We start from the raw sequence: 115,343 nt of genomic DNA on the forward strand, positions 1-115,343 counted from the left end.
AAATCCAGGATCCTGGGTTAAATTACAAAACTGAGGATAATTTAACCCAGTATTGTCAGATAAATTGTCCCCATCCTAAAGACATGAGGAAGGATTTTCTTGGAAGAGAACGCTCAACACCCCAATGAACAAGGTCATTGATAGGTGATATATTCCTCATGGATGGATTAATATCATGAAGGTGACTATTTATTCCTATGAATTCATAAAATAATTCCAATGTATATTTGGCTTTTTTAAAAAAGAACAGCAACTCCTAACGTGATTGTATCTTGAGTGGTAGGCTCTCCCTGACTTCGAAGAATCCTCTTAAGAGCACCATACTCTACATCATGCTCGTACTCTGAAAAAATATTAAGCCCTGGCTTAAGACGATAATAAGGTCTCAGGATATAACGCATTTGGTTTAAGCCATTGCCAATCTCGTTTTTGACGACGGTATGAGTGGCCAAAATGCTGCGAATTCCTGTGACGAAGAAGAAGTTATTAGTCAGTTGGTTAGCCCGTGCTAACTGAATGTCAAATTTCACACTGCCATCGCGGTAATAGGTTCTAATGTTGGTATCAATATACCAAGGCATTAACCCTTCAATACCAATACCAGGTTGCCAATAAGGGCCTCCCGGGCGATAAAAATAATTGACCCCTCCTTTAACCGCCCAAAATTGGCTAATCAAATGCCAATAGAACACATCGATGTCGGCGTTTTCAACCGTTCCTTTATAAATTTCAGCGTCCTCAGTATACAACTGGAGCTTATTGTAATCTGGGCCATAGAGGCCTCTAAACGTCATTTCCTGAGCATTATGAAAAGGGTCTTCGCCAAGTTCAATATAGCTTGAACGATAGAAGCCTTGATGATGCCCTGCAGGGTGTTTGATAAGAGAAGCATCCAGTGGCATGACTTCGTCTTCTCGTACAATGGGTCGATTGATGTAGGCTTGCTGATAGGCGTAATTGTCTGGCTTTCGAGTGCCGTTGGCAATCTCAATGATGGTGGTGTATTGAAATACGCGCGCCATGCCTGCGGTCATGTGCAGAAGATGATGGCAATGGAAGAACCATTGACCGCTGGCTTCAGTATCAAAATCGGCAACGGCAGTAGCCCCTGGAGGGACTTCAATGGTATGCAATAAGGGATCGTAAGACCCATGACCATTGCGTAAAATAAACCAATGGCCGTGAATATGCATGGGGTGACGCATCATCGAATTGTTGGTAAAAATAATCCGATAACGCTTTCCTGGCTCAATCAGAATTGGTTTGGCCTTGTATTCTGGTAGACCATTAATAAACCAAATGTAACGGTCCATGTAACCAAACAATTCCATTTTAATAATCCCATCGACCGGTTTATTCGGGTTGTTGGTTTTCACTGCTCCTTTTAACTCTTGGTATTTGGTTCCCAGGGTGCTGGCCTTTGCCGAATCAGGCGGCTCTATCTTATCGCCGATGATGGTCGGCTCAATAGGCATCTTCATATTCATGGAGCCCTTCATCGACATGCCCTGCTCCATAGGCTTATCTGACTTCATGTTCCTATTCATAGACATGTCATTAGCAGAGTTAGACGTCTTACTCTGGCTCATTGCGCTATGATTCATGTCCGGCATAGCCATGCTGTTGTTCATTGCGGTCGATGAGGGGTCAGATTTCATTTGAGCAGAGTTAGATGTCTTATTCTGGCCCATTGCGCTATGATTCATGTCCGGCATAGCCATGCTCTTGTTCATTGAGGTCGACGAGGAGTCAGATTTCATTTGAGCAGAGTTAGACGTCTTACTCTGACTCATTGCCCCATGATTCATACCTGGCATGTCCATACTCTTGTTCATCGAGGTCGATGAGGATTTGGACTTCATTGATGAGGTGTGAGCGGAATGATTGGATGCATTGTCCATTTTCTTTTGGGCAGTCATGGAGGACATGGAGTGATTAGCGCTTTGCGAGCTCATTGATTGAGAGTGCGAAGGCATGGTCATGGAGGGTTTCATTGCCGTTGATGATTTATTTTTGTTCATCAAACCATGCAGTTGGTTTCCATCCATTGCCCCGCTATTCATAGACTGCATCATGTTGGCCATCATTTCTCTTGTGACAGGAAGTGGTTCAGGGAAAGGAGTCACGTCCTGATAATTGACGACTTGATTAGGATGAGTCACTAAGGCCCCATACGCTTTGCCCAGCGTGTCAATCGACTCGGCATAAATAATATAAGGCCTGTTTTTTTGAATGGTCACCAGGATATCATAGGTTTCACCCGGTGCAATCCAAAAATCCTCAATGGGATAAGGGACCACATCATTTCCTTGAATGTGCACCATCTCCACTTTGGCATCAGGAATTTTAACACGATAGATGGTACTTGCACCTGCGCCAATGAAACGTAGCCGCACCCTATCCCCTACCTTCACAGGAGCAGTCCAAGGATGAGATTTAGGCTGACCATTTAATAAATAGGCATCGTAAGCCACGTCACTTAAGTCATAAATACTCATGCGCATTTGTTGCATCATTTTATAATCAGCGATTAATTTTTTACGCTCTTCGGGAGAGGCTTTACGATAATCATGAAGAAACTTCATGAGTGAGGGTTGTAGGGGAAATCGAGGACCGTAATAATCACCGTCTTTTTTTAAATTCGCAAGCACTTGTTCGGCAGGAGTGTTGCTCCAATCGGATAACACCACCACATAATCTTTGGTGTAGTGATAACTTGGAGGATTGGGTGGATCAATAATAAAAGTACCGTACAAACCTTCCTGTTCTTGAACCTTAGCATGGGCGTGGTACCAATAGGTTCCTCTTTGATAAAGCTTAAAGCGATAATGGAATACGCCTCCCGGAGGAATTGGTTTTTGACTCACCCCGTCCACTCCATCCATTTGCCAAGGGACTAAAAGACCATGCCAATGAATGGACGTTCCCTCATCCAAATGGTTATATACATTGATGGTGACATCATCCCCTTCTTTAAAATGCAAAGTCGGTGCTGGAATTTGCCCATTAACAGCAATGGCGCGTCTCGGTTTGCCTGCAAAATTCACCGTTTTATAAGCAACCACCAAATTAACCGTACGCTTTGCTCCACCTGTAATAGTTAGAGGCGTCACCGCTTTAGGAGATTGTTTTTTAGTGGTAGGTTGTTCCATTTTGTATTGTGCAGGTTTCGATTGAGACGATGTAGTTTTCGGTGAAGTTAACGGTTGTGTTGAGGCACCATGTTGCTCATGCTGGGCAAACAATGCAGAAGAACTAAGCAGTAAAAAGGAAAAAATAAAGCAATAATTCCTGATTGAACAACGCAAATCCTTTTGTAACATGTTTCCATCCTTCCATAAAAATCGTATTAATGCGGCGATACCGTCTTTTCTGCTGTGACAGGCAAAACACCATACCCATACCGATAGACTAATTCCGCACCATACCAAGCTGTTGTGAGCAACAACACCTGGACAAGGAATAAAGCCATTAAGAAGAGCAGCGTCGGTTTTTGGTGTTTAATATAACGCCAAACCATCCAGAAAGCCACAAGTAAAATGGCACTTGCAGTAGCTAGTGCCCAGTTGCGGTGAATCACTTTTACGGCATGCGCCATAGCCCCATGTTTCACTGTATAAAAAGCATAAAACCCAGCGGACACAGTGGCAATCGTGCTCAATGCGGCCAGCCATAAACACCAACGCACTACGATTTCCAATTCGACAATAAACGGGTTGATTTTCCATCGAGTATTAGAGGCGAAATAGATTAAGGCATAAAAAATCACCGAAACAGTAAATAAGGCCACGGTAAAATGAACAAAAATGGGGTGCCAATTGGGGATAATTTCTATCATGGTCGATGCGTTCCTTATTCCAGTTTGGGGAACCAACATCCCATTCCCTCGTTTCCTCTTATAAAAAAAATAGTAGCCAAATAGCTATTCAGTTGACCCCTTTTTATTTCTTATTTTTGTCAATTGAATTGTTATCCATTATGCTAAATGTCTGAGATTAAAATAGCAACAATAAACCTGGGTGTTTCTAGTCGTTGGCAAGGACAAGGAAAATCATTTTGAAGGAATTGTTATGAATACTAAGGATTGTTTTGCAGAGAATGACTACGAAGAAAAAGCTAGAGAAACTAAACCTCTTTTTGATGAGACAGAGGTTCATGAAGCCAGGGACTTAGAAAATGAAATGGAGCTTGACGAGGAGTTTGATGCCATACGCTCCATGAATTAACGTCCTCGCCTGTTAATCGGGATCCTTATAAAGGGCTTCAAACCAATTGGTCATCACATCATTACGCATTATTCGGGAGGATTCCAATGAATCCCTCATCATCTGCGCAACACCATGCTCTATTTTTTTAAAGCAATTGCTCTGTGTAGCCATGCGGCGATTGGCTTGAATGGGTGGGCTTAATAGTTCGATTGCTTTCATCAGCGGATTCACTTTTTCAGAAAACACATAGCGACTTAGGCGCATGGGATGCGTTTTCTCAAGCCACCAGGATAAAAAAGGGTTACTTAAGCTCTGCACAGAAGGTTGGATAACTTTTTGATAAATTGAGTCATTGGCTTCGGATGTTTGACGAACCTTGTCAAACGGTTGCGTGGAGCTCGTTGCGCAAAGTTCTGTAAGTTCGCGCGCTTCAAAACGCACATGATATTGTTCTTTACTGCAATCGGGATCGCCCGTTGGGTTAACGATTATCATTTCATAAAGCCCTGGCTGCAATTGCTCAATGGCATTACTATGCTCCAAAATAGCACGATGGTGCAAACGAACGACCTTAGCCGACACAAAGATTCCTAAATGCCCAACGGAAGGATGAAGGAGATACACCACTCGCTGTTTGGCCTTCTTCAATGCTTGAGTTGTAGGATAAATCGTTCTTATCCAATGTAAAGCCTGCCTCGGTGGGGTAATTAGATCGCCTTGGGAAGCAAAGAGAACAATAGGGCTTTGAATGCGTTTCAAATCGTAAACGCATCCTTTATGAATCCGCATTTCACCGCGCTCTAGTTGATTGCCAATAAAAAGATTATTCACTGTGGCCATTATCTCTTCTTGACTGAATTGATAAAACCCATTCCACCAGCGTTCAAACTCCAAGAATCGTTCTCGCTCTGCATCAACTTCATCAAATAAGCCATAATACTTATCCCAAATAGCCGTGGTGGGATTGAGTAACTCAAAATTAGAGACCAACCACGCCCCATCCAATATCCCTTCTTTTAAATCCGATAGAAAGCGAGCACTCCAGGAACCACCCAAGAGTCCACCCAATAACTGCATGGGATTGGCTTCTTCTTCGCTGTTGGACCAATAAGAAACCGGTGAGCCATTCATGACCGTCAAGCCAACCGATCCCATACAATCAGAAGCCAATAAGGCCAGCATCCAACCGGCTTGACAATTGCCATAAAGAATGGGGGCTTTGCCTTCATGCCAGGCTTGGACTTTTTCAACAAAATGGCGCAAAGTCATCAGGACATCGGCGAGCGTTTGATGAGGCACAGGATTAGGATAAAAAATAACAAAATACACAGGATGACCACTATGTAATGCGATGCCCACTTCAGAGTCCCGTTTGAAACCACCAATCCCTGGCCCATGGCCTGATCTGGGATCCACAATAATAACTGGATGAGCCTGAGGATCAAAACATTCCTCAAAGCACACATCACCGACTTCAAGAATTTTAACCAAGGCATAATTCGTTTTGGGTTCCAATGATTTCCCATCCAAAACTAATTCATATTTGAAATTAAGCAGTGGTGGCAACCCTTGTTGTTCGTGCTCCATCATATTATTGGCGCGTTCACGTAAAGTATCGCAAAACAAAATAGAACGCTGCCAACAATCCAGTTGATAAGAAAAAAAATCAAGCCCTATTTGATAAGGCAAGTCGATGTCTTGCTTGTCCATGCGTCACCACCATCTTGAATCAGCCATCTCTTTACCTATTGTGGACTAGGGATAAGATTTTTACAAAAATTTTCTCTCCATCGGATGACTGATATGGACAAGACCTAAAGTCAACGACTGCTCAAGAAAGTGATAGGGAGATTAAATAATAAATAATCCAGTCTTAACCGTTTGTTGTTGCGCAGTAGATAATCTATTATGGTAATACCTCTTTTGATTAGGATGAATCTCATGAAAAAAATCAATTTTATATTGTATTTATTAACCATGCTCGCCATATCCTTTGTGACCTTGGGTCATGGAACCACTGAAACCACTGACACTACAAACCAAACGAAACACATATATCGCGGCTCCTCGATTACTCTTGAAGAGTTAGCCAAAGTTGCGGATTTATCCTCGGCACGGGATCAAAAAGGGAACCCCGTGACCCTAGAAGAAGAACGCTATCAGATTGGCTCTTTTACAAAAGGCACGGTGACTATCATTCCCAAAAGTGGGAAAGTGGACGATGTCATTACCTTGGATTTAAAACCAAATTAATGCATAAAAATCGAACCTTGCTCAATAGGAGCTAAAATCCACTAGTCGTTTTGTAAGTCATGATGTCTGTGCCTCGAATAGGGCCATTTACGTCTGCAGCCTCCTTACTTAAGGCGACCGTAATCGACAACAAATCATGCACAATACCCTACATCATGACTCATTCCTTGATTAATTAGGGACACCTGAAGGATACAAAGCACGCAGCTGCGCCAATACTTTTTGTAATTTTTGCCAGTTGGTTTCAGTTCCTTTTTTATCATTGGCATCGCCTGTTTTATCAAGACGAGTGGCCAATTGACTGACATAGCTTAGATTTTGCTGTAGTGATTTTTTCTGTTCCTCTGACAAATCCTTGCTTAACGCAGGTAATGCGTTGACTAAATCACGAATGGCAAACGCATGCTGGTGTATGGTCGTTAAATCATCACTACTGAGCACTTGATTAATGGATGCCGCATGCTTATCTACAGCCTCCCAAATGGCTGGAATCGTTTTGGGAATGGATTGTGTAGGCTCTTCAGTGGAATCAGCCATTGCTTGAGAATACCCACAAACCAACAAAACACTAGTGATAAGCCCCAACCAAAAATGGCTTTTTTGTTTCAAAGTAACGTGCTTCATGTTCTTTCTCCTTGTTCCGTTTTATTGAATTGCATCCGCTGTTCTCGCCATACTTCAATAGCATTATACACCGTAGGTACTACAAACATATTTAAAAACGTGGAGGTAAATAGTCCTCCCAAAAGCACCTGAGCTAAAGGACGCTCAAGTTCCTTTCCTGCAGGCGAACCCCATAACAAAGGAATTAAGCCAAGTGCTGCTGTTGCGGCGGTCATTAGTACGGGCACTAAGCGATCGAGGGTTCCTTGAATGACCACTTGCTCACGTGGTTGTCCCTGGACACGCAATTGATTGTAGTGGCTCACTAAAATAATCCCATTACGTGCCGCGATTCCAAATAAGGTGATAAAACCAATCATAGCCGCCACACTCATATTTCCACTCGCAAGAAACAAAGAAATCACGCCACCAATCAAAGCGAGCGGCAAATTAAACATGACCAATAACGCTTCACGGAATGTACCAAACGCTTTATGAAGAAGAATCAACATAATGAAAATAGCCAATGCACCAAAAAGAATAATCACGCGAGAGGCTTGTTGCTGACTTTCAAACTGACCACCATACTGAATGAAATAACCACTGGGCAATGTAACCTTTTCCTTAACCCGTTGTTGCACTTCTTGAATCACACTGCCTAAATCGCGGTCTTGCACATTAAAAGCAATCACCAAGACACGCTGCACGTTTTCCCGATTAATCGCAAAAGGCTGGGGTTCTAGGCGAATTTCAGCTACCGCACGCAAAGGAATTTTAGTTTTCTGATTCTCCGTTCCATGAGCGTCAATCAGCATGTTTTGAATGGCTTTAACACTGTCTCGCCCTGTTTCACTCATTCGCAAATACAAATCAAACGTTCGCTGCCCTTCGAGGATACTGGATACCGTCACGCCATTCAAAAGAACTTGAACATCCTCAGAAATTTGCCCCACATTAATGCCATAACGCGTTGCTTTTTCGCGGTCAATGGTAATGACCAACTGGGGTACATTAATTTGTTGCTCTTTATTAACATCCACTATTCCTGGTACGGTTTTTAATATAGTTTCGACCGATTGACCCAGTTCGTTTAATGTCGCAAGATTATCACCAAAAAGCTTCACCGCCACTTGTGCTCTGACCCCCGACAGCACTTCATCCATACGATGAGCAATAAATTGACCCACATTAAACAGCGCTCCTGGGATATTCGCTAGATCCGCTCGAATACGACGCAATAACTCATCAGGCGACATGCTTTTGTCTTTGTCAAAATTAAGACGTACATCAAATTCACTGATATTAGGTGGCAGCGCATCCTCATCCAGTTCGCTGCGCCCTGCACGTTGAGCAATGGAGAGGACTTGTGGATACTTGAGCAAAGTTTTACTGACCTGTTTGCCTAATCGCATGGATTCATCCAATGAAGTCCCAGGAAGAGTACTCATTACGATAATAAAATTGCCCTCATGAAACTCAGGTAAAAAAGAGGTGCCAAAAAAAGGAAGCAAAGCCAAAGAAAAAATAAATGCGGCACCTGACATAGCAACGACTGTTTTACAATGTGCCAAAGACCAATTTAATCCCGTTAAAAAATGTTTTTTTAACCAAATCACAAAACGAGTTTCAGATTGCGCGTGTTTGACTACTTCTTCTTCCGTTAAATGATAACGTTCCTCTTGAGATAACGCATGTACCACCACCTTAACATCCTGTTTTTTCTCAGCTTTTCTGACTAATAGAATATAACAAAGGGCTGGCACCATCGTGATAGAAACAACGAGCGAACCTAATACCGAGGCAATATAGGCAATAGCCAACGGGCTAAAAATTCGCTCAGCAATACCTGATAAAAAGAAAATGGGCAAAAACACCAAACTAATGATAATGGTGGCATAAACCACAGAGCTTCGAATTTCCAAAACCGCATCAAAAACAATTTCAATGGCAGGCAAGGGCTTTTCTGTCAAACGATTCAACCTTAAGCGATGCACCACGTTTTCAACAGTGATAATGCCATCGTCCACCACCTCACCTATTGCAATCGCCATCCCCCCTAAAGTCATGGAGTTAATACCAAAACCAAAATAGTAAAGGACCAAGATACCGACAATAAAAGATATCGGCATGGAAAGAAATGTAATGAAGGAAGCTCGCCAATTCATTAAAAAAAGGAACAACACCGCAATGACAATGATGGCTCCTTCAATCAGCGCCTTAGTCAAGTTATGTATGGCTGATTCAATGAAATTGGCTTGGCGAAACACATCCGTCACTAATTCAACACCCGCAGGCAGTGTGTGTTTAATTTCCGCTAACGCTTGCTCCACTTTATCAGTCGTGGTTACGGTGTCCGCTCCATAGATTTTGGAAATCGTACCAATCACAGCATTTTCTGCATTATAAGTGCCATCACCTCGTTTAATTTCACCACCAAAGGTCACAGTGGCCACGTTGTTAATAGTAATAGGCGCTCCATTACGCACCACAATCAATGTTTTCTTAATATCATCCAGTGTTTTAATACGCCCAATGGTACTCACTACGAATTCAGTACCAGCCTGATGGACAAACGCGCCAGGCACGTTTTGATTCCCTGCCGCTAACGCTTGACGCACTTCTTCCACTGTGATGCCATAAGCCAGCATGCGTTGTGGATCCAATTGGACTTGATACTGTTTCACTTCCCCACCAGTAGAAACCACTGCAGCCACCCCACCAAGAGCCAGGATGCGTGGGCGAATGGTCCAATCGGAAATGGTGCGAAGCAGTTCAGGGCTTGCGGTTCGACTCACCAGGGCATATTTTATCAACCATCCAACCGCTGAAGTCACAGGAACCATAGTTGGGGAATTCACTCCTGGAGGAAGTCGATTGACTACTTGTTGAATGCGCTCATTAACTAGTTGACGATTGCGATAAATATCCGTCTTGTCATCAAACACAATAGTAATTGTAGATAATCCTACCGAGGTTTTGGAGCGAACACTGGCTACCCCCGGTGTCCCATTAATGGCACTTTCTAAGGGGTAAGTCACCAGTGTTTCCACATCTTGCGTGGCCATACCAGGTGCTTCTGTTTGTACCACCACTTGTGGCGGGGCAAATTCGGGAAAAACATCCGCGGGCATTTGTTTTAAAGCATAGCCACCCAACAAACAAAGAATCAGGGTTTGGGCCAGGATTAATGGCCTATTATGCAGTGACCAGGCAATGAGATGAGTAAACATTTAATGATGCTCCTCTTCGCCTGTTTTCGGTTTACTGCCACCACTAAGCCACAGTGTATAAAGTTCACGGTTGCCCTGCGTCACAACAAGGTCGCCTGGCACTAAACCATCCGTAATTTCTGAGTAGTCATCATCCACAGCACCTACTTGAGCAACGACGCGGTCATACGTGTCCCCATTTTGAACAAAAACAAATTGCTGATTATCCGCCTGTAAAAGAGCCGCGTTAGGTACGGCAAGTGCTGCCTCATTACGAGCTAAAATGACGTTGGCGCGTACAAACATCCCGGGCTTTAGGAGTTTCTCTTCATTATCCAAGGTGATGCGCACATTCACGGTACGAGTTAAGGAGTCAAGATTGGGTTCAATTAAAGTTACTTGTCCTGCAAAAACCTTCTTTGGGTAACTTAAGGCATGAATAGTCACTTCTTGCCCTACCTTAACCTTACCTAAATCTTCTTCATACACTTGGGCTACGACTAATAATTTATCGCGATTACTGATGTGAAAAAGAACCGTGTTCGGCTCAACCGCTTGACCTAAATTGATATTTCTCGCATCAATAATACCCGCAATGGGGGCTGTGACGGCGACACTTGGAGGAGGATTACCTACTAACCTTGACTGTACTGTGGCCAAACGTTGCCCTGCCTTGACGCTATCCCCTAAATTCACATCAATGGCGGTCACGCTCCCACTAATCCGAATACTGACATCGGCTTGGGCATCAGGTAACAATTGAATTTGGCCATTTAAACCAAGCATTTGCGCCATGGGGCGATTGGTTGCTTCCACCACCTTGATGTCAAGCATTTTAGTTTGTGCTGGTGTTAAATGAACGGGGCCTTTGGCTCCTCCCTCGCTCACTTCAATTTCTTCTCCATGGGCAAAACACCCTTGAATAGGAAAGAGTAGACTAAGAAACAGACTAATTAATGCCATCCTTCTCATTTGCTGCCACCATCTCATTTGCTATCCCCATTCCTTTGATACGCTAAATAAGAGCAAAACCCATTGGTTTTACCTGGACCAATAGCCGTACATAAAGCCACATACACTTGCAAATACTTTTCTAAAGTATTGAGATAAGTTGTTTGCAAATCATTTTGTTGTTTTTGCACTTGCAATACATTCAAAAAAGAAATTTGTCCGCTCTCATAAGAATCACGTGCCAGTTTGACATTCTCAACTGCTAATTTAAGAGAAACAGTTTGCGTTTCCCTAAGACTCATTTGAAGTGCTTTCAGTTGGGCATAGTTACTGGCTATTTCAGTTTCAATAACTAAATCCAAGGCACGTAATGCCATCATCGCTTGAGTTCCTGTGTGACTGGCTTCTAAAATTCGCCCCTGATTACGATTTAAAAGAGGAAGAGGCACAGAAAGCGTGACCCCCAAGGTGCGATCAGCGGGTTGGGGTGGTCCCTCTTCCACCACAATTTTATCTTGTTGAACACCAAGCCCTACCGTCCAATCCGCAAAACGCTCGGCTTTTGCCAAACGCCTGTCGGCATTGGCACGATGAATCGATAAAGCGATGGCCTGACGATCAGGACGATTTTTAAGGGCTAATGTTTTTAAGAAGGCTAACTCAGGAAGTTTTTTACCTGTGATGACATCCCTCTTAAGAGATAAAGGAGAATTGGCTTTCCGCCCCATCAATTGATTCAGTAGGGCATATTGACTGATACTAAAACTATGCAAAAGATGTTTTTCTTGTCCAATCCTCAGATACTCAATGCGTGCTGCATTGTCATCCAGCTTTGAAATTTCAGCCGCGTGATAACGGTTATGAATCACATCAACAAGCTCGTGGTTTATCCGTAATAAGTAATTCACCTGTTGCATGCGACGCTCGGTAATCACAGCAGCATAATACGCATTCGCTACTTTGCTACTTAATTGACGCTCTGCTTCCCTAATTTCTGCCATGGCTTTTAACACATCCAAGCGCGCCACTGTCTTTTGTTTTGCAATACGTCCTGAAATAGGAAATGCTTGGCTAAAACCAGCACTGCGTGAATATTCCCCTTCGTCATTAAATAAGCGATCGTCGTTATTGGAAAGATTAAGACTTGGATTAGGCCAAAGACCTGCTTGGATTAAACGCGCCTTGGCGATAGAAACAGTATAACGGGCTGCTTTTAAATCCTTGTTGTTCGCTAGAGCAATTTGAGTTATTTCTTGAAGGGTTAATACGTTGCCTGCTGTAGCCAGAGAGGAACACAGTAATAGAAGCATCACCCAACCAAAAAACCACTTCATAGAATTAATTTCCATAAATAATAAGATTCAAAATAACTTTTAATTCGTCTTACATCGGTATGCTCGACCTACCATCCAATGGTCCGCTACGAAATCATTTTTGGGATTGCCTTCATAAGTTTGCTGATGTTGAGTCACTAAAACCCTGTTAGCACCTAATAGAGCTGCTTCATTTCTTAAGATATTTAATTCATCCTTAATCAAATGATCATGGGATTGATAGGATTGGCTCATGCCATTACGATCGGAGGCTCTGACTTCCCCTAAAAAAGCACAGGCTTTGGAAGGCTTACCTGATTGGAGAAGGGTCACTTTTTCTCCCTCAGGAGTTAACTTGGCATTATAAGAACAGCCCACAAGGAGTACAGAAACCATCAATAGGATGGTGCGTTTCATCTGAAAATGAATCATGAATTAATCCCTTCTTTTTATTATTTTATTCTCTAGTATCTCCCACCCAATGCCATTAAACAAGAGTGGTATATTAATTGACGAGGTAGAACAAAAAAACAGAAAAGCACGCTAATAGCGTGCTTAATGCACTGCAGTAAGACGACTGTTTTGTGTGTTTTCATTTTTTATTCGGCAATTTGATGAATACCCAAATCAATCGTATCGTTCCTTGTTGCAAGCATCGGATTATAGACACAAACGGAACCATTGATTTTTCTTTGCTTTGCCGCATAACACGCCAAATCCGCTTCTTTAATCACGCTATTCACTGAAGCCGAGTGAGGATTCATCTGAGTGATGCCAATGGAGCAGCCTAGATTAAGCTTCGATAAAATACCTTTTTTGAAGGATTGCTTAGCTACTGTAATAAGATTTTCTGCAATCTTTTTCGCTTCATCCAAGGAGATGTGTTCCATCACAGCGATGAACTCATCACCACCATAACGAGCCACAATATCATCCTTTCGCAATCGCTGCCTTAGGAGTTGTCCAAATGCTGCCAACGTGTTGTCTCCCACATCATGACCATAACGATCGTTAACCGCCTTAAATTTATCCATATCAATAAAAAGGACAATAACCCATCCATCACTGCTCTTAATTTGCTGAAACCGTGTGTTCAACATTTCAAAAAGAGTCTCTCTGTTATGGCAACCAGTCAGCGAATCGTATTTGACATGATGCCTTAATAGTTCATAGCGATTTTTTAAATCATCCATTACTTCCATCTTTTGAATGGTCTTAGTCATAAGACGACAAGACAAATAAACATAGGTAGCGCCTAATAAAAACACACTGCCATAAAAATAATTAAGACAATGGGGATCAACCAAGAGACCATAAAAAATACTGGCCGAATAACTTAGAATAAATGCGCCAATAAAAACAAGATAAACGAGCCACTGCCAACGATAATGGCTCGTTTGTTGCAGTACGCTTTTAATTAAATAGGCACCACCGATTAGAAAGACAATACCAACCACAATCATAATAGCTGGGAACACCATGATTTTGCCTTATGAACAACCGACTGCTTCCTATTAGTATAGATCTCTTTTGTTTTTTTTCTATTAACAACCGTTTTTTTCATCTTTTGTTCATAGCCTTATCCGTCGTAGTCTCAGCGCATTAACAATGACCGAAACAGAAGACAGTGCCATCGCTGCTGCTGCAATAATCGGACTTAAGAGTAAGCCAGTTAGTGGGTATAAAACCCCCGCAGCTAAGGGCACACCCAGTACATTATAAATAAATGCAAAGAAAAGATTTTGACGAATGTTGCTCATGGTCATTTCTGACAAACGACGCGCTTTAACGATGCCACGCAAATCCCCATGTAACAAGGTAATACCAGCGCTTTCGATGGCCACATCAGTACCCGTTCCCATGGCAATACCAATGTCCGCCTTTGCCAAGGCCGGGGCATCATTGACCCCATCACCCGCCATAGCAACCACTAAACCTTTGTCTCTTAATTCACTCACGATGCGGCTTTTATCTTCAGGCATGATTTCAGCCACTACTTTTTTAATACCAAGGGTACCTGCCACCGCTTCTGCTGTTTTCTTACTATCTCCGGTGAGCATAACCATTTCGATGCCGCTTTGCTGCAACTCACGTATTGTTTCAGGAGTAGTCGATTTAATGGGGTCTTCCACCACCAAAAGAGCAACCGTTTTACCATCCACTGCCATGAACATGACTGATGCGCCTTTGCTGCGAAGTTCATCGGCTTTTTCAAAAAGGGCAAGCTTATCACTGCCATACTCTTGCATTAATCGTGCATTACCAACGGCAATACGATGGCCATTTACTTTACCTATCACTCCCTTTCCAGTAGGTGCTTCAAAATCTTCAACCGTCCCCAATGACAATTGTTTTTCTTTTGCTGCCATGACAATGGCAGTGGCGAGCGGATGCTCACTTTGATGTTCGATGCTCGCCGCAAACGTCAAAATGGCCTCTTCATCAAACTCATCATCAGTGACAATACGCGTCAGTTTAGGACGCCCCTCCGTTAGGGTACCTGTTTTATCAACCACTAACGTATTGACCTTTTCCATGCGCTCCAAGCTTTCAGCATTTTTAATCAAAACGCCACTCTGAGCGCCTTTTCCCACTCCGACCATGATGGACATCGGTGTTGCTAAGCCTAACGCGCAAGGACACGCAATGATGAGTACGGAAACGGCAGCGATTAATCCATAGCTAAAGGCTGGCTGCGGGCCGAACAGTGCCCACAGAATGAAAGACAACACCGCAACCAAAATCACCGCCGGCACAAACCAACCTGAGACGGTATCCGCCAATCGCTGAATCGGCGCACGGCTTCGTTGCGCCTCACTGACCATTTGGACAATGCGTGCCAGCATGGTATCACTGCCCACATGCATGGCTTTCATGATAAAACTGCCTGTCTGATTGATTGTTGCACCAATCACTTTGGCGCCCGCTTCTTTTGTAACAGGAATAGGCTCGCCGGTCACCATGGATTCATCGATAAAACTTCGTCCTTCCAGCACTTCCCCATCCACCGGTATTTTTTCACCAGGACGAACACGAAGCTTATCGCCAACGTGCACCTTATCAAGAGATACCTCTTCTTCGCTGCCATCCTCTTTAATGCGATGGGCACTTTCAGGAGCTAATTTCAGCAAGGCACGGATGGCGCTGCCAGTTTGTTCTCGTGCTTTTAATTCCAGCACCTGCCCTAATAAGACCAGAGTCGTAATCACCGCCGCCGCCTCAAAATAAACAGCCACTGTGCCGAATTGACTGCGAAAGGCAAGGGGAAATATCCCAGGAAACAGAACAGCCACTACACTATAAGCCCAAGCCACCCCAATGCCCATGGCAATTAGAGTAAACATGTTTAATTGGCGCGTTTTTAGAGAGTGCCAACCACGCACAAAAAAAGGCCAACCACCCCACAATACCACAGGTGTGGCTAATAGCAATTGAATCCAGTTTGAGATATTGGCCGAGATGAAATGCCCAAATCCATGGGCTCCCATTTCCAACAATACAATAGGAAAAGTAAGAACCAACCCTACCCAAAATCGCCATCTCATGTCGAGGTACTCAGGGCTCGCTCCCTCCTCAGTAGTTATCGATTCCGGTTCTAAAGTCATACCACAAATCGGGCAAATGCCAGGGTTTGATTGGCGAATTTCTGGATGCATGGGACACGTATAGATAACGGCACCATCGGTTTTAGAAGCCGTGTCTTGCCGCTTGTGGAGGCCATGCTCTTTGTGAAAGCAAGCAGGTTCTTTGTCAGTATGGGTATGCCCTTGGTGATGGTCGTGTTTCATGGTTTGCCCTACCTGTTATGTGTGAGTACGCTTTGACTTGATTTACCGAGACAGCGAACAGGCTTAATGGCCAGCGCCGCCATGACCACCATGCCCGCCCGCGCTGTGTCCTCCATAGCCGCCATCGACCTCTTGGGAGCCATGCTTCACTGCTCCATCGCAGGAACTCAAAAAGAATAGTCCTCCGATTAACCCAATAAGCACTGCAATCATTCTAAAGGCTTTAAACATGGATTACTCCTTGTTAATAATCAACTTATTTAGCTTACTTTTTAAAGCGGCCAGTTTGTTTTTGACTAGAACTTCCACAGCCAAATCACTCACATCAATCGCATTGGTGACATGATGAATGGTATTACACGTGATAACTTGCACCCCTTTCATCTCAGATAATAAAGAATAAGCATCTTCTGCAAACAGCGCATGCACACCAATACAAACGATGGACTTGCCCCCTGCTTGTTGTAACTGCTTCACCGTCTCTACCATGGTTCTAGCGGTGGAAATGATGTCATCGACAAGCACGAGTGTCGAGGATTCGAGTTCAGGAATAGTGGGTACTGAAATAGTCACTTCTTTGTCACCACGCCGAATCTTTTCCAAAATCACATAGGGAAAACGACCTTTTTCTGCAATATCGGCAACCCACTGTTCACTTTCCATATCAGGACCAATTAGAATTGGCTTAGGAACATGATGTTTAATCCATGTAGCAATCATCGATGTGGCATGCAAAACAAAAGTGGGGATCGAGTAGATTTCATCTAACGAGTGATAACGGTGTAAATGCGGATCAATGCTCATCAACCAATCGAATGAACTGGATAACATCTGTGCAAAATAACGTGAAGTAATCCCCTCACCCTGATGAAAGCGTTTATCTTGACGTAGATAGGAAAGATAAGGAGCAATCAAGCCAACTTTTCGAGCCCCTAACTCTTTAGCCGTTTTGGCAAAAAACAACAAAGGGAGTATTTTTTCATCCGGCTCGTTTAAGCTGTCCACCACCATAAGACTGCGATTATTAACCTCTGAATTGATTTTTAAGTACCACTCCGTGTCTGGAAAGCGATGAAAAGTCACATCCCCCACGTCCACTTGCAGAACTTCTTGTAATCGTCTGGCGATTTCTGATGAGTCAAATAATGAAAATAATAAGGGCTTCAAGGGCTTTCTCCTAAAAGAATTACGTCTTGTTTGTCACGTAAAACATCACAGGCGTAATGGAGCTCCCCTGAAGACTCCGAATGAATTGTAAACAAAGGCTCACCTTGTTCAACGGATTCGCCGACATGGACATGGAGGTCAATACCCGCCGATTTCGATTTTGGCGCACCAGCAAGCTTGGCAATTTTTGCAAGCTTTCGATTATCAATGAGGGAGACTTTTCCTGCCTTTGCAGCCACAACAGGATGAGTAAAACGTGCCTTTGTCAATTCCCTCATCCCACCCTGAGCCTCACAAATGGCCTGAAATTTCTTAAAGGCTTGTCCACTTTCCAATAATTGCTTCGCAATGGATTTCCCTAAACCCGGTTGTACTTTCGAAGAACACTCTAACGCAGCACCCGCAAGCGTCAACGCTCGTTCACGCAAATCATTGGGTGCATCAGGCAATCCTTGCAACACCGCCAATACATCGCGAGCTTCTAATGATGGGCCAATGCCATATCCTACCGGTTGTGAACCATCGGTCAATAAAGTATGGACAACAAGCCCTAACTCGTTACCTACCTCCTCAAGCAATTGTTTCAGAAGGAGCGCCATAGACTGATTCCTGACTTTGGCAGTAGGTCCTACGGGAATATCAATGACCGCATGTGTAGCACCTGTTGCAATTTTTTTAGAAAGAATGGAAGCTACTAATTGCCCTTCACTATCTAAATCAATAGCTCGTTCCACACGGATGAGCACGTCATCAGCAGGACTTAAACTCACAGCCCCACCCCATACGATACAGCCGTTTTCTTGTTCAACCACTTGGCGCATCTTTTGGGGACTTAAGTGGACTGGAGCTAAAGTCTCCATGGTATCCGCAGTCCCCGCAGGTGATGTAATGGCACGCGACGACGTTTTAGGTATCATCAACCCAAAGGCAGCCACGATGGGAACCACAATCAGAGTGGTGCGATTTCCAGGCAATCCTCCCACACAATGTTTATCAACGACCAGAGGTGAAGGCCAAGATAAGCGATCACCACTATCAATCATGGCTTTGGTGAGCTTCATCACTTCCGTACTGGTTAGACGTCCTGAGGCACTTGCCGCTAGAAAAGCGGAGATTTGTACATCAGAAAGACGACCGCTTAACACATCATCAATGATGACCTTCATTTGTTCATAAGACAGTTCTTTGCCATAAATCTTGGTATGCACATAGCTTAAGGATTCCAAGGGTTTTGGATGGGAGACCTGAATTTCATCGCCTTCTTTGGCATGTAAAGACTCCCAGGCGTAATCCGACAAACCAGCCTCACCAGGCTGAAGTAGCTCTGAGGTCACCACATTAAGAGTGGCTATAATAGAGCGCTGACCTAAAGTCACTTGGATACGGGTCTGTACTTCGAATCCTTCCGAATGACAAACATGACAATCCTCGCGCATGTAAATAATAGCTTCGTGATAGGTTTTAATCCCTAAATGTTTTAACCGAAGCCCATGAGAGGTTTGCTTACTCACCACAATTCCTCCGTTTGCAGATAAGAAGGAATGGTGCAAGAAAAACCTAATTGCTTCTCAATCTTCTGTTTTAGCGATTGGGCGCTGTGAGGCTCCCCATGGGTGATAAAAACCTTTTTAGGCGGATTAGTCAAATGAGTTAGCCATTCTAACAATTCCGGGTAGTCGGCATGAGCCGATGTACTGCTCATGACTACGACCTTAGCTTGTATCGGAATAAAACTCCCGTGAATTTTGACTTGCTTCTCCCCATTCACAATTCGAGCACCACGAGTGCCACCCGCCTGAAAGCCAGTAAAAAGTAGGGTATTTTTAGGATTAGGCGCAAAGGCTTTTAAATGATGCAGAATGCGGCCGCCTTGCGCCATGCCGCTGGCCGCTATGATGATTTGCGGCATGTGATGACGGTCAATCTCCTTGGACTCCTCAGGTGTGTTCACATAGGTGGCAACATGGCATAGTCCACGACATTGTTCTGCAGTTAAATGGTGGTCTTCTTTATAAGTGCAGAGTAAATGAGTGGCATCAATGGCCATGGGGCTGTCTAAAAAGACAGGAAGGTCTTTGGTAATTTGCCCTTGTCGTTTCAGTTCATAAATAAAATAAAGAAGACTTTGCGCACGCCCTACTGCAAACGCAGGAATAACGACTGAGCCCCCTCGTTTAACGGTTTGATTAATCACCTGAGCCATTTGAGGCAAAGGATCTGTGGCATCATGCAATCGGTCACCATAGGTGGACTCCATCACCAGATAATCCGTTTCTTGAATGAAGGCAGGGGCTTTCATAACGGGATCATAAGGACGGCCAATGTCTCCAGTAAATACAATGGAACCTTTTTGGGTTTTTATTTTGACCATGGCCGCACCCACAATGTGACCAGCACGATGATACACAAAACTGAAATCATGGAATAATTGATGCGGGGTATCAAAATCAATGGTTTCAAAATACTGCAATGCAGTATGAGCTTCTTTTTCAGTATAAAGAGGAAGAGCAGGTTGGTGTTTGGAGAATCCATACTTATTGGCCAAGCGGGCTTCTTCTTCCTGCAGATGACCACTGTCGGGTAACAAAATGGAACACAGTGCTTTGGTACCCGGTGTTGCATAAATTTTGCCTTGGAATCCATTTTTGACGAGCAAGGGAAGATAACCCGTATGGTCAATATGCGCATGAGTGATAATCACCGCATCGATATCATGGGGGTCAATAGGTAAAGGAGCCCAGTTGCGTAATCGTAATTCTTTATAGCCTTGAAAAAGACCGCAATCAATCAGGATTTTTTTAGAACCGACGGTCAAAAGATATTTAGAACCAGTAACCGTCTCAGTTGCTCCTAAAAAAGTTAATTTCATCTTGCCTCCGTTAAGTCTGCTGTTTTTTTCAAATCCATTTGGCCCCGCCACATCACATAAACCACAGGAATCACAATTAAGGTCAGCAGTAGCGCTGAAAAAACCCCACCGACCATAGGAGCGGCAAGACGCTTCATCACATCGGCTCCAATGCCTGTAGCCCACATCACCGGTAATAGGCCAATGATGTTAGCAAGACCCGCCATAGCCATGGGACGAATGCGGGAGACTGCACATTGTTGCACCATCTGAATCAAATCGGACAAGGTTCTGAGCCCCCCTTTTTCCTTTTGTTCATGGTAATCGGAATCAAGGTAAGCGAGCATCACAGCACTGGTTTCAGCAGCAACTCCTGCAAGCGCTATCATCCCTACCCAAACCGCAATACTCATGTTATACCCTAATACATAAAGCAGTAAAAAGCCGCCAAATAAAGCAAAGGGAACGCCTAGCATCACCATTAAAGTCTCAGTGATGGTGCGGAAGGTAAAGTAAAATAAAACAAAAATAATAGCTAAGGTCAGTGGCACAAAAATTTTAAGTCGCTCATAAACCCGTTGCATGAACTCATATTGTCCCGACCAGGCCAATGTATAACCTGGAGGCAATTTCACTTTGACTTTGACTGCTTGCTTTAGCTCCTCCACATAGCCGCCAATGTCTCGGCCGCTGATGTCAATGAAGACATAACCCGCCAACATGCCATTCTCATCGCGAACCATGGCAGGTCCTGAACGAAAAGTTAGCGTCACCAATTGCGCGATGGGTACCTCCGCACCACTGGGTGTTTTGACTAAAATACGATTGAGCTTGTCGGGGTCATCGCGCAATTCTCGCAAATAACGCACATTCACTGGGTAGCGCTCACGCCCCTCGATCGTGGTGGCAATGTTTTCACCACCCACGGCCGATTCAATGATGCGATTAACGTCCATAATGGTTAAACCATAGCGAGCCAACTGGTCCCGATTAATTTGAAAATCAAGGAAGTAGCCTCCAGCCACCCGCTCGGCATAAACCGTACTGGTGCCCTTTACTTCTTTGGCCACCATTTCAATTTCTTTGCCAATGGCTTCAATTTTTTTAATGTCGGGGCCAAAAATTTTTATTCCTACAGCAGTCCGAATTCCTGTGGTGAGCATGTCATTACGCGCTTTAATGGGCATGGTCCAAGCATTACTCACACCTGGGAATTGCAACGCTTCATCCATCTCTTTCACCAGGCTTTCATAAGTCACTCCTTTGCGCCAAAATTCTTTAGGCTTTAACTCCACAATCACCTCCATCATATTAAATGGAGAAGGGTCGGTAGACGTTTCGGCTCTTCCCGTCTTGCCAAAAACGTGTGCCACCTCTGGAAATGCTTTTAATTTCTTATCCATTTCTTGAAGCAAAGCCGTCGCTTGCGTCACCGAAATACCCGGTAAAGTAACCGGCATATACAAAATCGTCCCTTCATAAAGAGGGGGCATGAATTCAGAGCCAATGAGTTTATAAAGAGGAATGGTGGCCATAGCCAATACAATGGCAATTCCCATTACGAACTTGCGATACCTCAAAGCAAGCTTCAACACGGGCGCGTACATGGTTTGCATCAAGCGAGTAATCGGATGTTTTTGTTCAGGGATAATTCGACCACGCACCAAAAGAGGCAATAGGACAGGAATTAAGGTGATGGCAAGTAAAGCACTCATGAAAATGGCCAAATTCTTAGTATAAGCCAAGGGCGAAAACAGCCGCCCTTCTTGAGCTTCCAAGGTAAAAACGGGCATGAAGGAGATGGCAATGACCAAAAGGGATGAAAAAATGGCAGGCCCCACCTCTTTCGCCGAATCGATTAACACCTGGGTGCGATCACCTGGGCTTCCTTTTGCTTCCCAATCCGCTAAGCGTTTATGGGCATTATCGACCATGATGATGGCCGCATCGACCATATCGCCAATGGCGACAATAATGCCTCCGATGGACATGATATTCAGTCCGACATGTAAGAAATAAATGGGGATAAACGAAATCAAAATCGCCAGCGGCAAAGTAATAATAGGAATCAATGCCGAGCGAAAATGCCCTAAAAACACAATAATGAGTAACCCAACCACCACCAGTTCTTCAATCAAGTTCCAATTGGCCGTGGAAATCGCTTCCCGGATTAAATGACTTCGGTCATACACAGGAACCATTTTTATCCCTTCCGGGATTGCCGAAGCTAATTCTTTCAATTTATCCTTGATGCGACCAATCACTTGCAGCACGTCTTCACCAAAGCGCATGATGACAATGCCACCCACGGCTTCGCCTTGGCCATTTAAATCGACCACCCCGCGGCGCATGTCCGAGCCAAGCTGAACAGTCGCTACATCACGTAATAAAATCGGTGTGCCATTGGCATTGGTGCCCACGGCAATTTTTTCAATATCCTCAGTAGACTTAATGTATCCGCGACCACGAATCATGTACTCCACGCCCGAAAACTCAATGACTCGACCACCGGTGTCGTTATTACTCATACGAATTTTTTCAACAATCTCAGGAACCGATAGGTTGTAGGCAAGGACTTTGACTGGATCCAAATTGACTTGGTATTGCTTGACAAAACCTCCCACACTGGCTACTTCAGACACCCCAGGAACCGCTCTTAACCAATAGCGCAAATACCAATCCTGAAATGTGCGTAACTCAGCCAGGTTATGCTTGCCATTGTCATCCACCAAGGCGTATTGATAAATCCAACCCACCGGTGTCGCATCAGGGCCCAATTGAGGAGTCACTCCTTCGGGCAATTTTCCAGACAGCTGACTCATGTATTCCAAGACCCGACTTCGCGCCCAATAAATATCCGTACCATCCTCAAAAATGATGTAGACATAAGAAAAGCCAAAATCAGAAAATCCCCGCACAGCTACTACTTTTGGTGCTGACAACAATGCAGTTACAATAGGATACGTGACTTGATCTTCGATGAGATCGGGCGAACGTCCCATCCAGGTCGTATACACAATGACCTGAGTGTCTGAAATGTCAGGCAATGCGTCCATACGGGTATTCTTCAAGGCCATATAGCCCATGAAAGAAAACCCGAGCACAAAAAGCAACACAATAAAACGATTGCGTGCACAAAACTCAATAATCCGTTCAACCATAAAATCCCTTTATTCCAAGGCCAAATCACGCCTCTTTATTAGAGCTTCTTTCCTATTGTAGAGGCTCGGTAAGAAAGTCTATTGATGTTGCATACCTCCCATGGCCGCTTTCAACTGGCTCTCTGAGTCAATGAGGAAATTGGCAGACGTAATAATTTGATCGCCCTCTTTAACCCCTTTGATTATCTCAAGCAAATCCCCTGCCCTAACCCCTAAGGTCACGTCCCGCCATTCAATTTTGCCATTGCCATGGTAAATAAACACCACTGCGCGCTCACCTGTGAGTAGAACAGCATTTTTAGGGACCACAAGACGTTCACCCAAAGGTACTTTGAGTTCCAGATTCACATACATGCCCGGTTTTAATTGCTCCTTCTGGTTGTCCACTTCAAAGCGAACCTTGGCTGTACGTGTTTTCATGTCAATCGTAGGGTAGATAAAATCAAGCTTGGCCTTAAATAATTCATTGGGCAAGTAGGTAAGGGTCAAATCAGCCATTTGACCAAGACGAATATAAGGAAGCTCATATTCGTAAATGTCCCCTAAAACCCACAAGCGTGATAAATCAGCAATGGTATAGAGTTCATCTCCTGGCTCAATGCGCATGCCCACCAGCGCCATTTTTTTAAGAACCGTACCTTGGATGGGGGAATGAATCGTCATCGTCCGAGTGATTTTGCCCGTACGTCTTAATTGCTCAATGTCTTTTTCGGAAATCCCCCACAGCAACAACCTTTGGTGGGCTGCTTGAAAAGCAGACTGCGCACCACGAGCCGCACTCGATGTCGTATTTTTGCTTAATATTTTTTGGGCATTAAGGGCGAGCAAATATTCTTGCTGGGTGGCGACCAATTCAGGACTGTAAACGGTAAAAAGAGCTTGGTCTGCTTTGACTTTTTCTCCGGTAAAATTAATGAATAAGTTCTCAATCCACCCATCAAAGCGTACATGAATATGGGCAACACGCCGCTCATCGGCTTCAACACGCCCCACGGTACGGATTATTTTTTCAACCACTTGGCGACGCACCGGCTCTGACGTAATGCCAATGGCTTGTAAACGAGCCGGATCAATCACAATCTCATTTCCTTGAGTGGACTGTTTCATGTCCATCTTGCCATGATTATCCATGGCCTGTTGCGCCTGAGTTACCTGCAACAACGAAAGTAAACTCAAAATAACCGCACTCTTGATTATTAACTTAAAATTCATAAGAACGTCCCTGTGCTTTCTTCGATTTGCGCGATCGCTTTTTCATGTTCAGCAAGTTCACCGTGCCATTCCAATTCATTTTCTTGCAGCGTCAATAAATTATTCAGCATCGTTAAGAAATCCACTTTACCCACGCCGTAGGTGGCTTGCGATGAAGTAAATGTTAAAGTGGCTTGTGGAATGATGGTATGTTGAATCAGATGAATGAGTTTTGCCGAGCGCTCTGCCAACAAATAGGCATTTTTCACTTGAAAGGAAAGCATACGATAGGTGGTCTGCAAATCCTCAATATCCGCATTATACCGCGCAAGTGATTCGCGCACGGCATGATTTTGCTTTTGCATGAAATAAAGTGGAACCGTTGCTTTTAACAACACTTGATAGCCTTTGGTGTGCATTCCCGTATCATGAAGTCGTCCCCCTTCGATTTCCACATCCGGGAAATACTCCATTTTACTTAAGCGGATGGCTTGTCGTCCTTTTTGAACAGCACGTTGCTGCATGATTAATTGCGGTGCTCGGCTCTTAACGAGCGTGTAAAAATACTCTAAATTATGCCCCATTGGCGTTACAGGAAGCACTGCTGGTGTATGGATTGTAATTTCTAAGGAACGATTTAAAAGGCGATTGATATCCGCCTGCAGGGATCCCCGTTGTTGCTTTAAGATGACTAAACGCATCAGTAGACGAGAAATCTCAGTTTGGGCACGATAAATATCTTGTTGGGGTGTTTTCCCTACACTGTAATTGGCTTCGGAACTCTTTTCCATTTCATGAAGAAGTTCCTGGTTTCTTTGTACGATCTCGATGGATTTATTGACAAAATAAAGATCGTAATAGAGCCGTTTTAATTCAGCAATGACGGCGAAACTAGTGGCTTGGTATTCTGCTTCCGCTCTTTTGGCCTCGAGCGTTGCTATCCTTCCTCGCACAATGAGTTTGCCAGGAAAAGGAATTTCTTGTTGGCCACCCAACATTTGCTCGCGTCTTGGATCCACATCCATAGGGATATTCTCAGACATGTTGATGTACCCTGCATTAAGCTTCGGATCGGGTAACGCTTTTGCCTGTGGAATCACATGGATTGCTGCCAGTAGTCGGTCGCGTGCCGCACGAATTTGAGGGTTGTTTTGAGTGGCCTCATTGATTAGCTGCGATAAAGCAGGCGGTGTCTTGGCATAAGATACTGGCCCTGCAAAACAACAGAAACCTAAGAGAATAGTCCAAATCATTTTTTTAGCACTAAAATGCTTCATTGGGTGCCTTCCTTAGCCGTTTCTGAGCTTCTATCACTAACAAAGGCACCATGCCTAATAGAATCCAAACCAGGCATTGGGTGAATGAGACCGGTTGTATCCCAAATAATTCGCGCAATACCGGGATATGATGAATCAAGACCTGCAGGGAAAAACTGATGCTCACAATAAAAAAGAGTCTTAAATTGGAAAACAATCCTACTTGCCAAATATTTTTGGTGTCGCTTCGCGCTCCAAAGGCCCATAAAAGCTCGGCGGTTACTAAAACAGAAAAGGCCGCATCTTGGGCTTGAATTAAATCCTTATCGATTAAATATTCATAAGCAAACACACTAAGGATTACTAAAGCCTTTAAACAACCCACAAAGGTTACTCGTTTGAAAAACGCCATATCCATCATGGATTTTTGCGTGGCTCTGGGTGGACGATTCAAAATCCCTGGCTCTGACATATCGGTAGCTAAGCCAATGGCCGGCAAACCATCGGTTACTAAGTTAATCCATAATAATTGGATAGGAAGCAACGGCAATGGCCAGCCGATTAAAAGTGCTACAAACACAACCAGTAACTCCCCACTATTGCCTGCTAATAAATAGGCAAGCGTTTTGGCAATGTTATCGTAAATCGTGCGACCTTCTTCAATACCTGCCACAATCGAGGTGAAGTTATTGTCCATGACGATGATGTCAGAGGCTTCCTTAGTTACAGCAGTCCCTGTTTTCCCCATGGCAATGCCCACCGAAGCTTCTCTTAAAGCAGGCGCATCATTCACCCCATCGCCTGTCATCGCCACCACCATTTGTTGTTTTTTCCAGGCCCGTACGATTTTTAATTTATGCTCCGCAGTCACACGAGCATAGACAGCAATGTCTTTGACGCAATGGTTAAATTCTTCCTCCGACATGTTTTCAAGTTCATTGCCAGTGAGCAATCGGTCACCTGCCTCCAAAATGCCAAGCTCTTTGGCAATGGCTCTTGCCGTATCAGGATGGTCTCCTGTAATCATCACTGGTTTAATACCAGCCTTTTTACAGCGACTGATGGATTCCTTGCTACTCGCATGAGGTGGGTCCTGAAGACCAATAAGACCTAAAAACACCAGGTTATGTTCAATCTCTTCCTCTTCTTCTAAAGTTGTAGGCTCTAATTGGCGCTTCGCAAAAGCTAACAGTCGCAATGCTTCGCTGGCCATGAGTTCACAGGATTGTTTCATGCGCGCCTTATCATTCGGCGTTACTTTTTTAATGCCTGTTTTGGTTAAAATATGGGTGCAGCGCTCCAAGATAATTTCTGGTGCCCCCTTCACAAAAGCGATGTGTTCATGGTCTTGTCGACACACGACCGTCATGCGTTTGCGTTCGGAGCTAAAGGGTAACTCTTTGATGCGAGGATAAGAGGCTTGCAGTTCCCCTTGCCAAACGCCTCCTTTGGCTGCTGCAACCAAAAGGGCCACTTCAGTTGGGTCTCCCACAGTAGCTACCTGTCCATCTTGGCTCTCAAAACTCGCGTTATTGCAAGCCACCATCGCATGCAAAGTAGCTTGCAACAACGGGTCTTCTGACACATTAATTTCTTGACCTTGAAGAGTAAATCCTCCCGAGAGGTTATAGCCTTCTCCATGAATACTATAAACATCACTTGCTGTCACAAGCTGACGTGCGGTCATTTCACCCACGGTTAATGTTCCTGTTTTATCCGTGCAAATGACTTGTAAACAGCCGAGTGTTTCAACCGCCGATAATCGCCTTACCAGTACGGCACGCCGTACCATACGTTGCACGCCGAGTGCTAAAGCCACCGTTACTACGGCAGGCAAGCCTTCAGGAATTGCAGCCACTGCAAGACTGACTGAACTCATGAATAAGCTGAATAGAGAGATATTACGTAAAAGACCTAAGCCAAAAATGGCAATGATAATGAAAAAGCAAAGCCACAATAGACGAGAACCCACTTGATTGAGTTTTTTCTGCAAAGGCGTTTCATCACGAGACGCTTCACCCAGCATTTTGGCAATGTGCCCCATTTCCGTTTGCATACCAGTCGCCACGACAAGCGCGCGACCGGTGCCATCGGCTATAGAGGTGCCCATAAACACCATGTTTTTACGATCGGCTAGAGGCGTCTCGGCAGTGCAAACATCCAGATTTTTAGCAACGGGTATCGACTCACCCGTGAGTGGCGCCTCATTAACCTTAAGCGCTGATAATTCAAAAAGGCGAGCATCGGCAGCGATTAAATCACCGCTTTCAAAAAGAAGAATATCACCTGGTACGATATCAGAAGCGGCTATCACCTTCGCATGGCCATCGCGAAGCACTGTTGCTTTGGGAGCAGCCATTTGCTGAAGCGCAAGCATTGCCCTATCAGCGCGATATTCCAAAAAAAATCCGATGATGGCATTTAAAATGACAATGGCCAAAATGGCAATGGCATCGGCTTTTTCATCCAACAAAAAAGACACAACAACAGCACCTAAAAGTACCCAAATCACCACACTTGCAAATTGCTGCAAAAAAATGACGAAAGGGGATGTTTTTTTCTGTTGACTCAGCAGGTTAGGTCCTACTTCTTTTAGCCGCTGTTCTGCTACTTTTTCAGATAGTCCTAAAGATAAGTCGGTTTGAAACAACAACACCATATCTGCAGGTGCTTTTTCGTGCCATTGTTCTGCCATGACAGCCATCCTTTGCATTCGCCCGTCCACTATGATGTGGTGCGCATCATTTTATCTCAATTTTTAGTGCCCGAATAGATTAATAGTTCTTAGACTTTATAGGATGAGCGCTCATATGAATCTTTAGGATTGAGTAATAAAGATTTTAGTGTTAGCGACCACCACCGCCACCATGGCCAACATGACCTTGAGCGACATGCTCTTCGAGACTTTTAGTGTACTTACTACTCGTGCCACTGCTCATGCACGCAGTAAGGACTAAACAACACGCCAAAACCATCCAATGACTTTGTTTCATGATAATTTCTATCCTTGATTTTAAAGGAAATAATTACAATATAGACTCTTTGGTATGGATAAGTCAAAACAAAGTGTTCTATGCTTTGACGAACAATTAGCTAGGAATAACCTTTGAGAAGCTCAATTAAAATGTCTTGATGTGTCCTCAAAAAAACCTAAAAAAATTTACGTGCAAAAGAAAACTTTGTCCCTTTGTTTTGAATTAATTGAATGATAGTTGAATTGTTTTTAGCTCACTTTTTTCGTATCCTAAACCGATTCAAAATTTGAGTTAGTTTTTTGAAATATTAAACTAATTAATTGACACGTATCACATCCATTTCGTCATCCCAACAAAGAACCATCGCTGACGATCCTAACCAACATTTAGGGTACCTCTACTTATATTTAATGCCTGTCTTAAAAAGACAATCATGATATCATTCTATTTACTGATTAAAATAAATAGCATACAAAATATAACTATAAGAAACTATTTTAAAACCTATTGGTTTTCTTGGAGACGAAAATATTGTGAAGAAATTTGCCATCACCCTAATGAGCTTGATATTCATTAACTCATATTATCCTACTGCTTTCTCCGAAAAACCTAATCAACGCATGATGAACAATCAATCGACACATTCTTTGAAATCAAAAAATACCTTGCAATTATCTATTCAAGAGATAATGGATAAAAAGGACAAGAAACTGGTATTAATCAAATTAATTGACACCAAAAGCAATAAACCAATCACCTTAAACGATCTTATTGAAGCACATACACAAAAGATTCATTTGTTGATTATCGATGATACACTTCTTGACTACAGTCATGTCCATCCAGTCGAAACAACGATACCAGGCATCTATCAATTTGAATGGCAGCCTACGCTTAAGAGTGCCTCCTATCGAGCATGGGCTGATCTTATACCGACTAATACAAAAACCCAAGAATATGTAGTTGCTGATTTACCTTACCCAAAGACAAAAAAGAAATTGGAAAATCCTATTCATCGACAACCATTATTTGAAAGTAGTGTTGATGGCTACCATTTTAAATTGTCTTTTGATAAAACACCATTGCACGTCGGTCAAGCAGTCATGGGCAAAATTGACATCACCGATGCAAAGGAAAACCCAGTTCATACCCTAGAACCCATTATGGGTGCTTATGCCCACATCGTTGGTTTTAATGAGGACTTTAAAACAGTAACTCATGTTCATCCAATGGGCAAGGAACCTACAAATAATACGGAACGAGGAGGACCTGAATTGCTATTTCATATAAAACCTAACAAAGTAGGATTTATTAAAATGTTCGCCCAAGTGCAAATCGATGGGAAAACACTGTTTGTTCCGTTTGGAGTCACAGTAAATTCATAAAGATCTTTGATGGATTGTGAATTCACAGGGGTTAGGCCTAGCATAATGATTTATCCTGTTTGCCATTCGTCTGTATGAACGCTACGGTTTGATTGAGACACCACAACGAGCCCCGAATGGCTATCGCCAATATCTAGAAGACGTCGTTGATTGCCTTCAACTTTGCCAAACTCAGATTGCATTAAAAGCGATCTTAATATTCAAATATAACATGATCCATCCACTCTCCATGTGGGTCATTAGAAATACCAAGCAACCAAGAAGCAGCAACAACCAACTCTTTGGACAGAACTAAAGCCTCTTCAGGTCCTGGGCTTCTCGTACCCTGCTCCCAATTCCCAATCCTGGCAGCGCCAAATCCTGTTCTCTCTGCCAATATCTTAATCGTCAACCCATTTGCTTTTCTAGCCTGCGTAATCCTACTACCTATAATTTTTTTCATGTTCATTTAGGTTCATTTGATATCAAACGGAAATAGCCCATTGACACTAAAAAGTGCTTATTTACAATGGGTTATCAACAACACGTTTCGTGTTATTGATTGATACTAAATGAAATTATTTGATATTGCAAACACTGAATTTGGAACAGTGTTTTTAGATGGATGAATAAGAAAATGGGATTTTTGTTTGTTACTACTAACGAATTATCCGCACTGATGGGATTGCCTTATATCCAGCAATCGACCTACTTGCTGGGGATTCGACCTTATATGGATAGGGAAACCTTTCTGGTTGGGGTTAAACGAAAAATCAGTTATCAGCAACTCGCTGAGGCTTTATATATTGAGCCTCATCAAGGCTTTCAACAATCCGGTAGTCCTAGTCGTCAACAATTGCGAAGAATCATCTATGCGCTGGAGAGAGCTGGTTTAATCAAGATTGAGTCCATAGGCATGAACCTGATTGTAAAATGCCTTTTAGCTGATACGGATATTTCTGTCCAAAATAAACCCGACACAAACCCGACACAGCAACCCGACACAAACCCGAACATCAAAAAGAATTACAAATCATCAAGTTACGATGATTTTTCTAAAAAATCCAACACAGTTGAAAACACAAAACCCGACACACCTCATAACTCAGAAAATTTGTGTGTGTATGTGCGCGCCCAATTTCAAAAATTTTGGGAACTTTATCCACAGAAGCAAGATGAGACCAGGGCATTCCAGGAGTTTTATAAACTCAAGCCCGATGAAACGCTGTTTAGACAGATGATGGATGCTCTGCAAGAACAAATTGAAAACCGTTTAGACATGGAGCTCTGTGGCGAGTGGGTTCCTAAATGGAAGTTTCCAGCCAATTGGCTAGCCCAACAATGCTGGAATGATGAACTTTTACCCATAAGAAAACAGGAGCAAGGCCATGCAAACATTCAAACAAGTTATAGAAAAAAATCAGCCGCAGATATTCTCGCTGAATCCTGCAAAGAATCCAGCTTCAGCATCAACTTTGAAGATAAACCCCAAACAGGAAACAACGTCCTCCACTTCAATTCAACAAGAAGCGTATGACAAACGGGTTGATACTTTGTTCTTAAGATTTAATGCCATTTATGGTGCCTTATGGCTTTCTGCCTATAACAATGAAAAAGCCCTTGAAGCTGCCAAGCTGGAATGGGCTGACAGCATCAAAGAATTTGATAGCCAGGTCTTAACCTTTGCGGTGGAAAAAATAAAAAGAACGCAACAACGCCCTCCCGTTATTCCTGTCTTTGTAGAACTTTGCATCAGCATTCAAAAAAGTATTAAGGCAAGAGAAGAAGCTCTGCGGGCTAAACCCGAAAACCATAAAAGAACCGACCCACAAATCGTTAAATCCCACATCAAAGAGATGATGGAAAAGCTAACCAGTCCCTCAGTTAAGGAGAAAAAATCATGCTGATCCTAGACCGCAAAATTGGTGAAGAAATCTATATCAATAAAGGCAAAATCAAAATCACTGTTCTTTATGAAAAAAATGGCCTGATAGGAATTGGTGTCAGAGCACCCAGCGAAATCGATATCGATCGCAAAGAAGTCTTTATCCGCAAATACATTCAAAAATTAGACCAAGAAAACAAGTCAAATCAAGGATAGGGATAGTTATGTTGAGAACAACCATTATTGGCCTTTTAGCCCTAAGCAGCCTGCAAATACAAGCTGCTAATATCACCCAGGTTGGACGTTATGCTACCGTGAATAATCAACCCCTGGCAGCACAGATAAATCCGCTTAAAACAGTCCAGCAGATTCATTTCCCAAGCTCAGTTCAAACGATAGGTGAAGCGGTTGAGTATTGGCTTCGTTATTCAGGTTACCATCTTGCTCCCCAGGATAAGCAAAACGAAAGCCTTAAACAAATCTTCCAACAACCCCTACCCCAAGTCACCAGAAACCTTGGTCCTTTAACTATAGCCGACGGGCTCACGGTATTGGTTGGGAAAACCCTGTTTAGCCTCAAGCAGGATGACCTCTTAAGAGAAATCAATTTCAGTCTTAATGCAAGGAGAGCACAATGAAGAAATTTCTGGATGCCAAATGGCTTGGCCTGGTTGTTTTAAATGTTCTGGTGATTGTGTTTGTGTGTGTAAAACACCAATCTTCATCCATCAATAATAACAATCTGAATGGTCTGGAACAAAAACTTATAACTATTCAATCGCAATTAAATAAACCTAACCAACAACCCGATCTTTCCCCTATTACTGACAATATCAAACAGCTTGGGGATTTCATCCAACAAATGCAAAACAAAGACGACCATCAATTAGGTGATCTTTTTTCAACCGAACAAGCTGCTATTAAAAACCAGCTCGATGGCATTAAAGAATTGCTGAAGCATTTAGATAGCCAAAAGCAGCCTATTAAAATGCTGCCAGCAAGCGAACTTCCTTTTAGAGTTTTAAGCATAGACAGCGTACAGGAAATTTCAGTCGCATCGGTTGCTTACGATTATAAAACCCAAGCCCTAGAGAAAGGGGATTCCCTAGCCGGATGGAAAATCCTAGATATCAATTTTGCCAAGCAAACTATCGAATTTGAGAACGCAGATAAAGCCCATGTTCTGATGCATTTGACTCAACAAGAGGTGGGCAATGAATAAATTGTCTACCATCACTCTATGCCTGTTATTAGGCCAGCAAGCCATCGCAGGTTTGTATATCCCTGGCATTGCCACCTCACCCATGCAACAAGCCGACAATGCCCTAGCAAAAGCAGGTCTTACTGAGTTTCATGATGAAGTGATCGAAGAAAAGGATTTCCTACTGAATGATGTTCAAAAGCAAGAAGCTAAAATCTGGGGATTGAATGAAAAAGAAGAAAAACGCTATCTGCAATTAATGCAAAGCAGAAGCGGTGTGTATTATAAAGACTTGCGCATGACACCGATTGATATTCTTGGACTTAACGCCAGAGATGATGCGGAACGTGAACATTTTGCAAGCCTTGCTGCTCGCCAGGAAGCACAAAAAGTGGCGCAAAATATCGCTTGGAACAATGCTTTTTATAAGGCCTATAACGAACTATTTAAAGACGTACCCGTGGTTGGCGATTTTGATCCCTCCCCTTACTCACCCTATGCTCATCAACCTATTCAATTAAAAGAGGGTGAAACACTCTATTTATTTATAATAACCTGACGATGCGGTTACCACCATTGTACTGCAACTGATTGACGCGATTAACCGCACTCCCAATACAAAACTTAACCTGCTGTTTCTGGATATGAACAATAACGCCATACAACTGTGGGCGAATCGACATCAAATCCCCATTCAATTAGTGACCAATCAGCAAATCACGCTAACCCCTGGCAACCAACAATTTGAAGGCTTAGCACTTGCCAAGAAACAAACCCCATTACTGTTAATAGCCAATGGTAAAACCTCGCAAGTTGTCGATTTAGGAAGATTTTAATGATTAGGATTCTACTTTTACTGTCGGTCGCGTTGAATGTTCATAGCATGAACGTCATTCCTTTAACCCTGTCACAAAGTGATACGTCATTAAAATTAAATTTGTCCAGCCCAATAGGCGTACCAGCCAAAAGCAAAGCTACCGCAGGCAAAGTCAGCCGCAAAACATTGGATACCACTTTATTAAACATGCCTTTGTTTGTCATAGGTGCAGATAAAGCATCGATTCAATGGTTGGAACAGCATCAAGAAGAATTAAAATTCATGCAAGCCACAGGATTCATTACCAACGTCAATGACTTTGAAACCATTGTCGCTTTGCAAGAAAAATTCAAACTACCGTTACTGCCCGTTAATGTTGATCCCTTGCTTGCATACCTTCACGAACAACATTACCCCTTAATCATTGCTGAGGGGGCTTTATGGCAGTAAAACAATATTCAAGACAAATGACCATGCAGTTAACCATAGTACTATTTTTAGGTTGGTTGGCGATTATTATCTGGGCGTTAAGTCAATGGCTGTTGCATGGCTACTCCTTTGCTTTTGAAAAAGTGAATATCCTTGTAAACACACAAAGAGAGGCCATCACCCCTGTTTATCAAGGCTCATTGCTGGTAGTACTTCCTTTAAATGCCAAACCAGATTGGGTATTTACCATTCCTTATTTCAACAAATTGGCCATCAATGATCTTGCCAAGGATTTAATCGAAAAATCACAGCAATTCGTGCAGATCCTTTTATTAAGCAGCCAGTGCCTTTTAATAAAACTCATTATCCTATTCGCTGCCATGCCCTTATTTGCTTTGACCATGATTGCAGGTCTGGTTGACGGTCTAAATCAAAGAGCGATACGCACTGCTTGTTTAGGTCGTGAATCCTCTTACGTGTTCCACAGGCTTAATCACTATTTGAAAAAAGGACTGGTGATTTTACTCATACTGTGGCTTGCCCTGCCCGTTAGCATCACCCCTGCTTATGTCTTTGTGCCTGTCAGTTTGTTGATGGGATTAATGGTAGCCATGACGGCCAGCCGCTTTAAGAAATACTTATAGGGAGAAACCATGAAACGAATACTATGCCTCACCTTAATGATAATAAGCCTGCAATGCTCTGCGAATAACCCTGATTTGAATGAAACGCTGGTACGTATCATTAATCAGATTAACGCCATCATGCCTTTGCTTGATGAAGCGCAAACACAGATAACACCAAATGCCCGTATCCAATTGCAAATCGAAGGATTTGAAGATCTCCAAGGCCAGCATCACTCCGGATTGAGAGAAGACTTGCTAAACATTCGAAACGGCCTGATTGACTACATCAACCAGCCCATCATTGCCCCTCGAAAAATTAAACCATTAGAAATGGATTTTGTGAGGAAACCCTAATGAGTAAAGACGAAATAGCGAGAATGTTTGCTTCAACATTCAAACAAGCCAGCAACAACATCTCAGCCCAAGTCTTTTCCAGCAGTATCCGTTTTATTGCCATAAGCCTGGTGATTTTAGCGGTGATGTGGTGCGTCAACCACATGATGGGAACCGAGGAAAAACAGCAACAAGGATACTTGCTGAATTTCGGCTCTCGAATGGTCAGGCTTGTCATTGGCCTGATGATTTTCATTTTAGTGTTATTCGTTAAGGAGACAACATGAAAACAACGCTTCGCACGCTCTACCTGGGAGCTGTCAATCTTTTTTACGCCCCTGTGTTATTGGCAGATAACTGGTTCCCTAAAATTTCTGATGCGGACAACATTGGTGACGGTTCCAAAAGCATGATGTCGGTAACAGGCAATTACGTCAAACAGGGTCTTGGCTTATTGCTGTTCATTACCGCAGTCGTGACCTTTATCAAGTTCATTACCACGGTGCAACACGGTATTGAAGAATCCAAAAAGAACGAAGGTTCCATGGTGGCCTTCGGTACTTTTGCCGTAATGGGAATCACCTATTTAGCCATTAGCATCGCTTCTGGTTATGTGGGTTATACCATGATTACCAAGTTCAAAATATAGGAGGTGAAATTATGAGTCAGCCTTCTTCGCGCCATCTATCACATGACTTCCCAGCCTGGAAAGGCTTAAGTCTGCGTGAATTATTTTGGATTGTCATCACTACAACACCAGTAACCACCTTGTTTTTTATCCTTTTAGGAACAATGGCAGGGTATCCACTGGCCGCTGGCTGCATCGGTTTTGTGATTGGATTCATCCTCTCCATTACCGTGTGGCCAAAAGGAGTCGCCCGTATCAAAGCAGGCAAACCTTATGGTTATGTGATGAAGAAAACCATTCTATGGATGGTGCGATTAAGGCTCAAACACTCGCCCTGGATTCATTATCAAGGACAGTGGCAAAAGAATAAATCTGTTGGAGAGCCTCATGTTTGAATATTGGAAAAAAATCGACAACCTACAACACCATAACCGTTTATTACTGGCTTTTATCGGCCTGTTATCAGTCATCGTTTTGGCCTTAATCATTAACCTCATGACCATGCCCAAACGCTATGAGTTTTGGCTAAGCCCTAATATGGCAGCCAATGGCGGCTTAATGAAAGCAAACGATATCCCTAATGAATATGTACAAGGATTTGTGTCCTCATTAATGCCAACGCTATATACCTGGTCTAATAAAGGCAAAGAAGAATTTAACCAAAACATCAAAGCCTTTCACTATTATTTTACCACTCGTCATGAACAATTACTTAGAGACACGCTGGGTGCTTATAAAAACGCGCAGCTCTTTGACCGTAGCCAAGTAGCCAGTCTTTATCGTTTCATGGAACCCCAAGATATTAGAAAAATTGCTCCTGATACTTGGGAGGTGAAATTAATCCTGCGCATTACTCAAAGACTGAAAGACAACAGCGGCATGGTGATTGCTGACAAAGTAGTAGCCTATCACCTGCGTGTAGTCAAACTCAATTTGTCTCGTTTACACAACCCTTTCCAACTCGCTCTCGATGGCTATACCCGTCCTGAAGAACGTTTACAAGATTTATTGGTCGACACGGAGGAATCCCATGAAACGCATTAAACACATTTTATTAATGCTTGGCTTTATGCTCACGCAAGTGAGCTACGCCCTGCAAAGCGAACATCTGGTTTGGGAAAAAGTCCCTTTAACGATTGAATTACCTATCAATAAAGAAAGGCTGGTTCAATTTCCCCAGGCCATTAAAATCATTGATCAACAGCTCAGTACCAACCTCGATATTCTAAAAGTTAAAGGCAGTTTGTATTTAAAGGCCAAAGACACTTTCAACGATGCACGTTTGATTGTCCAGCTCTTACCCGAAGGTGAAGTGATCATACTGAACCTTAAAGCCAATGAGAAAGCCGTCAATACCACGCCTATTGAAATCCTGATTGATGATCCCAAAACCACTCATCAGTCAGGTGCAAGCCAATACGAATATAACGCCATCCAGCTTACCCGATTTGCTATTCAAGCCTTGTATTCGCCTGAACGCGTCAGAAATATTCCAGAGGGTATTTATCGCTCGCCCATGCAAACCAACAAAACCATTCCCTTATTTTATGGTGCAAGCATTGAAGCGCACCCTCTGGCTTCATGGCGTGGCGGTAGTCTCTATGTCACTGCGGTCGATTTGAAAAACCTGTTGAATCAACCCGTGAAACTGCAATTTTCAAAACTCATGGGACATTGGCAAACCGCAAGTTTCTATCCCAAAGGGGAATTGCCTCCACGAAATCAACATGAAAGCACCACCGTCTTTTTGGTTTCAGATCAACCCTTTGCCACAGCACTTACTCAACATGCGAGGTACAGCCGATGAACAAAAATAAAGGCATTAAAATCTTAGCTGGATCGGTGGTGTTCGCAGTCGTCATGATTCTTATCAATAGCCGTCATACTACGTCTGCTCATGATGATACGCCTAATCCCAACAATTTTCATGAAGCCATTACCAGCCAATTCAACGACAACATCCGTGATGTGTCCGCAAGACTTCTGGAAACAGAAAAGAAACTGGAACAAATGCATAAGGAGAATAAATCGCTGCAAAAGCAATTAAAGCAACCGCTACAAGAAGCGAGCCATACGCTACAAGATGAATTGCAAACGCTGAAAGAAAAGCTCTCAGCCCTTACTGATCATCAAACTCAATCATACCCCATGGAGGGCAATCAAGCTCCTGTATCTTGCCAAATCAAAGATCTGGATGGATTACTGGATAAAGCTCCTATTGAGGGTAAAGTCTTTGCAGAACAAGACACCTCAACCAAAGAAGAAGCCCCAACCAAAACGCCCTTCTATACCATTCCAGCAGGCAGTGATTTCAGTAAAGTCACGCTGTTATCTGCCTTGATGGGTGAAGTACCTGTTGAAGGCAAACTGATGCAGCCCTTGTTTCCCTTTACCGCAATGGTCAGCCGTGGAGACTTAATGACAGCCAATGGGATGCAATTGCCGGAAGAAATTATCGGTATGAAAATCAGTGGTTACTCCATTGGCGTAGGTTCTTTTCTCGATAACATCAGCTGCGTTCGCGCGTATGTCACTGCCGCTTTATTTGTCTTTGAGGATGGGCATTTTGTCAGTATCGGCCAAGAGCAAATGAAAAGCTCTGCGGAGATGGTGAACAATGACAGCATTGGTTATCTGACTACTCAATTCGGCAATCCTTGCATCAAAGGACAGTACATCACTAATGCCCCCAGAGTTTTAGCCGCTTTCATGGCTGCTGGCGGTATTCAGGGGGCTGGCAATGCTTTATCCAAATGGCAAATGAGTTATCAAGCCGAAGGTGGTTCTGCGATTGCCACGCCTACGGGTGATTTAGCACATTTTGCAGCTGGCGGTGCTATTAACGAGGGCAGCCAAAAAATTACTGATTGGCTTGAGAAAAGAATACAAGGCAGCTTCGATATGGTTTTTGTTCCTGCCAGCATCCGCAGTCACTCAGGTTTTATACCAAACCAATTCAGTCTTCATTTCAGTCAAACAATAGCAATTGATAAAGAACACCAAGGGAGGGTATTAGATTATGGTTACCATCAACAAAAGAACTTTGACAATGCTTTGCGCTAGTCTGGCTTTGAGCGCTTGTTCAACCGCCAATATATCGCAAAGCGCCATTCCTGAGCAGGGATTAACAGTCAGTCAGCTTTATCAACAAAGCATGCAACAGCCTATACAAAAGGCTGTTGTTCAACAGGTACGGTTTGAGGATTCAGGCGAAGAATTTAAGCAGCTGCCGAATTCCGAAGTGCCTATCCATATTTTTGCTCATGTGGCTCAGCTTGGCGATGAACAAATCATCAAACCAGCCTATACCACACGCTTTTTTCTTTATAAGCAAAATCAATATGCCCTGGCATCAGAGTTGTATTAAGGAGGTGTGATGAAACGATTATCTAACTGGTTGCTTGGGGAAATGAATCCCCAGGCTATCAAAGAACAAATGATTAAAAAGCAATATGCCAATCCGTTGCCCTCTTTTGCTGACAGACTGGCTATTGTTGATTTCAACGAACAAGAACAGGTGTTTTTATTTGCCGATGGAAAAAGTTTGGGATCAGGGTTTGAGCTAGGAGATATCCAAGCCGAAGCTGCCTCCCCCGAATACTTGCAAGCCGTCTTTAATAAAATCCGCGATACCTTTGCAACGGTGGTTCCCCTCCATGCAATAGACCCTTGGGTTATGCAAATGTTTGTTCAAGACGAATATTGCCTTGATCCAGTTATCGACCATATTAAAGCCCAAATTCCACAACAGTTTATTGACAGCCCATTAACGCAAGATTACTTACAACGCCTGCACGATCTCTACAATAAAATGACCAGGCCAGAAGGTTTATTTCTCGATCCTAAAACAGATGCGCCCTATCGAGGACGAAGACGACGAATCAGAGTGTTATTTTATAGGCAACTACATCAAACCACTTTAACCAGAGAACAAATTCTTCTCGAACATCAAGAAGTCATCAGCCAGATTGAAACCAAACTACGCTCACCAGGTTTAGAAATCAAACGCCTTAAAGGTCAGGATTATTATCAGTGGTGGATACGCTGGTTTAATCCGAAATCAGCCGATGAGATCTTGGAACAATATCCCTACCCTAATCCCATGCCCGCAGGTTTTAATCTGACGCAAAATATATTCTTTTCCCCGCCTGAGAGCGATGAGCAAGGATTTATTTTTGAAGGCCGAAAACAAAGAATCCTGTATGTTGATGGCTTAAAAGAAGCACCCATTATTGGTTTAGTCTCCCGAGAAAGACAACAAGCCAATCCGAAACACCGCTATGCGCTTTTGGATACCTTGCCAGAAGGAAGTATCTACACCATTCAAGTCGTCTTTAGCCATGATGAAAATCTGGATTATCATCTCACACGATTAGAAAAGGGAATTGTGGGAACCAGCTTAAAACCACAGGAAGTAAGAGATGATATAAAAACTGCCCGAAATGAATTAAGCACTGGCAATCGTCTGTTCTGGGTTAATCAGGCTGTTTTTTATCAAGCAGAGGATGAACAACAAGCACAAGTCATAGAAAAAAACCTGCATACCATTTTCAACGACGCCAAGATGCCATTAATTCATTCCAGCTATGATATTCACCCTTTAAATTCCTGGCTCAATGCGTTGCCGTTTAATTTCGATCCTCACTATGCCCGTAAGTACTTATGTTTTGATCGTCTGATGTTTGCTACAGAACTTGCTGCCTTGCTTCCAGTCTATGGCCGAAACCAAGGTGCAAGGCATTTACCCTGCTTTCCCTTTTTCAACCGCTTAGGCGAACCCGTTTTCTTTGACTTACTACACCATGATTTTATTAGTCAAAATTCGCATTGCGCGATTTTCGCCAACTCTGGTGGTGGTAAGTCAGTTTTAACAGGTTGGATGATTCAATCACTACTCGCCATGAAAAACGCCCGTGTAGTACTTTTTGAAATGGGAAACTCGTTTGATCGGATGCTCGTTCATGCCAAAGCTCATGGTAAAAAAACCAAGCAGTTATTATTAAGCAATAAAAAAGAGGAAGCTGTTCCATTAAATCCATTTTGTGAAGCGTATAAAGCAATTCCAGAAATAACAGATAATTTAAGCGCAGAACAAGCTGCTTTAATAGCTCAAAAAATCATGGATCTTAAAGATCCTGCTCACTCAGAAGATTTAGCTTGTGGTGATGGTTCTCGTGCATATCTTGCAGAGCTTGCCTTGGCTTTGCGTACCATGATTACGGAAGCCAATGCCATGGAAGAAGAACAATTTACCCTGGCTGATGAAACGCTGCTAATCGAAGTATTAATTGATGCCATTCTAACTTCATTTAACGATGGCATACCACAAATGCTGACTGAGCATATTGTGAGTGCATTTCAACGGCGATTGGATAAAGAAACGGTATCTCGCAAGAAAGACCGAATTCTGGATATGCACGACCGATTAAACAGTTATGTCATTAACAGCGCAAAATCACGCTTCTTTAATGTGCCAACAGAACCTTTAGGTGATTTTGATATCTTTCATATTGATATTTCTGCCATTAAAGATGACACCGGAAAACTGGCTTTGGTTATGGTTTCTTTGTTGCCAAGAATACTGGCCATGGCAGAGGCTACTCAAAACGACAATAGGCCAACCTTTCTTTTTATTGATGAATCCCATCTGCAATTTCAAATTCCTTCTGTGGTAACGGTGTGCCTATTAGTGGCCAAAGTAGCCAGAAAGCTCGGGCTTTGGCTGGTTGCAATTACCCAAAACGTCACCGACATGAATTCTGAAAAGGCTGCAAAGATTTTATCGCTAATTGAAACCTGGATTTTGTTGGGGCTGGATGAAAAAGAAATCACTGATGTGAAACGCTTTAAATCCTTAACACCGCAACAGGAAACCTTAATCAGAGATATTGATTCGCAAAAAGGTTTGTATGCAGAAGCAGTTTTATTAGGCTCACGCTATCAGGGATTGTTTCGCGTCATTCCACCTCGCTACCTGCTTGCCTTATTAATGACTGAGAAATCAGAAAAAGCACAACGCCACCTCCTGGAGAAAGAACATGATGTCCTGGTCGCCGCTGAAATCATGGCTAAGAAACTCGAACAACCAAAGGCAACTACTCATAACAGGGCTTATTTTTATGACTAACACTGCCCTTGCTTTAGAAAGCACAAGCCCACCTCATCCTGTGAATACCTTCACAATCGCTACACGGGTTTTGCAAAAACTGTTTCAAAACAGTCATTACAAAGTCATTGGTTCTTGCACTTGGACGGTGGGACGTTTACCGCCAAGACTTGAAGTCACTCCTGCGGTTGAACAGTTTTTACCTGATTTAGTGATTACCGTCAGCAATAAACCAGAAGAAAATCCCTGGCTTGAAGCTCGAACGCTTTATGAAAATAAAGCAGCAAGAACGATGTACCAACAAGCCTATAAAGCTGCGACTGGTTCAGCGTTAGGATTTGGCAATGACAGCGGTCAAACCACAGATCTTCACATCAATGATGAGCGGACGCGCATTGTTGATGTGATCGGCAGCCCTGCTGCATTTTACCGTATCCCTTATCTATCACACAGGCCGGAAACTGGTTTTGGCGTTCCTTATTATCTGGCCGAAGCTGATGCAGTCATGGATAGAACAGAAGCAGCTGAATTGTTATATATGGGAACGCATCCTCATCTGTTAATTAATCATGAAATTGGCACATTAACACAACATTGGGGTTCTGAAATTCCCAGGTTGATGCGCGTAACACAACCTTATAACTACAGAGCTTCAGTTGTTGCAGCCATGCACGCCGTAGATATTGTCACCAATAAAAATCCTTTGCATGTCACCAAGTCAACCAATAATTCCTGCGGTAAAAATTGTGTGGTGGCTAATGCCATTTACGACCCACAAAACAATAAAGTCATCTGGCAGGAAATCTATCCTTTAAATCGCAATATCCACCCAGGCGATGCACAGGATTTCGGCATTGAAGACGAAAAAGCCGGAAATGGCAATTACGTGTTTGTCCTTTGGCGCAAATATCGCGGCTGTATTCAGAACAAAGGCAAACTCGTGAACTTTCTCACTTTCCCAAAAGTTGGACAACCTCAAAAACGATAGGACATCAACATGAATAAATATCTATTATTAACCTTACTTATTCCGCACCTAACCCATGCCGGAAACTTTATGCCCAGCCAATCAGATTACTATTATGAATTAGGAGGAACCTCCAATTTATTTATACCACCTGTTAATAAAGATCAAACGCTGGTTATTGGTGCAGATATTGATGGCCGTATGGGATTCTCTTGTAGCGGTTTTAATCCTGTCGTATCCATTACCAATACCTTTCAGGATTTAAAAAAATCAGCGTTAAATATCCCTGGTGGTGTCATTGATAACTTAAAAGGTTCAGTCGCAGGATTCCCTCTTTATAAGCTGCAACAGTCCATGCCTGCTTTATACAATGTTCTACAAAACGCTGCATCCAGTGCACAAAACGAATTTACCCTCAAGGTTAAAGATTGTCAGGAAGTCAAACAAGCACTGGAACAAAACCAATCTCCAATGGAAGGCATATTATCAGTATCCGATAGTCAAGGATGGCTTGATGCTGCCAAACGAGCTAAAAAGGAAAACGTCGATGTGACCGAAACATCAAAAAGCATCGCTCAAAAGCGAGATGAATATGGTCTACCCTGGATAGGCAGCAATAAAGGCAATGCGGGCGGTAAGTTTCAACGCCCCATTAAGGTAATTAATGATGTAGTCATTGCGGGCTACAACATTCTTTTAGAGAGAAAACCTTTAGATTCTTTGGAAAAACCAAGCACCAAAATTCCTATGGTACAAAGCTGGCCAACACCTACCGATGCTGCTAATTGGGCAGTTAAGGTTCTTGGCGATATCCAGGTCAGCAGCAGTGAAAACAAACAAAGCCATGATGCTAAAGCAGGGATTGGTTTATCAGCTTTATTGCAAAGCTGCGCGAACGCCAATACCTGTAGCCAGAACATTGCCAAGGCCTTATGGAATTTAGTCAATGGTACTTGGACGCTTACTGAAGAAAATCTGAGTAAAGTCAGTGCCTCCAATTTACTGATTACTGATGAAGTCATTACTACTATTCAGCACCTGCCCCGTGAAGAACAAATGCTTACTATCTCAAAACTGGCAGAAGAAATCGCTGTTCAAAATATGCTGGATAAAGCCTTAATGATGCGCCGCATCTTACAAGCAGGATTACAAGTGCAAGAAGTACAGAATTTAAAACCTGCTATGAATATGGTCTTGTTTGCCCTGAAAAAACTAGACGATGACATTCATTCTTTGTCCTTTGAAAACGATGTCCGCAAAAAAATGATGACTGAGACTTTGGGAACCATCATGGACATTCGCCATCAAGCCCAAAGCCAAAATATGCCAGGCCAGGATCACGAACAGCCTGCTGTTAAAAACGGCGCAATCTACGTTAAAGAAAATAAAGGAGCTTAATCATGATTGTCTTTAATCCTTTATCTCTCTATACCACCTATCTAGGCTGGCAACAGTATGAGGTTCTATTCAACGCCCTGTGGCAAACAGGGCTGTTGTATCTTGGCTTTTTGGCCATTGGTTATCGCTTTCTTAAAAATGTGCTCAATCCAGCTGGCGCGTTCTATGCGGTTGAACATGCTTTAAATAATTTTCTTTATGAATTGGCAATAACTTTCCTGATATGCAGCTTATTTGTCTATCCTTGTGTACCGTTGGAAACCAAAGCCCTACAATTTAAACCCTTATGCGGACTGAAAAACCCAACGACTGCGGTCATTGGCGACAGCGGCACAACTTATGATGAAGCCTTTGCAGATCTACTGACTAACCAGGTCAAAATTCCTATAGGCTTTGCCATCATCCAGAATTTTATATCGAGCTTTACCTATAGCCTTATGAAGGTGACGGGTTGCACAGATAGTTTGCAATCCATTCAAGGAGATTTGGTATCAACCTATCTCCCCCAGAGCGTTCGCAAGCAGGCATTGGATTTTCATAGACAATGTTTTATTGAAGCCAGAACTCAATTCAATAGTGAAAAGCATGAAGCCAGTGAATTAGACCCTATGCTCAAACGCTATGGCGGTGAAGATGACTTAAACTGGATGGGTTCTAAAATCCTGCAAAAAATGTATTACAGCAAACTTCATGCTCGCCAACCCGTGCCAGGATTTACCTTTCATCAAGCCCCTAATCGTAATCTTGAAAAGGCAGCTAATCGTGGCGATATCCCACCCGAACGATTGCCAGAAGATGGTTATCCCAGCTGTCAGCAATGGTGGAACAAAATCAAAACTGACCTGGTTGAAGTCTCTAATCAGGCCAGTGTTTTTAATAAACACTTAAATTACTACGCCATGCTTGATAGGGTTCGCCAATATAAAGTGAAACACCCAAAAGCCTGGAAAGCAGACATCAGCGCAGAAGATTTTATTGCGAAAATGCTCTTGCAAGAAAGCAAAGACATGCAGACTAGTTCTGTGCAAAACCTCATGGATAATAACAATGGAAAGGTCGCATCTGCCATTACCCATAGCCTGGTCAATGTCGGACAATGGACAAAATCATGGACATCCACCCCATTAAAAAGAGAAGCAATCATGCAAACATTGCCCGTCATGCAGGCGTTTTTCATATTCTTTTTAATCATTCTCACTCCAATGGTTTTGTCTTTAAGCTGCTACAGCACCAGAGCATTAGGCAGTTTATGCGCCTTATTTATCATGGCTATTTTTCTTCAGTACCTCTGGCATTTAGTAGGATTTCTAGAACGCTCTGTGCTTGATCCATTAGGTGAAAACGATGCGATTTCTGCCATGAAGAATATGGCTGTGATGTTTTACTTTGTTGCACCTGTTTTATTGTTGAGATTATCAAGTCATTTTGGCGGTGACGCTGGGGCGGGTCTTATGGATTTGGTCAATGGTGCAGATAGGCAAAGCGAAAGCATGGCGCAATCCGGTATGCAGGTAGCCAAGACAGGAGTAAAAATTATTTCAAAAGGAATTCAATGAATATGTTAAAGCACATCTTTACGTTCAAAGGCTTCATTGTATTCACGAATAGTGATCAAGCCATTATCAAGCTTATCTTGAGCCTCATAAACAGACATGTAGCATTTGGCAGGTTTATCCTCTGCCACTCCGACAATGGCATCAAGAACAACTGCCAACAACCGAAATACCTTTCTCATTTGGAGCTATCCCTATGATTAAACATTATATCCGTTCATCCATTATAGTATTAATTCAAACCGTTTTACCAATCATTGCCTTATTAGCAATTGCGCCCTGGTTCATTAATAGCAATCTACTGACTCGCTGGCAAAGCACCTTCACTACCATTCAACCATTATTTCTTGGTCTGCATGGAGTACTCTATTTATCCCTTGTCTTATTATGGCCAAGGCTAATTTTACGCCTACAGAATCAACACCAAATAACCACAGAGCAGCTGAACACCGCTTTAAAAACTCGGTGGTATCTGCTGGGTATTTTTGTATTTATTGATATTTTGATGATTGGAGGCAAACTATGAGCAATTACCCCATTAATAACCTATTAAGAGAACCAACAGAAGCCTGGTCAGCCATTACCTGTTTGTCTCTAGCCTTGCTGGCATATACTCAACCGCATTTGTTTTTACTAACACAAACTATGGGATTATACGCTGCGCTCGCATTGTTAATCCCTGGAATTTATAGAGCCTGGCAAGCAATTAAAGTAAAACGCTATCACCGAAGATTATTAGCCATGCCCACTTATGCCCTATCCACCACAGAAATACCTTTATCCAAAAACTGGTTGTTCTTGGGCAAAGGCTTTCGCTGGCGACCAAGCCACACTCAAAAGCTGCATCAAATTAAACAGGTCAAAAATGAAAAGTTCATGCAACGAAGCTCTTGCTACCAACTTGCCAGAAGATTCTGCCAAAATCATGAACATACAAAGCTAGCCAAATGGTTAAATACAAATTCTAAACTAAACCCTTTTCGACCTGATCCACCTGTTGGCGGTAGTCCATTCTTGCATGGTGTAGGCGAAGAAGATAAACCTGTATACATCCCTCAAGATGTACGTGTCGGTCATACCTTCGTAGTCGGTACAACCAGAGTAGGAAAAACACGGTTGGCCAGTATTCTAATTAACCAAGACATCCGAAATGGGGATGCGGTTATCGTTGTAGATCCAAAAGGCGATCAAGACCTGGTTAGAGACATGATGGCAGCCTGTAAAGTATCAGGCCGAACAGAAGACTTCAAAATCGTACACTTAGGCTTTCCAGAACAATCTGCACAATACAACCCCTTAAAAAATTTCGACCAAATCAGTGAGGTTGCAACACGTATCACCGATGCAATCTCCGCAGAGGGAGAAGGAAAACAGTTCGCAGCCTTCGCCTGGAAATACGTCAATATCGTTGCTATATGCTTAGAGGAAATGAATCAACCCATTACCTACCAAACAATAGCCTTCTATATCAGCCGATTAGAACAACTATTAATGTCCTATGCTGATAACATTCTGCCTAACCACTATTCTAATTATCATCAAGAAATAGATGACATCATCGAAGAGCATGATAGTAAAATAGGCAAAAATAATAAGACTAAATCCCCAATGGAACGCCACCAGGCAGTCGTGCAATATGTCAAAGACCACATCAACAAAACCATCAAAAACAACAATGCAGAAGCCCTACACGACCAAATCTTAATAGACCTATACGATGCAGCCATTATGGACAAACACTATTACGACAAAATCACAGCTAGTGTTGGACCTGTACTTTCTGAAATCAATAAAAGTAATGCCTCAAAAATTCTGTCGTCAAAAGCTCAACCAGGTGATATTGAGCTGATGGATATAATTAAAAATAAGAAAGTACTTTATATCGGCTTAGATAGCCTAACCAATCCCAATATTGCCCAAGCAGTAGGAAAAGCCTTTTTGTCTGATCTGGTGTCTACAGCTGGTAAAATCTATAAAGAACCCAACGCACGATACACTTTAAATCTGCATTGCGATGAATTGTCAGAGATTATCCAGGATTCTTTTGTGAAGATTCTTAATAAAGCAGGAGGTGCTGGATTTCAGGTCACTGCTTATGCTCAAACCATTCAAGATATGGAAGTTGCCCTTGGTTCTAAAGCTAAAGCTGAAGTATCCGAGGGAAATTTTAATACCTTGATTATGCTGCGTGTTAAAAATGAAGAAACAGCCAATTTACTGGTTAAGGTTCTGCCCCAAGTTGGTGTTGTTGGGCATACGCAAGTTTCTATGGTCAATGATACACCGCATGGAGATGATGGAGTTTATTTTAATACGACAAACGAGGATCGGGTTCAAACTTCTTCTGTGCCGATGATTGGAGTAGAAGATATAATCGGCCTGCCTAAGGGGCAGGCATTTATTTTGGTAAATGGGGGAGAAATTTATAAAATCCGAATCCCCCTGCCTCAACGCTAATTAGCTTAGCTTTTCACCCAACTCAGCACCTCTAAAATAGTTTTTGGTATTGGATAATCATTTTCCATTGCTATCAATCTTGCCCTTGTTGGCTTAGCAGTATTGGGAAATTTTTGACACAAAATTTGATAGTTGTCTTCTCCAATTTCAGACCGATAGTAATTTTCAAAATTTTTCTCAAATTTCCAAACTTTGACAGTGCCATCAGATGTCTCTAATCCATCTAAAATGTTATTAAAACTTTCCTCTTCTTGTTTATTGGAAAAATCAGAGGCATCAGTATCATATAAAATTCCTACTGGTATATTAAAAGAAATGCTAATTTTAGCGAACTCTAAAAGATTCTTTTTTCCGCCAACCTCTACAATAGTTGCACCAACTCTATCCAAATCTAAATCAACCCTGGATGCGTAAACAGGAAGCATCAATTTTTCCGTATCTCCCTCAACTAAAAGCAATTTTTTTGAGAAAAATAATTCGCCTCTTTCAGGATCTAATTCCTTTATTAATTTTTGTCTTCTTTTATCATCATTTTCCAGAGTTGACAAAAATCCTTTAGTTCCTAAAGAGCCCTTTTTAATCATCACGATATCAGAATATTCAGGCACAGATAAGAAATGTGGAGAATGTGTTGTATAAATTACTTGATTGCTCGCCCCAACTCTTCGAATTGTTTTATATAAAGATCGTTGCATCTGAGGATGCAAAAACATCTCTGGTTCTTCAATAAGTAGGATCGCCCCTTTTTTTCTTGTTTCTTCAAATGCTTGTAGAATAGCAAGTACTATTGCATTCTGAACTCCTTCACCCATTTGAGTTGCGCTGATTAAAAAATCACCTTCTTTCACTAACAAATCTAATGATTTATAAAAATTCATAGTATCAAGAGGAGTAAAATATAAATCCAATTTATCTGTGTCGATATCAGGATCTAGTCCTAATTGTAAGAGGGCATTTCTTTTTATAGAGGCTTCCAGATCAACAAATTCATCTGTTTTCAATAAACTCATAGCCTCTTCCATTAATTGATTAAACCGCTTAAACCTTGATATCTCAGATGTAGTTTCGTTTGAATTAATCGTCACAGTATTTGATTCATCCTTAAAATTCACATTAATCTCTGTAAATATCTGGCGAAGTAATGAATAACGAGCTGAAGGCAGCTGCTCTTGAAGAGATCTATTTGTACCTATGTATATTAGAGGAACTTGTTCTTTAATTTCAGATGGAATACCAATTAATGGCTCAAATTTAGGTTGCACACCTTTTCGGGGAGCATTAGATAATACAGTAATAACTTTACCATTTTTATCAAGACAACTTTGTTCAAACCGAGGCGACCCAGCTTTTTCGCCTCGTTTATATTTCGTATATTTGAAACTCAATATAGAAATCTCAACATCTTTTGCTTCTTTAAATTTTTTATATTTAATAGGCGGATCAATTGTGCATGATATTTCAATCTCTCGCTCTTGATCTCTATAGCTAATATCATTTTCATCAAAACTGTTTGCATTTACCCATGCAGAGCCTAATACGCGCCTTATGGCCTCTAATATATTACTTTTACCAGCATTATTAGAACCAACTAAAGCAGAAATCTGAGGCAAACTTATGTCCAAATCTTCAATAGACTTGAAATTCTTAATTTTTATATTAGAAATTCTCATCAAGATCCATCCACATTGTTAATGAAAATGCACCATTAGGAACAATCGTTAATTCAAAAAGTTCAGCCAGTTAAGCAGTATTTTAATTTTAGACTAGGATCATGTTTTCTGCGTCACTGCAAATTTTCCAGCAGTGACGCAGAAAAATCACCTTGATTTTACCGCGTAAAATCAACACATTTCAGCATTTTGTCCGATCCCGCCAATCGGGATTGGACAAAATTCTTTCTAAAATCCCTTGCGAAGCAAGCACCGCTTTGCTAACTTGGAGCCAAGCATGACTGAGGAGCTGGTGAAATTCCAGCGAAACGTCAATCGACGTCTTATGCTAAGCCACTTCATTCCCTAACCCCGTGGCTAGACGTTCAGTCGGGAAAACCATCTAGGAATCTCTGTCATCCGACAGAGCAACTCCCTCGGGAGTTTAAGTCAATTTATTTCAATTTGACCATGGACTTGTATGACAAGAACCATTGTCTTGTCGTTTTTATTAATCATCAAAACAAGGAGGAAATAAGCACTAGAAAACTGTTGTAAATCGGCGAGATCGTTTGCCTTATAACGATTGATTTGCCCCCTACTTCGAGCTTAATGGCTTTGGCCAGGTTTCATCTTTGAGTGAGCCGCTCGTTCAACACTAAACCAAAGACAGGGCAAATAAATTTTTATCGGATGGGATGATGAGAAAATACAGCTTAAGACAAACTGCCAATCAATATTTAAAACTCGGCAATCAAGGCAGTTACAAAATCAAAAAACAACGGGCATACGTCATTCGTAAAATGATTGATGATCTCTATACCATTGGTGATGTGCCATCTTCCTGGAAAGCTATCCAATCACACCATATCCACCAATTAGTAGACTATTGGAAAAATAGTAAAATACGTGCAAGCACGATTATGAATCACATGACGATTGTCAGACATTATCTAACCAGCATAGATTGCGCCATTCCCAATATTGACAATAAATCCCTGCAACTCAGCAAAGTTACCAAAAAGCGTAAAAGAAAACTCAAAATCCAGCATGACCACTGGCAATCATGGGACAATCCAATACCGCGCCTCATTATGGCATTACAAACAGAATTTGGCCTGACCTTTCAAGAAGCCATTTATATTAAACCTGAAATTAATATCCAAGCAGACAGCATTTGGATAACTAGAAACATCGCATTTAATTCCTTAGACAGAACAATTCCTATCAGATTTGAAATGCAAAAAGCCATCCTTGATGAAATCAAAAATCTGACTGACGGTAAATCCATTGCTGAATTTAACGACTATGAAGACACCAAAGTAGCCTGGCGAAAGGCTTTAAAAAAACATGCCCTACCAATTAACAAAGCCTACCGCTATCTCTATGCAAAACAAATGGCTCAGTATCTTTTACCCCTATTAGGGAAATATGAAACCTATTGGGTTATTCGCAGCGAAATGGGCATCAAATCTCGTGATTCTTTATGGAGGTATCTCAATGAGTAAGTCCAAACTTAAAAATGCCCAGTACTCAATCAATGAATGTATTAAGAAAATCCAAAACTACTCGCACGCCAGCCGAGCAGATATGAAACACATGCTAAATCGCTGCGTCAAAGATTTGCACGAACTAGGCTACATGGTCACACACATTAAAGGATTAAAGCCAAAACACATACACATTCTGGTTGAACACTGGAAAGCCCAGAATAAAAATCCTGCAACAATAAAAAATTACATGGCTAAACTGCGAAAAGTAGCTTCCGTGCTGAACAGGCCAGAACTAGTTAAGCAAGGCAACGATAGCTATCAAATCAATAAACGTAATTATGTCCCTCAATATAATAAAGCAATCCACAACGTCGATTTTTCCAAATGCTCAGACCCTATGATCCGTTTATCCCTGGAAGCCCAATCCCTTTTTGGCCTCCGCCGTGAAGAATCGATGAAGATTGTACTAAGCGATGCCTGGCAAGGAAATAAATTGGTTATAAAGCCCAGCTGGGCAAAAGGTGGGATTGGTCGTGATATTAAACTCACGAATGAACAACAACGACTATGGCTACTCAATGCTATAAAGCAAGTTTCTGCTGGACAATCTCTCATTCCTGAAGAAAAGACCTATAAAAATCATCTAGCTCAGTATCATGAAGTGATAGCAAAAATGGGGTTAAGCAAATGCCATGGACTTCGCCATGCTTATGCTCAGAGACGATATCAGGAAATAACCAAATCCTATGACAAAGCTGGTCAAGGGCTTATATGTCCAATACAGGGGGGTAGAACCTACAAAGAACTTAATCCTCTTGAAAAATATTGGGATAGGACTGCTAGAGAGCTGATTAGCCAAGAACTCGGGCATTCGAGATTGAGCATTACTAGGGTCTATTGTGGGTAAACTATCTTCTTATTCATATTATTCGAGAATTTTTCATGAAGAAATTGATCAATTATTAATCTTATTGTTATAATTAACCACTATTAAATGGCAGCCAAGGATATAAATTATATGTTTGATTTTGAAAATCAAGACTCAGTATTAAATTACGACAGTAAACAATTTAAACGGTCTCCTGACGATACAGTCATTATTACTGATAAAGACCCCACAATGTTTATGTTAACATACTGTACAGCAGCTATCATCTTTAACGCAACAACCCAACAATCAATATTGTTTCATTACACTCCCGCTTGGGGACCGCAAACTCACTCTGAAAACAAATTGAAAATAGACGAATTTTTAAAAATTCCTGGACAAAAAGAAGCTGTTATTATAACGCAGCACCCATCTCAATCCACCAGTCAATTGAGGGAAATGCTACAAAAGTATGGTATACCATCGAAAGAGCATATACCTCGATTTTGTGCTCAAACATTGATTATTAAATATGACCCGATGACACTAGAAGTTAAAACCGAACAAGGAAATAAAGTCACAGATTGTTCATTTAAATCTAACACCATGGTCCAAAGTAAAAGGAAACGAGAAAATCCAGTCTTATCTGAGGATTTTTTAAAAGATAAAGCAATTTTTGACAAAATCAAAGCTGGAAAATTATCTGATTTGATAAAATCATTCGATGATGTGTGGCAATTAGCTAGTAAATTCCCTGATTATTTTGAGTCATTTCTTAATTATGCATTCAACAGTTTAACTGACTCAAAAATTGATCTACTTCTTTGCTTGAAAACAATTAAGCATTTTCCAAATCTTTCTGAAATAGTACTTTCAAGAATTGAACAGGGAAAAATTATTTCCTATGAAAAAAATTTAAAAACTCTTGAGAAAATCATTGAATTTATCAAGAGTTACCCAACCTCTGCTAATATTTTTAAATCAATAATTTTTGATATAGTTCAATCTAACGAGGGACTTAAGGGTGAAACAGTCCAATCCTGTATAAATATATTTCCTGACTTGAACAAAGATCCCAATATCCAAACGTCTGGCAATTTGTATAGATTTCACTCACCAAATGATTCACAAAAGAATCAGCATTCTTCTGATTCAGAGCACCAGCCTCAACCATAGAAATAATTTATAAGTTCATTGAATATCAAGCGTCAAAAACGCTTGATATTCAGTAAGGTAATGCTAATCTGGAAACAACACAACTGAAGAGTCAGTGCAATTCTGACGAAACCGTCAGGTCTTGTGATATGCCATCTTGTTCCCTAATTCCATGGCAAAGCGTTTAGCAGGGAAAACCTATCAGGAGATGTCTTTACGGTTTTACGCCCGAGGAGTGCTTTAAGCACATCATCATTAATAACCAGGTAAATCAACCAATGTTTCGGTGATCTTTTTTGCATAACCCAATTGGGATGAACAGTCCTTTTTGGGGCTAATCCTCCCTACCCCAAGGAGCTACCATGCAACAACAGGAACCAGTACAACTTGAGATTGAACATTTGCTCTTTGAGCTGAATTGTTGTGTGAATGATTTAAGCCGACGCCGGCTTCAAATTAACACCCATGACATCCAACAAGCAGAGCTAAGTTTAAACAAATTGGAATCTCTAATTTCCTTTGTAAAACAGTTCGATACTCAGCGAATCGCTTGTTAATTGAAGTAATTAAAGCCTTATCCGCATAACAGAAAACTATCTGCCTATGCGGGTGTTTTTCTGTTATGCCACCCACACCAACAATAACAGGAGAATAAAATGACTGCATCTTTAAATCGCGTTCAATTAATAGGTAATCTCGGTGCTGATCCTAAAAGCATCGCCGGAAAAGACGGACAATCTTTTGTCACTGCCACTTTGGCTACCAATGAGTCATTCAAGCAGAATGATGAATGGCAAACCAGAGTGGAATGGCATCAGCTGGTGCTTTTTGGCAAGCTGACTAAAGTCGCTGAATATTTAAAGAAAGGTTCACAAGTCTACCTCGAAGGTAAATTGCGTTCCAATCAATGGACTGACAATGAAGGCAAAGCACGTCAAGCTTTAAGTATTATTGTTAGCCACATTCAGCTTCTCAGCCCACCAAAATCAGCTGACGAATCCAGCAACAAAACCGCAGAAGAGCACATGGCTCAGATGCGTGAAATGTTGCAACCGGATTCAGAAGAAATTCCGTTTTAATCAAACCCAACCACGGGAGCAAGCTCCCATGTGGGATTGCCCCCTTAATACAAGGAGATAATCCCATGGACACCCCTTCAATCTACGTCGCCTGTTTAGCATCATACAATAACGCCATCCTGCATGGTATTTGGATAAATGCTACACAAAGCGAAGATGACATCATGAAAGAAATCTGGGAAATGCTGGATAACAGCCCAGAACCCAATGCTGAAGAGTACGCCATACACGATTATGAAGGATTCGGCAGCATGAGAATTCATGAATATGAAGGAATAAACAACATTGCGGAGTATGCCTCATTTATTCAAGAACACGGAGAGCTAGGCTTAGCCCTTCTCTGTGATTATTCAGTCGATGATGCCCAAACCATGTTGGAGGATCGTTACCACGGTTGTTATGATTCAGAGGTTGATTTTGCCAGGCAGTTATTTGATGACTGTTATGCCCATCAAATGCCGGATTGTTTGATCTGCTATTTTGATTTTGAGACTTTTGCCCAGGATCTTTTTATCAATGATTACTCTTCGGTTGAACATTATGGTCAAACTCATGTTTTTTCTAATTATTAAGCCCCAGCTTGGGGCTTAGCTTCACTTTGTGCTAAAATTTTATCATTATTAACCTACAAACTTAAAAATGGCCCTAAATCTCTCAAATACTGTAACCACATTCCTTGCTGATCACCCTGAAGAAAAATTTACCGCACGTGAAATTGCTTTGTGGATTTTTGAGAATTTTCCCAATGAATGTCGTGAAAAGCAAAATCGCTCTACTGCTACAGTAAATCCTCTGGATAATGATAATGCACTTATTCAACAAATTATTGCTGAAATTGGGGCTCAGAGACCACGAATCCAAAGAAACCCAAATATCAAAACTACAGAAAGTAGACCGCGAAAATATTATTTCTCTGAAAAAACAGACAGAGATGAAATTGAAAACGCAGAAAATGAAGTCGTTGCTCTAATAAATCAAGACAAAAGCCCCCAAAAGGAACACGATTTATATCCAGTTTTATCTGAATTTCTATGGACAGAGTTAAATCTATACAGCAAGCGAATCGACGAAAAACGTTCAAAAAATAAAAGGGGGCCAAATGGAAACAGATGGCTTTATCCAGATTTAGTGGGACTTGAAAACCTAAGCTCTGACTGGAATCGAGAAGTTAAAGACTGCGTACAACATTACTCGGACAAAAAAACTAAGCTGTGGTCTTTCGAAGTAAAACTTCTTATAAATCAATCAAATGTTAGAGAAGCATTTTTTCAAGCTGTAAGCAATTCATCATGGGCTAATTTTGGTTATTTGGTTTCTGGTGAAATTGAAGGATCTGTAACTTTAAAAGAACTCCGAATGCTTGCGAGTCTTCATGGAATTGGCTTTATGCGATTAGATGCAGAAAATCCCTCTGAAAGCCAAATTATAATCCCTGCAAAAGAACGTACCCTGGTTGATTGGGATACAGTTAATAGGCTTGTTGAACAAAACTCTGATTTTCAAGATTATATTAAAAATATAAGACAGTTTTATCAAACAGGTGAGATCAGACCAACTGATTGGGACTATACAATCTAGACGTATGCTTTTCTATTTAGCACGCTTCTTTTAGGTCCTATGTTATAATTCAGAGAACAAAATTTTACTTCGTATTGGTTTAAATATGATTATCCAAACTCAGCAATCAATTTTTAGTAAGATGAGCTTCGAACCAGAAGAAACAAAACTGATGAAACTAATGGACCACAAGCTTTTTAGCCTTACTTAAATTCGAAGGAATGAAAAGATAAGGTAACCAAACTATATGATTTTATAAATATAAGAAATCATTATTCAATAAATTGCTTAATGATAGATGGAGAATTTTTGGTTTGAAGTATATTTATAAATTTTTTATCGTAAATAAGCGCAAAAATACTTCGAAATCCACTATTTTGTACTTGCTGCTTTACTTGATCAGTCGACCCATAAAAAATTCGAGGCTGAGTAACAAATAAAAATAAATCCATATTCTTTCTAATTGAAATATCTGAGTAAGTTGTTATAGCTGACTCAACTTCTTTTTTTATTGCCAATCCAAGATCGAAAAAAACTCCATCAACTACCTCTCCTATTGACCTCTCTCCCTTTAATATTCTTTTATATATATCACTTCTTCTGTAGATTCCAATATTTAATTTATCCCACTCACCTTGATCTCCATTATAATTCTCTAACAGGCAATCTTGTTGTAAATTCATAATCTCTTTAATCTGAAAATTACAATCTTTATAGATAACATCTAACCTTCGAGGATCATCCTGAGGAACAGGTTTTATATCCCTTGAATCAAATTCTAAATTTTGACTTTCTAACAATATATATACAGCGAGAGTTTCTAGGACTTCCTTATTATTTGATGCAAGGGCTTCCGTTATTTGTTCATCACTATACATAATTTATCACTTACTATTAATATATTTATATAGTGTAGTCTTTCCTACTCCAACCATTTTACAAATTGATTGAATTGAGTGTTTTTTATTGGAGTAAAGCATTTTTACTAACTCTTTCTGCTCACCACTTAGCTTTCAGGCCTTCCTCCTTGCCGTCCTCTAGCTCTTGCTGCTTCAAGTCCAGCAAGGGTTCGTTCTTTAATTAAGTTTCGCTCAAACTCAGAGAGAGCTCCAAACACATGAAGCATAAACTTACCTGATGGTGTTTCTGTATTGATTGCTTCTGTAACGCTATGATAACCTATTCCCTTATCTTCTAGCTTACTTACATATAAAATAAGATGTTTTAGTGGTCGGCCCAACCTGTCTAACGCCATACAACCAAAACATCTCCCTCTCTAAGGAAATTTTCAATTTTTTCTAATCCAGGTCGCTCGGAAACGGAGCAGCTTATTTTATCTGTAAAAATTTGCTCACATCCTGCCCTTTAAGTTCATCAAGTTGCAAGTCCAAATTTTGTTCATGTGTAGAAACTCTGGCATACCCTATTCTCATTATTATTCCTTGTGGTTCAGAAAGACTAAAAGAATAGATTAAAATGAACTTTGATTAATGCAAAAGGTTTTCGAATTGGTTTTCGCTGTGAATTACAAATTTTTAAACATCGATTTTGAGTGTTCACAAACCCATCATTTTATGGAAATAAGTTTCTAATGTTCTAACTTGTTTTTCCATATACCACCATGAGTACAGAGCATATGATGAGGCAGCGATATACCTTCAAAGCTTGAGATGTTGGCATGTCTGGACGTTACCCAAATGCCTGTGCTGCCTAATTCCAAGTTGTAATAACCCTCCCCCCCTCCTTAACTAGATCCCTTCCCTATTCAAAATAAACGAACCTGCGGAACCTCAGACCATCGTGTGGTATAGGCAGGCGATTTCAGTTCAGCACGCATCGCCCAAGGTTTTGAATAACCCTCTGCTGCGAGGCGGATTGTACTTCGTCCGTATTTTTGATTGATTTGGTCAAAAACACCCATCAATTGTTCCGTGTGGTTTAGATGCTCGTCACTTGGTTGATGAAACATATCAAGCTGTCGTGGGTTTTTAGGAATTAAATCTTCAAGACATACCCCTGCCTTTTTATAGTAATACCCTGGTTTAAAAATGCGTTGCAGACATCGTTTGGCTATTTTGGTAATTAAGCGCAAATCATCTGTAGGATTAATCAGCTTAAATTCGATGGACTGAAAGTGCTGAGCCAAATCTTCCCGAAATCGGTTCGTATGCACAAATATAACCATGCGCTTCGCCACCAATTGCTGGCGACGCATTTTCTCCACCGCACGGGCACAATGGCTACTGATTGATTCCTCAATCGAAGCAAGTTGGGTTTGCATCTGACCAAAACTTTTAGATGACATAATACTTTGCTTAGGCTCTATTGCCTCTAAACCGCCACAAGCAATTCCTTGAAGCTCCATGGCGGTACGCATCAACACAACGTTAAAACATTTCTTCAGAAGGTGAGGATTGGTCATTGCCAAATCATAAGCCGTCTGAATACCTCGCGAAATTAATTTATTGGCCCATTGCCGCCCTACTCCCCAAATGTCCCCAACGGAAATCTGTTGTAATAACCGCTCACGACTCGAAGTGATATTAAACACAGGGATTTTATAAACTTTTTTGCATAAATGATTGGCGGCTTTGGCTAGTGTTTTGGTCGGCCCAATGCCGATGGAAGTGGGTATTCCCGTGTACTTCAAGATTTTCTTTTGTAACTGCTCGCAAAACAAATCATGCGAGTTAACCGGTAAACTCCTTAAATCAAGAAACGCTTCATCAATCGAGTAAATTTCGATATGAGGCCAGGCTTCTTCAATAGTGCACATCACGCGATGACTCATGTTACCATACAACGTATAATTTGAGGAAAAAGCTTTCACGCCATGCTGTTTGCACAAATGTTTAATTTTGAAGTATGGCTCGCCCATGGCAATGCCCAATGCTTTGGCTTCATTCGAGCGTGCGATACAACAGCCGTCGTTATTGGATAGCACCACGATAGGGACATCCTTTAAATCAGGACGAAACAAACGCTCACAACTGGCGTAAAAATTGTTGCAGTCGATAAGGGCAAACATCTCAGGCAAGCTCATGTAGAACCAAAGTCACCACTCCCCAAATCACCATCTCACTGTCCTCTGTAATGTCAATGGGTTGAAATTTGGGATTAGCAGGAAGTAATTGCACCCTTCCCCCTTTTTTCGAAAGGCGTTTAACTGTAAGCTCACCGTTCACAGCTGCAATGACAATGCGTCCATCCGAAGGTTCTATGCTTCTATCGACTAACAGCCAGTCGCCAGAAAAAATTCCAGCATCCACCATAGACTCCCCTGTGGCTTGCAAAACAAAGGTAGACGATGGGTGTTTAATAAATTTGGTGTTTAAATCAAGATACCCCTCGATGTAATCATCGGCCGGTGATGGAAATCCTGCTTGAATTTTGCTAGCAAATACCGGCAATTGATACGATACATGACTCTTTAGACGCTCTAATTCAGCAAGTTGAGATAATGATATACGAACTGCTTTGGTAGGCTCACCCCTTGGGCGACCCGCCCCTACTCTTTTTCCGCCTCGTGGTGACATGATGATTCTTTTTTTGATTTACGTACAAATATCATAGACAAGGAAAAATAAGCTGTAAATCCCGCCTCAGAACAACATGAGTTGAAATCAACACTAAGTCTTCGAAAATATTAAGAAAATTATTTTTAAATTTTTTATTCAGATAATGGCTCCATCGCCAATGGATGGTCAAAATTGGCTTTGTTCACTAAAGTAGTCACTCGATACCCTTCCAAATCCTCATAAGGATAAGGTTTCATTAACGCCATTAATTGTGCTTTATCACATTGCGTGTTGTTAAGCCAAATGGCTTGAGCCTCTTCACCTAAAATCACCGGCATACGATTGTGCACTGGTTGCATCCATGCATTAGCATCCGTAGTAATCAGGCAACAGGAATGAATCACCTCTTCGTTCTGCTGCCAGGTATCTCGAATAGCAGCAACAGCCAGCAAATCATGATTCTTTTTTTGAAAAAAATAAGGCTGTTTTACACCATCCTCTTGGTGCCATTCATAAAAGCCACTCATAGGGATTAAACAGCGTTTCGATTTTATTGCCTGACGAAAAGTCGGCTTTTCAAAAACTGTTTCGGCGCGTGCATTGATGAGATTTCCTAATTTTTTTCTGTCCGTTGTCCACGAGGGAATTAGTCCCCAACGCAATAATACGCATTGAATTTCATGACCAACGGCTTCAACAAGACATACTACATCAGCTCCTGGAGAAATATTAAAGCGCGGAGGAATTTCAATCGCATTGGCTAGATGAAATTGGTATTTTAGCTTGTCATAAGAAGCAATATAAGCAAATCGACCGCACATATCATTCTCAGCTGTTTTTTTAAGTGTAGCACTGCTTCATATTTCTTTGCCCATTAACGAAACACACTTTGGTAAAGGATGAATCATCCGATTAACTTGTAAATCCCACAAGAAGTTTGACAAACTACTAACAGACTTATCCACAGAAAATGTGGATAACTAAAATGAAATAACAGGCATTAAAAAATGATATAAATCAATGGGGTCAAGGGCTCTTATAGGTTACTGATTATTCAGTCATTATTTGGTATAATAAGATATCCACAGAAAAGGGATAAGAAAAAAGAATTTAGGCCTAATCATCTTATACAAATAAAAAATAAAAAAACAGTCTTGACTCGAACTATTTTTACTCGTTGGATAATTAAACTTTATATTTAAAATGTAGGTCCATTAACTTTAGCAATCTGCTATCAACCGATGAATAGAAAAAATTTAAGAAGCAAGAACGAAGTAGTAAAAATAATTCCTATTTTTCTTATCTAAAAATTGCTAAAAATTTCTTTAAAAAAATCAATAGTAGTATTAACACCAGCACTTATCTGTAGTAAATAAGCATATTCACTATCCCACCAAAGTGCATCATGTGGGCCATAATGATTGCTAAAGCTGGCAATGTAGATATTGCTCGTAAGCTCATGCCTCTTTGTCTTTAAGACAGTTAAGCCAAAATTACTATACCCGCTATATGAATTCATACTAGGTAATCTAGACAGTGTAGGCTTCTTTATTGGAAAAGTGTCTTTATTTAAAATGCGAAACCATGCAATTTGGTTTTTCTTACCATTCTTTGGAAACATGACAAATTGAATTTCCTCAATAGCATCCTCACTACCATATATAATTTGGCTATCTGGAATGAAGTCAAAATCAAGATCCTTTATATATTTGATATCGCAATCAGGCTTACTACCTCTTAGAATATTATGGATTGGCCATCTTAAATTCCATAAACTTGAAGGTGGTTTATATTTATTTCTATTGATACATGCACTCTCCAGGCAGTTGTTGTAACGTGACCAGTAGGACAATTCGAAAAAATTCTTTTTTAAGATTTCAATTGATGACGATATAGGAGAAAAAAAATTACCCAGTTCTAAAAACTCTTCATCACTCAAATCCCCTTCAAGAAGACGAAGTTCAATATTAGTTCCATGGGATAGAAAACATAATGCTCTCGATTTTGAATAATCATAACCAATCCAACAAATATTCTCCTGATTCAATACATAAGGCTTCATTTCCCAAACCCAATGATCGTATAGAGCAGCATGATCTAATGTTGATAAAGGCCCAAAATCGTACAAAAATTGCTTGCATCTTAAAAGTGCATTTTTGTACTTAATATAGTAGTAATATGATGCAAAATGGGCCGAACACCAAGCAGACCATTTTTTAAATTGATAATGACTTGGTTGTTCATTATACGGAACATCCTCTTCCCTGAGTATAAAATCAGATAAAACTGTCTCATCTGAATTAGGTATCAAAATAACAAAATTTACTTTTTCTTGAGCTACTGTAGGTGTTATTTGATGCACTAAATTCATTTCATAATTCCAAGCATATCCAGATTGATAGTTATCAATAATTTTGCAGGACAAACTAATTTAAATAATTGTTAGATTGGATGTTCTTTTTCTGCCTCTTTTGATTCATTTATTTTGTCATTACTCATAAAAAACCCTGTTATCGATGCTCTCACATGATTACCGGCTGCATTTTCTACTTTTTTTATACAATGCAGAATATTATTTTTGAAAATAACCAACCTATTAGGTTTCGGTACAATATAATACCCAATTCCATCATCAGCATACTTATTTAATGCAGCGCTATTAAGATGGTACCCTACCTTTTTCTTCTTATTACTGATTAACGGCACTTCTGGGTAATCAAAGTCAAGTTGCGGTGAAGGATTAATCAGTAATTCAGCTCCCCAATTTATGTCCCAATTTGGATGGCAGTAATATACATAGGCACCTGAAATTTTGTACTTACCATCTGTATGCCAAGAAAGTCCTGAGCCTCTAGGATATAGATAAGGTCTGGCATAGAAAAAATCCCAATCTCTATCCTTCAAACCAATTAAATGAGAATAATCAGAGGATCTTGCAATTAATTCATTTATAAATAAATCAATGGTTGTGTTTGTAGGGTAAATTTGCTCGGTTGTGCAAGCTTCAGGCCTAGGGTGAGAAATAGTAACGTTGCCCCATAAAGGAGATCCATCCTCGAGACTAAAAGCGTTTACCCATTTTGAAGAGTGAACAAATTTGAATTTTTCAGTTTGAATAAAATTCCAAATTTTTTCAAAAGACGTTTGCTCTAGAAAGTCATCAATAACCGCCAGAACTTCATTATTGAAAACTAATTTCATATCAATATAAAACTATCAAAGGAGATGCTAGCATCTCCTTTGTTTACCAAGGCATATACTCATCCTTATCTTCATCGGTATCAATTCTATTAGAATAATATACGTTCATAACATCTCCTTATTAATATCCTTGAATTACAGATTCGGATTATAGTTTTATTATTTTCCCAAAACAATCAAATTAAGGAGTGTATTTTTACACTATGATCTATATAAACCCACATAATGATCATTTATATCTTATTTTGTTCTTATTTAAATCGAATGCATTTATGGTCTAATGAATTACTGCAGAGGTCATAATAAGATTTAGAGAATACTTTGATATCAATTAATTACATTTCAAAAATGGTACCAAAAACGGTACCAAAATTATTTAATTTTTATAATTCAATATGTAACCAATTGATTTTACTATGCCGCTGAGAGGAGTCGAACCTCCGACCTCTTGATTACGAATCAATTGCTCTACCGACTGAGCTACAACGGCGCATCATTAATTATACTCAGGGATGGATGTGGTGCAAGGTACTTATGAATCCTGAGCTGACTTTTGTTTAAGGACTACACCTAAAGTCCAGTCGCTGTTTTGATTGGGGGCCATTAGGTTAAGTATTTGTTGAGGTTGTAAACCGTAGCCATCAACGATCAAAGCATAATAGTAGGCTGGGAATAAACAGTAGCCGTAGAGGTAATCGTTATTAGGGTATTGGTTAATCAAGGATGACCAATCTTGATGACATACCTGGGTATTGGCTTGTTCAAGTAAATCCTGGCTGCTGAACTGATTTTCAAGTTGGAATGGTTTGCTTCGCGTAAGTTCGGCCATGCCACCGATAACAAACCAGTTATTTACCGGATTGGTTGTCATGACAGGTTGCACTACACGATTGACTCGATGCACTGAATTCATTAAATAAGCCACATCACTTTCACAAGAATAGGCATCCCCTGCTGCTGGTTGGCCGGTAGGCAGCTCATAATTGTTGGCAAAACATACGGATTCATCTAGAAACTGATGCGTCACTTCGGTTTGTCCCAAACCTAAGAAACTGTGAACAAAGAGAGTCAGATGGCGACCGTAAAGATCAATGTGTTGTAAGTCCTGTGGATTAATGCCATCTGCTTTTTCCACGGGGAAAATAATTTGTACAGAAGCGCCTCCCATATCCATAACCCCTGCTAATTCTTGATTAGTAGAATCCAGGGAACCTCGTTGATAATTCACCGCTAACCAACCCAAAAGTCCTTCTTCTGTACCAGTAATGGTTTTGGCCTGTTGCAATTGCCAGTTCGCTTGCTCGTTAAACCATCCCTGTAGCAAGCTATACAATTGTTGTTGCTTGGGCTTTGGCAATAGGCGCATGCCTGCTGTGGCATAAAAGTAAACCGGTAGATTACTCTCTGGCGCACCAGAAAATAAAGTGGTCAAATAAGCATCAATGGTTGGGGGATTAGCCTCAATGGTAGCAAATCCTGGTTTAATTTTTTTCGACCATACTTCGGCAATGTTAATCGGGCTTTGCGTGCTGCTATCAAAGTCATAAGCGTAGATATGGACGCGAGAACCTGTACTGCCTGCGTCAACTACTGCAATGCACTGATGCTGTTGACAGTCACCGTCTGCTGCATAAACGTTAGAAGTGATTAATACCGCGACGAAGGAAACCCACAGAGCTATTACTCGCATGCCCAACCACACTAAAGGATGAAAATTGGCCTCCATGGTACATTATGTATATTTTATTGTCAATAAGCATCGATTAAGAACACTTTTTATGCACTTGTTATTGTTTTATAACAAAATGGGTTTATCCTGTCATGGTTTGCAGGCAATCGCACGGTGACCATGCCACAATCTGCAGTACTCAATATTTTCACATTTTGTCGTGCAAAAGTTTGCAATGTTTGCGCATGCGGAAAATGATATCGATTATCAAAGCCTGCGGATATTACTGCAAATTTTGGTGAAATTTGTTGAATGAAGCTAGGTGAGGAAGATGTTTTGCTGCCATGGTGAGGGACAACTAATACTTCGGATGCAAGTTGTTCTTTGTACATTTTTACCAAATAGTCTTCCGCTGACCGTTCTATATCCCCTGTTAATAAAATACGCCCTCTGGAATTCCCAATTTGCAAAATACACGAGTTATTATTCTTGTTTTTAAACCGTTTATGAATAGCTAAAAAACGAAAAGAAATGCCATCCCATTGCCACGAGGGATAGTAATGGCAATTTTCTCCTCGACGATAATAGGAAATATTATTGACCAAAAGCGCATTGACTGGATAATTAGTTTCCAGCGAAACAAGGCCACCTCGGTGATCTAAATCGGGATGGCTAATAATAATTTTATCAATCTTCTTTATCCCCACAGTTTTAAGAAAAGGAATAATCGCCAATTTTGCCATATCCCCACCCTGATAGAATTTCATTCCGGTATCATAAACAAGCGTGTGATTGGCTGTTCGTACAGTCACTGCTAAACCTTGCCCCACATCAAGAATATTAATTTCAGCCTCCCCTCCCCTCACTTTAGGATATCCTGGATAAAGAGCCGCCATACCCAACACAATCATTGCTGGGTAAAATGCCCTAACAGGGAGAAATAAGCCTGACAACATGACCAGCATCAATGCTAAAGGCGATAAAATACTGCTAAAGGAAAAGCTCAAATTAAATGATGCCAAGGAGTCAATCAATTTTAAAAAATAAAGCAAAACCTCAATCGCCCAGTGTACTGGTATTAAAAACCAGGCCTCATCCCAACATTGCACTGCCAACAAACTGATAAGCGCAGCAGGGACGATAACAAATCCTACAAACGGAATAGCAACCAGATTGGCTAGCAACCCACTAATTGCCCCATAAGAGAACCAAAACAATGTTAGAGGCATTAATCCGAAAAGACAAATAAGCTGCAACCCCAGGCTTTTTTTAAAACCTGTAGCTCTTAATCGTTGACTGCCTAACAGCAAACTGGCTACAGCAAGAAAGGATAAATAGAATCCTGGCAATAAAACATCATGCGGTTCAAAAAGTAATACTGCTAATAAGCCATAGCGCCAAGCTTGCCAGCCGGTAAAGCGATAACTTGAAAAATTTCTCGAGAGCAATAAAAAACAAGCAATAAGTGAACGTTGGGCGGGAGGAGCAAATCCAGCGAGTAGTGCATAAGCGATAGCCATTAGCAATCCTGCAATACTGGCTGCCTGAGGTGCTGGATAATGAAGACATAGCCATGCATTTCGAGTCCATAACCATCGCATTAACATAAATCCTAATCCTGCCACCAAACCAATGTGAGCACCGGAAATGACCATCAAATGAGTAGTTCCTGTTCGGCGAAACAACTCCCACTGTGACTTATCAATATGATTGGTAATACCCAGCGTTAATGCTTCAAAAATGCCCAGACTTTTTCCTTCAGGTAATAGTTTATCGAGAGTTGACGCAAGCTGCTCACGAAGTCTTAAAAGACTTGAAGATTGACCAGGTTTTAGGAGCGTGGCAGTGCGCGGTTTAATATACCCCACCCAATGAATATGACGAGCACTTAACCAATTTACATAATTAAAACTGCCTGGATTTCCCAGATTCGCTGGTTTTTTTATTTTTGCTTCAAAACGCCAAGATTCTCCCACTTTAAATAAAGGGCAGCGATTATAACAGGCCAATAGCAAGATAGAGCTAGCAGGTTTCCCATTAAACTTCGACAGTTTAAACTGGAACTGAGACTTAAAAGTCGTTGTTGCTGGGATGGATACAATTTCACCTTCTAAAACAGCATGTGGGATAATGCGAACGTGCATCGGCATGCCACAATCGGCCACCCACCACTGGTGAGCATATCCCCACAGCAGAGCTGCAAGAAAGCAACAGGGAAAACTCAACCGAGGGGAGAGAAAAAATGCAACAACCACCAGTAAAATGGCATAGACTGACTTTGTATAAAAAAAGACCGTCCCTGCAAAAAAACAGAGAATTTCCATATTTCCATTGGACTTGCGAAAAAAATTTTACTTTATCGGAATCAGGTTCAACCTACAAGGCTGCCCTGCTAGTTTTTCGTTAGTAGTCAGTAAATATAATAACTCTTATCATGCAAAATTTGGCCATTTCGCCACCCAAAAAAACCACCTGAAAATCTTTCCTCCATTGGTGGCATTTTTTGCCCACTTAACCAATTGTTTACTCAGGAAAAATTACGCAAAAAACTAGCAATATCAAGCAGATTCCAATACGATAGAACTAATCTGCGGTGAGAAGGATAGCTCCATGATGATTTCAGCGTTAAATGAAAGTAATAGTGACACTCGCGTCGCAATTACTCCAAATGCAGTCAAACACTACTTAAAAATGGGTCTTGATGTCACCATAGAATCTAATGCAGGACTTGCTTCGGGTTTTAGCGATGCTAATTATCAAGAAGCTGGCGCTACGATTGTTAATGATCGAAAAATCATGCTTCACACAGCTAATATTGTCGTGTGTGTTAATGAACCCAATCCTAAAGAATTGGCAGGTGTGAGGCCCGGTGTCCTGCTAATTGCTCACATCGATAATGAACCTTCAGGTAATTTATTGCCCTGGGCTTGCAAGGAAAAAATCAGCATTTTTTCAATGAACTTAATCCCCCGAATAAGTCGTGCGCAAAGCATGGATAGTTTATCGTCCCAAGCTAACCTTGCGGGTTATCGAGCAGTACTTGAGGCAGTGTCTCATTTTAAACGCGCGATTCCAATGATGATGACCGCAGCAGGAATGATTCATCCAGCGAAAGTATTGATTCTTGGGGCTGGTGTAGCAGGTCTACAAGCAATTGCCACAGCAAAGCGCTTAGGCGCGGTAGTCTATGCCTTTGATGTACGTCGCGCGGCCAAGGAACAAGTGGAAAGTCTGGGCGCTGAATTTATTGAGGTCAGTGCCGAGCAAGATGCGGAGACCAGTGGGGGTTATGCGGGGGAAACCAGTGAAGAGTATAAACGCTTGCAAGCTGAATTAATTGATCAATACGCCAGGCAAAGTGATATCACCATTTCTACTGCATTAATCCCAGGTAAACCAGCACCAGTGTTGCTTGCTAAAAGCACTATTGAACGAATGAAACCAGGCTCTGTCGTTGTGGATTTAGCCACAGCTCGTGGGGGTAACTGCGAAGTCAGTGAAAAAGATAAGATTATCACATACAATGAAATTACTGTTATTGGCTATAGCAATATGGCAGGACTAATCCCCGCCACAGCCAGCGAACTTTATGCGACTAATTTGATCAATTTAATCCGACATGTTGTACCTTCCTCTGCTGAACTTTCCTTTAATGCAGAAGACGAAATTATTAAACAAGCCATGCTTTGTCACGACGGACGCCATATGCCATTTAAGGAAACACAATATGCCTGATATTAATACACTAGGTAATCCCTATATAGCAATTCTAACCATTTTTGTTCTGGCCTGCTTTGTTGGATATTATGTAGTCTGGAAAGTCACGCCCGCATTACATACACCACTTATGTCAGTTACCAATGCCATTTCGAGTATTATTATCCTGGGTGCTTTAATTGCAACAGGTGCTCAATATACAGGAACAATTACCTGGCTTGGGGGATTGGGAATTTTTATCACGGCTATTAACATTTTTGGGGGCTTCGTTGTCACCCAACGCATGTTACGCATGTATAAAAAATAGTGTTTACTAGAGGATATTCAATAAACCAACGTTATTATTTAGGATATTGTCTATAAGGATGAGCTTATGACTTCTTTGTTCCCGTTTCTTTATTTAGTTGCTGCGATATGTTTTATTCTCGCCCTGAAAGGTCTGGCTAGTCCTTCTACCGCTCGTCGCGGAAACTTGCTTGGAATTTTAGGGATGGTGATCGCCATTGGTTCAACATTAATGATGCCTTCTGTACATCATCATTGGTTACTTATTTCTTTAATTATCGCAGGCGGCCTTATCGGAACAATTATTGCCCTTAAAATTCATATGACGGCTATTCCACAATTGGTCGCCGGCTTTCACTCGCTAGTTGGTCTTGCAGCCGTACTCGTTGCTTTTTGTGCTTATTTGGCACCGGCCTCCTTTCATATTGGAACGCCTGGAGATATTCATTTCACCAGTTTAATTGAAATGAGTCTTGGCCTTATCATTGGAGCCATCACATTTTCAGGTTCTGTAATTGCCTTTTTAAAATTACAAGGAATAATGTCTGGGCAACCAGTTCGTTATCCAGGGCAAAAAATTGGAAACCTGGTAATTGCCTTAGCGATTCTTGCACTTCTCGTGTATTTTGTTATGAGCCAATCGCTGCCAGTCTTTATTACCATGGCCCTGCTCTCTTTCCTAATTGGTTTTTTACTAATTATTCCCATTGGCGGCGCTGACATGCCAGTCGTTATCTCCATGTTGAACTCTTACTCTGGATGGGCAGCAGCTGGTATTGGCTTTACCTTAAGTAATCATCTATTGGTTATTACCGGAGCGCTGGTTGGTGCAAGCGGGGCTATCTTAAGCTACATCATGTGTGTAGGAATGAATCGTTCTATTATCAACGTCATTTTTGGGGGTATAAAAAGTACCGATTCAAGCGAAAGTGCTATACAGCGCGATAACCAGCAAATTCATCAGGCCAATGGTGAAGATGCAGCCTTTCTCTTAAGCAATGCCAAGGATGTGATTATTGTGCCTGGTTACGGTATGGCTGTTGCTCATGCTCAACATGCAGTAAAAGAATTGGTAGATGCCTTGGAAAAACGTGATATTCGCGTACGTTTTGCCATTCATCCTGTCGCCGGTCGTATGCCGGGTCATATGAATGTCCTGTTAGCAGAAGCCAACATTCCTTATGATCGGGTATTTGAACAAAGTGAAATCAATCGAGATTTTGCTGCAGCCGATGTTGCTTTTGTTATAGGTGCCAACGATATAACCAACCCTGCTGCCAAAACTGATCCAGGTTCACCCATTTATGGCATGCCTGTTTTGGAGGTAGAAAAAGCGAAAACTGTATTATTTGTCAAACGCAGCCTTTCTCCCGGTTATGCTGGTGTTGAGAATGATCTTTTCTTCCGTGATAACACTTATATGCTATTTGGTGATGCAAAAGCAATGACAGAATCAATTGCAAAAGCAATGGAAGCAGCCTAACTTCTTTCTTATTAAAACCGGATGACAAATACGCATTCGGTTTTTTCACACGAGTGAATTGTCAATGCTAATTTCCAAACCTAATTAAGCCTTCGTTGCCATGCTTATGAAATACGGGTATCTTAATTCCTTTTCACTAGGAGACTTTTTTATGTTACGAAAGCTTGGTTATAGCTTGTTTTGTGCAGGAGCATTATTTAGCGCAAGCGCTTTGGCTATTAATCACAACCTTACCGCAGGTATTAACGTGGAGTACGAACTAGCACCTAACACGCCTGAAGAATTTATAAATTCCTGGTTTTGGTCTATTACCTCAACTTGTACTATCCGTACCAAAGACTTAAGTGATGCTATTTTTGTTGAAGCATTAAAAAAGACTGGCAAAATTAATAACATCACACTGTCTCAAGGAGATACACTGCTTGTTGAAGTCCATAACGGCGATAAAGTGATAATTACTGCTGATTCAGGCAGTAAAGTGCGATTAACCAATCAAGGTCAAAATACTGTTTTTGCGGATTGCACCACCTAAAGTTATTTAAAGCAGGAAGGAGAATATTCTCCTTCCTTTTATCCATGATTAATGCTCACGCGTCGCTGCAAAATGAATATTGGGATAACGCTCTTGTGCCATAGTTAAATTAACTTTGGTGGGAGCAAGGTACATCAAAGAATCACTACCGTCTAAAGCCAGATAATCATACGCCTTTGTACGAAACTCAGACATTGCTTTATCATCATCGGAATAAACCCAACGCGCGCAACTAACGTTGACTGTTTCATAAATACAATCTACTTTATATTCGTGCTTTAAACGATGTGCTACTACATCAAACTGCAGTACACCAACCGCCCCTAAAATTAATTGATTACTGTTTAAGGGTCGAAAAACCTGGGTAGCACCCTCTTCTGATAATTCAATTAATCCTTTCAATAAGGCTTTACTTTTTAAAGGGTCTCTTAAGCGTACCAGACGGAAAAGCTCCGGTGCAAAATTCGGTATACCAGTGAACTTTAAACTCTCTCCTTGCGTAAAGGTGTCACCTATGCGAATAGTGCCATGATTGTGTAAGCCTATAATATCGCCAGCCATCGCCATTTCAGCATGGGCTCGATCTCCGGCCATAAAGGTGAGTGCATTTGCAATCTGTACTTCCTTGCCAATACGCAAATGCGTTAATTTCATTCCCTTTCTAAACGTCCCAGAACAAATACGTAAAAAAGCAATTCTGTCTCGATGCTTAGGATCCATGTTCGCCTGAATTTTAAAGACAAAACCACTGAATGACTCTTCCTCTGGGTGAACTTGTCGCTCAACCGCAGCACGCGGCATAGGTCCAGGTGCATACTCGGCAAAATCATCTAAAAGTTCTTTAATACCAAAATTATTGATAGCTGAACCGAAATAAACCGGGGTTAATTTGCCAGAAAGATAATCATTAATATTAAACTCATGGGAAGCGCCTTTAACCAGTTCGATTTCATCTCTTAACTCTTGAGCCATATCGCCAAGCAGCTCATCAAGCGCGGGATTGTCTAATCCTTTGATTGCCTGCGCCTCTTGTTTCTGGGTGTTTTTCCCAGTTTGATATAAATAGACCGTATCCTGATATAAATGATAAATGCCCTTGAAGCGCTTTCCCATTCCAACTGGCCAAGTAACAGGCGCACATTGAATACCTAGTACAGTTTCCACTTCATCAAGCAAACTGATAGGTTCTCTTCCTTCCCGGTCTAATTTATTAATAAAGGTCATGATGGGCGTATCTCTCAGCCGACAAACCTCCATTAATTTAACCGTTCGCTCTTCAACTCCTTTAGCCACATCGATTACCATTAGCGCTGAATCAACCGCTGTTAACGTACGATAAGTATCTTCAGAGAAGTCTTCATGACCCGGTGTATCCAGCAAGTTCATCACATGATTCTTGTGAATAAACTGCATGACTGAGGTTGTGATGGAAATACCCCTTTCTTTTTCCATTTCCATCCAATCTGAGGTGGCATGTCTATCTGCCTTTCGTCCTTTAACTGTACCGGCAAGCTGGATAGCCCCTCCAAATAACAGCAACTTCTCAGTGACGGTGGTTTTACCCGCATCAGGGTGAGAGATAATGGCGAAAGTACGCCGTTTGGAAAAATCCTGGTAAAAATCAGCCATAAAAACCTGCTAGTGCACAAGATAGGTGCATTTTAAGCGAAACAATAAAAACTGACAATTTTACTATGAAAAGAGTGATACTAAAATACATCCATGAAGGAAAAACAAATGCAGTGTTAAGGCAGTATAGTAGATTAAATGTAAAAAGCTTAACCCTTGAGCAGGCAAAGTGCCATCAAGGGTTACATCTAATCATTATACTCATGCTCATTATTTAGAAATTCGCACTCTTAAAGCCTAATCTGTAATCGCTAAAGCCATTACACTTTGCATGAAGCTGAAGAGGATTCATTACAAGCGTCTGCTACAGCTTTAACCACACTGGCAACAGGTCGGGTAAACAGACTCAAAAGACTAAAAATTGGGTTAAGCACTGCAGAGAACAAGGCGGCAACAGCATTTAGAAAATGCTCCTTCACATCACCAAGTTCTCCCTGTGTTTCTTCATCAAACAGCCTTGAGGTTCTTTGTTGATTATGAGACCAATAATGAAACGCTTTTATTAACGAAATTACCATATTGGTAACATCAATCGCTATATCAATTAAGAAAGCAGGGATTAAAACAATATCAATAACCGGATTTAAGAGATAAGCCAGAAAGTCTGAATGTTTACCACCGAGTTTTCTGACTGATTGAATAGGTTTAAATACCGTAAAAAAGCGATTCCGTATGGGTGTAAATCCTTCGTCTTCAAAAATAGATTGTATAATAGTTGCCATAATTTCCTCAAAATGTTCATTTAAAAGCCGAACATTTTTAACCATTTTTTTTATCGCTGCAAGTCATTTTTACAAAAAGAGTAAAGATAGTCCCCTTAATCAGGCTAATATCAACAATGATGCGAGCCTGTTCCCCACTCTTGGAGCCGTCTAGCCTGCTATAAAAATCAGCTGCTCACGACATTCAAAAAAATCTGCTACTAAAGCAGGCGTTACTTCATCCAAGCTTGAGGGTTGCCAATGCGGCGATTTATCTTTATCCACCAATAACGCTCTCACCCCCTCGTAAAAGTCATGCCCGTGCATGAATTGATTGACCACACAATAATCTATAGCAAGGCATTCCGCCAAAGACTTAGCTTTTGCCTTATGAATTTGAGCCAAAGTGACTTTGAGACTTAAAGGGGCTTTCTGCTTTAAATTATTTAAAATGGTTATAGCCCATTCATTACCCTCCTCTTCCAATGCTGAAAAAATATCCTCTATCGTTTGCTGCGAAAAGCAGCGATTGATTGTTACCAAGTGTTCCGTAATGGATGCCTTTTCATGTTCCATAGAGAATTCTTTCAAACAAGCATTCACTTGTTGATGCGCATTTTTTGATAGATCGATAGACGCTAAACGATTTATAAATTCCTGCATTTTGTTTGCAGGGATAATTTGCTTGATTAGCCCTAACTCATAGGCTTCTTGTGCCTTAAGCCGCTTGCCTGTTAATCCTAAATAAATACCTGTTGCATCTGGACAACGGGCAAGCAGATAACTGGCACCTATATCGGGGAAAAAACCAATTCCTGTTTCAGGCATAGCAAAAACAAAATTTTCTGTCGCAATGGGATGGGAGCCATGGAGGGAAATACCTACCCCACCGCCCATCGTGATTCCATTCATTAATGAAATATAGGGTTTTTTAAAATGATGGATGTAATGGTTTAGGCGGTACTCATGCCAGAAAAACTGCATCTGCTCAGGATCTTTGTTTAAACCCGCCTCATACAGCCAGCGCACATCCCCACCAGCACAAAATGCTTTCTCACCTTCACCTTGTACAATAACTGCATGAATGTCTGCCTCCTTTTCCCATGCTAATAATTGTTGCTGCATCGCTTTGATCATATCGAGTGTTAGAGCATTTAAAGCCTGGGAGCGGTTTAACGTTACCAAGCCTAAATGTTCTTCATGTGTGAAGACTATATCTACCATCCTTTATTCCCCTTGGAAGTCTGCTTTTCGTTTGGCTAAAAAGGCAGCTACTCCTTCTTGTTTGTCTGCAGTAGCACAAACTTTAGCAAAATGAACTGCTTCCAAATGCAGGGCATCTGTTAGTGATAAATCATAGCCATGATTAATGACTTCCATTACACTGGTGACCGCTAAAGGTGCCATTGATAAAATCGTTTTCAGAATGTGCTTACCCTGATCAATGAGCGCCTCGGGAGCCACCACATCACTCACTAATCCCCAACTTAAAGCTGTTTCTGCATTAATAAAGCGACCTGTCAAACACAAATCCATTGCTCGTCCTTTGCCGACTAAACGAGCTAATCGTTGTGTACCGCCGTAGCCTGGGATAACACCAAGTTTTACTTCAGGCTGCCCAAATTGAGCCGCCGTTGATGCAATTCTCATTGTTGCAGAGATAGCAAGCTCACACCCGCCTCCAAAGGCAAAGCCATTAATTGCAGCCAATGAAGGTTTTCCCAGTGTTTCAAGCTGTCTGAATACCTCCTGTCCTTCACAGGCAAACTGATAACCGGTTTGTGCATTGCATTCGGCTAAACGAGAAATATCAGCGCCGGCACAAAAGGCTTTTCCTGCGCCTGTCAACAAGACTGCTTTTACTTTTTGGTCATCTTTAATGGAGGAAAAAATTTCACTCAAGGCACGTAAAACGTCTGTACTTAGTGCATTTAATTTCTCTGGACGATTTAAAGTCAACGTTAATATGCCATCGTTATCTAATTCTTTTTCAATTAAATTCATGTGGAAAACTCCTGTTATTAATATTATTTTTTAATCCATTCGATTACTGTTATTCAATCAAATAGTCATCATCAAGCGAGGCCTTAGCAATAATTTCCCGCATGATTTCATTCGTACCCTCAAGAATCTGATGCACTCTCAAATCGCGAAAAATGCGCTCAATTTGATAATCATGAAGGTAACCGTATCCTCCATGAAGTTGCATGGCTTTGTCGCTAATGCGAAAAGCAACGTCAGTGGCTAATCGTTTAGCCATTGCGCAATACATAGGTGCATGAACATCATTTTTATCCAAGGCATCTGCTGCACGATACACCATTAAGCGCGCAGCCTCAAAATCAGTCAGCATATCAGCAAAATAGAAACGCAACGCCTGCATTTGGGTTAAAGATTTTCCAAATTGTTTCCGTTCATGCATATACTGTTGCGTCAACCGCAGGCAGGCTGTTGCACCTCCTAAAGAGCAAGCAGCAATGTTAACACGCCCCCCATTTAAAGCATTTAAGGCGATTTTGAAACCCATGCCTTCATCACCCACTCGATTGGCAATCGGTACACGACAATTTTCAAAGTAAACCATGCAAGTCGGTTGATTTCGCCAACCCAGTTTTCTTTCCAACTTACCAAAACTTAAACCAGGGTTATTTTTTTCGATTAGTAGCGAGGTAACCCCATGGTGTGTATCGTCCCCCGTTCTCACCATGCATAGGTAAACATCACTAATACTTCCTCCCGAGATAAATGCTTTTGAACCATTTAAAATGTAATAATTCCCTTCCTTAATTGCTCTGGTCTTTAATGAAGCAGCATCCGAACCAGACTCAGGCTCCGTTAAACAGTAACTTGCCAGAGCATCCATCGACGTTAAACGAGGACCCCAGGTACTTCGCAGAGGTTCTTGCGCATAGCGGTCAACCAATGAAGTCACCATATTATGAATAGAAAGATAAGCGCTTGTGCTCACACAACCAATGGCAAGCTGTTCAAAAATAATTGCTGCATCGAGTCGCTTTAAATTTGCGCCACCAATATCTTCAGCGGAAACCATACCTGCCATACCAAGAGTAGCAGCTTCACGCAGAACATCAACGGGAAAATGGTGGTTTTCATCCCATGAAGCCGCATGAGGAGCCAGTTTATTGCGCGCAAACTCAGCAGCCATATCGCGAAAAGCCAGATGCTCTTCACTGAACTTAAAATCCATAACTATCCTTATTGATTGATACCCTATCTGAGTAGTTTAAACCATAACACAAATTTCGCTGCTTAAACGACCCCCTGTTTATGCTACTATCCAGGTACGCAGGTAATCTGCTCTCTAAAATTTGCGTATAAATATTGTTTATGATGATGCAACAAAGAATGCTATTATTGCCAATTTTTTGCGTCAGTTAAATAATAAAAATAAAACCAGTATGGAAACCATAGGACAAGCCGATTATCATACCCAGGCGATTCATCTATTAAAAGAGTATTTTGGCTTTGATGCTTTTCGCCCTCCCCAAGAAGAAATTATTCATGATCTTATTCTTGGTAAAGATCTTTTGGTATTAATGCCCACAGGTGGCGGTAAATCACTTTGTTATCAAATTCCAGCGTTGGTGAGACCTGGTGTGGCAATTGTGGTTTCACCCTTGATTGCATTAATGGAGGATCAAGTGGCTGCATTAAAATTACAAGGGATTCGTGCCGCCTATTACAATTCATCGTTAACTGGTGATGAAGCAAGATTAGTCCTGGCACAACTTCATGCCAATGAGCTTGATCTTCTCTATATTGCTCCCGAACGCCTCATGAGTCTTTCTTTTTTAGAGCGTCTTAAAGAATGTTCGTTGTCATTATTTGCTATTGATGAAGCACACTGTATCTCACAGTGGGGGCACGATTTTCGTCCTGAATATGCGACATTGGGTTTATTGAAAACGCATTTTCCTGGGATTCCTGTCATCGCACTGACAGCCACAGCAGATCAGCAAACACGTCAGGACATCATCAAAAGGCTTAATTATAACCCCAGGCAATTTATTGCCTCATTTAATCGGCCAAATATTCACTACACTGTGGTCATTAAAAATAATCCGCTTAAACAATTACATCACTTTTTACAAACACAACATCAGCAATCAGGCATTGTGTATTGTGGAACACGACATGAAGTTGAAAGAGTCGCTCTGAATTTGCAGGAATTTGGTATTAAAGCCAGAGCTTATCATGCTGGACTGACTTATAACGAGCGACGAGAAGTACAAAATGCATTTCGCCATGATCGTATTGATATTGTGGTGGCTACCATTGCTTTTGGTATGGGAATTGATAAGCCCAATGTTCGTTTTGTGGTGCACTATGACTTGCCTAAAAACATCGAGAGCTACTATCAGGAAACGGGACGAGCCGGACGAGATGGATTAGCCGCATCCGCAGTTCTGCTTTTTAATCCTGCAGATAGCGGCCGTTTACGCGGTTGGATAGCGACTACACCAAGCGAAACACAGCAACGCATAGAAATTAACAAGCTCAACCATATGCTGGCTTTTGCTCAGGCAACACACTGTCGTCGTCAAATTCTGCTTCGTTATTTTGATGAGCCTACTGAAAAAGCCTGCGGTTATTGCGATGTCTGTGATAATCCACCACAAACTGTTGATGCCACAGAGGATGCACAAAAATTCCTTTCCTGCATTTATAGACTTCGTCAAAGCTATGGCATGACCTATGCCATTGAGGTCTTAAGAGGAAGCACTGCCGAAAAAATTCAACAGGCAGGTCATCATCAATTAAGTACCTTTGGTATTGGTAAAGATAAGTCTGCCAATTACTGGAAGCAACTGGCCTGGCAATTAATTCATCGGGATTATTGTTACCAGGATATCAATCACTTCAATGTATTGCGCTTAACGAAAAAAGCCGTTGCCGTATTGAAAAATGAAGAACGGGTGTCACTCGCTATTCCCCAAGTTGATTTAATCACTAACAATGCAAAAAATAAGCAGCGCGAGACTCTTTCTAGTGCAAGCAATCCTCTTTTTGAGACATTACGAGTGCTGCGACGCAAATTGGCTGAAGAAGAAAATAAACCACCATTCATGATTTTTAGCGACACAACCTTACATCAAATGGTAAGAGATAAACCGCAAAATCTAAATGATCTACTGAATATTTCCGGAGTTGGACAACATAAACTGAATCATTATGGCTGGCATTTTCTAAAAGCGCTCCGTGAGTATAAAGAACCAGCGGAAAGTTAACTGCACTTTAAGAAATAAGTGGCTGTCATTTTCCCAAAATGAGAATCTACCTATCCTAATAAAATCGCTTCACCTTAAGCACTGGATGGATTCTCGCCTCCCCGGGAAGAGTATTTCTGCGGGAATGACAAGAAATCCATGCAAATTCTTTACTCCAATGCAGTAGTACTATCCCATTAATGAGCGTGGCATCCAATTTTCAGATGAACTTGATAATATTTATTTTTGGAATTCTCGATAAACCCTCGAGTTTGCATCACTTCATACCAATCCAGTTTTCCATGTACTTTAGCAGCCTGAGCGACAGCATTATTAATTGCTTCTTCAATACTGTCTTCTGAAGTACCCACTAATTCAATAACTTGATAAACACGATTACTCATTTTCACTCCTTGAAATAGTAAACTCCCTTACTTGATTTTAATCACAGAGTTTAGTCTAGACGAATTTTAATTATTTAACACATAAATTTTAGAATAGATAGTGTTGCTGGTATATTCTCAGTAATTCCCGCCAACTTCCATAGATAGCAGTAGCAATGGCGTGTGGCCAGATACCTTTCATAACAGATAAAGCCATCCTCGCGCTCTCGAAGCACATTCATGTGCTTCGAAGGTTTACGAAAGCATCTGGCCACAAGCCATTGCCGGCACTGAATTTTCAAGGCGGAATTACTGGTCTAAACTTGCTTAGGGCATGATTGTTAATTGAATAACTTGTCCTAAATTTAATCCTACCGGTGTCCCTAGAGGTACGGGAAAATTAATAAATCCATGCCCAATTCCTGGTACTTGAATTACCGGCACCTCACACGCTTTGGCAAAACGCTCCAACACAGGTTGAACTAACGATGAACCGTCTGGCTCTGCACCACCAATAAAATCGCCAAATAAAATTGCGGCTGCATCATTAAATACATTCGCTTGCAATAAATGGGTTAACATCCTATCCACACGATAACCTCGTTCAGCAATCTCTTCGAGTAGCACGATTTTACCTTTTGCATCAATTTGCCAATTGGTACCAATGCTTGCCTGGACTAATGATAAATTTCCTCCTGTGATAGAGGTATTGAGGGTAATCCTTTTTTCAGCCAGCGCATTAAGGGGCTTTCCTTGCAATTTTGTTTCATTCAAACCGAATAATAGGGCTTTGACCGCTTCAATCGATTCTGGTGAAAACTTGTCGACGGCAAGCGCTCCATGAATGCTCGGCCATTGCCATTGGCGTTCAAAAAACAACAGCAAAGCAGTAATATCGCTCATGCCGAGAAAAAGTTTGGGTGATTCAGGCCGGATTAATTTAGTCAGTTCAGGAATTAAACGTAAGGAACCATAACCACCACGCGCGCAAATAATTGCTTTGGTTTGTGAACTTTCCAATGCTTTTTTTAATGAGATGAATCGATGCGCATCATCATTGGCACAAAGTAAATCATCCCCAAAAATTGCATCATCAATATGGCAATTTAACCCCCAGGAAATCAATAACTCCTTAAGCGTTATTAAATGCTTATCGGTGCAGCGAGAAGCAGGAGCAATAATTTCAACGTAGTCGCCTTCTTTTAGAACAGGTAATTTTTGCATGTCACTTTCCTAATTGTACACCGCTACTCTGGGACTATAAGCGCAATATCAGCGGGGGAATGTAACATACCACCCGTGTAATTTTTATTGCCTGCAGCGAAATATTTATCCATTTTCTCTGCTGTCACATTACCCAGACATCCCAGTAATCCAAGACCATCACCATTGCAATAGTAGCCGTTATAATCATAAAGTTTCTCAAATATCAGATTGGAATTTTCCTCCGAAAAATGAAATACCTCATAATTTGCCAGTTGCCAATGCTCATTCTGATTAGCCAAATGAAATGTTTTTATAGCAGGCTCATTACCGTGAGAGGTTGATAATCCAGGGGCAAAATAGACGCCGCTAATAATATTCTGAGCATCGTCCTTGATAATTCTTAATTCTTCAGCATGCGTATGCGAGGCCAGTAATCCTGTGATAATTTGATGATATTGGTTAATCAGCTTCAAAAAAGTCCTCTGTTCTTTTGAGACCCAAAAACTGGAATGATCAACGAGGTTATTTCCTGGTGGGATATGCATGGTTATTACTACACTTTCTTGCTCGCTGTTGGCGAGTTGTAATTGCGTTTCTAACCAATGAAGTTGATTAAACGCCTCTTGCTCGGATGTTTTGCGGTTTGGCGAAAACAATACCGTGTTTAAGGAGATAAGGCGCAGTTTCGGTTTCAGATAAGCAGCATAGTACCCATAGTCCGTGCTTTCAGTAATAAGACAAGGATATTGAGCTTGCCCTTCACAAAAGACACCCGTGGATAGAAATCCATTACCCCATCCACCAGCGTGCATGGCAATCTCATAAGGACTTTTTTCCCTACATGCCGGATCATTAAAGGCACCATAATTTACTGTTAGTGCATCATTATTTCCAAACGTATAGAAAATAGGAGTATTGGGAAAGGTATCTTTTAATGCAGTAAAAACAACTGCTTCATTTTCAGCCGTACTCTCGGAAGTATCACGCGCATGGCCAGCGATATCTCCTAAAATCACAATAAACTCAGGCCGCATAACCTTGCCACTTTTTATATTAGCGTCAATTTCAGTAAGTAGTTTTTCGAAGGTGGCATAATCCAAATCGTTATCTCTATTATATTTCAATGGACTAATCTCCATTGTATGGGCGGATGCCAGAGTAAGGTGTAGATCAGAAAGTACTAAAAGATTATTTTCTGCAGGAGTAGCTGCGCTTACTGTTAAAGGAAATGAGAAAACCAGGAGGGAAAGTAATAAAAAAGCAAATTGAATAAACTGCATAATCACCTTACATCATTTGTTGTTGTGCTTTGGCAATGGCTCGACGAATCATTTTTGCTTCTTCCGATTGCTCTGGCGCTAATCGCAATAAATGCTGCCAATAACTGATCGCTTGTTCATAATTGTGGGTACTGTAAGCATCCATGGCCAGCATAGCCAGTGCATCAGGTTGATCCGGATTTTTTTGCAATAATTCGTTGAATAAATTTCTGATAATGTCGTTAAATGTTTGCTGATTCAACTGCCAAAGCGCTTGGGCATAATTAACCGTGGCTGCATCATCGGTTGGACTAAGTCTATGAGCTTTCTCAAATGCTTCTTTCGCAGGCTTCCATTGCTCTTGGCTTGCGTATAACCGCCCGAGCAAATACCAACCACGTGCGCTGTCAGGTTGCGCTGCCAGCCGTGCTTTTAACTTCTCAATAATCTGGGAAGGGTCTTTTATGGTTTGCAAAACGGCCTGGACTTTGCGCTGCTTTTCCTGTCGTTGCAAAAAATCATCCCACGCAGGCAAAGCCCCCCAATAAAAATAACCTGCCATCAACATTACTATCATTACTGGCACTACCATAAGAAAGGTTTTTTTTGACTGGCGTAAGGGATAATAAATAACAGGCAATGCCAAAAAAACTAACAAAGAGAAAGAAAACAATAACCACCATTTATTCATTTGAACTTCGCTTTAAACAGGTGCGCCAAAAAATAATGAAACCTGCCAATAGAAATATAACAGGTCCAAACCACAAGAATGCTGTTAAAGGTTTAACTGGCGGTTTAAACAAAATAAAATCACCGTATCGCGCCGTTAAATAATCAATGATTTCACTATCCGCCTTCCCTTCCCTAACGAGATTGTAAACCTGATCGCGTAAATCTTTAGCCAGGCTTGCATTAGAATCAGCCAAATCCTGGTTTTGACAGACCAGGCAACGTAATTCTTTAAGCAAATGAGAAAATTGTGCTTCCTGTTTGGTATTTTCAAGAGGATAAAGAGTATTATTGGCACTACTTACAGTGCCAAATAGGATAAATATTAGAAACAGGAAAACGTTAGAGTTTCTCATGCTTCCTCCTGTAACAATTTTATACGAGGCAAAAATTCTGTATTCCATGAGGTAGCATTTAGGATCCCAACATGCCTGAAACGAATAACACCTTTTTTATCGATTAAAAATGTTTCGGGGGCACCATACACCCCTAAATCAATTGCCACTAAGCCATCATGATCTTCACCAATTGCTCGATAAGGATTACCCCATTCTTTTAGCCATTGCGTGGCATTTTGGGTATCATCTTTATAATTTAAACCGTAAATAGGTATACCTTCCCGAGATAGCTGCATCAAAAATACCTGCTCCTCAATGCAGGCAGAGCACCAACTCGCCCAGACGTTTAGCAATGACACCTGCCCTTGCAATATCTTGGGTGTAAAGGGATGCCCACTCCCTAGTGAAGTTAATTGAAAATCGGGAAGTGCCTGATTGATTTTTGCGGATGGTAAGGTTTGTGGTTCTAATGATAACCCCCTCCAGAGAAACACCACGAGCAATGCGAAAAAAAGTAAAGGAGTTAAGCGCCAGAATTTCATGCTAATACCTCATCAACTGTTTTCACTGCATGTCGCTTTTGATAGTAGCGTCTATCACTTAACGCAAGCAATCCTCCTAGCAAAATCATAAAACCACCACCCCATATCCAGCGGATGAAAGGTTTATAATATAGACGCACTGACCAGGCTTTATCACCTAATGGTTCGCCCAATGCCACGTAAATATCGCGGAAAGGACTAACATCGATGGCTGATTCCGTCATCGCCATTTGCCCCACATTGTAAATGCGCTTTTCGGGATAAATCACAGCAGCTTTATCGCCATGACTTATTTCGAAGCGAGCCTGGGTACCATGATAATTTGGTCCTTCCAATAACGTCTCATTGACAAATCGAATTTTAAACCCTGCGAGTTGAGCAGTATCGCCAGGAGCCATGTGTACGTCGTCTTGCACCCCGTAATTGCAAGAGATGCTAATCCCGATAACAGTGACAGCAACACCACAATGGGCAATGACCATTCCCCAAAACCCCTGGTGTAAATTTAAAATACCACGTTGCTGATGACGCACTAGAATTAATTTGCCCGTACCGCAAATAACCCATAGTGAGAGAGCCAGTCCTAATAAAGCAGCAAAATTAATGACAGAAGTCAGCAACCATAAAAGACCAATCGCAGCAGTAATGCTTGTAATGAATAACCCCATTATCAGCGGAAGTAATTTTTTGCCGTCATGTCGTTGCCAATTTAAATTCACTCCTATTCCCATTAAGAGCAGTAAAGGAACCATCATTGGATTAAACACCGCATTAAAATAGGGAGCTCCTACTGACAATTTTCCAAGACCGAGCCCGTCAATAAGCAAGGGGTAAACCGTTCCCATCAGTACTGTTAACATCATGGCGGCCAGAAAAACATTGTTCAAAAGAAGCACGCTTTCTCGAGAAATGGGTGATGGATGCGTGCGATTTTGTAACGTTTGTGCTCTGAGGGCGAACAAGAGTAAGGAGCCCCCGATAACAATCAACAGGAAACATAAAATATATAAACCACGTTGGGGGTCTACTGCAAAGGCATGGACAGACGTTAGAACGCCTGAGCGCACCAAAAACGTGCCTATCAAGCTCAAAGAAAAAGCAGTGATGGCCAGCAATAACGTCCAGGCTTTAAATTGTTGTCGCTGTTCACTAACCGCTAAAGAATGCAGTAATGCCGTGCCCACAAGCCAGGGCATAAAGGAAGCATTTTCAACGGGATCCCAAAACCACCAGCCTCCCCATCCCAATTCACGATAAGCCCACCAGCTTCCAAGGGTAATTCCTGCTGTCAAACAACACCAGGCTGCCAAGGTCCAGGGCCTTGTCCATTTTGACCAGGAAGATTCAACTCGACCGGCCCAAAGTGCGGCAATGGCAAAGGCAAAGGCCACAGAAAAACCAACATAGCCCATATAAAGCATTGGCGGATGAAATAAAAAACCAGGATCTTGTAACAAAGGGTTTAAGTCACGCCCCTGGGTGTTTAATAATTGAAATTGGCGGGCAAATGGATTTGATGTTGTTAACAAGAAAAGGATAAATCCAATACTTACCCAACCGAGTACGACCAATACTCTGGCGCGCATGGATTTATCCAGGCTGGCGCTAAAAAAACTGACTGCCAGCATCCATAAACTCAGTATCGCCACCCAGAGGAGCATGGAGCCTTCATGTCCGCCCCAGACAGCACAAAGCTTGTAAAACCATGGCAAGGAAATACTGGAATTGGTTAATACATAAATGACACTGAAATCATCACGCAAAAAGCAGACAGTAAGACAACAATAAGCAAGCGCTATAAAAATAAACTGGCCAGTCGCATAAAATGGGGCCGCGGCTATCCAATTCCGATTACTTCGCCATAACCCCAGTGTGGGGATAACCGCAAGCAACACTGCGAACAATAAGCTCAATAGCAATGAAAATAAACCAATTTCAGCAATCATCCGCTTTTCTTTTCTCCTAATTTCCCCGATTTAGCCAAAGCGTCTTTTACCTCGGGTGGCATGTAGTTCGCATCGTGTTTGGCAAGCACTTCTTTGGCCTTAAAGTGATGATGATTGGTTAGAGTACCCAGTGCAACGATGCCCTGTCCTTCACGAAATAAATCAGGCAAAATACCACGGTAGTTGACAGTGACAATCTGATTGAAATCCGTTAATTTAAATTCTACCGACAAGTCCTTTGCATGACGTACAATACTGTTTTTTACTACCATTCCGCCCAGGCGAATCAGACGTTCCTTGGGAGCTTTCCCTTGAGCCACTTGTGTTGGTGTATAAAACAAGCTGATATTTTGCCGCAAAGTATACAGGACAAGCCCTGTCACAACACTTAAAACAGCCAAAATAAACAATAAAAGAATTATTTTACGCCTGCGAGCTGGGTTCATTGTTGTCTCTTAAACCATTGTTGTAAATGCTTGATTGTCCGTAGGCGCTGCATGCGAATACCCAAGACATGTCCCACCAGAACAAGAGCAGCCAAAGCGTAAGCAGACCATACGTAAGCTGAATACCCTCCCATTGACCACCATGTGATAAACTGGCTCATATTTCTCCATTCTCCATCAAATTTTTTACCCATTGCTGTCTGCGCTCACGCAGCAAGAGTTCATTACGGGCTTTGTGCAAAATTACCCATAGACAATACAGAGAAAAACCAAGTAGCGCCAATAGTAAAGGATAAAGCATAGATGCTGCAATTTTAGGCTTTGCAAAGAAGGATAAAGTAGCCCCTTGATGCAAGGTATTCCACCAGTACACAGAATAATGAATAATGGGCAAATCGACTAAGCCAACTAACGTTAAGATAGCCGCAATCTTATCGCCCTGCTCTTTATCCTGAAACGAATTTTTGGTTGCCAAAATAGCCAGGTATAAAAAGAATAAAATGAGTTCTGAAGTTAAACGCGCATCCCAAATCCACCAGGTACCCCACATTGGTTTTCCCCAGATACTTCCTGTTATGAGGGCAAGAAAAGCCATGGATGCGCCTACCTGTGCCATAAGACCCAATATTAAACCAGCCATTTTAATACGCCATACCAGCAAAAGAATGGCAAGAAACCCCATCCATGCATAGAGAGCCATTGACAAAAAGGCACTTGGCACGTGGATGTAAATAATACGAAAGGCGTTACCCTGTTGATAATCGGGAGGTGCAAAAATTAATCCCCAAATCGCGCTCAGCAGTAAAAATACCAAGGCACTGCTTCCCACCCATATCAGCCAAGGCTGGGTACGTTGGTAAAATGTTTTAGGAGAAGCCAATTGGTATAAAAATTTCCACATAGGAGATATTTAAATCAGAAAAAACAGGAATTTTACCATGCATTAATCAGCAAGGCTAATGCGAATAACTGCAGCAATAGCAAAGGGTAAAAAGGAAGCTGCCAATAATGAAATTGCCGTTAACAGTGCGAAATGAGCTTGTGCAGAAAAGCCCTGCATAATGGCAAACAAACTGCCACTACCAAAAATCATGACCGGTATTGTTAAGGGCAGTAAAACAAGAGCCATCAATACTCCTTTCCCGGCACTAAAAGCAGCAGCAAGTCCACATAAAAAGAGAATAGCCGGTGTCCCTAATATAAGACTGATCATTAACATATAGGTTTCAACAAACGTTAAATTAAACAACAGCGCTAATAATGGCGAAAAAATTAGCATGGGTAACAAATTAAGAAGCCAGTGCACCAGCAATTTTGCACTAATGATAAGAGTTAATGGATAACCTGAAATTAGCCACTGCTCAATCAATCCATCTTCATAATCCTGTTGAAAAAGATTCACTGAGGAAAGCAACATGGCCAGCAGCATAGCAATCCAAACGACACCAGGCGCAATCGTTCGCATGATGGAGGTTTCCGGAGGCATCGTTAGTGGAAAAAAAACAGTCACCATTAAAAAAAATAACGCCGAATGCAGCAAAAGCCGCGGTTGACGAAGATGCAGTAGCATTTCACGCTGAATTTGACGTTTGAATAAACTAGCAAGCATGGTCATTATTTACCCATGTCTCTCATAAATAATACTCCAGGTAATTTAATTGCTCAGGTAAACGTTGATGTGAAGTCAAAACAATCAGGCCACCTGAAGAAAGATGATTATTAATAGATGTGATAATGAGTTCTGTTGCATCTTTATCCAATGCAACTAAAGGCTCATCCAGCAGCCATAAAGGCGCATCTGTCATCGTTAAACGCAATAAACCAACGCGCCGCCTTTGACCGGCCGATAAATGGCCACAAATGTCGTTCTGAAATTCTGCTAGCCCAAACCTCTCCACTACCCTGTTAAAATTAATCTTTTTCCTGCCCCAATGCATGTCAAAAAAGCAGTTTTCTTTAACGGTTAGTAAGGGGTTTATTCCTGTTCTGTGCCCGAGGTAGCACAGTTGGTGTTGATAATTAGACAGATTTTTTCCGATAGGTTGCCCGTCAAAATAAATTTCACCTTCCAATGGGTGCAGAAGTCCTGCAAGCAATCGGAGTAACGTTGTCTTCCCTGCGCCATTGTTGCCTCGCAAATGCAATAACTGCCCTTCTTTGACTGCAAAAGTAATCTTATTAAGTAAAGGCTTGTCCTGGTAATCAAAACATAGCTCACGTACTTCAAGCATAAAAACAGGAGTTAATTAAAAAAGGCAGACTATCTAGAAATCATTATTCTGGCAAGAGGCTTTTTCCGAGGGTGCAAGTTAAACTGCGAGTTTAAGCAAAGAATTTAGTAGTGTGCCTAATAAAGACTGCCTCCATGGCTGATAAATTAAAATTGTGCCATTGATCTGGCACAACTTGATTTATTAATTACACTGACCATTAAGAATGCAATTTTTAAGTTCTGTTGCAAATCTAAAATTATTGTCTTGGTCATAAGTAATCTCCCAATTAAAAACCCCACCGATATTACTGTAGGCTTTTGGGGGAACATAGCTATCACAACTTAAGCTGCTTACTGTAGCTGTTCTAAGGCATTGTATTGCACGTTTAATGGTACTGGTTGGTGTAACCGGCCAACCATCACTTGCACCACTTGCATTCGGAGCCGGGTAGCCTATCACTACCTGCGAGGGCTTTAAATAGCTAATATAGGGTTGAAATCCTGTGTTCCTGCCATTAACTATTGCAGGCCAATCTTCCAGTAAATCAGTGGCCATTGCCACAGAAAAGTCAGGTGTACTTGTGGGTGAAGGGCCATAACACACCTGATCAATACCAAATGCACACCCGGTATTGTAGAGCTGAATACCAACCCAAGCCAATGAATTATGTGTTTGCATAATTAATGAGGCATAATTTCCCCACGTCGCATCAAAACCACTGGTTGCTGCCACATTGGCTACCTGGGGCGTCAAAGTAATCAACAGTGATGGATTTTGACTATACATCGTATTAATGATGCTCGCCAGGACCGCAATATCTCCTTGTGGTTGTGAAAAAGTTCCACCAGCATTAACTCCATGTTCAATATCAATATCAAACCCATCAAATTCATATTGGATTATTAATTCAGTTAATGAGTTAATAAATGTTTGCTTGAAACTATCCACAGAAGTAGCTGCAGCCAATACTTGATGAAAATCAACAGTAGTATTCGGTAAGCTTGTCAAAGCGCCCCCTAAAGAAAGAATCACTTTAATTCCCGCCTGGTGAAGAGATTGAACGTATTCTCTAGTGATTGTATCAAAAGCTGGCGTTATTACCCCGGGATTACTCGTGCTAAAGACACCAAATGCAACCATGGCATGGGTATATCCAGCATTGGCAAGAGATTGGGCCGATGGGGGTGTTTTCCATCCAGGCAGATAACTAATAATTCTCCCACTCGTTGAGGAAACGGGTGATAAGGTAATTGTTGCTACTGCATTAGCGGTAGCCGTTAAAGGTTGTGGAGAGAAATTTACGGTGTAGCCGGACACATTCTCACTGCTAAGGGTATAAATTACACCACTGGTTAACTCCACACTTGCCGAGCCAGCCCCATTCAGTAAATCAATCGTTTTCACAATCACTGGTGAATTATCATTAGGTGTTAAGCTTACCTTCAATGAACTTAACGACGCTGGAGCACCGCTTACATTCAACGTAACTGTGTCTTTTATTACCTCAATACATTGATAACTCAAATTTGTGACAGGTGGGTTAGAAGCATTCGCTATGACAGAAGTTGGATTAAAAACTGACGAGCAATTGTAGCCGTTAAAATGAATTAAAGGAGAAAAAAAGGTGTAAGTGCCTCCTTCTTTTAATTGAGAAATAGTTTCAGAACTCCCCCAGGTTACCATCCTTGATTGGGAATTACCTGAATCAGTTTGCGTAATTAACACGGTTGGATTTACCCCGTACCCACTTAACTCGTCAGGTAAATTCTCTAAATGAATAATTAACTTACCTGCCTGCGGAACAAGAGAATATTGAATGGTTGAATTGACTGTTTGGTTTGCTGAAACAGTGACGAGACTTGGTGTGGCTTGTCCCTGATATTTATTTCCCTCGTTATCAACAATGGACTCAGCGGCAATTGTATAATTGCCAGGAGCAAGATGACTGATGACCTTCGAGGCTTGCCAGGGAAGCTGCACATCACTGATAATTTGGCCATTAATAAGCAGATGTACTAAAGCATAATGTTGTGACACATTACCTGGTCTTACTGATGGGTTATTTAATTTAATACTCCCTGACTCCACAACACTGTTTAAATAAACCAATGTGGTGTCTTCAATATGATGATCTTGTTCTGCACCATATTTGATAAAAATACTACTCCCTATAGGTAGTATGCTATTAGCACCAGGATAATCAGGGAAATGTAAATGGAATGTTGCTAAAAATTTACCATCCGATTGTGGCTGAGAAGTGATCATTAATTCATTATCAGGATAAGAAAGTGGTGAAAAATCACCCCAGAAATTGGTATTGAGCGCTGAACTTGTTTGAAACGTTACTGTAGAGTTTTGAAAGTCGACTGCCTGAGTACAATTGTTGGTAAGTTTAAGCACTATAGATTTCCAATGCTGGTTACCTGTGGAAGTAAAACCAGCATTAATGCAGCTAGTTGGCTGAGCAATGGAAGGGTTTATTGTTTGAGCGATTGTCGCTGTAGCAAACGATAATGCACCTAAGAGGGGTAATAAATATCTCATCAATTACATTCCCTGTAAGAAAAACTTTAACTATCTCACATTTTTTTATTAAACAATAGTGTTTATGGTTGTTGTCCAATCAAATGTCTTTCGAATTTATTAGACACTTATTACCAATCTGGTTCTCTAATCCACTGAAAAGAACTTGCACCCACACAAAGTCATAGGGATAATCATCTACTTTGTCTAATGAAGAAAGGTGGATGATGGAATTTTTGTCCGAATATGGTTTATTTTTGTTAAAAGCATTAACTTTAGTCATAGCGGTACTTCTCACTGTAGCCGGCATTGCCGCAATAAGTCGCAAACCCAAACATAAACTGGAAATTACTTCACTAAATAAACAGCATGAAGACACAAAGCAGCGTATGTCTCATGATATAAAAAATAAGAAACCTGAAAAAAAGCGTAAGAAAAAAGCAAAAGATGAAAGGAATTCACTGTATGTACTTGATTTTCACGGCGATATTAAAGCCAGTGAAGCCGATCAGTTGCGCGAAGAGGTGACCGCCATTCTAGCAGTTGCTGAACCTGACGATGAAGTGGTAGTTCGTCTAGAGAGTCCCGGTGGAGCAGTGAATAGCTATGGCCTGGCAGCCTCTCAGTTACAGCGCATACGCGATAAAAATATCCCTTTAACGGTTTGCATTGATAAAATGGCAGCAAGTGGAGGTTATTTAATGGCTTGCGTTGCTAACACTATTATTGCCGCTCCCTTTGCTATTATTGGCTCCATTGGTGTAGTGGCTCAACTGCCTAATTTTCATCGCTGGCTAAAGAAAAATAATATCGATGTTGAGTTGTTAACCGCTGGAGAATATAAACGTACTTTGACAATGTTCGCTGAAAATACTGAAAAAGGACGCCAAAAGCTGCAGGAAGACCTGGAAAAAATTCACCAGGCGTTCAGAAATTACGTGTTGGGAAATCGTCCGCAATTAGACATTGATAAGGTAGCCACTGGCGAACATTGGCTAGCAAGCGATGCTTATGAATTAAAATTAATTGATAAATTAAAAACAAGTGATGACTATCTCATGGAAAAAATGGCTGATTTTAATGTCTTTAAAATTAATGTTCAGGGGAAAAAATCACTGGTGGAAAAATTAATGAAGCCCGTGATGAAATTAATTCATCCATGGGCGTAGCTATTCTAGCTTAAGTATTTACTTCACTGTAACCTGGGTGAAATGAAGGTAACCCAGGTTAGCAATTTTTCTTTTCTCATTATATAGTAGATTAATTATGCTTATTACTTAGTCTAAGGACAGGCTATGTTTGCAGGGGCTCTTATTTTTTTAGTTATCGCCATTATTTCAGGGATATTCAGCTTCAAAAGACCATCGACTTCGACCTATGTTGCTAAACTTGTTTTTTACCTGTCAGTATTACTTTTCCTGGCGTTTTTATTTAGCTCTATTGTCAGTTTGGCACCGCCGCGTGTGCGAACTGGTGCATTACCCATATAATCTGACTAAATAGAATAAGCAAGGCGTAATACGACAGAATAAAGAAAAGGAAAATAGCTGTCGGAGGGAGTTAATTGAGCCTCACCATAACCTGCAGTGTAATTACCTCCGAGCTCAATCATCCAATGATTCGCTAGCGGGTAGTTAAATCCTGCTCCAAATGCAGGCGTTGCACGCCATCGATTCACTAAAATGTCTTCGCGATGAATTCCTGCCACACCGATACTGGAGTATGCCCTAATATAGGTATTAGGTATTAAAAGCATAATTTTTGCCTTTAGATCCACCGTTTCAGTTTTTGTTTTAAAAAAGACTTTATTCCCATTTAAAAAACTGAACAAACTCATGGGATCAAACGACACTTCAGCATCAGGATAGTCCAGATAACTTAATTCCAATGCAAAATAGTGGGCAAATTCATAACCAGTAAAGGCACCCCATACACCACCACCTTCCCGAACCTTGATAGGCGTTGACATACTTAAAGCCATATTTTGATTTTCTCGAGTAGGCACAAGTCCTTCCCAAGTAGTAGATCCATAACCACCCATAGCACCGAGGTAAAAATGTGGACTGGAACTGATTTTTTTGGCGGCATTTGCAAGACTGCTTAGAGAAAAAGAGAACAGCAAGCACCCTAAAACTAACTTTTTTATAATCACAGTTCACTACACCTTTTTAAACATCTTGGTTAGCAGATTGCATAACCAAGACAACACTGATTATTCTACTGACAAGCTTTCTTGGTAGAGCTACAGAGACGGCCACGAGAATCAACTCCGCCACGGAGATAACAATTCCAATTATCCATGCAGTCCTGAGGGCTTGTGTAACGTTGATATTCACAAGCTTTTTGTAAAGAACCAAACACACTAATCATGCGTGAATAAAGCGCATTCATATCCTGACACATCGAATTTGGCAGCCCGGATGAGGTACAATAACAAGTGGCGACTGATTTAAATGATGAACAAAAATTTACATCATTGGTAGGTAAAGCATTAGGACAACCAGCAAAAGCCGATAGAATCATACAACAGGAAAAAGCAGCAGCCAAACCTAATTTTTTTATCATCCTTGATTCCTCATTCTTAAAAGTTCTAGAAAACTTTATCAGAAACTAGAAAGACTGCAAAATAAAAAATTCACTTATGTTACGCACTCGCTCATTAGCCGTATGACTTCGTTGGCTATTCTCTCTCGCAATGCAGGGCGCAAATTCGCGGAAATAATTAAATAGGGTTTCGCTGAGTTTCCTATGCGCGTAAAACAGATGTCCAATAAATTATTTATAGTTAATAAATCGTAGTGATACTCTCTAATCTCATAGAGTTTAAACCCGAAAACCTCTGGCTCCTCCTTACGTTCAGCATTTATCAAGAAACGAGGTTGTACATTAATATTAACAAGAAAGTTATTCTTTTTGTCACCATGAAGACGTAAGCACTGATTAAGAATTTGTGGGTTTAATTTCGATGAACGAAATAAGGTCGTATAGAGCCAAACAATAAATTTCATCAAAGACTGTTTAATAAAATGATGTTTTTGTCGAAACGTACCGAGACTTGCAAGTTTGATTAAATCTGAACATTGTTGATAGGGATGAGTTGCAACAACTGACTCATGCACTTGCTGCAAGAGAGACATTAGATTAGAGTGTTTATTAACAGTGAGCTTAATAGGCTCAAGCCTTAAAAAACAACCGATAGTATTATCATACTCAGGATTATCTCGCGTTGACTTTACACGGTTAATATAAATTGAGGATTCACTCCCTTGCTCACTTCCACTAACATTCCATATAGCCTTCATCAGCACTGCACATACTCCATCCAAAATACTGGAATGATGTTTTTTGCAGAATGTTTGAAACTGATTTAATGTTTCCGCGGGAATTTCTGTATAACTCGAGTAATAAAATCGTTGAGCTGATTTGTAGTTAACAATATGCTCCAGGGGAAAAGTAATTAATCGAGCCTCTTTAAGATAATCCCCCCAAAACTTTAAATCGCGATTGAGGGAGTGTTGTGTGTAAGAAACTTCATCTAGAAGGTAGTTTCTAAAAGCCGTATCTTTTTTTATCGAGTGACTCCCTATTTTAGATAGATTATAAAAAGCAGATAAATCCGATAATAAAATTTCCGGCGAAACATCATCTGAAATAATATGTGGCATACACAACTGCATTTCAGTGATGCTATTTTTTAAATAAAATAAACGAACGATTAACGGATATTGATTCTTAGGCCAAGGGTAGTATTCCACGAGCTGTTGAATAGAATTTTCAAGAATGTGTTCACTGTCTCTCTCAGACAGCGACTCCAGATTTTTTTCAGTAAGATGAAAGGTTAAATTCTTCTTTAAATATTGGAGCGGTTGCAATTGGGCAACCTTAAATGACAACAGCTCGTGTTTACGAAAAACTGCCGCAAATGCTGCATTTAATTTAGCGATATCCAAACGACCTGCAAAACGCTTTCTGGTGAAAATATTTAATCGCTTTGCCTTGGGCTCAAACGTATCTGCTAGCCATAACAGTAATTGAAAATTACTTAAGGGGAAACTGCTTGCTTTTAAAAAAGCTTTGTTGGGACGCCTTTTCTTCCTTTGCCTGGCCTTTTTTATTAGGGAAGCTAAATAAGCGATAGTAGGCTGCTGATAGAAATCATAAAGCTTTACTTCTTTGCCAAATTGATGATTGATGGTTGAAATAATTCTTGCTGCCGATAAGGAATGCCCTCCTAACTCAAAAAAATTATCTTTTAGTCCAATTGGTTTTATTTCCAGCTCCTCCATCCAGAGTTGCGCAAGTTGCTTTTCAAGCGATGTTTTAGGTGCTTTATAATATTGACTGGCTGTAAATTGAGGTATGGGCAATGCGGCTCTATCTAATTTCTCGTTTGCATTTAGAGGAAAAGCATCCATCCTCACAAGGCTTGAGGGAACCATGTAATCTGGCAAGTGGAGCAGTAAATACTGACGCAACTCACCATTGTCCACGACCCTTTGAGAATTATTAAGTGTATAATAGGCGACTAGTTTTTTTTCTTTTTGTTCTCCATCTGCAGCAATAACCACAGCTTCTTTTATGGCCGGATACTTACGTAAACACGTTTCAACTTCACCTGGTTCAACCCTGAATCCCCTAATTTTTAACTGATGATCAATCCGTCCTATACACTCGATTTCTCCTCTCTCGAGCTGGCGACATAAATCCCCTGTTTTATAAAGCCGCGCGTTTGAGTTTTTACTAAAAGGATTATTGATAAAGGAGACTTGAGTCAACTCAGGATTATTCAAATAGCCTCTGGCCAGACAATTTCCTCCGAGATATAATTCCCCTACTGCGCCATCTTCTACAGGCAGGCGATTTTCATCAAGAATATAAAATTCAACATGAGGTGCCACATGTCCTATGGGTACATTTTTACCAAGTCTATGAACGTTTTTATGGTCAATTTTATATAAACAGACCGCCACACTCGTCTCTGTGGGCCCGTATTCGTTATACAAAACATGCTGAGGGTAAAGTGCTAGCCAAGCCAAGCAATCGTAGGTAAAGAGACTTTCTCCTGCCAGCATAATTTTCTTTAGATCAGTGAGCGCTCTCGGTTTATTTTTTACTTCGTAGAGCAACACGTTAAAGTAACTGGGTGTTAGCTTAATAAAACTAACCTTGTTTGCCTCAAGGTAGTTTAAATACTGTCGAGGATCTTTTTTTATCTTATCTGAACAAATAACCAACGTTAAACCTAACATTAAGGGAATGATGGAGGTAGTTAAAGCAAAGTCAAAGGCCGGATTTGAAGAGAAGTCAATTCGTTCTCCTGGCTGGCAATCACAGTATTCAGCAAACCACAAGGCATAATCAACCACTCCCTCATGCTCAACCAACACTCCTTTAGGTGTGCCGGTAGAACCAGAGGTGTAGATGATATAGGCTAAGTGTCGCGAATGTGCTTGCGACACTGGATTTTGCGTTAGCTGTTTTTCCAGTTTGCTATTCTTATCAATAGTTACTATTTGGCCGGAATAATGCGTAAATTTCTTTTTTAATTTATCCACAGTAATTAAAAATTGTGTTCCGCCTTCTTTTAAAATTAGCAACAAGCGTTCTTCCGGATGCGATGGATCCAGAGGGATATAAGCTCCGCCAGCTTTTAAAATGCCTAAGATCACAATTAAAAATTCAATGGATCTATTCATACACACTGCAACTTGTGTATCAGGTTTTATTCCCAGTTCCCGCAGATGATGCGCCAGTTGATTCGCTTTATGATTTAATTGTTCATAGTTTATTGTTTGCTCATTAAAGATAATGGCTGTTTGCTGTGGTCTCTGCCTGACCTGCGTTTCAAACAAACCATGTAGTGTCTTTGAAGTAAGTCCGGCTTCCTCTTTAAGAAGTGCATTTACTTTTTCTGAGTGTTCCATCTCAAATTATCTTCCTTTTTAAAAAGTCAGTGATTACTGCACACTATTATTGCAATCTCTATTGATTATTAATTATAGTCTGGGTAAAAGTCTATCCAGCCATTTTGGTAAATACCAATTCCAGGATTGCAGCAGAGCCATTGTTGAGGGAACTAATAAGGTACGAATTAAAAAGGCATCTACAAAAATAGCCACTGCAATTCCAAGCCCAAATGCTTTTACCATCAGCACCTCAGCGACCAGGAATGAACCACAAATCACTATGACGATGAGGGCGGCACTGGTAATAATGCGGCTACTTTTCTCAATGCCAAAAACAATGCTGTTACTGTTAACCCTATTTTCTTCATAACACTCTTTGATTCTGGTTAATAAAAACACTTCATAATCCATGGAAAAGCCAAACAGCGCACAAAAAATAATGACCAATAAGCTGATATCCAACATGCCTTGCGGTTCAAAGTGAAGCCACTGCGACAAATAGCCCTCCTGAAAAACCAGGACAAGCGCACCGTAGCAGGCGCACAAACTTAATAAATTCATTAAAATCGCTTTAACCGGCAGGAATAAAGAACGTAATAAAACAAGCAAAATCAAATAAGTAAAAATAATAATCCAGAGAATAGCCAAGGGAAGAATGCGCGAGATGCTCTCCAGCACCTCTTTATTAATGACTGGTGTACCCGTTAATTCTATCTCCATTCCCTTGGCCACACTCATATCACGCAAGGTTGCAATTAACTCCTGGGTTTCAGGTGAATTAATTGGATATTTGCTGATAATATTCATTACGGTGAATGAATAGCTGGTGGTCGTCGCTAATAATTGTTTCAGGCTTTTACTTCTTGAGTCTTTGTTGTCGTTATAGAGATGGTAATATTGGTTTTTTGTCAATTTTGAATCAGTCGTTACAATACTGTTAACGTTATCGATGGCCGGATCTTTTTTCAATCTTTGAGCCAAATCGTATAAATTATCAAGATTTGTTTTCGATAGGATGTAACTATGCGGTGTTTGAATTAAAACCAAAATAGGATTTAGCGATTCTATATTAAATTTTTTAGCATAGGTGTCGAAAAAACGACGATGCTCTGAGGTCTCTGGTAAAATTCGGTGATCAGAAACACCAAATTTGGCTGACAAAAAAGGATAACCCAGCATCAACAAAAACAAAAGCACGGGAAAGAAGAAAAGTAATGGTCGTTTAACAATTTTTGTAGCTAACCAATACCAAAAACTGGCGCGCTTTTTACCTTTTCGATGAAATCGCACAGACAGTAAGTTAATTCGTCGATTAAGTATGCTTAAAATAGCTGGTAATAAAACAATAGCAGTTAGCACGGCTACTATGACTGCGACTATCCCTCCCATAGCTACAGAAAAGAGAATATTAATAGGAAAGAGAAATAAGGCACTAAGACTTACAAGAACTGCCAAGCCACTAAAAAAAACAGCCTTTCCCGCCGTTTCTTCAGTAACAGCGATTGCTTCGCTTACAGGGACATCATGGTGTAATTCATCACGAAAACGACTGATAATAAACAGTGAGTAATCCAAACTAAGACAAAGTCCGAGAAGTAGCGCAATATTTAAGGTGAAAATGGAAAGTGTATAAATATAGCCTAAGAAAAAAAGCATCGTTAGAATAATTAATGCTGCTCCTCCTCCTAAAACGATAGGTAACAAGGCAGCAACAACCGAGCCAAAGACAAAAAGTAACGTTACAATAGCGACAGGAGCTGCGACTAAATCTGCCCGATAAAGATCCGTCTGGGTTTGCTTATTCACATCCTTGACAAAAACAGCCTCACCACCCAACTCCACCGTCATGCCCTTAGGTTTTTTTATTGCTTTTTCAAATTGTGTGAGTAAACGATCTTTAAGAGGTTCACTGCTTTTCACCATGACAACCACATAAGCAGTATGCTTGTCTTTTGCAATTTGACTCTTGTTATCCTCAGGCATAAGAATTTCATGCTTGATTGGGAAATCTTTTAAATCTTCCAATGATTGTTTTATTTTTTGGATAAATTGAGGATTAGTCGCTAAAAGTGTAGGACTTCTGTAGATAATCAGAAATTTGTTAGCTGTATTGTAGTCTAATTTTTTATTAATGTATTCCTCAGCTTTTGCACTTTGAGAAGTTTCATCGATAAAACCTGTGGTTTTAAAAGGACTAATTATATTGGGTAGAAAAGGAAGAGATGCTAAAAGAACAAGTAGCCAAAATACAACAATGAACCATCGCAGTGGATAGATAAACTTTCCTAAAGTATAAAAAAAATGACCTTGCATCCTTATCCCTAATCCATTATCGCTAACTGCAGGTTTGGTTTTCAACGCATTTCTTTAGATTAAAAACGCTTATTTCTCAATTAAATGTAGTCAAAAATGTACATTTTGCACAATCATGTCCGCCGATCCTGAGCTAGATACGTCATTTTGAACAGATGAAAAATAGAGCGTTGCTTGCACGAGATTCTTCATGCAGCTAATGCTGCATTCAGAATGACGTGGCTGGAATTTGTGCCATTGTTACATCTTGTCATCGGCTTCTGAAGTCTTGAAAACGTCATCACCTGAATGTGGCGTAAGCCGCATGAAGGAGCTCGTGAATAGGAACCTGTAGCTCAATTACTTCCTTTTGATATTTAGTTACTGCCTAAGATTAGTGATTTTCTTCTTCACTCCGAGTAGACTAAATTTTCAAAGCGCCAGGAAGAATCTCATATGGAAAAATTTATTATCCAGGAAGGATTTCCTACTGTTATTCGTCCATGTGAAAACATTCATTGGGCACAGCAACTTGTTGACTATAAATCCCAATTCAAACAGTATTTATTAACATACGGAGCTTTACTCTTTCGTGATTTTCCTTTGACTACAGCCCAACATTTTTCAGAATTTATTAAGGCACTGAATTTAGGCCACTTTGCCAATTATATTGGCGGCGATAGCCCCCGTGATAAAGTTATCGATAATATTTATACGTCTACTGAAGCACCTCCCCATGTTCATATTCCCTTACATCAAGAACTTTCTTATTTAAAAACCTTTCCAACTCATATTTATTTTTATTGCCAGATTGCACCCTCCTTTCAAGGCGAAACAATTATTGCTGATGCCAGAAAGATATATCAGGCGCTCGATCCAAAAGTTATCCAGCGCTTCCAGACAAAAGGGATAATCTATATTTCTCACTATTATCAACAAAGCAGAATCATGGCGCTAATTAATTATTTTGCCCGTTCACACAAATCCTGGATGGATGTTTTTGAGACTAAGAATAAAGCAATCGTTGAGGAGTTTTGTCAATCCAATGACATCGCATGGAGGTGGCTTGCCAATAGTTGGATTGAAATCAAGCACCATGGTCCCGTTGTTTTGCAGCATCCAATTACTAAGGAAACAGTCTGGTTTAATCAAGCGCATCTCTATGATTTTAACCCCAAGCTTTTAGGAATAATGAAATTTCTTGCCATAAACCTGGTTTATTTTCGGCGCCTGACCCGACTACATGAAGTTACTTTTGCCGATGGCAGTGCAATACCTCGTCAGGATCTTTATCATATTTTGGACACGCTGCAGCAAAATACTGTCTCTTTTCCGTGGAAACAAGGCGATGTCATGGTGTTAGATAATATTTTGACCATGCATGGCAGAACCACCTTTAAAGGGATGCGCCGAATTTTAACGGCTTTAACTACTTAAATATTTTTAAATTATTCAGCAATAGCCCTATTTGCTAATTAATAAAACATCTTGGTATACTTGCGACCCCTGCTACCCTTATTGTCGAGAAAATTTATGCCTTTGCTTGAAAATGTCATCTACTCTCAAGAAGCTATTAAACTCTGGAGTGAAGAGCTACCTCATCTGGAAAGTCGCATTGCAGAAGAGGAGCAGGTTATTAAGTCAGAAAAATTGCAGCTGACGCGATTAAACGAGCAACTAAATCATTTAAAAAGTCAAATAGCCAACCTCCAAACCCTAATTTCTATACAGGAAGATTTGCAGCATCATCACCATCATTCTCCTTTTCCCCATCACCACCATCATACTTTTAATACAGTAGTTACTGTTAATGTTGACACCATCTCCAGTTTAATTACATTGAGAACTGATCTAGCTAACCTAAGATTAAATAAAAACAGATTGTTAGACGACCTCGCTTCCCATAAACAGCAGATTACTCGTTCAAGAAAAGAAATTGCTCAGGCAGAAGCAAGGATCTCATGGATTAAAAACCATACTGTCAAAGCGCAGCATTTCCTGAAAATCCTGCGTGAAAACCCCGTTACACTGGTTCAATCGCTTCAAGAAAAAATTCTTAAGAAATTTTTTGACTATGAATACAATCACCCTGCAGGCCTTTCCCCCAGGGTGCGTATTTGTCTATTAGCTATTCACGCCAAACTTGAACAACTCTGCACACCTGCAGTAAATCCCTCTAGACTTTATCCTGACTTAGAGGCTAATTCTTCCCAAAGCGTACAAATTAGTTACTTAAGATTATGTGGCTTTATTTGGGAAATGTACTGGCAAGTTAAACATGAAGAAAGAAATGAGGAGTTCACCAATCTACTAATCGAGCTTATCAATGAGCTTCATATAGATGAAGATGGCGATTTACCAGATGACTTGCGTTCAGGAAAAACAGCTGATGCGCATTTTCAGGAGATAAAAAATGAGGGTGGCTTTTTAGCCGATTTAACAAATCCAGCATTATTAATGCTCGAATCAACCATCGTCAAACAAAAACTCCACACACTACGAAATTACCTAACCCCACAAAATAGTGTACACGCTTCTATGGCATATGCTCTTCAATTAATTGAGGATGAAATTGCCCTAAAAAAAGAAGAGAATGAAACTATTGATTATCATTTTTACACAGCTGTAATGGATGATTTTCTGCGGATACTAAACCCTCAAACGCATCATGAGGCTGTGAAGTATTTGGGCAAATTGGCTGAATATGCCTCCGGAACACCTTCCCTGGGTAAGAAAATTGGCGGCGCATTGTTAATGGTTGCAGGTTTGGCTATTTTAACAGCCAGTATAGTAGGTCTCGCTGCAACCTTTGGTGGCAGTTCATTTTTTAGTGCTTGTGGTATTGCTTTAGGTCTTAGCTTGTTGCAGTTTGAAGTCGCCTTTGGCAGCCTTTTTGCTATATCAGCAGTAGCGGGCTGCGGGCTTACTTTTTTTGGCAATCAAACCTTTAATCAGGGTAAACGACAAGGCTTATCCCAAGAGTTGGTAACGATTCAGGAACAATGCCAAGAATCTTATACAATGAACTAAGGGATTAATAACAGTAGGTTCTAAAGAGCAAGGTACTACTCAAGAAATGGCAACCTCCTTGGTGAAAATAAAGGAGAATGTTATTTATTAGATAAGTTTAATTTGCCCTGCTCTATACTCTATATTTAATTGAATTATTCAAAGTAAAAAAGTCGAGGTATACTTAGTACTAAAGACTAACGCTAATTAACCAATAGGGAGTAAATCATGAGTGACTTTAAATCAAAGCTTCCTGATTTTAAGGAAATTACCTCAATAGCGAGCAAATTCTTTAACGACGTGAGCAAAAGTGTTTCTGAAATAATTACTGATTATAAAAAGAAACGCGCGGAACCCGAAACAGGTGAAGTGGTTAGTTCAGCCGCCAAAAAAACAACACAGGATGAAGAGGTAGTCGTAGCGAAGACCAAAAAAACTTCTAGTACCGGTGAAGAAGAGGTGGCTACTGTAGCAACAGCAAAAAAAGCAAAACCCACTAAGCCCAAAGCTACACCAGATATAGAAAAACCTGATCAGCCTGAATGATATGATTGGAGCTGCTTAAGCACGTTCAGGTCGAGTCAGGCCGTATTTGCGCATTTTTTCGACTAGTGTAGTACGTCGCATATTAAGATAATTGGCTGCATGAGCTACTACCCAATCCGACTCATTTAAAGCCTGGCTAATCAGCGCCAGCTCGGTTTTAACTAGATGCTCCTTTAAATCAATGCCATCGCTGGTGATTGCATCAGGACTTAATAATTCCAGTAAAGTTTCTCGCTCACTGGCTAATAAACCCAACTTCTGACCTTTTTTGAAGCGCCTTGGCAAGTCATTGATATCAACAATGCCATTCGGAAATAGTATCGACAGGCGCTCAACAAGGTTTGCTAATTCACGCACATTACCAGGCCAATTATAGCGACTTAACGCATCAAGAGCAGCAGGCATGAGGCGTATTCCTGGTCTGTTCTCTCCTTCCATACGAGAAATTAATTCATTCAACAGTAAAGGAAGATCTTCTCGCCGTTCGCGTAAGGGAGGCATATCAATAGGAAATACATTTAAACGATAAAACAAATCTTCGCGAAATTTTCCTTCATTAATCGCCGTCTCAAGATTACGGTGGGTCGCGGCGATAATTCTAACATTCACCTCAATACTTTTATTGCTGCCCACCCGCTCAAAGCATCGTTCTTGTAAAACGCGTAACAATTTAACCTGCATCGCCAGTGGCATATCCCCAATCTCATCCAGAAATAAAGTCCCCCCATTTGCTAGTTCAAAACGCCCCTGACGTGAAGTAATTGCTCCTGTAAATGCTCCTTTTTCATGACCAAATAATTCACTCTCCAATAATTCAGCCGGAATGGCTCCACAATTAATGGGGATAAACGGTTTGTTATGGCGTGATGAAAAGGCATGAATATTTCGCGCGACTACCTCTTTTCCAGTTCCCGATTCGCCTAATATTAAAACGCTCGCTTCGGTATCAGCAACTTGGGCAATTAATTTTCGTACCTGACGGATAGATTCACTGCTCCCTACCAAACTACGGAATAGAGGGGTTCTGCTTTGGTGGTGGGTCTCAGCAAGAGCCATTTCATTAGCAATTTGGCACTTATGCAATGCTTCAAGCATTTGAGCATAAGTGAAAGGGAAACAGAGATTCGCTATGACGTTATTTACAGGATAGTCAGTTTCCGAAACCTGTGAGTCAATAAGGACAATAGGTATCTGGGGTAGCCTGTCTCTCAGTTTACCTAAAAACGCTAATGTGTCCTCAAAAGACTCCTGAGCACCCACTAAAATCGCATGAACATGTTTATAGGAAAAAGACTGCCAGTTGGCATAATTAACAATAACACAGGTTTCACTTATAAAATTTAAAATGGTATTGAGCTTATGAGAACGTTCAATGTTATTGTCAATAACGACAATAGTTTCACTTTGGCTCATAGCTGTCCCTACTTCCGCTTATCTAACTTGAGTATTGGTTACCAACCAACAGCCTGTCAAATAAATGACGTTCTTTTTTTCGCGCGCCAGAAATTATTAAAATTGGCCTTCGTTAACGGTAGCAATCAATATATTTGAAGGCATTGCATAAGATACCAAAGCACAATTTTTGGTTACCTATAGCCTCAGTTGCTGCAATATGCTTTTCTATGGCATAACGACGTACACTCAAATATCCCATACGGCGACAGAAAGAAAAGGCAGCTCGACGACCACAGCCCTGCCTGCCATTGTAACACCAGTCCACTCGATAGTTATTAAAACGAGGATATACGTATCGTCTTAAGCGATAGTGATAAGCCCTGGGGGGATTATGAGACATGTTAGCGACACAACGAATCGTTTTAAACCCATTACAACGCCAACCTTTACACCTGGCATTACAAAAGAGGAAATTCGTTAGCCCCACGTTGTGATCAATAATTTGTTGATCAGCGTAAGCATAGCCCATTAATTTACAATACCGGGTTGCCAAAGCAAGCCCACACTCTTTCCCATCGAAGTTACAGTAGTTTAGACGCTCCCCGTGATATTTAGGCAACCAAAAATTTCTGTAGAAGTTATCACTTCGAGCGGCAATACTGGTGTTAATACACAATAAACCAATTATGATGCTCGCAACGATTCGTGCAAAAAAAATCATTATTACAATCCATTAGCAACGTTTATGACATGTTAGCTTATGCGGGTGAGCAAAAAAAGAGGTAGCTACCTCTTTGATATCTTATCTGAATAAATTCGCAATTACCGCCATCATCCCCCAGGCGGCTTTGTCGCTCCCAAAGAGTTTCATTAACGAGATGAGGAGGTAACACTTCAAGAACACTGGTAGTGAATTCTATCCTAATTTTAGAAGATTTTTCATTGTTGAACTATAGTTATTACATGTTGTTTTTTATGGGTTTAAATGGCTAAAAGAACATCACAGGATTTTCTTAAGATAACCTTTCAGGCTAGCAAATCTGCTTACCTTTATATCGGTTTGTTCAGCCTTTTTATTAACATCCTCATGCTAACGGTTCCTCTGTACATGATGCAGATTTTTGACCGTGTTCTGGCCAGTCACAGTTATGAAACTCTCATTTATCTTACATTAATTGCCATTTTTGCACTGCTTGTTCTCAGTCTTTTAGATATCGTACGTACTAATATTCTTATTCACATTAGTACCTGGTTTGATAGAAAACTAAGCCCTTTCGCACTTGCTTTAAGCCCTGATCAGATTTTACAAGGCAACCCTTACCCCGAACAAGTTTTGCGTGACATTAATACCGTCCGTTCGTTTTTAGGGGGAAGTGCCATGTTCACTTTTTTTGATGCTCCCTGGATTCCGATTTATCTTATCGTTATTTTTTTACTGCATCCCATTTTAGGATTAGTTTCTACAATAGGCGCCATTCTTTTATTTCTTTGTGCTTTAATCAATGAATTTGCCACCAAAAAAGTGATGGAAAATGCCAATAATTTGGCCATTACCAACACGAATGAAACCACTGCCACTCTAAGAAATGCAGAGGTTATTCAAGCCATGGGTATGCTTTTTTCTTTGATTAATAACTGGTATTCCAATAATGAAAAGGTACTTTTTTTACAAACCCGATCAAGCAAGGTATCAGGATATATTTTATCCTTAAGCAAGTTTTTTAGACTTTGTTTGCAAATTTTAATTCTAGGCGTTGGTGCTTATTATGTGCTAACGAATCAAATTACCGCGGGCATGATGATTGCAGCCTCGATTTTAATGTCGCGAGCGCTTGCTCCGGTTGAACAGGCAATTGGAGCCTGGAAGCAGTTTCAGAATTTCAAGCAAGCGAAAAGTCGTCTGGAACCTCATTTCAAATTTAGGTCAGACAGAAAATCTGGTCTAAAGTTACCACGTCCCAAAGGCGTTGTTTCCCTGGAAAATGTTTTTTATTCACCACCTAATATTCAAAAATTAGTTATCTCCAACCTCACGTATAAAATTCAGGCGGGTGAAATGGTTGCTTTAATCGGCGCCTCAGCTGCAGGGAAATCAACGTTGGCTCGCTTAATAGTAGGTATTTTAAGACCAAATTCAGGCACAGTCCGACTGGATGGGGCCAATGTTTATCAGTGGGAACGCGATGATTTTGGCCCCTATATAGGCTATTTGCCGCAAGACATTGAACTATTTGCAGGAACTGTTAAAGACAATATTGCGCGGATGGGTGAGGCAAATGATGCTGCAGTCGTTAAAGCCGCACAACTGGCCGGTTGTCATGAACTCATTTTACGTCTTCCCGAAGGTTACAATACAGTGATTCACCGAGACAGCTTTAATCTGTCAGGCGGACAGCGGCAACGAATCGCAATGGCTCGCACTCTCTATAATGATCCGCAATTGATTGTACTCGATGAACCCAATTCAAACCTTGACAATGAAGGTGAGGTTGCCTTGCTTAAAACACTACACTCTTTGAAAGCAAGTGGGGCTACAGTCATTATTATTGCGCATCGTCCCAGCATTATTCGTCATGTAGATACCATCCTCGTGCTTAATGAAGGAAAAATTCAATTCTCAGGACCAAGAGAGCAAATCCTGGCTAAACTTCATGAGTTCGCCAAGAATCCCAAAAAGCAGGAGGGGATTGGCAATGGATGAACTTTCAAAAAAACTTCCCGCTACTTCTGGCAAGCCAATAATAACCAATGCGTTATTAGCAGGTTTTGGTATTCTTATTTTTTTTATTGGCGGCTTTCTTCTTTGGTCACTCCTTTTTCCTTTGGATTCAGCTGCAGTGGCTAATGGGAAATTCGTGGTTCAATTCCAGCACAAAACTATTCAGCATATGGAAGGCGGCATTATTGAGAAAATTTTTATTAATGAAGGTTCGGTTGTCAAAGAAAATACGCCGCTTATTAAATTACAAGACACGCAGGCAAAAATTACTCTGCAACTGCTGCAAGTGCAGGTTTGGGAAAATTTAGCAGCTGAATCGCGCATTTTTGCTGAATTAAACAATGATCAAAAAGTAGTTTTTCCTGAAGAATTGATGAAACATGCTTCTGATCCTAAAGTGCAAAAGATTATTCAAGGCCAGGAAAAATTATTTACCGCCGCAGTAAATAGTTATGAAGGACAAACTAAAGTGCTCAATCAGCGGATTGATCAACTTAACAAGGAAATTGCCAGTCTCGAAGCCCAAGTTCAATCAGAAACGGAACAATTAAAACTTATTGATGAGGAAATTGAAGCCGTCGCTTATCTTGAAGCTCGAAAACTCATCGATCGTCCCCGTTTATTAGCCTTAAAACGCGAAGCAGCCCGACTTAGTGGGAATCGGGGTGAACATTTAGGTTTAATAGCAAAAGCACATCAAGCGATAGGTGAAACAAAATCACAAATCTATACATTGATGGAAACGCGCCGGAAAACCCTGTTAGAAGAGCTTCGCCTTACCCAACAGAAACTAGCCGATGTCATGGAAAAGTCTAAAGCAGCGGAAGATGTTCTGTATAGAACATTAATTGTTGCTCCTCAAGCAGGTACAGTCATTGGTCTTAAAAAACATACCATTGGTGGAGTTATTACACCTGGCCAGGAAGTGTTGGATATTATCCCCTCCGGTGACCAGTTGGTCATTGAAGCCGAGATTAATCCCGTGGATATCAATATTGTTAGACCTGGTCTGAAAGCCAAAGTTCATTTAACAGCCTACAAGCAACGAAATACGCCCACACTGGAAGGAACAGTCACCCATATCTCTGCCGATATTTTTAAAGATGAGGCCACCCAGCAACAATTTTATAAAGCTCGTATCGCTCTGGATAAGAATCAGTTAGCAAATCTACCGCATATTGAGTTATATCCAGGGATGCCTGTTCAGGTTTTGATTATTACTGAAAAAAGAACCGCTTTTGAGTATCTGGTAACTCCACTTGAAGAGAGCTTTAGAAAAGCATTTCACGAAGAATAAAAAGTACTAAAATTAGCTTGACTAGCCTCACAAGTGTACTAAACTTGTACAATCAGAGCTTCTTATCTCGCGATAAAAATAGGGATATCGCCTAAGGAAAGCAGCAGGCGTCATAAGTGATTATTGGCAAATGTTGCGCCTTAGGAGACTAGCGATGAACTTCTTAATGTTAAAACTCATTGAAACCCTCTCTGCAGTAGCTGCTAAATTAACGGGTACGGCCCAGGCAAAACTTCTCGAAGTCATTCAAAAATTAGCTGATCAATTTGGTATTGATCTCGATCCTGACTTTGTATCGATTAGTGGTGAGGCAGTACAAAATCAAACCTTAACGGCTGATTTAACCAATGTTGATTTCGATGATGGTTCTGGTTTTCAATTTCAATGGCAGGCAGACGGACAGGATATTCTTGACGCCATTCAACAAAGCTATACATTAACCCAAGATGATGTGGGTAAACAAATCAGTTTGGTAGTCACCTACACGGACGTCAATGGCAATACAGTCTCACTTACTTCGGAAGCAACCATTGAGGTTGCCAATGTTAATGATGCTGTAACTGGTAATGTTGTAATCGATGGAATCGCTGAACAAGGGCAAACGCTTATAGCAAATACGGAAGAACTTGAAGATTTGGATGGATTAGGTGAATTTTCTTATCAATGGTTTGCTGATGGTGTTGCCATCGCAGGTGCTGATGCTGCTAATTATACCTTAACACAGGCAGACGTCGGCAAAATTATTACTGTGGCTGTTAGTTACACCGATGGTTATGGTACTCAAGAAAGCGTGGTTTCTGCTCAACCTACAGCAGAAGTGGCTAACGTTAATGATCTTCCACAAGGAGCAGTGACTATTGATGGGCTGATTGATGGTGTGGCCTATGAAGATCAAACACTGGTAGCCAATGTAAGCTCTATTAGTGATGCAGATGGCCTGGGAGAATTCACTTACCAATGGTATGCTGATAATGTGGCTATCGCGGGCGCCACTGCCGCCAGTTACACACTAAGTCAGGCTGATGTAGATAAAGTGATCAGAGTAGAGGTAAGCTATACCGATGGATACAATACCTTTGAGCAACTTACATCCGCAGCTACAGCCGCTGTGGTCAATGTCAATGATGCGGCTCAGGGTGTAGTAGAAATCCTAGGTGAGGCAAAAGTAAATCAAATCCTGACAGCCTATACTGCTGAGATCAGTGATGAAGATGGTCTGGGTGATTTTACTTATCAATGGTTTGCCAATAATGTGGCTATCGACGGTGCCACTGAAGCCAATTATACCTTAACTGCAAACGACCTAGGCAAGTTGATTAGCGTTCAGGTGAGTTATGTTGATGGCTACAATACCCTCGAAACACTAACCTCAGAGCCTACGACCGTAGTTGTTTCCGATGTTGATCTTTACATTCCCGATAATTCAGCACCGCTTGTTCTTGATAGTAGCGGGATTTGGGCCAATGGAGAACTTCAGGATTCCTCTATACAGACTATTCAAACGGGTGAAGCCAATGATTATCTAGTGGTTAATGCCATCATTAATGGTCTGACAATCGATTTGGGAGAAAATGGAGATAATACCGACATTGATGTGGTGGATATCTCTAATCTTCACGGTACCACTTATACGGCAAGCTCAGGAACTTTGACGGATGGACAAGGAAATAGTCTTACTCTTAGCAACATTGAAACCATTCGTCTGGATACCGAAGCAACCACCGTTATTTTAGACCAAGGTGGTGATTATAAGTTTATTTTTGCTGCCAACGCGAATGATTATACCAATAACGACCCTACCACAATAAAAATGATTGAAGGCACAGGACAAACCAATGTTAGTTTATTTTATGAAGCCTATACCGCTGAAAATGCTCCCACACTGAGTGGTATTCAAAAAGTAAACCTGGAAATGGAGTTTAATGATCAGGGCCCAAATGTCGATAACATAGCCGAGCTTGATTTTGCAAATGGTACTTATTCCTTTAATGCCACAGCAATTGAATACGGCTTAATTGCTGCTCTTATTGCCGTAGCAATTCTTAACGGTACTTTTAACACACCTGAATTTAATAATCAACTTGCAGAATTTTTTGAAGCTCTATCGCCTCCTGAGGAAGAACCTAGTACAAGTACGCATTTGTTTACTGGCGAAACCAAAATTACCTTAACCTCAAACTTTATTAACTCAATTGATGATGACACCAGCGTTACTGCCAAAGTAACAGGATTGCGTGATAGCACGGTAACTATTCGGGATGCCTCCGATCCTTCACACACTACCGACTATAGAGCCTGGACGATCGTTGATAATCAAACAGACGTTAGAGCAGTAGCTGATTTAACGGGGGTTCAAACTCGACAGGCAACTCCTGAAGATCCAACTCCGTCTCCTGAGCTAGCTTCACTTCATTTAACTTGGGACGGTGTTGCTAATGATAATGTCGGACGTTTTTTACTAAATTCAATAAACATCAACGGCGAGGCTACCTCCAATACCCACGTATTTTATGGCTTTAGTGAAGGCAGATTGTCCGCAGCCGATGATCGAGCTACCATACAATCGCTTGGTCTTAATGATTCCGAGCGTTATTTAGACCTTGGTGAAAATGCTGATAATACCGACCATGATGTTCTTGATTTAAGTGGCCTTGCTGCTGGAGTTAATTTCAATGCCAGTACCGGTGTCTTGTCCAGCGCTGGAAAATCATTAAATGTATTAAATGTTGAGGAAATTATTGGCACTAATCATGACGATATCCTTGTAGGGAATAGTGACAATAATGTAATTAATGGGGGTGCAGGTAATGATATCATCGATGGTGGTGCAGGTGATGATATTTTAACGGGTGGTGAAGGTGCCGATACCTTTATATTCGGTCCTGGATATGGCCATGATGTGATTACTGATTTCGTACTCGGGTATGATTTCTTAGAAATTAATCCCGATTTAGGACCTGCTGCTCTTATTGAATACGTTAACAATAATACGGTTTTCCATTACGATGACGGCAGCAAACTAACTTTACTGGGCGTAAACATACTTGGTGATGAATATATGGGCTAATAAAGCAGTAAAAAATAAAAGCGCTTAAAAAGCGCTTTTATTTTCTCTTAATAACTCAAACCCACACTCTCCTCACCCAGCAACTCCTCCAAGGTCATCAGCAATTTATCGCTGGGAACAACCCGCCACTGCTCACCTAAATTAAGCGTCGCTTTAGCCGCATCCCCTGAGTAACGCACTTGAACCACACACTCCCCTGCATTGGCCTTGAGTATCGATTGCAAGGCAGGAATAAAACTCTCTTCTTTTTTAGCTAAATCGATTGTTAGGCATTTGGCAAACCGGGTACGCGCCTCATCGACGCTATAAAGTTGACTGGCGGTCATTTTAATGCCGCCACTGTACTCATCCGGGGCAATTTCTCCTTCCACAATAAGCATTTCACCGATCTGAACGTTGATCTGTTGAGCTTCGTAGACTTCGGAAAAAACAACCACATCCAGTTTATTGGTAGAATCTTCCAATCTTATAATGGTTAATTTTTTCCCTCGCTTGGTCATCACCCGCCGCAAGGAAATCACCAAACCACAAACACAGGCTTTTTTTGACGTACCTGGATTTAATCGGGCAATGGGAGTTACAACAGCATTAAACTCCTGACAATATTGACTTGCAGGATGGCCGGTTAAATACAAACCCAGCGTTTCTTTTTCACCGCTTAATCGCATCCTGTCAAGCCATGGCTTACATTCCACATAGTCTTCCTGATTACTTGCTTCTTCCAGCATGGAAAACAAATCGGTCTGGCCACTGTTTTGATTTTGATGCGCTTTGTCCGCCATCTTTAATGCCTTGTCAAGGGAGGCAAACAATACAGCCCGCTCAACGCCCCAACAATCCATGGCACCACTTTTAATTAACGCTTCCAAAACTCGCCGATTGACCTTGCGCAAATCCATGCGCTGACAAAAACTGAATAAACCTGAATAGCCACCTCCTCGTTGCCTTTCTTCAACGATGTAATTGATAGCCGTCTCCCCTACTCCTTTAATAGCACCCAAACCATAAAGAATCGTCTTGTCATCAGCGACAGTGAACTGGTAACAGGATTGATTAATTGCCGGCGGTAAAACCTTCAACTGCATTTGCACACATTCATCAATAAAGGTAACAACTTTATCCGTATTATCCATATCGGATGACATCACTGCTGCCATAAAGGCAGCGGGATAATGGGCTTTTAGCCAAGCGGTTTGATAGGCCACCAGCGCGTAAGCAGCGGAATGAGATTTATTAAATCCATAGCCTGCAAATTTTTCCATCAAATCAAAAATATAAGTAGCCGTTTCCTCAGCTACCCCGCGGGCAGTAGCTCCTTCCGTGAAGATAGCCCGTTGTTTTGCCATTTCCTCAGGTTTTTTCTTGCCCATCGCGCGACGTAAGAGGTCAGCGCCACCCAAGGTATAATTCGCCAAAACCTGAGCGATTTGCATGACCTGTTCCTGATATAAAATAACCCCATAGGTGGGTTTTAAAATGGGCTCCAAGTCAGGATGTGGGTATTCTACTTTGGCACGTCCATGTTTACGGTCAATGAAGTCATCCACCATACCCGACTGCAAAGGCCCTGGTCTAAATAAAGCCACCAAAGCAATAATGTCTTCAAAACAATCCGGTTGCAGGCGATGGATTAATTCTTTCATCCCACGTGATTCCAACTGAAAAACCGCTGTGGTCTGACAAGCCATTAACAATTCGAAGGTTTTTTTATCATCCGTGGGAATCAGAGAGATATCGATTGGCTCCTCTCCTTGCGCCAGTTGCTGTTTGTTGATGATGGCTAATGCCCAATCAATGATGGTTAATGTTCTTAAGCCTAAAAAGTCGAATTTAACTAATCCAGCAGCCTCAACATCGTCTTTATCAAACTGACTAACTAACTGAGTGGAGCCTTGTTCACAGTAAATGGCCGTGAAATCCGTTAATTTTGAGGGCGCGATGACCACGCCTCCGGCATGTTTACCGGCGTTACGTGTAATTCCCTCAAGCTTTAAGGCCAAATCAATTAATTCTTTAACGTCCTCTTCTTCTTCATAACGTCGCTTTAACTCTTCTTCATCTTCAAGCGCCTTGCTTAATGTCATGCCGATTTCAAAAGGGATTAATTTGGCAATTTTATCCACAAAACCATAAGGATGGCCAAGCACTCGCCCGACATCACGTACAACTGCTTTTGCTGCCATCGTACCGAAAGTTATAATCTGTGACACGCTCTGGCGGCCATACTTTTCGGCAACGTAGTCGATGACCCTGTCGCGCCCTTCCATGCAAAAATCAATATCAAAATCAGGCATGGAAACGCGCTCGGGATTTAAAAAACGCTCGAAGAGTAACTCATACAGTAATGGATCCAAATCGGTAATTTTTAAAGCGTAAGCCACCAGAGAACCCGCCCCGGATCCTCTTCCTGGCCCTACAGGTACACCATTTTGTTTAGCCCATTGAATAAAATCAGCCACAATAAGAAAGTAGCCGGGAAATCCCATGTTATTGATTACATCCAACTCTATCTGCAAGCGTTGATCGTAAGGCTGACGCAGGCTGGCTATTTCTTCTGGTGATTTGGCACGAAAGATTTGTTGTAACCGCTCCTCCAGACCTTGTCTTGATAAATCTGATAAATAGTTCTCAACCGTTGAACCTTCGGGAATGGGAAAATTAGGTAAATAGTTGTTGCCCAAATCAAGCTTTACGGTGCAGCGCTTGGCAATTTCAACCGTATTTTCCAAAGCCTGAGGCAAGTCTTTAAATAATTCGACCATCTCATCAGCAGAGCGAAGATACTGCTGCGCACTATAAAGTTGCTGTCGGCGTGGATCGGCCAGAGTATAGCCTTCATGGATGCAAACACGTGCCTCGTGCGCTTCATAATCCTCTTTTTGCAGAAAGCGCACATCATTCGTTGCAACCAGCGGTAAATTAAGCGCTTCGGCTAAACGAATAACCCGCTCATTGTATTCTGCCTCATCCGCCCGCCCGGTTCGCTGAATTTCCAGATAAAAACGATTGGGAAAACGTTTCATAAAGGATTCGGCTAAGGCATACGCAGTAGGTTCATCTTCTGCCAGTAATGCTTTTCCTATTGAGCCGAATCGCCCTCCGGACAAGGCAATTAAACCCTCTGCATAGTCTTCAATCCAGGTGTAATGGACTCTGGGCTGACCCTGATATTGACCTTCTTGATACGCTTTAGACACCAGACGAGTCAAATTGCGATAACCTGTTTCATTTTGACACAACAACACCAGCGAAGTAACCTGTTCCGGATTATCAGGAGGGTGACAGGGTAAATCACTGCCTAAAATCGGTTTAATGCCTGCCTCCAGAGCCGCTTTAAAAACCTTAACCGCCGCAAACAGATTACAATAATCAGTCACAGCAACGGCATTCATTCCTTTGCTGACGAGGGATTTCATGAGCGGTTTAATGCGCACTAACCCATCAACCATGGAAAATTCGGTATGTACCCGCAAATGGACAAAACGCGATTTCATAGTAAAAGACATAAAAAATAATGAATGAACTGTACCGAAGTCAGTTCTTGAGAGCAAGTATTGATTTTTTAAAAAGTTAGTCGGGACTGGATACCGCGCCTTATGCCGGTATCCAAAGAGGTCATATTTTTAGCATAAAGCTTAAATCCTTGCGAAGCCTTATAGCCTAATTTTCAGCCCCTATCATATCGAATTATTCAAATTTTAGAGCAACTTTTTCAAGGTGACACTCTAAGGTAGATTTCTGGTTGCTTGCTGAAAAGAAACGTGTCCCATCTGCATAGATTGTCATGCTCTCATGAAACTCCACATAAGGGGATACACCTGCTTGAACTTTTTTAATCATCTCCTCCATTTTATCTTTCAACTCAGGATATTTATTAGCTATTTTTTTTAATCCACTAACCACACTTTGCTCAAGAAAACCATTATTTTCGGGAATCAAAACGCGCTCAAAAATAGATTGGTTTCTATGCATAAAAGTATGCGCAGTTTTCTTGCCATGATTGAAGCGTTCTTTCCGAACCGTATTTAATACCTCTGCCAGACAATTTAAAAATTCTTGCCTGTTTTCATTAAAGCCCTTCTTTCCCTTATCCTGAATTAATAAATCCAGCTTCGTATTACAATTCTTAACAGCCTTTTCTATTGCAGCTGTTAACGCTGTATTTGTAAAATTTTGCCGCAGAGATTCATTTTTATACCAAAACTCATACCATTTAGATTGACGATGTTGCGTTTTATCCAGGTATTGAAACCCTTTTTTAAATTCTTCAATGACTTCCCCCGTTAAAATCTTCTTTTCAATGACTTCGCGCATAAAAGGCATAAATAACTCCTCCGTAAAAAATGACGAGCTATCTTACCCGAATAGATTGAAGGTGCCTAATTACCTTGCCTTAAAATTAATCTTAATGAATATTACATTTACATTGGCTCGAATCACCAGAGAATGAGATGGGCATTTTTACCCATATATCAAATAAAGGACTATCTGTAAAATATTTATTCTTTATGATTTTATTATTGAATAGCCAGCGGAGTAATTTATGCCTACAGATTTAGAACGTTTTGAACAATACTGCAAGGAAGGTCGCTTGAATGAAGTAAAAATGCTGGTTGAGCAAGCGGACAAAACCCAGCATCTTCCACAAATTTTCTCTATTGACATTCCAGCGCGATATGGACAATTAGAAATTGTTAACTATTTATTTGAAACACAACAGGTAGATATAGCGCCATCAAACAACTACCCTGGCCTTTTGTTTAATATTTGTTTCTGTCAAGACAAAACAAAGCGTAACAATTTATTGAATTGGTTGCTTGAAAACAATCGTTATAAGAGTTTGGGTCAAGGGATTAGTGAAGCCTATTTGAAAGCAGCTTTAGGTCTGCCATTTAGGCATTTGCCAGCAGAAGCATTTGGACATCTTCATCCTCTTCATTATGCTTGTATCGTAGGTAATGCGGAATTAAGTCATTTCTCGTCAGATGAATTAAATAAACCGATTGAAAATGGCTATTTAAAAGGAGCAACCCCACTTTACCTGCTCTGTCTTAACCGCCACATTGATTTACTGGT

101 protein-coding genes, 1 tRNA gene and 2 pseudogenes (1 of these 104 only partly in view) are annotated in these 115,343 nt (G+C 41.1%); 46 read left to right on the top strand and 58 right to left on the bottom strand.

Annotation, left to right across the window (positions count from 1 at the left end):
* Positions 1 to 236: 236 nt before the first annotated feature.
* Entirely contained in the window at positions 237 to 3,323 is a 3,087-nt protein-coding gene (locus tag clem_RS08280) for a multicopper oxidase domain-containing protein (RefSeq protein ID WP_027265440.1), read from the bottom strand.
* Between the two features lie 26 nt (positions 3,324 to 3,349).
* Positions 3,350 to 3,877 (bottom strand): DUF2231 domain-containing protein, encoded by a 528-nt coding sequence (locus clem_RS08285; RefSeq protein WP_027265441.1) that lies wholly within the window; start codon positions 3,875 to 3,877, stop codon positions 3,350 to 3,352.
* 193 nt (positions 3,878 to 4,070) lie between these two features.
* Between clem_RS08285 and clem_RS08290 the strand changes: the two genes are divergently transcribed.
* Positions 4,071 to 4,226 carry a hypothetical protein gene (locus tag clem_RS08290; RefSeq protein WP_167592934.1) on the top strand — a complete coding sequence of 52 codons (156 nt, stop codon included), beginning with the start codon at positions 4,071 to 4,073 and terminating at the stop codon, positions 4,224 to 4,226.
* A gap of 12 nt (positions 4,227 to 4,238) precedes the next feature.
* Here clem_RS08290 and clem_RS08295 read toward each other — a convergent pair whose 3' ends face one another.
* Positions 4,239 to 5,918, bottom strand: coding sequence for a DUF3141 domain-containing protein (locus clem_RS08295; RefSeq protein WP_027265442.1), 1,680 nt, complete (start codon positions 5,916 to 5,918; stop codon positions 4,239 to 4,241).
* Between the two features lie 231 nt (positions 5,919 to 6,149).
* Here clem_RS08295 and clem_RS08300 point away from each other — a divergent pair, with 231 nt between their 5' ends.
* On the top strand, positions 6,150 to 6,461 hold the full coding sequence (locus clem_RS08300; RefSeq protein ID WP_027265443.1) for a hypothetical protein: 312 nt from the start codon (positions 6,150 to 6,152) through the stop codon (positions 6,459 to 6,461).
* A 171-nt stretch (positions 6,462 to 6,632) separates the two neighbouring features.
* On the opposite strand, the gene clem_RS08305 is transcribed toward clem_RS08300, so the two are convergent.
* From clem_RS08305 to clem_RS14985, 15 genes are all read right to left on the bottom strand, one after another.
* Positions 6,633 to 7,085, bottom strand: a complete 453-nt coding sequence (locus tag clem_RS08305) for a hypothetical protein (RefSeq protein WP_027265444.1) — start codon at positions 7,083 to 7,085, stop codon at positions 6,633 to 6,635.
* The gene (locus clem_RS08310; RefSeq protein WP_027265445.1) at positions 7,082 to 10,294 is read right to left on the bottom strand and encodes an efflux RND transporter permease subunit; all 3,213 of its coding nucleotides are present in this window, start codon (positions 10,292 to 10,294) and stop codon (positions 7,082 to 7,084) included. The genes clem_RS08305 and clem_RS08310 overlap by 4 nt, the downstream gene beginning before the upstream one ends.
* Positions 10,295 to 11,263 (bottom strand): efflux RND transporter periplasmic adaptor subunit, encoded by a 969-nt coding sequence (locus tag clem_RS08315; protein ID WP_027265446.1) that lies wholly within the window; start codon positions 11,261 to 11,263, stop codon positions 10,295 to 10,297.
* Positions 11,260 to 12,573 (bottom strand): TolC family protein, encoded by a 1,314-nt coding sequence (locus tag clem_RS08320; RefSeq protein WP_027219594.1) that lies wholly within the window; start codon positions 12,571 to 12,573, stop codon positions 11,260 to 11,262. Before clem_RS08320 ends, clem_RS08315 begins: the two co-directional genes overlap by 4 nt.
* Before the next feature lie 24 nt (positions 12,574 to 12,597).
* Entirely contained in the window at positions 12,598 to 12,969 is a 372-nt protein-coding gene (locus tag clem_RS08325; protein WP_013101324.1) for a DUF4156 domain-containing protein, read from the bottom strand.
* Between the two features lie 167 nt (positions 12,970 to 13,136).
* Positions 13,137 to 14,018 carry a GGDEF domain-containing protein gene (locus tag clem_RS08330; RefSeq protein WP_014843655.1) on the bottom strand — a complete coding sequence of 294 codons (882 nt, stop codon included), beginning with the start codon at positions 14,016 to 14,018 and terminating at the stop codon, positions 13,137 to 13,139.
* A gap of 90 nt (positions 14,019 to 14,108) precedes the next feature.
* Positions 14,109 to 16,325 (bottom strand): copper-transporting P-type ATPase, encoded by a 2,217-nt coding sequence (locus clem_RS08335; protein WP_014843654.1) that lies wholly within the window; start codon positions 16,323 to 16,325, stop codon positions 14,109 to 14,111.
* Positions 16,326 to 16,559: 234 nt separating this feature from the next.
* The gene (locus clem_RS08340) at positions 16,560 to 17,492 is read right to left on the bottom strand and encodes a ribose-phosphate pyrophosphokinase (protein ID WP_014843652.1); all 933 of its coding nucleotides are present in this window, start codon (positions 17,490 to 17,492) and stop codon (positions 16,560 to 16,562) included.
* Positions 17,489 to 19,003, bottom strand: a complete 1,515-nt coding sequence (locus clem_RS08345) for a thymidine phosphorylase family protein (protein ID WP_014843651.1) — start codon at positions 19,001 to 19,003, stop codon at positions 17,489 to 17,491. The genes clem_RS08340 and clem_RS08345 overlap by 4 nt, the downstream gene beginning before the upstream one ends.
* Positions 19,000 to 20,361: an MBL fold metallo-hydrolase RNA specificity domain-containing protein gene (locus clem_RS08350; RefSeq protein WP_014843650.1), complete on the bottom strand. Its 1,362-nt coding sequence runs from the start codon at positions 20,359 to 20,361 to the stop codon at positions 19,000 to 19,002. Before clem_RS08350 ends, clem_RS08345 begins: the two co-directional genes overlap by 4 nt.
* Positions 20,358 to 23,501, bottom strand: coding sequence for an efflux RND transporter permease subunit (locus clem_RS08355; RefSeq protein ID WP_042755009.1), 3,144 nt, complete (start codon positions 23,499 to 23,501; stop codon positions 20,358 to 20,360). The genes clem_RS08350 and clem_RS08355 overlap by 4 nt, the downstream gene beginning before the upstream one ends.
* Positions 23,502 to 23,579: 78 nt before the next feature.
* The gene (locus tag clem_RS08360; RefSeq protein WP_014843648.1) at positions 23,580 to 24,713 is read right to left on the bottom strand and encodes an efflux RND transporter periplasmic adaptor subunit; all 1,134 of its coding nucleotides are present in this window, start codon (positions 24,711 to 24,713) and stop codon (positions 23,580 to 23,582) included.
* Positions 24,710 to 25,969, bottom strand: a complete 1,260-nt coding sequence (locus clem_RS08365) for a TolC family protein (RefSeq protein ID WP_027219595.1) — start codon at positions 25,967 to 25,969, stop codon at positions 24,710 to 24,712. The genes clem_RS08360 and clem_RS08365 overlap by 4 nt, the downstream gene beginning before the upstream one ends.
* A complete protein-coding gene (locus clem_RS08370; RefSeq protein ID WP_027219596.1) occupies positions 25,956 to 28,643 on the bottom strand; it encodes a cation-translocating P-type ATPase in 2,688 nt (895 codons plus the stop codon). The genes clem_RS08365 and clem_RS08370 overlap by 14 nt, the downstream gene beginning before the upstream one ends.
* A 151-nt stretch (positions 28,644 to 28,794) precedes the next feature.
* The gene (locus clem_RS14985; RefSeq protein WP_016356828.1) at positions 28,795 to 28,941 is read right to left on the bottom strand and encodes a hypothetical protein; all 147 of its coding nucleotides are present in this window, start codon (positions 28,939 to 28,941) and stop codon (positions 28,795 to 28,797) included.
* A 515-nt stretch (positions 28,942 to 29,456) separates the two neighbouring features.
* On the opposite strand from clem_RS14985, the gene clem_RS08375 reads away from it, so the two are divergent.
* Positions 29,457 to 30,308, top strand: coding sequence for a hypothetical protein (locus clem_RS08375; protein ID WP_014843645.1), 852 nt, complete (start codon positions 29,457 to 29,459; stop codon positions 30,306 to 30,308).
* Between the two features lie 50 nt (positions 30,309 to 30,358).
* Here the strand turns inward: clem_RS08375 and clem_RS15310 are convergent, their stop codons facing one another.
* Positions 30,359 to 30,490 carry a hypothetical protein gene (locus clem_RS15310; protein ID WP_256388347.1) on the bottom strand — a complete coding sequence of 44 codons (132 nt, stop codon included), beginning with the start codon at positions 30,488 to 30,490 and terminating at the stop codon, positions 30,359 to 30,361.
* Between the two features lie 11 nt (positions 30,491 to 30,501).
* Positions 30,502 to 30,756: a helix-turn-helix domain-containing protein gene (locus clem_RS08380; protein ID WP_011215153.1), complete on the bottom strand. Its 255-nt coding sequence runs from the start codon at positions 30,754 to 30,756 to the stop codon at positions 30,502 to 30,504.
* Positions 30,757 to 30,924: 168 nt separating this feature from the next.
* On the opposite strand from clem_RS08380, the gene clem_RS08385 reads away from it, so the two are divergent.
* From clem_RS08385 to clem_RS08480, 20 genes and pseudogenes are all read left to right on the top strand, one after another.
* Positions 30,925 to 31,824 carry a hypothetical protein gene (locus clem_RS08385; RefSeq protein ID WP_014843644.1) on the top strand — a complete coding sequence of 300 codons (900 nt, stop codon included), beginning with the start codon at positions 30,925 to 30,927 and terminating at the stop codon, positions 31,822 to 31,824.
* Positions 31,825 to 31,840: 16 nt separating this feature from the next.
* Positions 31,841 to 32,194, top strand: coding sequence for a hypothetical protein (locus clem_RS08390; RefSeq protein ID WP_010946739.1), 354 nt, complete (start codon positions 31,841 to 31,843; stop codon positions 32,192 to 32,194).
* A complete protein-coding gene (locus clem_RS08395) occupies positions 32,188 to 32,388 on the top strand; it encodes a carbon storage regulator (protein ID WP_010946738.1) in 201 nt (66 codons plus the stop codon). Before clem_RS08390 ends, clem_RS08395 begins: the two co-directional genes overlap by 7 nt.
* 8 nt (positions 32,389 to 32,396) lie before the next feature.
* Positions 32,397 to 32,810 (top strand): PFGI-1 class ICE element type IV pilus protein PilL2, encoded by a 414-nt coding sequence (pilL2, locus tag clem_RS08400; protein WP_010946737.1) that lies wholly within the window; start codon positions 32,397 to 32,399, stop codon positions 32,808 to 32,810.
* Positions 32,807 to 33,394 (top strand): hypothetical protein, encoded by a 588-nt coding sequence (locus clem_RS08405; RefSeq protein ID WP_010946736.1) that lies wholly within the window; start codon positions 32,807 to 32,809, stop codon positions 33,392 to 33,394. Before pilL2 ends, clem_RS08405 begins: the two co-directional genes overlap by 4 nt.
* Positions 33,387 to 34,209 (top strand): annotated as a pseudogene (locus clem_RS08410) (TIGR03759 family integrating conjugative element protein). Before clem_RS08405 ends, clem_RS08410 begins: the two are co-directional and overlap by 8 nt.
* Complete coding sequence (locus clem_RS08415; protein WP_014843642.1) at positions 34,209 to 34,640, top strand: integrating conjugative element protein; 432 nt, start codon at positions 34,209 to 34,211, stop codon at positions 34,638 to 34,640. The pseudogene clem_RS08410 and the gene clem_RS08415 overlap by 1 nt, the downstream one beginning before the upstream one ends.
* A complete protein-coding gene (locus clem_RS08420) occupies positions 34,631 to 35,263 on the top strand; it encodes a DUF4400 domain-containing protein (RefSeq protein WP_027219597.1) in 633 nt (210 codons plus the stop codon). Before clem_RS08415 ends, clem_RS08420 begins: the two co-directional genes overlap by 10 nt.
* 9 nt (positions 35,264 to 35,272) lie before the next feature.
* Positions 35,273 to 35,599: an RAQPRD family integrative conjugative element protein gene (locus tag clem_RS08425; protein ID WP_016356826.1), complete on the top strand. Its 327-nt coding sequence runs from the start codon at positions 35,273 to 35,275 to the stop codon at positions 35,597 to 35,599.
* Positions 35,599 to 35,865: a hypothetical protein gene (locus clem_RS08430; protein WP_011215143.1), complete on the top strand. Its 267-nt coding sequence runs from the start codon at positions 35,599 to 35,601 to the stop codon at positions 35,863 to 35,865. Before clem_RS08425 ends, clem_RS08430 begins: the two co-directional genes overlap by 1 nt.
* A complete protein-coding gene (locus clem_RS08435) occupies positions 35,862 to 36,227 on the top strand; it encodes a hypothetical protein (protein ID WP_011213425.1) in 366 nt (121 codons plus the stop codon). Before clem_RS08430 ends, clem_RS08435 begins: the two co-directional genes overlap by 4 nt.
* Positions 36,228 to 36,238: 11 nt before the next feature.
* Positions 36,239 to 36,601 (top strand): TIGR03750 family conjugal transfer protein, encoded by a 363-nt coding sequence (locus tag clem_RS08440; RefSeq protein WP_016356825.1) that lies wholly within the window; start codon positions 36,239 to 36,241, stop codon positions 36,599 to 36,601.
* Complete coding sequence (locus clem_RS08445) at positions 36,594 to 37,250, top strand: TIGR03746 family integrating conjugative element protein (protein WP_027219598.1); 657 nt, start codon at positions 36,594 to 36,596, stop codon at positions 37,248 to 37,250. Before clem_RS08440 ends, clem_RS08445 begins: the two co-directional genes overlap by 8 nt.
* The gene (locus tag clem_RS08450; protein ID WP_027219599.1) at positions 37,237 to 38,013 is read left to right on the top strand and encodes a TIGR03749 family integrating conjugative element protein; all 777 of its coding nucleotides are present in this window, start codon (positions 37,237 to 37,239) and stop codon (positions 38,011 to 38,013) included. Before clem_RS08445 ends, clem_RS08450 begins: the two co-directional genes overlap by 14 nt.
* Positions 38,010 to 39,269 carry a TIGR03752 family integrating conjugative element protein gene (locus clem_RS08455; RefSeq protein ID WP_027219600.1) on the top strand — a complete coding sequence of 420 codons (1,260 nt, stop codon included), beginning with the start codon at positions 38,010 to 38,012 and terminating at the stop codon, positions 39,267 to 39,269. The genes clem_RS08450 and clem_RS08455 overlap by 4 nt, the downstream gene beginning before the upstream one ends.
* Positions 39,226 to 39,573: a TIGR03751 family conjugal transfer lipoprotein gene (locus tag clem_RS08460; RefSeq protein ID WP_027219601.1), complete on the top strand. Its 348-nt coding sequence runs from the start codon at positions 39,226 to 39,228 to the stop codon at positions 39,571 to 39,573. Before clem_RS08455 ends, clem_RS08460 begins: the two co-directional genes overlap by 44 nt.
* A 9-nt stretch (positions 39,574 to 39,582) precedes the next feature.
* Complete coding sequence (locus clem_RS08465; RefSeq protein ID WP_027219602.1) at positions 39,583 to 42,333, top strand: conjugative transfer ATPase; 2,751 nt, start codon at positions 39,583 to 39,585, stop codon at positions 42,331 to 42,333.
* A complete protein-coding gene (locus clem_RS08470; protein WP_011946083.1) occupies positions 42,326 to 43,300 on the top strand; it encodes a TIGR03756 family integrating conjugative element protein in 975 nt (324 codons plus the stop codon). The genes clem_RS08465 and clem_RS08470 overlap by 8 nt, the downstream gene beginning before the upstream one ends.
* A 9-nt stretch (positions 43,301 to 43,309) precedes the next feature.
* Positions 43,310 to 44,677 carry an integrating conjugative element protein gene (locus tag clem_RS08475; RefSeq protein WP_027219603.1) on the top strand — a complete coding sequence of 456 codons (1,368 nt, stop codon included), beginning with the start codon at positions 43,310 to 43,312 and terminating at the stop codon, positions 44,675 to 44,677.
* 2 nt (positions 44,678 to 44,679) lie between these two features.
* Positions 44,680 to 46,233: a conjugal transfer protein TraG N-terminal domain-containing protein gene (locus tag clem_RS08480; RefSeq protein WP_027219604.1), complete on the top strand. Its 1,554-nt coding sequence runs from the start codon at positions 44,680 to 44,682 to the stop codon at positions 46,231 to 46,233.
* Positions 46,234 to 46,238: 5 nt separating this feature from the next.
* On the opposite strand, the gene clem_RS08485 is transcribed toward clem_RS08480, so the two are convergent.
* Entirely contained in the window at positions 46,239 to 46,412 is a 174-nt protein-coding gene (locus clem_RS08485) for a hypothetical protein (RefSeq protein WP_010946719.1), read from the bottom strand.
* 14 nt (positions 46,413 to 46,426) lie between these two features.
* Between clem_RS08485 and clem_RS08490 the strand changes: the two genes are divergently transcribed.
* Together clem_RS08490 and traD are read left to right on the top strand one after the other, a co-directional pair.
* A complete protein-coding gene (locus clem_RS08490; protein WP_027219605.1) occupies positions 46,427 to 46,756 on the top strand; it encodes a hypothetical protein in 330 nt (109 codons plus the stop codon).
* A complete protein-coding gene (traD, locus tag clem_RS08495) occupies positions 46,753 to 48,687 on the top strand; it encodes a type IV conjugative transfer system coupling protein TraD (RefSeq protein WP_027265450.1) in 1,935 nt (644 codons plus the stop codon). Before clem_RS08490 ends, traD begins: the two co-directional genes overlap by 4 nt.
* A 5-nt stretch (positions 48,688 to 48,692) precedes the next feature.
* Here the strand turns inward: traD and clem_RS08500 are convergent, their stop codons facing one another.
* Positions 48,693 to 50,357 carry an ATP-dependent nuclease gene (locus tag clem_RS08500; protein WP_027265451.1) on the bottom strand — a complete coding sequence of 555 codons (1,665 nt, stop codon included), beginning with the start codon at positions 50,355 to 50,357 and terminating at the stop codon, positions 48,693 to 48,695.
* A gap of 680 nt (positions 50,358 to 51,037) precedes the next feature.
* On the opposite strand from clem_RS08500, the gene clem_RS08510 reads away from it, so the two are divergent.
* From clem_RS08510 to clem_RS08545, 7 genes are all read left to right on the top strand, one after another.
* On the top strand, positions 51,038 to 51,844 hold the full coding sequence (locus clem_RS08510; RefSeq protein ID WP_027265452.1) for a phage integrase N-terminal domain-containing protein: 807 nt from the start codon (positions 51,038 to 51,040) through the stop codon (positions 51,842 to 51,844).
* Positions 51,837 to 52,736 (top strand): phage integrase N-terminal domain-containing protein, encoded by a 900-nt coding sequence (locus tag clem_RS08515; protein WP_027265453.1) that lies wholly within the window; start codon positions 51,837 to 51,839, stop codon positions 52,734 to 52,736. Before clem_RS08510 ends, clem_RS08515 begins: the two co-directional genes overlap by 8 nt.
* 111 nt (positions 52,737 to 52,847) lie before the next feature.
* The gene (locus tag clem_RS08520; RefSeq protein ID WP_027265454.1) at positions 52,848 to 53,873 is read left to right on the top strand and encodes a hypothetical protein; all 1,026 of its coding nucleotides are present in this window, start codon (positions 52,848 to 52,850) and stop codon (positions 53,871 to 53,873) included.
* A 341-nt stretch (positions 53,874 to 54,214) separates the two neighbouring features.
* The gene (locus clem_RS08525; RefSeq protein WP_027265455.1) at positions 54,215 to 54,409 is read left to right on the top strand and encodes a hypothetical protein; all 195 of its coding nucleotides are present in this window, start codon (positions 54,215 to 54,217) and stop codon (positions 54,407 to 54,409) included.
* A gap of 99 nt (positions 54,410 to 54,508) precedes the next feature.
* The gene (locus clem_RS08535) at positions 54,509 to 54,931 is read left to right on the top strand and encodes a single-stranded DNA-binding protein (RefSeq protein ID WP_027265456.1); all 423 of its coding nucleotides are present in this window, start codon (positions 54,509 to 54,511) and stop codon (positions 54,929 to 54,931) included.
* A 65-nt stretch (positions 54,932 to 54,996) separates the two neighbouring features.
* Positions 54,997 to 55,503: an antirestriction protein ArdA gene (locus clem_RS08540; protein ID WP_027265457.1), complete on the top strand. Its 507-nt coding sequence runs from the start codon at positions 54,997 to 54,999 to the stop codon at positions 55,501 to 55,503.
* 67 nt (positions 55,504 to 55,570) lie between these two features.
* On the top strand, positions 55,571 to 56,509 hold the full coding sequence (locus tag clem_RS08545; RefSeq protein ID WP_027265458.1) for a COG2958 family protein: 939 nt from the start codon (positions 55,571 to 55,573) through the stop codon (positions 56,507 to 56,509).
* A gap of 251 nt (positions 56,510 to 56,760) precedes the next feature.
* Here the strand turns inward: clem_RS08545 and clem_RS08550 are convergent, their stop codons facing one another.
* From clem_RS08550 to clem_RS08600, 10 genes and pseudogenes are all read right to left on the bottom strand, one after another.
* Complete coding sequence (locus tag clem_RS08550) at positions 56,761 to 57,366, bottom strand: PDDEXK family nuclease (protein WP_042755010.1); 606 nt, start codon at positions 57,364 to 57,366, stop codon at positions 56,761 to 56,763.
* A gap of 6 nt (positions 57,367 to 57,372) precedes the next feature.
* Positions 57,373 to 57,921: pseudogene (locus clem_RS15110) on the bottom strand (recombinase family protein).
* 332 nt (positions 57,922 to 58,253) lie between these two features.
* Positions 58,254 to 59,531 carry a Y-family DNA polymerase gene (locus tag clem_RS08565; protein WP_027266380.1) on the bottom strand — a complete coding sequence of 426 codons (1,278 nt, stop codon included), beginning with the start codon at positions 59,529 to 59,531 and terminating at the stop codon, positions 58,254 to 58,256.
* Complete coding sequence (locus clem_RS08570; protein ID WP_011215133.1) at positions 59,518 to 60,024, bottom strand: LexA family protein; 507 nt, start codon at positions 60,022 to 60,024, stop codon at positions 59,518 to 59,520. Before clem_RS08570 ends, clem_RS08565 begins: the two co-directional genes overlap by 14 nt.
* A gap of 134 nt (positions 60,025 to 60,158) precedes the next feature.
* Positions 60,159 to 60,827, bottom strand: coding sequence for an SOS response-associated peptidase (locus clem_RS08575; protein WP_013101291.1), 669 nt, complete (start codon positions 60,825 to 60,827; stop codon positions 60,159 to 60,161).
* A 482-nt stretch (positions 60,828 to 61,309) separates the two neighbouring features.
* Positions 61,310 to 62,377, bottom strand: a complete 1,068-nt coding sequence (locus clem_RS08580; protein ID WP_011213398.1) for a hypothetical protein — start codon at positions 62,375 to 62,377, stop codon at positions 61,310 to 61,312.
* Between the two features lie 71 nt (positions 62,378 to 62,448).
* The gene (locus clem_RS08585; protein WP_027266381.1) at positions 62,449 to 63,207 is read right to left on the bottom strand and encodes a 2OG-Fe(II) oxygenase; all 759 of its coding nucleotides are present in this window, start codon (positions 63,205 to 63,207) and stop codon (positions 62,449 to 62,451) included.
* A gap of 417 nt (positions 63,208 to 63,624) precedes the next feature.
* Positions 63,625 to 63,697: transfer RNA gene (locus clem_RS08590), tRNA-Thr, on the bottom strand.
* Between the two features lie 42 nt (positions 63,698 to 63,739).
* A complete protein-coding gene (locus clem_RS08595) occupies positions 63,740 to 64,897 on the bottom strand; it encodes an acetate and sugar kinases/Hsc70/actin family protein (RefSeq protein WP_094092317.1) in 1,158 nt (385 codons plus the stop codon).
* An 86-nt stretch (positions 64,898 to 64,983) separates the two neighbouring features.
* Positions 64,984 to 67,200 carry a DNA internalization-related competence protein ComEC/Rec2 gene (locus tag clem_RS08600; RefSeq protein WP_094091175.1) on the bottom strand — a complete coding sequence of 739 codons (2,217 nt, stop codon included), beginning with the start codon at positions 67,198 to 67,200 and terminating at the stop codon, positions 64,984 to 64,986.
* A 286-nt stretch (positions 67,201 to 67,486) separates the two neighbouring features.
* Between clem_RS08600 and clem_RS08605 the strand changes: the two genes are divergently transcribed.
* The 4 genes from clem_RS08605 to clem_RS08620 all read left to right on the top strand — a co-directional run bounded on the left by clem_RS08605 (position 67,487) and on the right by clem_RS08620 (position 70,893).
* Positions 67,487 to 68,611 (top strand): Re/Si-specific NAD(P)(+) transhydrogenase subunit alpha, encoded by a 1,125-nt coding sequence (locus tag clem_RS08605; RefSeq protein ID WP_094091176.1) that lies wholly within the window; start codon positions 67,487 to 67,489, stop codon positions 68,609 to 68,611.
* Entirely contained in the window at positions 68,604 to 68,900 is a 297-nt protein-coding gene (locus clem_RS08610; RefSeq protein ID WP_058448949.1) for a proton-translocating transhydrogenase family protein, read from the top strand. The genes clem_RS08605 and clem_RS08610 overlap by 8 nt, the downstream gene beginning before the upstream one ends.
* A gap of 66 nt (positions 68,901 to 68,966) precedes the next feature.
* Positions 68,967 to 70,361: an NAD(P)(+) transhydrogenase (Re/Si-specific) subunit beta gene (locus tag clem_RS08615; protein WP_198333089.1), complete on the top strand. Its 1,395-nt coding sequence runs from the start codon at positions 68,967 to 68,969 to the stop codon at positions 70,359 to 70,361.
* Between the two features lie 151 nt (positions 70,362 to 70,512).
* Entirely contained in the window at positions 70,513 to 70,893 is a 381-nt protein-coding gene (locus tag clem_RS08620) for a hypothetical protein (protein WP_094091178.1), read from the top strand.
* A gap of 48 nt (positions 70,894 to 70,941) precedes the next feature.
* Here the strand turns inward: clem_RS08620 and clem_RS08625 are convergent, their stop codons facing one another.
* The 5 genes from clem_RS08625 to clem_RS08645 all read right to left on the bottom strand — a co-directional run bounded on the left by clem_RS08625 (position 70,942) and on the right by clem_RS08645 (position 76,431).
* The gene (locus clem_RS08625; RefSeq protein WP_094091179.1) at positions 70,942 to 72,522 is read right to left on the bottom strand and encodes a peptide chain release factor 3; all 1,581 of its coding nucleotides are present in this window, start codon (positions 72,520 to 72,522) and stop codon (positions 70,942 to 70,944) included.
* Between the two features lie 260 nt (positions 72,523 to 72,782).
* On the bottom strand, positions 72,783 to 73,244 hold the full coding sequence (locus clem_RS08630) for a hypothetical protein (RefSeq protein ID WP_157698210.1): 462 nt from the start codon (positions 73,242 to 73,244) through the stop codon (positions 72,783 to 72,785).
* A gap of 150 nt (positions 73,245 to 73,394) precedes the next feature.
* Positions 73,395 to 74,447: an enoyl-CoA hydratase/isomerase family protein gene (locus clem_RS08635; protein ID WP_094091181.1), complete on the bottom strand. Its 1,053-nt coding sequence runs from the start codon at positions 74,445 to 74,447 to the stop codon at positions 73,395 to 73,397.
* A 3-nt stretch (positions 74,448 to 74,450) separates the two neighbouring features.
* Entirely contained in the window at positions 74,451 to 75,227 is a 777-nt protein-coding gene (locus clem_RS08640) for an enoyl-CoA hydratase/isomerase family protein (protein ID WP_094091182.1), read from the bottom strand.
* Between the two features lie 49 nt (positions 75,228 to 75,276).
* Entirely contained in the window at positions 75,277 to 76,431 is a 1,155-nt protein-coding gene (locus clem_RS08645; RefSeq protein ID WP_094091183.1) for an acyl-CoA dehydrogenase family protein, read from the bottom strand.
* A gap of 211 nt (positions 76,432 to 76,642) precedes the next feature.
* On the opposite strand from clem_RS08645, the gene recQ reads away from it, so the two are divergent.
* Positions 76,643 to 78,472 carry a DNA helicase RecQ gene (gene recQ / locus clem_RS08650; RefSeq protein WP_094092318.1) on the top strand — a complete coding sequence of 610 codons (1,830 nt, stop codon included), beginning with the start codon at positions 76,643 to 76,645 and terminating at the stop codon, positions 78,470 to 78,472.
* A gap of 176 nt (positions 78,473 to 78,648) precedes the next feature.
* Here the strand turns inward: recQ and clem_RS08655 are convergent, their stop codons facing one another.
* The 13 genes from clem_RS08655 to clem_RS08715 form a co-directional block, all read right to left on the bottom strand.
* A complete protein-coding gene (locus clem_RS08655; protein ID WP_094091184.1) occupies positions 78,649 to 78,855 on the bottom strand; it encodes a dodecin in 207 nt (68 codons plus the stop codon).
* Positions 78,856 to 79,161: 306 nt separating this feature from the next.
* Positions 79,162 to 80,058 (bottom strand): S66 peptidase family protein, encoded by an 897-nt coding sequence (locus tag clem_RS08660; RefSeq protein ID WP_094091185.1) that lies wholly within the window; start codon positions 80,056 to 80,058, stop codon positions 79,162 to 79,164.
* Between the two features lie 23 nt (positions 80,059 to 80,081).
* Entirely contained in the window at positions 80,082 to 81,320 is a 1,239-nt protein-coding gene (locus clem_RS08665; RefSeq protein ID WP_094091186.1) for a metallophosphoesterase family protein, read from the bottom strand.
* 7 nt (positions 81,321 to 81,327) lie between these two features.
* Positions 81,328 to 81,990, bottom strand: a complete 663-nt coding sequence (locus tag clem_RS08670) for a tetratricopeptide repeat protein (RefSeq protein ID WP_094091187.1) — start codon at positions 81,988 to 81,990, stop codon at positions 81,328 to 81,330.
* Entirely contained in the window at positions 81,983 to 82,384 is a 402-nt protein-coding gene (locus tag clem_RS08675; protein ID WP_094091188.1) for a cytochrome c-type biogenesis protein, read from the bottom strand. Before clem_RS08675 ends, clem_RS08670 begins: the two co-directional genes overlap by 8 nt.
* The gene (locus clem_RS08680; RefSeq protein ID WP_094091189.1) at positions 82,381 to 82,908 is read right to left on the bottom strand and encodes a DsbE family thiol:disulfide interchange protein; all 528 of its coding nucleotides are present in this window, start codon (positions 82,906 to 82,908) and stop codon (positions 82,381 to 82,383) included. The genes clem_RS08675 and clem_RS08680 overlap by 4 nt, the downstream gene beginning before the upstream one ends.
* The gene (locus clem_RS08685; RefSeq protein ID WP_094091190.1) at positions 82,905 to 84,854 is read right to left on the bottom strand and encodes a heme lyase CcmF/NrfE family subunit; all 1,950 of its coding nucleotides are present in this window, start codon (positions 84,852 to 84,854) and stop codon (positions 82,905 to 82,907) included. Before clem_RS08685 ends, clem_RS08680 begins: the two co-directional genes overlap by 4 nt.
* Positions 84,851 to 85,300: a cytochrome c maturation protein CcmE gene (ccmE, locus tag clem_RS08690; RefSeq protein ID WP_094091191.1), complete on the bottom strand. Its 450-nt coding sequence runs from the start codon at positions 85,298 to 85,300 to the stop codon at positions 84,851 to 84,853. The genes clem_RS08685 and ccmE overlap by 4 nt, the downstream gene beginning before the upstream one ends.
* Positions 85,297 to 85,461 carry a heme exporter protein CcmD gene (gene ccmD / locus clem_RS08695; RefSeq protein WP_198333091.1) on the bottom strand — a complete coding sequence of 55 codons (165 nt, stop codon included), beginning with the start codon at positions 85,459 to 85,461 and terminating at the stop codon, positions 85,297 to 85,299. Before ccmD ends, ccmE begins: the two co-directional genes overlap by 4 nt.
* A complete protein-coding gene (gene ccmC, locus clem_RS08700; RefSeq protein WP_094091192.1) occupies positions 85,458 to 86,201 on the bottom strand; it encodes a heme ABC transporter permease CcmC in 744 nt (247 codons plus the stop codon). Before ccmC ends, ccmD begins: the two co-directional genes overlap by 4 nt.
* A gap of 42 nt (positions 86,202 to 86,243) precedes the next feature.
* On the bottom strand, positions 86,244 to 86,915 hold the full coding sequence (gene ccmB, locus clem_RS08705) for a heme exporter protein CcmB (protein ID WP_094091193.1): 672 nt from the start codon (positions 86,913 to 86,915) through the stop codon (positions 86,244 to 86,246).
* Between the two features lie 16 nt (positions 86,916 to 86,931).
* The gene (gene ccmA / locus clem_RS08710) at positions 86,932 to 87,531 is read right to left on the bottom strand and encodes a cytochrome c biogenesis heme-transporting ATPase CcmA (protein ID WP_094091194.1); all 600 of its coding nucleotides are present in this window, start codon (positions 87,529 to 87,531) and stop codon (positions 86,932 to 86,934) included.
* Between the two features lie 183 nt (positions 87,532 to 87,714).
* Positions 87,715 to 90,057, bottom strand: a complete 2,343-nt coding sequence (locus tag clem_RS08715) for a glycosyl hydrolase family 18 protein (protein ID WP_094091195.1) — start codon at positions 90,055 to 90,057, stop codon at positions 87,715 to 87,717.
* A 206-nt stretch (positions 90,058 to 90,263) separates the two neighbouring features.
* Here clem_RS08715 and sohB point away from each other — a divergent pair, with 206 nt between their 5' ends.
* Both sohB and clem_RS08725 read left to right on the top strand, forming a co-directional pair.
* Positions 90,264 to 91,205: a protease SohB gene (gene sohB, locus clem_RS08720; protein ID WP_094091196.1), complete on the top strand. Its 942-nt coding sequence runs from the start codon at positions 90,264 to 90,266 to the stop codon at positions 91,203 to 91,205.
* A 126-nt stretch (positions 91,206 to 91,331) separates the two neighbouring features.
* Positions 91,332 to 91,526 carry a DUF1328 family protein gene (locus clem_RS08725; protein WP_094091197.1) on the top strand — a complete coding sequence of 65 codons (195 nt, stop codon included), beginning with the start codon at positions 91,332 to 91,334 and terminating at the stop codon, positions 91,524 to 91,526.
* A gap of 5 nt (positions 91,527 to 91,531) precedes the next feature.
* Here the strand turns inward: clem_RS08725 and clem_RS08730 are convergent, their stop codons facing one another.
* From clem_RS08730 to clem_RS08745, 4 genes are all read right to left on the bottom strand, one after another.
* A complete protein-coding gene (locus clem_RS08730) occupies positions 91,532 to 92,188 on the bottom strand; it encodes an outer membrane beta-barrel protein (protein WP_094091198.1) in 657 nt (218 codons plus the stop codon).
* A gap of 65 nt (positions 92,189 to 92,253) precedes the next feature.
* The gene (locus clem_RS08735) at positions 92,254 to 92,601 is read right to left on the bottom strand and encodes a hypothetical protein (protein WP_094091199.1); all 348 of its coding nucleotides are present in this window, start codon (positions 92,599 to 92,601) and stop codon (positions 92,254 to 92,256) included.
* Between the two features lie 74 nt (positions 92,602 to 92,675).
* Entirely contained in the window at positions 92,676 to 95,960 is a 3,285-nt protein-coding gene (locus clem_RS08740) for an amino acid adenylation domain-containing protein (protein WP_094091200.1), read from the bottom strand.
* Positions 95,961 to 96,032: 72 nt separating this feature from the next.
* Positions 96,033 to 98,300, bottom strand: coding sequence for an MMPL family transporter (locus clem_RS08745; protein WP_332460215.1), 2,268 nt, complete (start codon positions 98,298 to 98,300; stop codon positions 96,033 to 96,035).
* 390 nt (positions 98,301 to 98,690) lie between these two features.
* Between clem_RS08745 and clem_RS08750 the strand changes: the two genes are divergently transcribed.
* From clem_RS08750 to clem_RS08760, 3 genes are all read left to right on the top strand, one after another.
* Positions 98,691 to 99,671, top strand: coding sequence for a TauD/TfdA family dioxygenase (locus tag clem_RS08750; RefSeq protein WP_094091202.1), 981 nt, complete (start codon positions 98,691 to 98,693; stop codon positions 99,669 to 99,671).
* A 96-nt stretch (positions 99,672 to 99,767) separates the two neighbouring features.
* On the top strand, positions 99,768 to 101,264 hold the full coding sequence (locus clem_RS08755; protein WP_094091203.1) for a hypothetical protein: 1,497 nt from the start codon (positions 99,768 to 99,770) through the stop codon (positions 101,262 to 101,264).
* A 207-nt stretch (positions 101,265 to 101,471) separates the two neighbouring features.
* Positions 101,472 to 101,789, top strand: a complete 318-nt coding sequence (locus tag clem_RS08760) for a hypothetical protein (protein ID WP_094091204.1) — start codon at positions 101,472 to 101,474, stop codon at positions 101,787 to 101,789.
* Between the two features lie 15 nt (positions 101,790 to 101,804).
* Here the strand turns inward: clem_RS08760 and clem_RS08765 are convergent, their stop codons facing one another.
* Positions 101,805 to 103,202, bottom strand: coding sequence for a sigma-54 dependent transcriptional regulator (locus tag clem_RS08765; protein WP_094091205.1), 1,398 nt, complete (start codon positions 103,200 to 103,202; stop codon positions 101,805 to 101,807).
* 112 nt (positions 103,203 to 103,314) lie between these two features.
* Positions 103,315 to 103,905, bottom strand: coding sequence for a hypothetical protein (locus clem_RS08770; RefSeq protein ID WP_094091206.1), 591 nt, complete (start codon positions 103,903 to 103,905; stop codon positions 103,315 to 103,317).
* Positions 103,906 to 104,169: 264 nt separating this feature from the next.
* Here clem_RS08770 and clem_RS08775 point away from each other — a divergent pair, with 264 nt between their 5' ends.
* The 3 genes from clem_RS08775 (at position 104,170) to clem_RS08785 (ending at position 110,267) form a co-directional block, all read left to right on the top strand.
* Entirely contained in the window at positions 104,170 to 105,885 is a 1,716-nt protein-coding gene (locus tag clem_RS08775; protein ID WP_094091207.1) for a type I secretion system permease/ATPase, read from the top strand.
* Positions 105,878 to 107,200, top strand: a complete 1,323-nt coding sequence (locus tag clem_RS08780) for an HlyD family type I secretion periplasmic adaptor subunit (protein ID WP_157698211.1) — start codon at positions 105,878 to 105,880, stop codon at positions 107,198 to 107,200. Before clem_RS08775 ends, clem_RS08780 begins: the two co-directional genes overlap by 8 nt.
* A 154-nt stretch (positions 107,201 to 107,354) precedes the next feature.
* On the top strand, positions 107,355 to 110,267 hold the full coding sequence (locus tag clem_RS08785; protein WP_094091209.1) for a Flp family type IVb pilin: 2,913 nt from the start codon (positions 107,355 to 107,357) through the stop codon (positions 110,265 to 110,267).
* Positions 110,268 to 110,314: 47 nt separating this feature from the next.
* Here clem_RS08785 and dnaE read toward each other — a convergent pair whose 3' ends face one another.
* The gene (gene dnaE, locus clem_RS08790) at positions 110,315 to 113,761 is read right to left on the bottom strand and encodes a DNA polymerase III subunit alpha (RefSeq protein ID WP_094092320.1); all 3,447 of its coding nucleotides are present in this window, start codon (positions 113,759 to 113,761) and stop codon (positions 110,315 to 110,317) included.
* Positions 113,762 to 113,954: 193 nt separating this feature from the next.
* Positions 113,955 to 114,590, bottom strand: a complete 636-nt coding sequence (locus clem_RS08795; protein WP_094091210.1) for a hypothetical protein — start codon at positions 114,588 to 114,590, stop codon at positions 113,955 to 113,957.
* 220 nt (positions 114,591 to 114,810) lie between these two features.
* On the opposite strand from clem_RS08795, the gene clem_RS08800 reads away from it, so the two are divergent.
* A protein-coding gene (locus clem_RS08800) for a hypothetical protein (protein ID WP_094091211.1) crosses the window boundary here: on the top strand, positions 114,811 to 115,343 show its 5' portion. The gene runs 1,327 nt beyond the window's last position; only the first 533 of its 1,860 coding nucleotides appear in the window; the start codon lies at positions 114,811 to 114,813; the stop codon falls past the right edge of the window.

The sequence above is a fragment of the Legionella clemsonensis genome, assembly GCF_002240035.1.
Taxonomy (GTDB): Bacteria; Pseudomonadota; Gammaproteobacteria; order Legionellales; family Legionellaceae; genus Tatlockia; species Tatlockia clemsonensis.

Excerpts from the sequence above, each read along its gene's own strand:
- clem_RS08660 (WP_094091185.1), bottom strand. The coding sequence starts at position 80,058 with ATGCAAAAATTACCTGTTCTAAAAGAAGGCGACTACGTTGAAATTATT.
- clem_RS08490 (WP_027219605.1), top strand. The coding sequence starts at position 46,427 with ATGATTAAACATTATATCCGTTCATCCATTATAGTATTAATTCAAACC.
- clem_RS08640 (WP_094091182.1), bottom strand. The coding sequence starts at position 75,227 with ATGAATTTAATTGAAAAAGAATTAGATAACGATGGCATATTAACGTTG.
- clem_RS08455 (WP_027219600.1), top strand. The coding sequence starts at position 38,010 with ATGAACAAAAATAAAGGCATTAAAATCTTAGCTGGATCGGTGGTGTTC.
- clem_RS08420 (WP_027219597.1), top strand. The coding sequence starts at position 34,631 with ATGGCAGTAAAACAATATTCAAGACAAATGACCATGCAGTTAACCATA.
- clem_RS08520 (WP_027265454.1), top strand. The coding sequence starts at position 52,848 with ATGTTTGATTTTGAAAATCAAGACTCAGTATTAAATTACGACAGTAAA.
- clem_RS08310 (WP_027265445.1), bottom strand. The coding sequence starts at position 10,294 with ATGTTTACTCATCTCATTGCCTGGTCACTGCATAATAGGCCATTAATC.
- clem_RS08305 (WP_027265444.1), bottom strand. The coding sequence starts at position 7,085 with ATGAAGCACGTTACTTTGAAACAAAAAAGCCATTTTTGGTTGGGGCTT.
- clem_RS08775 (WP_094091207.1), top strand. The coding sequence starts at position 104,170 with ATGGCTAAAAGAACATCACAGGATTTTCTTAAGATAACCTTTCAGGCT.
- ccmC (WP_094091192.1), bottom strand. The coding sequence starts at position 86,201 with ATGTGGAAATTTTTATACCAATTGGCTTCTCCTAAAACATTTTACCAA.
- clem_RS08450 (WP_027219599.1), top strand. The coding sequence starts at position 37,237 with ATGAAACGCATTAAACACATTTTATTAATGCTTGGCTTTATGCTCACG.
- clem_RS08325 (WP_013101324.1), bottom strand. The coding sequence starts at position 12,969 with ATGATTCATTTTCAGATGAAACGCACCATCCTATTGATGGTTTCTGTA.
- clem_RS08765 (WP_094091205.1), bottom strand. The coding sequence starts at position 103,202 with ATGAGCCAAAGTGAAACTATTGTCGTTATTGACAATAACATTGAACGT.
- clem_RS08460 (WP_027219601.1), top strand. The coding sequence starts at position 39,226 with ATGGTTACCATCAACAAAAGAACTTTGACAATGCTTTGCGCTAGTCTG.
- clem_RS08475 (WP_027219603.1), top strand. The coding sequence starts at position 43,310 with ATGAATAAATATCTATTATTAACCTTACTTATTCCGCACCTAACCCAT.
- clem_RS08525 (WP_027265455.1), top strand. The coding sequence starts at position 54,215 with ATGCAACAACAGGAACCAGTACAACTTGAGATTGAACATTTGCTCTTT.
- clem_RS08545 (WP_027265458.1), top strand. The coding sequence starts at position 55,571 with ATGGCCCTAAATCTCTCAAATACTGTAACCACATTCCTTGCTGATCAC.
- clem_RS08595 (WP_094092317.1), bottom strand. The coding sequence starts at position 64,897 with ATGCGAGTAATAGCTCTGTGGGTTTCCTTCGTCGCGGTATTAATCACT.
- clem_RS08500 (WP_027265451.1), bottom strand. The coding sequence starts at position 50,357 with ATGAGAATTTCTAATATAAAAATTAAGAATTTCAAGTCTATTGAAGAT.
- clem_RS08370 (WP_027219596.1), bottom strand. The coding sequence starts at position 28,643 with ATGGCAGAACAATGGCACGAAAAAGCACCTGCAGATATGGTGTTGTTG.
- clem_RS08785 (WP_094091209.1), top strand. The coding sequence starts at position 107,355 with ATGAACTTCTTAATGTTAAAACTCATTGAAACCCTCTCTGCAGTAGCT.
- clem_RS08280 (WP_027265440.1), bottom strand. The coding sequence starts at position 3,323 with ATGTTACAAAAGGATTTGCGTTGTTCAATCAGGAATTATTGCTTTATT.
- clem_RS08760 (WP_094091204.1), top strand. The coding sequence starts at position 101,472 with ATGAGTGACTTTAAATCAAAGCTTCCTGATTTTAAGGAAATTACCTCA.
- clem_RS08360 (WP_014843648.1), bottom strand. The coding sequence starts at position 24,713 with ATGAATTTTAAGTTAATAATCAAGAGTGCGGTTATTTTGAGTTTACTT.
- clem_RS08535 (WP_027265456.1), top strand. The coding sequence starts at position 54,509 with ATGACTGCATCTTTAAATCGCGTTCAATTAATAGGTAATCTCGGTGCT.
- clem_RS14985 (WP_016356828.1), bottom strand. The coding sequence starts at position 28,941 with ATGAAACAAAGTCATTGGATGGTTTTGGCGTGTTGTTTAGTCCTTACT.
- traD (WP_027265450.1), top strand. The coding sequence starts at position 46,753 with ATGAGCAATTACCCCATTAATAACCTATTAAGAGAACCAACAGAAGCC.
- clem_RS08300 (WP_027265443.1), top strand. The coding sequence starts at position 6,150 with ATGAAAAAAATCAATTTTATATTGTATTTATTAACCATGCTCGCCATA.
- dnaE (WP_094092320.1), bottom strand. The coding sequence starts at position 113,761 with ATGAAATCGCGTTTTGTCCATTTGCGGGTACATACCGAATTTTCCATG.
- clem_RS08680 (WP_094091189.1), bottom strand. The coding sequence starts at position 82,908 with ATGAAATTCTGGCGCTTAACTCCTTTACTTTTTTTCGCATTGCTCGTG.
- clem_RS08645 (WP_094091183.1), bottom strand. The coding sequence starts at position 76,431 with ATGGATTTTAAGTTCAGTGAAGAGCATCTGGCTTTTCGCGATATGGCT.
- clem_RS08415 (WP_014843642.1), top strand. The coding sequence starts at position 34,209 with ATGATTAGGATTCTACTTTTACTGTCGGTCGCGTTGAATGTTCATAGC.
- clem_RS08320 (WP_027219594.1), bottom strand. The coding sequence starts at position 12,573 with ATGGAAATTAATTCTATGAAGTGGTTTTTTGGTTGGGTGATGCTTCTA.
- clem_RS08435 (WP_011213425.1), top strand. The coding sequence starts at position 35,862 with ATGAAAACAACGCTTCGCACGCTCTACCTGGGAGCTGTCAATCTTTTT.
- pilL2 (WP_010946737.1), top strand. The coding sequence starts at position 32,397 with ATGTTGAGAACAACCATTATTGGCCTTTTAGCCCTAAGCAGCCTGCAA.
- clem_RS08755 (WP_094091203.1), top strand. The coding sequence starts at position 99,768 with ATGCCTTTGCTTGAAAATGTCATCTACTCTCAAGAAGCTATTAAACTC.
- clem_RS08685 (WP_094091190.1), bottom strand. The coding sequence starts at position 84,854 with ATGATTGCTGAAATTGGTTTATTTTCATTGCTATTGAGCTTATTGTTC.
- clem_RS08735 (WP_094091199.1), bottom strand. The coding sequence starts at position 92,601 with ATGATAAAAAAATTAGGTTTGGCTGCTGCTTTTTCCTGTTGTATGATT.
- clem_RS08425 (WP_016356826.1), top strand. The coding sequence starts at position 35,273 with ATGAAACGAATACTATGCCTCACCTTAATGATAATAAGCCTGCAATGC.
- clem_RS08740 (WP_094091200.1), bottom strand. The coding sequence starts at position 95,960 with ATGGAACACTCAGAAAAAGTAAATGCACTTCTTAAAGAGGAAGCCGGA.
- clem_RS08635 (WP_094091181.1), bottom strand. The coding sequence starts at position 74,447 with ATGGTAGATATAGTCTTCACACATGAAGAACATTTAGGCTTGGTAACG.
- clem_RS08285 (WP_027265441.1), bottom strand. The coding sequence starts at position 3,877 with ATGTTGGTTCCCCAAACTGGAATAAGGAACGCATCGACCATGATAGAA.
- clem_RS08445 (WP_027219598.1), top strand. The coding sequence starts at position 36,594 with ATGTTTGAATATTGGAAAAAAATCGACAACCTACAACACCATAACCGT.
- clem_RS08550 (WP_042755010.1), bottom strand. The coding sequence starts at position 57,366 with ATGTATAGTGATGAACAAATAACGGAAGCCCTTGCATCAAATAATAAG.
- clem_RS08540 (WP_027265457.1), top strand. The coding sequence starts at position 54,997 with ATGGACACCCCTTCAATCTACGTCGCCTGTTTAGCATCATACAATAAC.
- clem_RS08395 (WP_010946738.1), top strand. The coding sequence starts at position 32,188 with ATGCTGATCCTAGACCGCAAAATTGGTGAAGAAATCTATATCAATAAA.
- clem_RS08385 (WP_014843644.1), top strand. The coding sequence starts at position 30,925 with ATGGGATTTTTGTTTGTTACTACTAACGAATTATCCGCACTGATGGGA.
- clem_RS08610 (WP_058448949.1), top strand. The coding sequence starts at position 68,604 with ATGCCTGATATTAATACACTAGGTAATCCCTATATAGCAATTCTAACC.
- clem_RS08480 (WP_027219604.1), top strand. The coding sequence starts at position 44,680 with ATGATTGTCTTTAATCCTTTATCTCTCTATACCACCTATCTAGGCTGG.
- clem_RS08330 (WP_014843655.1), bottom strand. The coding sequence starts at position 14,018 with ATGGTGTTCCCAGCTATTATGATTGTGGTTGGTATTGTCTTTCTAATC.
- clem_RS08670 (WP_094091187.1), bottom strand. The coding sequence starts at position 81,990 with ATGAATAAATGGTGGTTATTGTTTTCTTTCTCTTTGTTAGTTTTTTTG.
- clem_RS08780 (WP_157698211.1), top strand. The coding sequence starts at position 105,878 with ATGGATGAACTTTCAAAAAAACTTCCCGCTACTTCTGGCAAGCCAATA.
- clem_RS08485 (WP_010946719.1), bottom strand. The coding sequence starts at position 46,412 with ATGAGAAAGGTATTTCGGTTGTTGGCAGTTGTTCTTGATGCCATTGTC.
- clem_RS08565 (WP_027266380.1), bottom strand. The coding sequence starts at position 59,531 with ATGAGCTTGCCTGAGATGTTTGCCCTTATCGACTGCAACAATTTTTAC.
- clem_RS08675 (WP_094091188.1), bottom strand. The coding sequence starts at position 82,384 with ATGAGAAACTCTAACGTTTTCCTGTTTCTAATATTTATCCTATTTGGC.
- clem_RS08580 (WP_011213398.1), bottom strand. The coding sequence starts at position 62,377 with ATGAATTTAGTGCATCAAATAACACCTACAGTAGCTCAAGAAAAAGTA.
- ccmB (WP_094091193.1), bottom strand. The coding sequence starts at position 86,915 with ATGACCATGCTTGCTAGTTTATTCAAACGTCAAATTCAGCGTGAAATG.
- clem_RS08380 (WP_011215153.1), bottom strand. The coding sequence starts at position 30,756 with ATGAACATGAAAAAAATTATAGGTAGTAGGATTACGCAGGCTAGAAAA.
- clem_RS08630 (WP_157698210.1), bottom strand. The coding sequence starts at position 73,244 with ATGGCAACTATTATACAATCTATTTTTGAAGACGAAGGATTTACACCC.
- clem_RS08770 (WP_094091206.1), bottom strand. The coding sequence starts at position 103,905 with ATGATTTTTTTTGCACGAATCGTTGCGAGCATCATAATTGGTTTATTG.
- clem_RS08335 (WP_014843654.1), bottom strand. The coding sequence starts at position 16,325 with ATGAAACACGACCATCACCAAGGGCATACCCATACTGACAAAGAACCT.
- clem_RS08290 (WP_167592934.1), top strand. The coding sequence starts at position 4,071 with ATGAATACTAAGGATTGTTTTGCAGAGAATGACTACGAAGAAAAAGCT.
- clem_RS08600 (WP_094091175.1), bottom strand. The coding sequence starts at position 67,200 with ATGGAAATTCTCTGTTTTTTTGCAGGGACGGTCTTTTTTTATACAAAG.
- clem_RS08665 (WP_094091186.1), bottom strand. The coding sequence starts at position 81,320 with ATGCAGTTTATTCAATTTGCTTTTTTATTACTTTCCCTCCTGGTTTTC.
- clem_RS08615 (WP_198333089.1), top strand. The coding sequence starts at position 68,967 with ATGACTTCTTTGTTCCCGTTTCTTTATTTAGTTGCTGCGATATGTTTT.
- ccmA (WP_094091194.1), bottom strand. The coding sequence starts at position 87,531 with ATGCTTGAAGTACGTGAGCTATGTTTTGATTACCAGGACAAGCCTTTA.
- clem_RS08295 (WP_027265442.1), bottom strand. The coding sequence starts at position 5,918 with ATGGACAAGCAAGACATCGACTTGCCTTATCAAATAGGGCTTGATTTT.
- clem_RS08750 (WP_094091202.1), top strand. The coding sequence starts at position 98,691 with ATGGAAAAATTTATTATCCAGGAAGGATTTCCTACTGTTATTCGTCCA.
- clem_RS08515 (WP_027265453.1), top strand. The coding sequence starts at position 51,837 with ATGAGTAAGTCCAAACTTAAAAATGCCCAGTACTCAATCAATGAATGT.
- clem_RS08575 (WP_013101291.1), bottom strand. The coding sequence starts at position 60,827 with ATGTGCGGTCGATTTGCTTATATTGCTTCTTATGACAAGCTAAAATAC.
- ccmE (WP_094091191.1), bottom strand. The coding sequence starts at position 85,300 with ATGAACCCAGCTCGCAGGCGTAAAATAATTCTTTTATTGTTTATTTTG.
- clem_RS08405 (WP_010946736.1), top strand. The coding sequence starts at position 32,807 with ATGAAGAAATTTCTGGATGCCAAATGGCTTGGCCTGGTTGTTTTAAAT.
- clem_RS08350 (WP_014843650.1), bottom strand. The coding sequence starts at position 20,361 with ATGAAATTAACTTTTTTAGGAGCAACTGAGACGGTTACTGGTTCTAAA.
- clem_RS08470 (WP_011946083.1), top strand. The coding sequence starts at position 42,326 with ATGACTAACACTGCCCTTGCTTTAGAAAGCACAAGCCCACCTCATCCT.
- clem_RS08795 (WP_094091210.1), bottom strand. The coding sequence starts at position 114,590 with ATGCCTTTTATGCGCGAAGTCATTGAAAAGAAGATTTTAACGGGGGAA.
- clem_RS08465 (WP_027219602.1), top strand. The coding sequence starts at position 39,583 with ATGAAACGATTATCTAACTGGTTGCTTGGGGAAATGAATCCCCAGGCT.
- clem_RS08625 (WP_094091179.1), bottom strand. The coding sequence starts at position 72,522 with ATGGCTGATTTTTACCAGGATTTTTCCAAACGGCGTACTTTCGCCATT.
- recQ (WP_094092318.1), top strand. The coding sequence starts at position 76,643 with ATGGAAACCATAGGACAAGCCGATTATCATACCCAGGCGATTCATCTA.
- clem_RS08510 (WP_027265452.1), top strand. The coding sequence starts at position 51,038 with ATGAGAAAATACAGCTTAAGACAAACTGCCAATCAATATTTAAAACTC.
- clem_RS15310 (WP_256388347.1), bottom strand. The coding sequence starts at position 30,490 with ATGCAATCTGAGTTTGGCAAAGTTGAAGGCAATCAACGACGTCTTCTA.
- clem_RS08315 (WP_027265446.1), bottom strand. The coding sequence starts at position 11,263 with ATGAGATGGTGGCAGCAAATGAGAAGGATGGCATTAATTAGTCTGTTT.
- clem_RS08715 (WP_094091195.1), bottom strand. The coding sequence starts at position 90,057 with ATGAGATATTTATTACCCCTCTTAGGTGCATTATCGTTTGCTACAGCG.
- clem_RS08365 (WP_027219595.1), bottom strand. The coding sequence starts at position 25,969 with ATGAAGCATTTTAGTGCTAAAAAAATGATTTGGACTATTCTCTTAGGT.
- clem_RS08620 (WP_094091178.1), top strand. The coding sequence starts at position 70,513 with ATGTTACGAAAGCTTGGTTATAGCTTGTTTTGTGCAGGAGCATTATTT.
- ccmD (WP_198333091.1), bottom strand. The coding sequence starts at position 85,461 with ATGAGCCAGTTTATCACATGGTGGTCAATGGGAGGGTATTCAGCTTAC.
- clem_RS08570 (WP_011215133.1), bottom strand. The coding sequence starts at position 60,024 with ATGTCACCACGAGGCGGAAAAAGAGTAGGGGCGGGTCGCCCAAGGGGT.
- clem_RS08430 (WP_011215143.1), top strand. The coding sequence starts at position 35,599 with ATGAGTAAAGACGAAATAGCGAGAATGTTTGCTTCAACATTCAAACAA.
- clem_RS08585 (WP_027266381.1), bottom strand. The coding sequence starts at position 63,207 with ATGAAATTAGTTTTCAATAATGAAGTTCTGGCGGTTATTGATGACTTT.
- clem_RS08605 (WP_094091176.1), top strand. The coding sequence starts at position 67,487 with ATGATGATTTCAGCGTTAAATGAAAGTAATAGTGACACTCGCGTCGCA.
- sohB (WP_094091196.1), top strand. The coding sequence starts at position 90,264 with ATGGAATTTTTGTCCGAATATGGTTTATTTTTGTTAAAAGCATTAACT.
- clem_RS08355 (WP_042755009.1), bottom strand. The coding sequence starts at position 23,501 with ATGGTTGAACGGATTATTGAGTTTTGTGCACGCAATCGTTTTATTGTG.
- clem_RS08725 (WP_094091197.1), top strand. The coding sequence starts at position 91,332 with ATGTTTGCAGGGGCTCTTATTTTTTTAGTTATCGCCATTATTTCAGGG.
- clem_RS08440 (WP_016356825.1), top strand. The coding sequence starts at position 36,239 with ATGAGTCAGCCTTCTTCGCGCCATCTATCACATGACTTCCCAGCCTGG.
- clem_RS08655 (WP_094091184.1), bottom strand. The coding sequence starts at position 78,855 with ATGAGTAATCGTGTTTATCAAGTTATTGAATTAGTGGGTACTTCAGAA.